We start from the raw sequence: 85,742 nt of genomic DNA, 5'->3' as shown, positions 1-85,742 counted from the left end.
CAGGGCCACCGACATCGCGGTGAGCAGGGTGATCGCGGCGAAGACGAGGGAGCTCTGCAGCTGTGGGACGGCCTGGCGCATCACGTGGCCGAGCCCGTCCGTGGAGCCGGAGTACTCGCCGAACACCGCGGCCGTCGCCGCGTAGGCCGCGGACAGCCGCAGGCCGGTGAACATCGAGGGGAGCGCCGACGGGAACTCGACCCGCAGGAAGATCGACCAGCGGTTGCCGTACAGGGTGCGCATCATCCGGGTGAGCTGCGGGTCGACCGCCGCCAGCCCGTCCAGCGTGCCGACGACGATCGGGAAGAAGCACAGCAGCGCGACCAGGATGAGCTTCGGAGTGATCGAGTAGCCGAAGATGATCGCGAGAATCGGCGCGATCACCACGACCGGGATGGTCTGCGACCCGATCAGCAGCGGGTAGATCGCGCGGCGGGCGATCGCCGAGAAGTGCAGCGCGCAGGCGATCAGCAGCCCGGCGGCCACCGCGATGGCGAAGCCGACGACGACCTCCTTGAGCGTCACCCAGGTCGCGCTGGACAGGGTGCGGTCCCAGCGGTCGATCAGGGTGGTGATCACCTCGTCCGGCGCCGGCAGGATGTACTCCTCGACACCGAAGACGGAGGTGGCCAGCTTCCACGCGCCGAGCACGGCCAGAACGATCACGCCGGCCGGACCGTACTGGCGCAGCGACTCCTTGAGGCGGGTCACGTCAGCCCTCCAGGTGGGCCAGCAGGGCGTCACGCAGCCGGACGAACTCCGGCGTCGCGAGCAGCTCACGGCGGGAACCGGCGGGTGGCAGCTCGACCGGCAGCCGCGCGGCGACCCGGCCCGGGCGGCTGGACATCACCACCACCTCGTGGCTGAGCAGCAGCGCCTCCTCCACGTCGTGGGTGACCAGGACGACGGTGCGCGGCTCGGCGTCGAGGGTGTCGCGCAGCCAGTCCTGCACCCCGGCTCGGGTGATCGAGTCCAGCGCGCCGAACGGCTCGTCGAGCAGCAGCACCTCCTTGTCCGCGACGAGGGTGCGCAGGAAGGACACCCGCTGGCGCATGCCGCCGGACAGCTCGTAGGGCCGGCGATCCTCGAAGCCGGCCAGCCCGAAGCGGGCGAACAGAGGCCGCACCCGCTCCCGTGCCTCGCGCCGGGAGACGCCCCGGTTCTCCAGGGAGACGCAGGCGTTCGCGAGCACCGTGCGCCAGGGCAGGAGCAGATCCCGCTGCGGCATCCAGGCACACCGGGCGAGCCGGGCGGCCGGCGCGGTGTCACCGAGTACCTCGACGACGCCCTCGTCCGGGTTCTCCAGCCCGCTGACCATGCTCAGGACGGTCGACTTGCCGCAGCCGCTGGGGCCCACGATGCCCAGCCGGGTGTGCCGCGGCACGGCCAGGTCAAGCCCCGCCACCGCGACGACGTCGCCGTAGCGACGGGTGACGCCGGACAGACGGATGCCGTCGCCATGGACGGCCGCAGCCGTCTCACTGGGCCCCTGGGCCATGCCGCACCTCCTCCCGTGGCGATGAGATCTGAGATCTGATCTCAAAGGAACGACCAGATAGAACCTGCTTGACCCGTTACGGGTCAAGGCGCCGAGATGTCACCGCTGTAAACGTTTTCGCTGGTCAGCAGCGTGATTGACCGCTTCCCGACCGGCTGGTTACGCTTTTCGGGATCTGATATCTCATTTTCGGGAGCCGCCCGTGAAGGCCGATCTGCTCGCATCCGTGCGCACCTTCGTCGCCACCGAGCACCAGCTCTTTGTCGGCGGCGAGCCACGCCCGGCACACGGCGGCGCCCGGTTCGACGTCCAGGACCCGGCCAGCGGTGCGGTGCTGACGACGGTCGCGCGCGCCGGCGCCGCGGACGTCGACGACGCGGTCGCCGCCGCCCGGGCCGCCCTGCCCGGCTGGCGAAGGCTGCCCGCAGGAGAGCGCGGCCGCCTGCTGTGGGAGCTCGGCAACCGCATCGAGGCACTCGCCGCGGAGTTCCTCCAGCTGGAGGCCCTCGACAACGGGAAGCCGACCGGCGAGGCCGCGGCCGTGGACGTGCCCCTGACGGCGAACGGCTTCCGCTACTTCGGCGGGCTCGCGACCAAGATCGAGGGCGTCACCATCCCGACATACGGCGGCCTGCCCGTGCACGTCAGCACCCGCCGGGAGCCCGTCGGCGTCGTCGCGGCGATCATCCCGTGGAACTTCCCCCTGCTGAACTGCGCCTACAAGCTCGCGCCCGCGCTGGCCGCCGGCAACACCGTCGTACTCAAGCCGGCCGAGCAGACCCCGCTCTCCGCGCTGCGGCTGGCCCAGCTCGCCGCCGAGGTCGGCTTTCCCCCCGGTGTCCTCAACGTGCTGACCGGCTTCGGGCCGGAGGCCGGAGCCCCGCTGGCCGCCCACCCGGACGTCGACAAGATCACCTTCACCGGGGAGAACTCGACCGGCCGCAGCATTCTGGCCGCGTCCGGCGGGACGATGAAACGGGTCTCGCTGGAGCTCGGCGGCAAGTCACCGAGTCTCGTCTTCGCCGACGCCGACCTCGACGCCGCGGTCGAGGGCACCTTCGGCGCCGTCTACTTCAACCAGGGGCAGTGCTGCGTCGCCGGCGCGCGGATCTTCGTCCAGCGCCCCGTGTACGACGCGTTCGTCGAGGCGCTCGCCGCCCGTGTCCACCAGGTCCGGCTCGGCTCCGGGCTCGACCCGGCGACGACCATGGGCCCGCTGGTCAGCGCGTCGCAGCGGGACCGCGTGCTCGGGCTGGTCCGGTCCGGCCTCGCCGCCGGGGCGAAGCCGGTCGTCGGCGGCGCCACCGACCCGGCCGAGGTCGACGGCTGCCCGGGCGGCTACTTCGTCGAACCGACCCTGTTCGTCGACGCGCCGCCGGACAGCGACATCATGCGGCGGGAGATCTTCGGGCCCGTCGGCATGGTCGCCCCCTTCGACACCGAGCAGGAGGCGGTGGCGCTCGCCAACGACACGGAGTTCGGGCTGGCCGCCGGGGTGTGGACGCGCGACGTCGGCCGCGCCCACCGGGTGAGCGACGAGATCCGGGCCGGCGTTGTCTGGGTGAACATCTACGGCTGGTTCGACGTCGCCGTGCCGTTCGGCGGGTTCCGGGCCAGCGGATACGGCAAGGAACACGGGATCGAGGCACTCGACGCCTACCTGCAGACCAAGGCCGTCTGGATGGGCCTGTCTTGACCGGCTCGCCGCGCCCGAGGGATCCGCGGGGCCAGCGGGATCTACGGGACCAGCGGGACCTGCCGGACCAGCGGGACCTGCCGCTCGCCGAGTTCCTGCGCGGGCGGGCCGGCGCGGTGTGGGCGACGCTGCTCGACCATCCGTTCCCCGCCGAGATGGCCGCCGGCACGCTCCCGCCGGCGAAGTTCCGCTTCTACATCGACCAGAACCTGCTGTATCTGCCGGAGTACGCCCGGGTGCTGGCCGCGGGTGCCGCCGTCGCCCGGGACGACGCCGAGCTGCGCCGTTTCAGCTCGGCGCTGGTGAACATCACCGACACCGAGATCCCGCAGAACGAGCGGCTGCGCGCCGCGATCGCCCGGCTGGGCGCCGGCCCGTCGGCCCACCACGACGTGCTGGCGCCGGCCGCGCAGGCGTACGTCGCGTACCTGGCGATGGTCGCGGCCCGTTTCGGGCCGGCGGAGATCTTCGCCGCGATCCTCCCCTGTGCCTGGTCCTACGGCCAGATCGGGCGCCGGCTGAGCCCGTCGTCGGTCGACCACCCGGTCTACGCCGACTGGATCCGCTTCTGGTCCACCGACGAGGCCACCGCCTACGAGGCCGAACTGCTCGCGCACGCGAACACGCTGGACGACCGGCCCGACCGGCCCGACCGTGAACGCCTGGCGACGATCTTCCTGACCGCGGCCCGCTTCGAGCGGGCCTTCTGGGACATGGCCTACCACACCGAGCACTGGGCGGACCTGCCTTGACGATCCTCAGCCCCACCCCGGCCGGCGCCCCGCCCCGGCCGGCGGCGCAGCCCCAACCGGCGGCGCCGTCCTGAGCGGCGGCCTCGCCGAGGTGGCGGATGGGCGCGACCCGGACGCGGGCCTGCTGACCACCGCGCAGCGCGAGGAGTACGACGCGGCCTGGCTGGCCGCGGCCCGGCGCAGCTGGCATCCGGTGGCCCGTGGGCAGGACGTCCCGGTGGGCCGGCCGGTCCCGGTCACCCTGCTCGGCTCGGAGCTGGTGCTGTGGCGCCGGGCGGACGGGCAGCTCGGCCTGCTGGCTGGGAGCTGCGTGCACCGCGGAACCCGGCTCGCCGACGGCACGGTCACCGCCGCCGGCGACCTGCGCTGCCCCTACCATGGCTGGGAGTTCCGGGCGGACGGCTCCTGCGCGCTGGTCCCCCAGCTCGGCTCCGACCGGGTTCCGGCCCGGATCCGCCAGCCCGCGGCCCAGGTCGACGAGCACGCCGGCCTGGTCTGGGCCTGCCTGGCCCCGCCCGGCGAGGAGGCGACCGCGCGGCCGACGCTGCCGGAGGCGGACCTCCCCGGCTTCCGCCGGCACGTCGGCGCGCCTATCCGCTGGCGGGCTCAGGCGAGCCGGCACATCGAGAACTTCTGCGACATCGCGCACTTCTCGATCCTGCACACGTCGTCGTTCGGCAACCCCGACGTGCTCGGGGTGGACCGCTACAGCGTGCGGCGCACCGAGACCGGCCAGCTGCTGCTGCGCTACGTCTACCCCGGGCGCGACTATCTGTCCGGCACCGCCGGACAGCTCGGGCCCGAGATGCTGATCACCTTGAACTACGAGGTCCAGCTGCCGTTCGCGGTCACCCTGCGGGAGATCAACGGTCCGGGCACCCTGGTGTTCACCGCGCTGTGCCCGGTCGACGCCACCAGCTGCGTCGTGTTCTGGCTGTCGGCCCGCACGGACGGCGTCGAACTGGACGGGCCGCGGGTCGAGCGGGCCGAGACCGAGATCCTGGAGGAGGACCGCCTGATCGTGGAGCGCCAGCGCCCGGCCCGGATGCCGCTGGCCCGCGGCGGTGAGGCGCACCTGCGGTTCGACCGCTTCTCCGTCGCCTACCGTGAGTCGCTCACCGCACTCGGCTATCCGGATCCGCCGCGCCCGCTGAGCGGGTTGGAGTAGGCCTGGGCGGGTCAGAGCAGGCGGGTTCCTGGGCACCGTCGCCGCGGGGGTCCGCGTCCGAACGGCCGATGCGCCTATCTCGCCAACGCGAGATCACGCCTGTCGTTCAGGATCGCGCTCTGCAGCTGACGCATGGTCTCGCTCGGCTCGAGCCCGAGCTCCTCCCGCATGAGATGGCGTGCGCGCTGGAACTCGCTCAACGCCTCGGCCCGCCGGCCCGACAGATGAAGGGCCAGCATCAGCAGTTCCCGGAACGCCTCGTGGAACGGATGCTCGTCGATCCAGTGGGTGAGATCAGACACCACCTCCCGGTGACGTCCGATCCGGAGCGAACAGCGGGCGATCGACTCCAGGCATTCCAGCCGCATTTCCTCGGCCCACCGCATGAAGGTGCTCACGATGGCGCCGTCCGGCACCCCGGCGAGCACCGGCCCACGGAAGAGCGCCGCCGCCGCGGTAAAGCTGACGAATGCTCGCTCCGGGTTCTCGGCCAGATCGGCGCGCCCACGGGCGTGTAGCCGCTGCAGATCGTAGACGTCGGTGAGCGAGTCATCCACCCGCAGGACATATCCGTGTGGGTGCGTGGCGATGACCGCGCCGCGACTTTCCGGCCCGGTGCATATCTTACGAAGCTGTGAAACGTATACATGCAGACTGGCACGGACCCGGTTGGGGCGGTCCTCCCCCCAGATCTCGCTTATGATCTCCTCGACGGAGACCGGGCGATTCGCCCTGATGAGCAGCGTGGCGAGCAGGATCTCGACTTTCGGCGCGCTGATGCTCCGAGGACATTCATTCCTGATTTGGAGAGGCCCGAGCAACTCGTATCGTGTGGCTTCCACAGTCGGTCCTCCACGGGCTGGGAGACGGACCGGTGTCCGCTTCGCCTGGCGCCCGCCATTCTCACCAGGCGGACGAGCCGGGCACATCAGCGGAAGCGCGTATCTTCTCGAACCGACGCGGTACGTACTGGCCTCGTGGCCGGCTTCCGGGCGCCTTCGGCAGCCACGATGACCTCGACCGCCACACACCGTCACGGGTCGGCGACACATATTCGACAGCCAGTGGATCACATCCTCCGATCCCACAGCACGGCACCCATATCCAACCTCGCACGGACAGCGGGAGAACGAGCCGGGACGGACCGCGACAGTTGACAGTGTCAAGAGGACGTCCGTAAAATATCGCAGTGCTTCACAGCCCGTCCCGCCGCGCCCACATTGACTTCGCCCGGGTGTCCAGCGCTTTGTGTCCGTAGGCCCGACCGGCCAGATCTCCAACATCGAGACACCGCTGCTTTCTGGTTCAGTGGGCGGCCTTCCCGGCAGCCGGGCCATATGCAGGTCCGCACTGGCATATGACCGCCGCTAAAACGTGGCCAACGCGTCACCACGCGCGGCGGCCCAACGCGTCCGGGGACAAGGGGAATGCCAGATGGAGTCGCCGCTCCACGCCATGACGCCCTGCGCACCCGCGCACACCAATCAACCCGAGTTCACGCAACCCGAGTTCAGCGTTGTACGGACGGCTGAGCTTCAGACATTGCAGACACTGGTGTGTGAGCCCGGTCGCACGGGCAGGATGATCGCGGTCGTCGGTGACCCGGGATCGGGGAAGACGCATCTGCTGGCCGCTCTGGTACGCCACCGCCGCTCCAGCGGGCTCCCCGCCACGGTCTACCGCTACTCCCCCGGCGACGAACCGGAGCCGTTCAGCCCGCTGCGGTCCGCGCTGTCTCCGGTTCCACCGCCCCGCGCACCGGATCTGCCGGCCGCGGACATCTCCCGGCCGGGGCCCCGCCCCTCCGGCCGGGGCCTGTTGGTCCTGGAGGACGCCCACCTCGCGAGCAGCGAGACGATCCGGGAGCTGACCGCGATCGCCACGGGGAGGAAGCATCCCCGGTGGGACGTGATCGTCTCGCTGCGGCCCCGCCAGACCCCGTTCGAGCTGGCGGAGGCGATTTCGCTCGGCGTCACCTTCGGCCACTCCAGCCGCATCGAGCTGGCGCCGTTGACCGACGAGCAGGTCGTCGCCCTGCTTTCGCGGCCGCTGACACAGGAGATCCGCCGCGGCGACCGCAATCCCTTCAACCTCCGCGCGCTGCTGGCGCTCAGGCAGAGCTGGCAGCACGGCCGGGACGCGGTCGTCGCGCCCTTCGACTTCGCCGCGCTGCTCGAGACCCAGGGCCTGAGCGCGTCGGAACACCGCGTGCTGCAGGCCTCCGTGGTGCTGCGGGAGCATTTCGACGTCGAGCTGCTCTCAACGGTCGCCGAGCTCGACCAGTCGCAGGTCTCCACGGCGGTACGGGCGCTGGTGCGGCGCGACCTGCTGCGACCGGACGGCGTCGGGCAGGGCTTCTCCATCCGCAACGACGTCCTCGGCACTCTCCTGCACCGGTCGATCGACCCCATCTGGGCGGCGAACGCCCACCGGCGCGCCATCAGCGGCCTCGCCGGCCGGGGTCCGACCAGCCGGGAGCTCGGATTCCACCTCGTCCACTCGCTCCTCCGCGCACGCCCCGAGGAACTCGCGCAGATCGTCGCCGCGGCCTGGGACGTCATGGAGTCCGACGTCTCGGAATCCATCTCGTGGCTCACCACCGTCACCGAACGGACCTCCCCCACCAGCGCGACAGGACGACAGGCCCGACTCGCCCTGGTCGCCGCGCTCGGAATCTCCGGGCGCATGGCTGAAAGCCGCGACCTGCTCTTCGACATCCGCCGGCATCAGGAGGATCTCCACGAGGCAGGCTGGGCCGACCAGGTTGCCTTCGTCTGCGTGGCGGAGGGCATTGCCAGCCACGATGTCCAGACTCTCGGCCTCCTCGGCGAACAGCTGGACCTGCCCGCGGCGCGTTCGTCGATCGTCTGGCCCCGGATGGTGTTCGTCCATGGCCTGCGCCTGACGATGATGGTCGGAGAATACGACCGCCGGCTCATCGACGCCGCGATCGAGGCCGCCCGGCGCAACGGTGCGGACCCGGACGTCTGCGGGCTGCTTGCCATCCGGGCGCTCGCCTCGATACGGGCGAAGGATTTCGACTCCGCTCTCATGGACGTGTCCGCCGCCGGGGAGGCTCTTTCCCGATGGTCCGAGCGGCTGGTCAGCCAACGGCTGGAGTACGTCTTCGCGGTCGGCCTCGCCAATCTCTATCTGGGCCGGTGGTCGGATGCCCGCCAGCAGCTGCAACGCGGGGTGGCAACGGCGTACCGGACACAGCGGACCTTCATCCTGCCGAGCCTGCTGGTACTGCTCAGTGAGGCCGAACGCAACCTCGGGCTGCTCCACCAGGCGCGCGAGTCGGCGCGGGCGGCGCACCACGAGGCCGGATCCAGCTCCGCGCTTCGGTGGCCCCAGGCACTGGCACTGCAGTCGCTCGGCGAGGTGTGGCTGCAGCCGCCGGGCAGCGGGCGAGCACGGGCACTGGCGACCCGGGCGCTGTCCGGGCATCCGTCGGGGCCGCAGGTGCCGGTCCGCGGTGACATCAACGGCAGCGCGTCGATGGCGGTCCTGGCCCTGGCGCTGTCGACCTGGCTCGACGGCGATCCCCAGCACTGCGTGACGTTGCTGCTCAACGAGGGCAAGGGGCCGCAGCTGACGGGACTGCCCCGGTTGCAGCGCGGGAGGGGCTGGGAGCTGCTGTGCGCGGCCGGACTCGACGCCGGGCTGCCCATCGCCGACTGGGCGGCACGCAACGAGGAGCACGCACGCTCGGTGTCGCTGCCCTGCCACCAGGCCTTCGCCCTCCTTTCTCGCGGCCATGTGCTGCGTGCGTCCGGCCGGACCGCTGACGCCGCCGAGTGCTACCTGGACGCGGCCACGCTGTTCGCCTCGGCCAGCATGGCGATCGACCAGTGCTACTCCCTCGGGCTCGCGGCCGCGGAGCTGCGTGCGCTGGGCCGCGTCACGCAGGCCGCGGACCTCACCGACCTGGCAGTGGAGATCGCCGGACGCCGCGACGCGCTCACCCTGCTGCACTGGCTGAACCGACAGGACGACCGGCCCGGCCGGACCCGGCAACCGCAACCGGCCCCCGCCGAACCCGAGATACTCGATGTGCTCACCCGCCGCGAGCGCGAGATAGCCTTCCTCATCTCGTCGGGACTGAAACGGCGGGAGATCGCCGAACAACTGACGATAAGCATCAGAACCGTCGACGTCCATCTGACCCGGATCTACCGGAAAACCGGTCTGAGTTCGATGGTGGAACTGGCTCTCGCGGTCACTCGGCCCACCGGAGCTACTCGCAATGCCATCGGAGCCGGTCAGGGGAGGATTTCGGGCTGAGGCCCACGAGGCGATCCAGAACACCGCGCAGCTGGCTTCCTGACGCCGCAGAACCACGGATTTCTCGATCAGAGCGACGCGGCTGCCTTGGCAAGCAGCTCGTAGGAGCGGATTCGGTTGTTTAGCCCGGGAATCTGCGAGAGGGCGAAGAACTCGTCTGCTCGGGATTCACGCACCAGCGCCTCGAATCTGGGGGCCACGGTGGCCAGCGAGCCCACAAGCTGTGGGTCGATCCGATCACGGCGGAAGGATTCCTCCACCTCGCCGAACCGGTACCGCCGGGCCTCCTCCTCGGTCGGCAGCAGGGTTTCGGGGTCGGTCGTGCGCATGAGGAGCTGGCCGAGGACGAACGCGTCGGCCAGAGAGTGCGCACGCTCGTCCGTGTCGGCGAGCACCACGATGGCGGCCACCGCACCGCGCGGATGCTCCAGGTGCACCGACGGCCGGAACGCCCTGCGGTAGGCATCCAACGCGACGGGCGCCAGCCCGGGCACGATCGCGTGCGCGTAGACGTACGGCAGCCCGCGGCTACCCGCGAAGGTGGCGCTGCTCGGGCTGGAGCCGACCAGCCAGAACTCGGGTGCGACCGCCGGTTCGGGAATCGCGCGGACCTGCGGAGCGCCCCTGCCGTGGAAGTATCCGACGAGCTCGTCGAGCTGGGTTGGGAACGCGCGCTGACGCGGGTCACCGAGCCGTGCGCCCGCCGCGGCCGACCCGCCCACGGCGCGGCCGACTCCGAGGTCGACCCGCCCCGGGTACAGGGACCCGAGCACGCCGAACTGTTCCGCCACGGCGAGCGGCGCGTGGTTGGGCAGCAGCACCGCACCGGAACCGACCCGGATCGTGCCGGTGGCGGCAAGGATCTGGCCGGCGAGCACGGCGGGCGCCGAGGTGGCGAGCGCGGGCGTGCTGTGATGTTCGGCGACCCAGTACCTGCGGTAGCCCAGTGCCTCGACGGCACGGGCGAGGTCCAGGGTCTCGCGCAGCGCGTCAGCGGCCGTTCCGGAACGCCACACCGGCACCGTGTCATGCACCGAGACGAAGGATGGTTCGACCATCGGATTCCTTCCTGAGCTGGACGGTCTGATGACCAGGTGGCGGTGCCGGGTGGCTGGCCGTGTCAGTCCGCGGCCGGTGCCGCGGCGCCCGCGATGGTGCGTGTCCGGGTCGTGAGCCGCCATGTGCCGTCGGCGCCGCGGTCCAGCCGGTCGTCATAGCGGCCGAATCCTGTCACCGCATAGCCCCCCGCACCGGTGACCTTGACGTTGACGACGTCGGTCAGGGCGTGCGCGCTCGTGCCGGTGACCGTGATCGCGGATTTCCCGAGCAGGTGCACAGCGCGCCAGCCGTCGTCGGGAACCTTGCTGATCTCCGCCCGGATTGCCTCCCGGCCGTACAGGGTGCCGCCTGGAGCGGCCAGGACCGTGTCGTCGGCCAGGTATGCCGCGATCCACTCCTCGTGGCGATGGCGGTCGTAGAGCTGAACGAGCCGGGCGATGAGCCGGCGGATCTGCTCGGCGTCCCGCTCGGTGTCATGTTCGGGGTCACGGCCGACCTCGACGTCACTCATGGTGGTCTCCTCCGTCTCTCCCGTCCCCTTCGGTCGCCGGCTGACCGGCCTGTGGCGCGGCCGGGGGCAGCAGCGGGATGGGAATCCGCCGCGCGAACGCCCAGCCGTCGGCACCGGCGCGGATCAGCTCGTCCTCCAGGCGGACCACCGACGTGATCACGAAGTCGCCCGCCGGCTCCAGCCGCACGGTGAAGCCGTCGGTCCAGGCGTGGGCGACGGGCCCGTCGACCTCGACGACGGGGATGCTCTGGAAGTGGACCTGCAGGCACTCGCCGCGGTGGTCGCCCTCGGCCAGGGCGACCCGCGCGAGCACGGTCTCGACGTCCTGGAGGTCACTCATTCGCGCTCCCGGCCGCAAGAAGGTCCTGCGCGTCCTGCGCACGAGCCGGCTGGCTCGCGGTGAGCGGCAGGTGGTTGACCAGGCGGGCGGTGAACCGCCATCTTCCGTCGGCTGCGCGGACGAAATCGTCCTCGTACCTGCCCGCGGCGGCGACCTCGTACCGTTGGCCGGCGATGCCGGCGGTGTCGGCGATGCCGGCGATGTCGGCGGTGTCGGCGATGTCGGCGGTGTCGGCGGTGGTCCGGGCCGACCCGGCTTCGGCCGGCTGGCTGTCCGCCAACCGCACCAGCGCGAAGTCGGTGGCCGCGTGAGCCCGCTCCCCGGCGACGTCGATCACCGGTTCGCTCAGGAAGTGCGTGGCGCGCCAGTCTCCGGACGCCGCGGCGCGGAAGTACGCCAGGACTTCGTCGCGGCCCTGGTAGGAACCGTCGCCCCCCGGCGACGGATCGTCCACCACCTGGTAGGCGAAGTCGTCGATGACGAACTGGTCGATCCACTGCTCGTGGCGCTCGCGGTCACACAGGTGCGCGCACCGCGCGATGAGTGTCCGTATATCCCCGATATCGGTCATGGGTCTCCTTGCAGATCGGGACGGGTCCTTGTCGAGGTGGCGCGGTTCACCGGCGCGGGACGGGCGGGCTTTCGAAGGCCTGGGAGATCCGGTTGAGGGCCAGTACGGTCAGCACGACTGCCAGGCCGGGCGCGGCTGTCATCCACCAGGCGGTGTCCAGGTAGCCGCGGCCGTCCGCGATGAGCGCACCCCATTCCGGGCTGGGAGGCTGGGCGCCGAAGCCGAGGAATCCCAACGCGGACACCGCCAGAATCGCCCCCCCGAACTCCAGGGCGGCCAGCGCGAACACAGCGCCTCCGGTGTGGGGCAGAACGTGCCGGCGCAGCACCGTCAGATGCCGTGCGCCCGCGGCGAGGGCGGCCTCGACATAGGCCTGCTCACGCACCCGCATCACCTCCGCGCGCACGAGCCGGGCGAAGGCGGCGATCGAGCTCGTGCCGACCGCGAAGGCCGTCTGGGCGGGGCCGAAGCCAAACGCGGTCACCAGCGTCGTCGCCAGGAGAAGTGACGGCACGGCGAGCAGCACGTCGACCGCCCGCATGATCGCCGCGTCGAGCGGCCCACCGGCGAAGCCCGCGACCAGACCGACGAGCGAGCCGCCGACCAGACCGACCAGAACAGCGATGACCGCGCAGGAGAGGGACAGTCCCGCCCCGTGCACGACCCGCGCGAAAAGATCGCGGCCGAGCTGGTCGGTCCCGAACAGGTGGGCGCTGTCGGGAGGGTGCAGCTTCGCGGCGGGCCGGACCTGCAACGGGTCCGACCCGGTGAAAGCACCGGGGGCCAGCGCAGCCGCCACGGCCACCGCGACGACGACGGCGGACGCCGCGAGCATCGGCTGACGCAGGAGGCCACCACCGATCTCCCGGCCCCGCCGGACCATGCCGGCCCGGTGCCGCTCGCCCAGCGCCTCGCCCACGGTCATCGTCCCGCTCATCCGTTCCTCGGTCCGGCCAGCGTGACCCGCGGGTCGAGGAGGTGGTGGGCCAGATCGGCCAGCAGGTTGACGGTGACGAACACGATCGCGAACAGGACGACCAGAGCCTGCACGACAGGGATGTCCTTCGAGGTCACGGCGGTCTCGACCACCCTGCCGAGGCCGGGGCGGGAGAACACCGTCTCCACCACGACCGACCCTGCGAGCAGGTTGCCGACCAGTACCCCGGCGACCGCCAGCACCGGCGGCAGCGCGTTGCGCAGAGCGTGGTGCAGGTGGATGCGCCAACGGCCGAGGCCCTTCGCCCGCGCGGTCGTCACATGGGGATCGGCCAGCACACGCGAAAGGCTCTGCGCCAGCATCCGCGAGAGGAACGCGGCCGTGGGCACAGCCAACGTGACGGTGGGCAGGACCAGGCCCCGCGGCCCGTCGTCACCGAAGGCAGGCAGCACGTGCCAGCGGAAGGACAGCACCTGCAGGAGGACCAGGCCGATCCAGAACGACGGGACGGCCACCCCGAGTGCCGGCAGGAGCAGCACCAGGCGCTGCATCCAGCGAACGCGGGTGAGGGTGGCCCAGAGCGCCAGCGCCCATCCGACGGTCACGGCGAGAACGATCGCGGCACCGGCGAGCGCGACCGTCGGCGCCACGGCGCCGGCGATGATGTCCAGGGCCGGCTGGCCCCGCTGCAGCGACCGGCCGAAGTCCAGGTGAACGGCATGCCACAGGTTCGTCAGATACTGGGCAGGAGGCGACTGGTCGACCCCGAACTCCGCTCTCAGCTCGGCTATCTGCTCCGACGTCACCGAGATGACGCCGCCGTTGCTCACCATCATCTCGACCGGATCCCCGGGGACGAGATAGAGAACGACGAAGGAGAACGTGTATGCCGCCCACACCACGAACACCGAATGCGCCAGCCGGGTGGCCAGGTAACGCCCGTTCACGCCGCCCCTGCCAAGTGCGGGTGCGGGTGCGGGTGCGGGTGCGGGTGCGACCAGCTCAGCCATTCTCGAGCCAGGTGTCGTAGAGAAACAGGTTGGCGGAGGCGGTGAAGGAGAACCCGCGGACGTTTTTCGCCAGTCCCACCACAGCCGGAATCTCGTACACCGGCACGGTGATGCCGTCGTCGACGGCGAGGTGCTGTGCTTCGCCGACCACCCGCCGGCGCTCGGCCTCGTCCACGGTCGACGCCTGCAGCGCCAGGTCGGCGTTGAGGCGGGCCGCGGGAGAACCGGGCTTCGGCGGGATGACCGGCCCAGGCAGCACGATCTTGGCCCGAAGGATGTCGGGATCGGTCCGGAAGGCCCCGGCTCCCCAGGCGTAGTCCCCGACTCCGCGTTGCATCGCCGGGAAGGCCTGCCCGGTCACGAACTGCCGCAGCTTCAGTTCGATGCCCACCTCACGGACCTGCTGCTGGATCAGCTCCAGCACCTCCTGGTCAGGACCGCCGTTGGTCGTCCAGGCGACCTCCAGGGTCAGCCGCTGGCCGTTGCGCTGCCGGATTCCGTCCGACCCAGCCCTCCAGCCCGCGACGTCGAGCAGTTTCCCGGCTCCGGCCGGATCGAACTCGAGGGAGGAGCCGAGATCGACATACCCCGGCGTCGAGGCTGCCAGGATGCTCGTCGCGACCTTGTAGTCGTCGCTGAGCACCGTGCTGACGACCTCCGCCCGGTTGACCGCCTTCACCACGGCCTGCCGGACAGCCGAGTCGTCGATTGCCGGCCGGGAGACGAACGGATTCAGGGACAGGCATGCGACCACCCCAGGGATGATCTTCGTCGCCACGGTCAGGCCAGCCTGTCGGGCCTGGACGGCAGCCTGTACCGGAAGCGCGGTCACGCCGCTGACCTGGCCAGATCTGAGCGCGCCGGAGCGCACGCCTTCGTCGGGCACGATGGAGTAGGTGATCGTCTCCAGGTAGGCGTCACCGGTGTGCCCGGCGATCGCCGGCGCCCAGCGGTACCCGTCCCGCCGATGCACCGTGACGGACTGCCGGGGCACGTAGGAGTCCAGCACGAACGGCCCTGACCCGATGATCCCGGAGACACATCGGTCCGCCAGCGGGCGGGCAAGGGTGGCCGAGGAGAGCAGCCCCAGATTCACCGTGGACGTCGCCTGCAGGAACTGCGCGTTGGGCCGGCTGAAGCGCACCCTGGCGGTGAGCGGGTCGACGACGTCCGTCCCGAGGTAGCCGGCGAGGTAGCTCCCCGCCAGCGGGGCCCGCCCGCCCGCCTTGACGACCGCGTCGAAGTTCTCGCGCACCGTGGTCGCGCTCAGCGCCGAACCATCGCTGAAGGTGACGCCCGGCCGCAGGTGGAACGTGAACGCCGAGGCGTCCGGGCTGACCTCCCACGAACTCGCGAGCCACGGCACCATCGCGTTCGTCTTCGGGTCCTGCGCGGTCAGCGAGTCGACGATCGACCGCTCGATGTTGATCGCGTCGGCGATACCCGACTGCGAAGGGTCGAGGCAGACCGGATCGACACCGAGGCCGAGGCGCAGACTCCCTCCGGAGCGCGGCTGCCCGTCTCCCCCGGCAGGCGCCCGTGCACCACTGCCACCGCACCCGCTGAGACCGAGCCCGAGCGCGGCGGCCAGCCCTACAGAAAGCACACGAACAGACCAGGAACTGCGCTTTGCCACGAAGAAATCCCCCAGATCGTTCCGCCGGATCGACGGACCATGAAAACAGGGCAGAATTCAGCCGCTCCCCAGGTCCGACCACATTTCGATCGCAACCTTCCGCACGACTTCGGGAATTCTCTCGAACCGCGCTGAAGCGCAGCTAAAAGGGCGTGGCGCCACACTCACGACGTCAGCCCGCACGGACGGGGTGGAGCTCGACGGGCCGGGCCGCGGGTGAAGCGGGCCGAGACCGAGATCCTGGCGGAGGACCGGCTGATCGTGGAGCACCAGCGCCCGGCCCGGATGCCACTGGCCCGCCCGCCGTCATCCGGATTCCGCCACGCCGACGAACAGCTGGACCGGCCCACGCGAGAAAGGAACTATCGTTCCGGCGTGGGCGTGTTCGCTGCCCACGATCTGACCTGCCCCGAAAAGGAGACCCACGTGGCCCCTGTCCCGACCGGCCGTGTCACCGGGCAGGGCGATCGTTGCCTCCTCGTCCTCACCCGCACGTTCCAGGCTCCGTTGCGGGAGCTGTGGGCCGCGGTCACCGAACCTGAGCGGCTTGCCCGCTGGATCGGCACGTTCACCGGTGATCCGGCGTCAGGCCAGGTGAGCTTCCAGATGACGGCCGAGGAGGGCGCACCGGCCACGCAGGCCGAGATCCGTGAATGCACGCCCCCACACACCCTCCGCGTGCGCATTCATGCCGGAACGGAGCAGTGGTTGCTCGACCTCGAGCTCGCCGAGGCTGACGGCGTCACCACGCTGACCTTCTCCCAGCCGGGGCTCGACCCCGCCGCCGCGGAGAACGTCGGGCCTGGCTGGGAGTACTACCTGGACAGGCTGGTGGCCGCGGAGACCGGCGGCGAACCGGCCGCCGTCGACTTCGAGCGCGACTACTACCCGGCGATGCGGGACCACTACCAGCGGCAGGCCTCAGCGCTGAGCCCTCAGGCCTGAGGCCTGCCGGAGCTGAGGCCTGCCGGAGCTGAGGCCTGCCGGAGCTGAGGCCTGCCGGAGCTGAGGCCTGCCAGAAGAACGCCGGGTCAGCCGCCGGCGGGCAGGTCCGCGCAGGAGGACTCGTCCGGCAGCAGGGGGCGGAACGTGAGCCGCCACTTCGCACCCTCGGACGTCCACGGGGTGATGGCGTCCGCCGTGCGCGCCGCCGCCAGCACCTTCGTCGCGTCGCCACCGCCGGACGTCACGCAGCTCAGGCCGAGGCCTTCACCGTACGGTTCACCGGGCAGCGGCGGGCCGGGCCAGGGACGTGCCTCCCGGCTCATCGCACCTCCGCCGCCGCACAGGTAGGGCAGGTCACCGACGGGCGCACTGCCGGCGGGCGTGCCGACGCTGGGCATGCTGCCGCCGGGCGCACCGCCGTCCGATGACGGCGCGGGGCAGTTCGCGCCCCACGGCTCGGCGAACGCGACGACTGCGGTGGGGGTGTACTCCTCCGGTTCGCCGACCGCGCCCGCGCCCAGGGTGGCGGGCAGGTCGGTGAGCTCGGTGTACAGGCGCTGGGCGGCCTTGCGCGCGGACTGCTGGGCCGCGGTCAGCCCGGTGCCGTCCGCCTCGGTCAGCGCCGACACCTCCATCGTGCGCACACCGGCCGCGGTCCGGACGGTGAACCGGGTCGACGGGGCATCGGCGATCGGCGGCTGGCCGAAGTCCGGTTCGGTGCCGACACCGGCCGCGACCGCGCGGTCGACGAGCTTCTGGACGTCCGCAACCGAGATCCGCCGCAGCTGGAGGTTCGGCAACGCCGGGCCGGGCCACACCGCGGCCACCGGGCCCTCGGCGAGCACCCGGCCGTCGTGGTAGATCGCGACCAGCGGTAGCCGGGTGGCCAGCATCTCCGGTGTCACGAAGCCGCCGATCCAGTCCACCCGCACCGCCGTGGAGTCCGCATCGAGGCCGGTAGTGGCACCGGCGCCGGGGCTGTCGCGGGCCGGGGCGTCGGCGGGACCACCGCGAGCCGGCCCGCCGGCGGAAGCTCCGGTGCAGGCCGCGCTCGCCAGTGCGGTCACCAGCGCCAGGGGTAGGACGGCCGCCCTCAGACGTCCGCCGCGGAGCATTGTCATCGCCATGGCCTTTAGACGGCGCACTCCCCGATCCGGTTCACCGCCACCGCGCGTTCGTCCGGGGGCACCTTGCTGGGCGTCGCCGACTCCCTGCCGTCATCCGTCATCGGTACCTTCCGGCCTATGATCGGTGGGGATTCTATTTGCCTGCCAGTATCTTTCGGCGCAATCCGCTCGAGACGCGGGACCTCCGCACGTGACGCCAGTGCTGACCTGATGGCCGGGCCCGGGCAGGCCACCGCGGACGAAAGGCGGGCGACACCGCATGAAGCCCCTCGGCCCCGACGACCCGCGTACCGCGGGTGCCTACCGACTCGTCGGCGTTCTCGGGGCTGGCGGGATGGGCCGGGTGTACCTGGGCCGCAGCCCGGGTGGGCGCAACGTGGCCATCAAGGTGATCCGCCCGGAGTTCGCGGACCATCCGGAGTTCCGCGCCCGGTTCCGGCGTGAGGTCGAGGCCGCCCGGCGGGTCGGCGGCCGGTGGACCGCGCAGGTGATCGACGCGGACGCGGACGCCGAGCGGCCCTACCTCGTCACGGTGTACGTCCCGGGCCCGTCGTTGCTGGACGCCGTTCACCGGCACGGCCCACTGCCCGCCCCGACCGTGACGGCTCTGGGGGTCGGCCTCGCCGAAGCGCTGATCAGCATTCACGCCGCGGGGCTGGTACACCGCGATCTCAAACCCTCGAACGTGCTGCTCACCGTCGACGGCCCGACGGTGATCGATTTCGGGATCGCCCGCGCGGTGGACTCGACAATTCTCACCCAGTCCGGCTCGATGATCGGCTCGCCGGCCTTCGTCTCCCCGGAGCAGATCACCGGCGCGGACATCGGGCCGGCCAGCGACGTGTTCGCGCTCGGCGGCGTGCTGGTCTTCGCCGCGACAGGCAGCGGGCCGTTCGCGGGCACCGGGACACCCGCCGTGCTGTACGGAATTCTCAACGGCGAGCCGCGGCTGGACGGCGTACCGGCCGAGCTCCGCGCAACTGTCGAGGCCTGCCTGCACAAGGCCCCGGCCCTGCGCCCGCGGCCCGCCGAGCTCAGGCGTGCCCTCCTGCCGGACGATCGTGCCGGTGGCGCGCTCTGGGCCCGCTGGCTACCGCCGGAGCTGGTCACCGGTCTGATCCGGCAGGCGGTCGACGTCCTCGACCTCGAAGGTTCCGGCGGCCGGCCCGAGTCCGTCCGCTCCGATGAGGCGGTGTCCCACGACGCCCCGTCGCACAGCACCGTCACCCACGCCCCGTCGCACAGCACCGCGTCGGCGGAGATCCCCGACCTGACAGCGCCGCCGGGGCAGGCCGGTCGGGACGGCCAGCGGCGCCTGCTGGCAGTCATCGCCGCCGTGGCCGCCATGTGCCTGGTGATCATCGTGACAGCCGTCGCGCTGATCGGCTCCCGCGGCTCCGGAGACGACGCGGAGATCGCCGACAAGGCCGGCACCAGGTCGCCCGCATCCCTCTCCGACAGCACAGGCCCCGGGGTCCGCAGGACGGCACCGGACGGATCGGGCCCCGCCGCGTCCCCGCCACGCCCCGGCCCGCTGCCCGCTGGCTACACCGGGACCTGGGAGGGGCGGGTCACCTCACATCTGGGCGTCACCCAACAGGTAGTGATCACCCTCCGGGCCGGCTCCGCCGGCGAGGTCGTCGGGCGTTCCGAGTTCACCCTCGACGGGCTGGGGGACCTGGTCATCTCTGGCTCGTCATCGGTGCGGTGCGTCGGTGACCTGGAACTCGTCGGTCTCTCCGACGGCGCGGCCGTCCCGGGAATCGTGCTGCGCGATGTCCCGGGCTCCGGCCCGAATCCGACCCTGTTGGGCCTGCGGATGTGCACGAGCGGCGGAACGAGCCGGCTGGCTCTGACCGGCGACGACGAGCTGACCTTCCAGTCCGACGAGGACGACGGCGGGCGCCCGGCCGGCACCCTGCGCCGCCGCGGCTGACCGACGGCGCCAGCTGCTCGGCCGGGGCTGAGGCTGGCGCGGGTAAGGCCTCGCGGGTAAGGCCTGGCCTCAGGCCTACAGGAGCTGGCCGCCGTCGACGGCATATTCGCTGCCGGTGATGAAGCTCGCGGCGGGTGAGGCGAGGAAGACGACGGCCTCGGCCACGTCCTGCGCGGTTCCGGCTGACGGACCGGCATCACCCTCATCAGTTAACAGTTTAGGCGCGCACTCCAGTGCGCTTGACCGATGTGTCGCGACACACGTACGCTTCCCCCGGACGGGTATCCACGAACAGGTGATGTGACACAGCTACTCGCGTCCCAGCCCGGACGCCCTGTGACGGTCGGGCGCCGGCGCCCGACGTACTCCCGTACGCGAGCGTGGGCGCCAGATGTAGGTCGGAGCCACACCCGCCCACAGCTGGCGGGGGATCCGGGAAATCCCTCAGAAAATGGCCGTGCCCCGGGCGGCATGCATGCAGAGGCGTGCCCGGGGCGTACGCCCACAACTCTACGCCACCCACGATGCCGACGCACCCACCTCGGGGGACTCCATGAGCGCCGAACCGCCCGACTGGATCCGTGATCTTCTGTCCCCACCGCGCCTTACGCCCTATCTGCGCGCGGTCGGTGGATCGGCCGAGGCGGGAATACGTCTCTACTGGTGGAACTCGGCCGTCTCGGCCGCCTTCTACGGACCTTTGCACTGCCTCGAGATCGGCCTGCGCAACACGCTGCACGACACGCTCCGTCGGCACTACGCCCGTCCCGACTGGTGGACCCTCACCCAGCTCAAACCGCATGGTGCCCGCAAGGTGAAGGAAGCGTACGAGAAGCTCGCCGGGTCGGACGGCCGCCAGTTCGGCCCGGACGACGTGGTCGCCACACTCACCTTCGGCTTCTGGGTCGCCCTGCTCAGCCGCGGATACGACCGGACGCTCTGGGTCCCCACCCTGCATCGTGCGTTCCCGCATTACCGGGGGTCGCGCCGCGAGCTGCACGACAGCCTCGAGGCCATGCTCCTGCTCCGCAACAGAGTGATGCACTACGAGCCGATCCACCATCGCGATCTCGCCGCTGATCGGGCGAAGATCTATCGCCTGCTGGGCTACCTGTCGCCGGAGGCAGCACGGGAGGTCGAACCTCTCGATCGCATTCCGGAGATACTGTCCCGCCGAGAGGGGATCCACAGCAACGCCTACCTGCCAAGGTTCTGAACCACGGTGGATGGAGCCTGCGGTCTCGTTCTTCCCGACCGGTCCGTCGATCACGGCACTGCCGCTGGCGAGGTGAGGAACGTATGACCGGCCCTGCCTGGGTGTCGGCCACCGAGATCGCTCGGGGCGCCGGAGTGAAACCGGCCGCGGTCAGCAACTGGCGAAGGCGACACGTGGGCTTTCCCGCTGCCGAGCAGCGGGACGGCCGCGAGGTCTTCCAGGCGGCGGAGGTTGCCTCCTGGCTTGACGGCCGTGCGGTCGCCGCCCCGGACCGCCGGGTCGATGAGGCGCCGGGCGCCACCTACGGCGACCGGTTCCGGCTGGCCGTCGAGGTCCCCGAACCAGAGCCCGGACTGCCGAAGTCCGCCGATGTCCCCACAGGTACCGGTGGCCGGCTGTGGCGGGCACTCGCCGACGCCTACCGAGGCAGGCTCTCGGTAGGCGTCGGTCAGCTGCCCCTCACGGGCCTCGCATTCACGCTGCTCCACCTCCGGTTCCAGGAGGAACAGCGATGGAAGGATCTCAGGGCTGCGACTGAGCGGGGGCTGCCGCGCGAGGTGCGAGAGCTCGTCTGGCGTGCACAGGCGGCGGGCGATGGGCCCGACCTGTCGCCTCTGTTCGAGAGCCCGTACGACGTCCACCGACTCGCACCAGCGATCGAGATCCTGGACTGCCTCGAACCGGCGTTCGGTAACAGCCGCGGCGGTATTCCGACTCAGGCCGGGCCGATCGCCGACGAACTGCTGGCGCACGCGACGACGGCTGGCGGTCGGCGGTCAGGCCTTCTCACGACCCCCCGCTCCGTCGTTCGGATGGCGGTCCGCCTCACGAACCCCGTCGGCGGCGAGCGGATCCATGACCCGTTCTGCCGCGCGGGTGAGTTCCTCACCGCTGCCGCCGACCATGTCAGATCGCGGAACCCGAACACCTCGGGTCTGATCGCCAGTGGTCATACGAGCGATTCCTCGATCGCAGGGATCGCCAGAATGAACCTGCTCCTGCATGATCTCGCCCCACAGAATCTGCGGGTCGGCCACGCAGGTTGGCCCGACCAGAAGCCGGACGAGATGTTCGACCTGGTCCTGGTCAACCCGCCGTTCAATGACTCATACTGGCAGGACACCACCTTCCTGAATTCTTTCTGGCCCTACGGCGAACCTCCGAGCCACAACGCGAACTACGCCTGGCTGCAGTTCGCGCTGACTTCCCTGGCCAAGGATGGTCGGGCCGCCGTCGTGATGCCCGTTGGGGCCGGTTCATCAGCCAACCCCCGGGAAAGTTTCATCCGGGCCGCCATGGTCAGCGCTGGTGCCGTCGATGCGGTGGTGTCACTGCCACCCCGGCTCTTCGCCCACACGTTGATTCCGGCGACACTCTGGATACTGCGCCGTCCAGACCACGACCGTGACGACGTGCTGTTCATCGACGCCCGCGGCGCCGGGACGCCGGTCGACCGGATTCGCCTCGAACTGCGTGACGAGGACATCGACCGCATCGTGGCGGCCTATCAGGATCGGTCAGTGTTGTCGTCGGGGACGGTGATCTCGCACCCGGTGGCCAGGCGGCGGATCAGCGAGGATGACTACGCGCTCAGTCCGGGCCGCTACCTGTCCTTCACCTCCCCGTCTGCCGCCGTCGCCCTTGGCGACCCCGCCCACGCTCGGGCCTCGATCGAGGATCTCCGTCACGACCTGCGCGGGCTGCGTCGGCAGGCGGCTGAGGCCCAGGAGCGGGCGGAACTCCAACTGGACTCGGTAGGCGAACTTCTGGACACGACCGCCACCAGCTGGAAACGGCTACCTCTGGGTGACGTGTGCGACGTACTCGCGGGTTTCTCCGGCGCGATCAGAACGGACCACAACGGGCCTTCCGGAACAGCGGTCGTCAAGCCCAGGAATCTCGTGGAGAACCGGATCTCGCCGGAGATGATCGACCATGTCGAGCCCGACCTGGCAGAAAAACTCACGCGGTACCGACTCAGGCCGGGTGACATCGTGTGCGTGCGAACCGGCCAGCTCGGCCGACAGGCCCTGGTGACCGAGGAGCAGCGCGGTTGGCTGATCGGCACATCCTGCCTGCGCCTGCGCCCAAACGAATCCGTGGACCCCAGCTACCTGCTCTACTATCTGGCCCTTCCCCAGACCCACGAATGGCTGCTCGCCCATTCGACCGGCTCGGCGGTCAGGCTGGTCACCGCCGCGACCATACGCCGACTTCCGCTCCTGCTTCCGGACCGTGGTCAGCAGGAGCGGATCGGCGTAACGGTGAGTGCTTTGGATGACCTTGCGGCACTCCACGACCGGATCCGCAGGGCTGGTACCGGGCTCCGCGACGCGCTTCTCCCGCTGGTTTTTCGTGATCCGGGATGAGGGGATCCGATTGCCGCGGAGCGGTCGGCACCAGACCTACATCAGCTGGCCGCCGTCGATGGCGTATTCGCTGCCGGTGATGAAGCTCGCGGCGGGTGAGGCGAGGAACGCGACGACCTCGGCCACGTCCTGCGCGGTTCCGGCGCGGCCGAGCGGCAGCTCCTTCCCCAGCCGGTCGACGGTGGACGGATCGAGCATCGGGGTCGCGATCGGGCCCGGCACCACCGCGTTCACCCGGATCCGGTCCCGGCTGAGTTCTTTGGCCGCCGACTGGGTGAACCCGCGGAGCGCGAACTTGGAGGACGAGTACGCACTGTGGTTCGCGAACCCGCGGACGGCAGCGACGGACAGGGTGTTGACGACCGCGGCGTCGTGTTCCTCGGCCGCCGCGCGCAGGGCCGGCAGCGCGGTCCGCACGCCCAGGAAGGCGCCGAGGCAGTTGATCTCCCACAGCGCGCGCATGCCGTCGCCGGTCTCCTCCGGGATCGAACCACTACGGAGCACTCCCGCGTTGTTGACGAGGACGTGCAGGGCGCCGAAACGTTCGACGGCGATCTCGACCACCCTCCCCCAGTCGTTCTCGCTGCGGACGTCCCCCTGGCAGTCCACGACCAGCGGGTCGCTGCTCTCCGGGGTGGTCAGATCCATGGCGACCACGGCGTAGTCCTGTGCGCGCAGGCGGCGGACGACCGCGGCTCCCTGCCCTCTCGCGGCACCCGTGACGATGGCGACCCGGTGTGTCATTGCGCTTCTCCTGTCAGGTGAAGAGATAGGAACCGGGCTCGACGTCGCGGGTCATCCGCCAGTAGTCGACCAGGCGCCAGGGGCTCAGGACGTGCACCCTGCCGTCGTCGCCCTTGTACCAGGAATGCCGCACCGCCGGATGCGCCCAGACCGTGCCGGCGAGTTCGGCCCGCAGCCGCCCGACATAGTCGTCGAACGCCTGGGTGGTCACCTCCATCGACCGGTACCCGCCCGTCAGTAGTGCCCGCAGGCACGATCCGATGAAGCGCAGCTGGCATTCCGAGTGGAAGATGATGCTCCCGGCGTGCGCGAGGTTCGTGCCGGGGCCGTACATCAGGAAAAGGTTCGGGAAACGCGGCACGGTGATACCCAGATGTGCCGCGGGGCCGTCCGCCCACTGTTCGCGCAGGCGCGCTCCGCCGCGACCGGTGATGTCCATCGGGGCGAGGAACTCGTTGGCTCGGAAACCCGTCGCCAGGACGATCACGTCGACCTCGAAACGCCCCCGACCGGTGACGACGGCGTCGGGCTCGATCCGGATGATCTCGTCACGGACCAGGTCGACGTTGTCCCGGCGCAGGCACCGCAGCCAGCTTCCGTCGTCCTGCAGCAGCCGCTTCCCCATCAGCGGGTAGTCGGGAATCACCTTCGCGAGCAGTTCGGGGTCGTCGCCGACCTGGCGCTCGATCCAGGACAGGAGCACCCGGCGCCGGGCCTCGTTCGCGGCGTTGACGGACTCCGGGAGCCCCGGCCAGTGCGGGTCCACCCGGACCAGGTCCAGGGCCTTGTCGCTGGCCTGGTACATGAGCATGAACCGGTACCAGGACGCGTAGCCGGGCAGATGGCGCATGGCCCATTTCGCCCCGTCGTCCACGGCCTGGCGGTATTTCCGGTTCGGTGCCATCCACTGGGCGCTGCGCTGGAACACGACCAGGCTTTCGACGTCCTGCGCGATCGCCGGGGCGACCTGGAAACCGCTCGCGCCGGCGCCGATCAGCGCGACCCGTCTTCCGGCCAGCCCGACCGAGTGATCCCAGCGAGCGGTGTGGAAGACGGGGCCCGAGAAGGTGTCCAGGCCGGGGATCTCGGGGGTCAGCGGGCGGTTGAGCTGCCCGACCGCCGAGATCACGACGTTCGCGTCGAGGCGGGTCCGCGTCCCGTCCGGGCCGCGGATGACCAGGTGCCATCGCGAGGCGACCTCGTCCCACGTCGCGGAGAGCACCTCCGTGCTCCAGCGGACGTGCGGCGCGATGTCGTGGCGGCGCATCACCTGCCGGAAATAGCCCAGCAGCTCGGGCTGCTGGGAGAAGTAGCCGCCGAAGCCGTCGCTGGGCTCGAACGAATAGCAGTAGAAATGGTTGCCGACGTCCACCCGGCAGCCCGGGTAGCTGTTCTCCAGCCAGGTTCCGCCGACGTCCGCGTTCTTCTCGATGATGGTGAACGGAATCCCGGCCTGTTTGAGGCGAACCCCGGCGAGCAGCCCGGACTGGCCGCAGCCGATCACGACGACGGAAAGGCCGTGGCGCGCCGCGGCGTCGAGGTCGCCGAGATCCAGGCGCCGGGGGTCGTCGCCCGCGATGTTCATCTCCTCCAGGAACATCTCGGCGTACTCGTCGGCGACCGGTTCGCAGACCAGCCAGGCCATGATCTCCCGCGCGAGCGGGCCGGGCGGCGGTGGCACCGGCGGGCAGCCGGCGTCCCGGTAGACCCGGATCGCGGCCAGCGCCTGCTCGCGCAGGGCGCGTGACTCGTGCTCCTCGAGCCCGCCCTGGAAGTCGTTCGGAATGAAGGTCCGCGGCCGCAGCGGCCCGCGGACGAAGGCGGGGTCCCCGGTGAGATGGGCCATCGACGCGACCAGCGTCGGCACGCTGACGCCTTCCAGGAACGCGGCGATCTGGTCATCGTCCTGGGTGATCGGAGGAAGTAAGGAGGACGAGGAGCCTTCGGTTCTCCGGGAGACGCCGGCTGGCATTCTTTTCATCCTTCCCGAGCGGGCATCCGGTCAGGTACGGGTCACTGGTGGATCGGGACGCCGCTCAGCGCCGTGACCGCGCGGGCGACCTCGGCCGGGGGCAGCGGCCGCATGATGTTGTGCTGGACGGCACCGAGCAGGTAGAGGTGCACCGCGCGGGCCCGCTCCGCCGGCTCCGGGACACCGCATCGCCCGATGGCGTCCTCGAACAGCGCGCGAATGGTCTCGAAGCAGGTCAGCACCTCGGCGTGGGCGCCCCGGGGCCAGGCGTGCGCCAGGTAGGTGGTCCACAGGACCAGGCTGTTCAGCCTCGCGGTCTCACCGAGCGCCACGCCGCCGCCTTCCGGCGCCGTCTCGCCGCCCGGCACGGCGACGCCGCCTGGCTCCGCGATGCCACCTGGCTCCGCGGTGCCGTCTCCCGGAGGGAGGAAGGTCCGGACCAGGGCGCGGAACGCCGCCGGGCCGTCGGCCGCGGCGTCCATGTGCTGGCGTACGCGGTCGGCGAGCTGCCGCAGGAAGGTCAGGACGGCCAGGTCGACAAGCTCGCCCGCGTTGTCGACGTAGTAGTGGACCGTGCTCTTCGTCAGGCCGGCCTCTTCGGCGACGGCCCGGGTCGTGCAGGCGGCGATCCCCGAGCGCGCCACCAGACGTGCCGCGGCCTGCGCGATGCGCGCACGTGCCGCCTGCTGGTTCGGCGACCAGCGTGCGGCCTGGTCTGCGGTGGCAGCCGCCGGCTCGCTGCCCGGTTCGCTGACCGCGGGGCCCGTCATGCGGCATACACTCCGATCCGGACAAGCGTCCGAGGAGTTCGGACATCCGTCCAAAGCATAGCCGTCGCGCGACAAGGAGGGCGGGCCGATGGGCAACGCCGAGGTCAGGCTGTCACTGCCACCGGGGCAGGACGCGGACGCCGCGGAGCTCGCGGCCCGCATCAGGCAGCTCGGCCAGCCGTCGATGCGCGAGCGGGGAGTCGACGGCGCGCGTGTCTACCTGGAGGAACGGTCCGCGGCCGGGTCCGCCGGGCCAGACGTCGACCACCTCCACGACATCACCGTGGACGTGCCGGGCCGGGCCGGGGTGCCGGTTCGCATCTACCGAGCGCGGCAACGGCCACAGGCAGAGGCTGACGCAGGTCTCCCGGTGGTGGTGTACTTCCACGGCGGCGGCTGGGTCATCGGCAGTGTCGCCGCCTCGGACTCCTTCTGCCGGCGGCTCGTCCACGCCGCCGACTGCGTGCTGGTGTCGGTCGACTACCCGCTGGCGCCCGAGCATCCCTACCCGCACGCCGTCGACAGCGCGGTCGCCGCCATCGCATGGTCGGCCGCCCACGCCTCGGAATGGGGAGGCGACCCGGCCCGGCTGGTGGTGCTCGGCGACTCGGCCGGCGGGAACATCGCCACCGTCGCCGTCCGCCGGCTGCTCCACCGCGGCGGGCCGCCGGTGGCCCGGCAGATCCTCGCCTACCCGGTGACCGCGGGCGAGCAGCACCGCGCCGGCGGCCACTTCGGCGACGACTGGCCCCTGACCGACGACGACCTCAACTGGTTCTTCGACCACTACGTACCGGACCCGGCGCTGCGCCAGGACCCGGATGTGGCACCGCTGCACGCCGACGTCCAGGACCTGCCGCCCACCACGCTGCTCCTCGCCGGCTGCGACCCCCTCGTCGCCGAAGGCCTCACCTACGCCGACCGGCTGTGGCAGGCCGGCGTCCGCGTCGACCTGCACCTATACGCCGGGCAGATCCACGGCTTCCTGACCCTGGACCCCGCCGCCCTGCCTCGTGCCGAGGAGGCGCTCGGTCTCGTCGCCAACGCCATCCGCAACACCTGACGGCGCCAGCCCCACGACGTACGCCTCAGACAGCGTCGCCGCGGGGACGCCGTGGGGACCGCCGGGAAACGGTCATGGGCTCTGCGCGGCCTGCCCGGGCACGAGGCTCCTGCGCAGCCCGGAGACCGCCTCGTCGCTTACCCCCACCCGCGAGGCCCACCCGTCGACGCCACCGAACCTGTCGCCGACCAGGCCGAGGAAGTGGATCATCGTCAGGTTCCGCAACATCACCGGCTTTATTCCGTCAGCGCTCTGCGCGACGTAAAGCGGATTCGCCCGCAGGCGCTCCGCGATGGTCAGCGCATGGGAGTTGCTGGCGATGTAGTCCGAAATTATGTGCTCGTCCGTGACCTCGACGAGGCCGAGCAGGAGAGCCGCGACCAGCCCGGTACGATCGCGCCCCGCAGCGCAGTGGAAGAGTACCGACTCGCCCACCGACACCGCACCCGCGATGATGGCGATGATCTCCGCGAGGGCCTCCGCGCCCTCGACCAGGTTCGCGAAGTAGCCCTCGGCGAGCGCAATGGGATCGCGGCCGTCGGGGAAGGGCTCGCGACCGATTCTCCCCTCGGGAACCACCGAGACGTGGACGCACCGCACCTCGGGCAGGAGCCGCTGGTCCTGAAGCCCGTCCCCGTCGGATTCCTCGCGCGTTCGAATGTCCACGACCGTACCGACACGCATCTCGTTGACGAGCCGGTGCCGGTCCCGCTCCGACATGCGGTCCAGGGCGCCGGACCGATACAGGACACTCGACAACGTACGCAAACCGCCCAACGTGGAGAGACCACCGAGATCCCTCGCATTGGTTATCCCGTCAAAGGGTGTCAAGTTCCCCAAACCAGACCTTTCACCGGAATTGGACCACAATTCACCATGCAGCTACACAAAGCTCGACTCGAACGTAATCCATAAGATTCTTCACGCTTTCCAGGCCCGCTTTGGAGTGTACCGCCGCCCAGGTTTTCTCCATACCGCAAGCAGGGCACGAATCAGCGGGTCACCGAGCCAGGGGAATCCGTTGCCGAGCACGGCGGCCCGGCTGGGCGAGTCCGAAGAGTGGAGGATTTTGCGTTCTGACGACCAAAATCCTCTCTTCTCGCGGATTGCCAGTGACGCTGCGCCCCTTTGCGCGCCTCCCGCAGGAGCCCTGCCTGTCGCCCCGACCCGAGTTCGGGCGGCGGCCGAACGAGCGGGTCAGACGCTCAGCCGTCGATAGCGGGCGAGGCGGCGGACGTCGTCCGCGGTGGGCCGCGCGGTGCAGGGTGCGACGGCCGCCTCCAGCCGGGCCTGGACGCCGGCCAGGTCGAGGCGCAGGCCGATCGCGACCAGTCCGTCGCCGCCGTCGGCCGCGAAGCCGGGCCTGGTCGAGCTGGAGCCGGGGCTGGTGCTGCTGGGCTCGGGGATGCCGGGCTTCGGGATGCCGGGCTTCGGGATGCCGGGCTTCGGGATGCTGGGCCGGGCGGCGATGTGGATCTGGCCGCCGACGAGGTTGACCACATGGGGGCGCAGACCGCGGCCGGTGTCCACGGTCACGGTGCCCTTGAGGCGGTAGACGCCAGGAGGGGGCCGCTCGATCAGATCGACCAGCCGGCCCGGGTCGACCGGGCCGGTGGCGAGCACGGTCACCGCGTCGGCCCGCGGGTGTGCTTCGCCGTCATGGTCGTGGGCGTGGCCCTCGCCGTCCCCGGCTTCGCCGGCCTCCCTGGCCGCGGCGGCGAGCGGGAGCTCGTCGATCGGGTCGTGCGGGTTCGCGGTGTCGAGGACCAGGGCGGGGTCAAGGCGCCCGTGCGTCGTCTCGACGACGTGGACCTGCGGGTTGGACTCGCGTACCCGGTCGGTGATCCGCCCCAGGATGTCCGCGCGGTGCTCCGGCGGGAGCCGGTCGGTCTTGTTGATCACGACGAGGGTCGCGGAGGCGAACCGGGCCGGGGGCAGGCCGGTGCCCGGGTCGACCGTGTCGAAGTAGGCGGCGGCGTCCACGACGTCGACAAGGCCGCCGGGGCGCACCCGAGGCACCCCGCTGAACCGGATGAGCCGGGCGAGCGCCGGCGGGTCGGCCACCCCGCTGGCCTCGACGATCACCGCGTCGAGGCGCAGCTTCGGCTGGCTCAGCTTCGCCAGCGCCACGTCGAGGCCGTCGGTGTCCGGCAGGCAGCACAGGCATCCACCGGCGATGGAGGCAGGCTCGTCCACCTGGCCGCTGACCAGGGCCGCGTCGACGTTGATCGCACCGAAATCGTTGACCACCACACCGAGCCGCGCCCCGGGGGCCCGCAGCAGGTGGTTCAGCACCGTCGTCTTGCCCGCGCCCAGATATCCGGTGAGCGCGATCACCGGCACCCGCACAGCCATCCCCACCCGCCTCCCCGTCTGTCGGCATCTTCCTCCTGCTCGGATTCCTCCCGCTCGGCGCCGGTATGGGAGCCCACGGCCGGACCATCCGGACCATCCGCGCCCCGCACGGGTGTGATGTCAGCGCGGTTCCAGCAGGACCAGGGGAATCACCCGTTTCGATTTGCGCTGGTATCCCTCGTAGACCCGGTTGCCCGCGACGACCCGCGGCCACAGCCGGTCGCGTTCCGCCTCCGTGGCGACCCGGGCGCGCATCGGGCGCCACGCGTCACCACGGAGGCGGACCTCGACGTCAGGCTGGGCGCGGAGATTGAGGAACCAGTCGGGATGGCGGTCGTCGCCGCCTCGGGAGGCCACCAACACGATCGCCGCGCCGTCGCGGACCGGCGAGGTGAGCATGATCGTGTGCTGGTGGCCGCTGCGGCGGCCGACCGTCGTCAGCTCCAGGACGGGCATGCCGATCGCATGCCAGCCGAGCCGGCCGCGGGTCGCCTTCAACAGCAGCCTGTGCGCGCTGTTCATGGCCTTGAAGCCACGCTCGCTCACCATGTCCCGGCCCTCGATCCGTCCTCGCCGCCCGGCCCGGCAAGCCTAAGGCCCGCTCCGCTCCGTGCCCCGTCGAGCCATCGAGCGGGTGGTCCGGTGGGCTGGTTGGCATTCGCGGCGGGTGACCCCCGATGGTCACGCACAGCCATGACTACTCTCAGAAACTAGGGGAAGACAATCCGTGCCCGTCGCGACCCTCGATGTGGCAACGACCGCGGCTAACCAGAGCCGACCATCCTCGTGCGCCGCCGATCGCGGTCGGTCGCGCCCGATGTCCACCCAATGGTCCGGTCCCGCTCGGGGCCTCAAAGGGGGGAACCCATGAGCTGGTCACGAACGTCCCAGCGCTGTGCGTCCCGCGCGTTCGTCCTGACCGCCACACTGACCGCGGCCCTGGCCACGCCGATCCTCTTCGCACCAGACGCCCACGCCCAGCCGACCAGCCCGGCCACCCAGTCGGCCGCGCCGACCTACGGGACGGGCTCACCGACCGGCGGAACCGGATCGCCGACCGGGACTGCCTCGCCCACCGGGACTGCCTCACCCACCGGGACGGGCTCGCCCTCACCCAGCGGCACGGCGAGCGCCGCACCCGGCGCGGCGGGCACGGCGGGCTCGAAGTGCCCGACGCTGCCGGAGGTCTCCGGCCCTCTGAAGACCTGGCAGTCCGTCGCCGACCTGCCCTCGGCGCGTGCCAACCTGGGGGCGACCGCCGGCTGCGACGGAAAGATCTTCGCGATCGGCGGTGAGACCACCAGCGGCGCGGCGGGCGCCGGTGGAGCGGGCGGAACCGCTTCGCCGACCGGTTCGCCGACCACAAGCCCCACCGCGACCACGTCCTCCCCCACCGGGTCGCCCCAGACCGGCGGTCCGACGACGCCGACGACCGGCCCGGCCGGTGGCGGGACGGGGCAGACGCCTGGTGTACGGCTGACGCCGGCCGCGTTCAACGGCGATATGCCGACTGACATGCCAACGGACATGCCGACCGACATGCCGACCGACATGCCCGGCTCGCCGGGCAACGACACGACGACGCCCACCACCACAACCACCACCACGTCGCCGGGCTCGACGGCGACGTCCAGCGGCTCGCCGACGTCGTCGGCCAGCGCCTCGCCGGGCGCCGGCGGCGCGGCCGTGTCACCCGGCGCGGGCACGCCGGTGGACACCGTCCAGGTGTTCGACCCGAAAAGCAGCGAGTGGTCCAACGCGGCGTCGCTGACGACCGCGCGCACCCACCCGGCCGCCGCCACCGACGCGAACGGAAACGTCTACGCGATCGGTGGGCGTACCGGTGACGACGCCACCCCGACGGACTCCGTCGAGGTCTACTCGCCGTCGAGCGGCTCATGGAGCAGCGGGCCGTCGCTGCCGAAGCCGATGGGCGACCCGAGCGCGACCCGCGGCAACGACGGGAAGATCTACGTCCTCGACTCCTCCACGCTGGCCATCTACGACCCGGGCAGCAGGAGCTGGTCCACGGCCGCGGCTCCGCCGTCGGCCACGACCTCGCCCGCGCTGGCGGCGCTGCCGGACGGCCGTATCCTCGCCGCCGGTGGGAGTGCGTCGGGCAACGGCAAGAAGGCCTCCTCCGACGCCTACGCGTACACGCCGGGCTCCGGTGGCGCGCCCGGCGGTTCCTGGGTTCAGGTAGCCGACCTGCCGACCGGTGTCTCGGACGCGGCGGCGGCGACCGGGCCGGACGGCCGGGTCTATGTGACCGGTGGCCGGGACAGCAACGGGAAGGTCGTCGGTGACACCCAGGTGTTCACCCCCGACGACGACAACTGGTCGGCCGGCCCGAGCGGGGCCCTCTCGACCCGCGCCGGCGCCGGTGCCGCGACCGGTGGTGACGGCCACGTCTACGTGACCGGCGGTACCTCCAGCTCCGGTACCGCGCTGGATTCCACGGCGTCGCTGAGCGAGTGACCCGCCCGCCGATCCTGTGAGGATCATCTGAAGTAAGATCATCTGTCGGCGCTGTTCTCCCGGGCGGTCCTCCCGGGAGAACAGCGCCGACGCGTGCGCCGGGCCCGCCACGGCGATCGGCCCGGCCCGGGCCCCCGACCGCGCCTACGCCGACGGGTGACCCCGTCGGGTACCGAGAGCCGCAAAGCGCGCCAAGCATGACATTCTGGTCGGTCATGCAGGACACCGGAACCGTTCGCGTCGACTTCGTCTACCACACCGGTGTCGGACGTCGGATCGCGGACGAGGCACTGCTCGCCGGCGGCTGGGACGAGCAGGGGCGGCCCGCCGCCGCGTGGTCGACGACGGCGATGGAGCGCTTCGTCGCCGAGGACGGCACCGCCGCCTTCCGCGCCTCGGTCACGCTGGACGCGAGTACCTCCTGGACCGTCGACTGGGGTGTGTGGCTGGTCCGTCCCGACGGCTCGCGGGTGTGGGGGATCCCCGCGGAGCTGGCGGACCCGCAGGTCACGACGCAGGTCCGCCAGCTGCGGGTCGAGCCGCAGGACGGGCCGGTGGCCCAGGCCGAGTTCCGGCTCGCGGCGCACCGGCACAACGGCGCACGACGCCTGATCCGCGACCCCGGCGCCGACGCCGGCAACGGGGCCGGGGCCGGCAACGGGGCCGGGGCCGGGGCCGGCACCACCAGCGCGAGCGCCGGCGCCGGCGCCGAGGCGGCTGAGCGGATCCGGTTCCGGGTCTGGGCGCCACACGCGCGTGGCGTCGAGGTGGCCTTCGCCGGGCCGAGCGGCTACATCGCCGACGACGGCCGAGGCGAGGACGACCAGCTCACCAGGCTGCAGATGCGCGCGGTGGCCGGCGGCTGGTGGGAGGCCGCCGCCCCCGGCTTCACCGACTGGGTCGGCCGGCGCTACGCCTACCGCATCGTGCGCGACGACGGCTCGGTGGCCTGGCGGTCCGACATGTACTCGACGCGCCAGTGCGGCGCCGGTGACGTCGACCCGTGCGGCGCCCCCTACGACGGGCCGGCCCACGAGCTGGACGGCGCCGTGAGCTGCTCGGTCATCGTCGACACCCGCGACGACGCCCGGTTCTGGGCGGACGAGTTCGACCCGGCCCGGCCCGTCCCGCGCCGCGTCGAGGACCTGGTCATCTACGAGCTGCACGTGGGCTCGCTGGGGTTCGGCCACACCGCGGCCGGCACCTTCGCCGACGCGACGGCCCTGCTGGACCACCTCGTCGACCTGGGCGTCAACGCCGTCGAGCTGATGCCCATGTTCGAGTTCAGCGGGACGAGATCCTGGGGCTACGGCAGCTCGCACCTGCTCGCCGTCAAGCAGAGCGCGGGTGGACGGGAGGGGCTGCGGGGATTCGTCCGCGCCTGTCACCGGCGCGGGCTCGCCGTCCTCATGGACGTCGTCTACAACCACTACAGCCCGAACGCCCAGCGCTGCGCCTGGCAGGTCGACAGCACGGCCGCGAGCCGGAACATCTACTACTGGTACGAGGGTGCCGAGACCGACCACCCCCACCCGGACGGCGGCTACCTCGACAACGTCTCCTCCGGCTGGGCTCCGCGCTACCACGACGAGAACGTCCGCGCGCTGTTCATCGCCAGCGCGGTGGCTTTGCTCGACGACTTCCACATCGACGGGCTGCGGGTCGATCAGACCACCTCGATCCACTCCTACAACCGCCTGCACGCGGACGGGAGCCCCGTCGGCGCGGCGAACATCGCCGGGCGCAAGTTCCTGCGCGAGCTGTGCCAGACCCTGCGCGTCGTCGACCCGCAGGTGATGCTCATCGCGGAGGACCACTCGGGCTGGGCCGAGGTGACCAGGCCCGCCGAGGAGGGCGGGCTCGGCTTCGACGCACGCTGGTACGTCGACTTCTACCACCACCTGATCGGCGACAAGGGTGAGGGACCGGAGTACGCGAAGCTGCTGCACACCGCCGGTCGCGACCAGCACGGCCCGCTGGCGATGGGCCGGTTCGGTGCCGCCCTGACGGCAGCAGCGGACCACGCCGTGGTCTACACAGAAAGCCACGACGAGGCGGGCAACGCCGAGCAGACCGCGCGCAACATCCTCGTCGCCGTCGACCACGCCCCGCTCGACGGCGAGACCGCCTGGTTCGCCCTCGCCCGGCTGCGGTGTGTCGCGGCGCTCACGCTGCTCTCCCCCGGCACACCGATGTTCCTGATGGGCGACGAGGTGGGTGCCGACCAGGCGTTTCTCCACGACTCGTTCACCGAGGCCAAGGAGGACCTCGCCGGGCTGCGCGCGAATCGCGGCGCCGGCCAGTTCGCCTGCTACCGGGCGCTCGTCGCACTGCGGCTGGGCAGCCCGACGCTGCGGTCGCGGTCCGTCGAGGTGGTTGCGGCCGACGACCCGGCCCGTCTGATCGCCTTCCGCCGCTGGGACGCGGGCGAGGAGTTCCTCGTGGTGGCGAGCCTGGCCAACGAGCCCGCGCCCGGCCGCACACTGTCGCACCCGTCGCTGGCCGGCCGGCGGTGGAAGCCGGTGCTGGACACCGACGCCGTGGCCTTCGGCGGCCGCGGCACCCGGCGGGAGCGGGCACTGTCCGCACGCGGGGAGACGCTCCGGCTCGACGTGGCGGCCGTCAGCGTCCGTGTTTACCGCAGGCGCACGTCAAGTTCACACCATGGACGTCCCTGGCGGCGGTGGGCGGGCAAGCTGGGCTGGTGACCACACCGTCGACCGAAGCCGCCAGCGTCCGAGGAGGCCCGTCCTGATCGAACGTTTCGTGCTCTGCTCGCGCGGCTGCCAGCACTGGGGTGCGCTCGGCGCCGCCGGTGTGCTGCTGCGGGCAGCCGCCGACCCGGATCCGAGGTACCTGCTCGTCCTGCGCCATCCCCGGTCGCATCAGGGCGGCACCTGGGCGCTTCCCGGCGGAGCGCTCCTGCCCGGCGAGTCCGCCCTGACCGGGGCGTTGCGGGAGGCCGAGGAGGAGCTCGGCCCGCTACCGGCGCACATCCCCCGTGCACACCCGCCCGCCCGCGAATACGTCGACGACCACGGGCAGTGGTCATACACGACGCTGGTGCTGGATGTCGGCACGATGTTCGAACCCTCCGCCGCCAACTGGGAGACCGCGGACTGGACCTGGGTCTCGGCCCGCCACGCGCTGACGATGCCACTGCTGCCCGCGCTGCGCGCGGCATGGCCGGCCCTGACCGCCGCCGTCTGACGCCGAGCCTGCGACGGCCTGACGCCGAGCCTGCGACGGCCTAGCGGCGTCGGTTCGGCGTCGGCGCGGCGTCGGCTCGGCGCCGCGTCCCCGGGCACCCGAAACACCGCGGGCCCGCACGGCGCCGGACGGGAAGGAGCCGCTCACCGGCGGTGTTGACTCACAACATGCCGTTGACTGGTGAATACGAGCCGAGCCCCGCCGAGTGGGTACGCAAGCAGGTCGAGGAGTACGAAAGCTCCGGCGGAACGCGCGGCACCGAGCTGCGCGGCGCACCGGTGATCATTCTGACGACCCTGGGCGTGAAGTCGGGCAAGATACGCAAGAGCCCACTTATGCGGGTCGAGCACGAGGGCCACTACGCGGTGGTCGCCTCCCTCGGCGGGGCGCCGAGCCACCCGGTGTGGTTCCACAACATCGTCGCCCATCCGCAGGTGGAGCTGCAGGACGGGCCGATCCGTCAGGACATGGTCGCCCGTGAGGTCACCGGGGCGGAAAAGGCGCTCTGGTGGGAACGCGCGGTCGCGGCCTGGCCGGACTACGCGGATTACCAGAAGAAGACCGAACGCGAGATTCCGGTGTTCGTCCTGGATCCCGTCCAGGGCGGATGACCGAACAGGACGGGTAGCCAAGAAAGCGACAGACAGCCGTACAGGAAACATTTCTTGCCACCCCGCTCCGTTACCGCAGAATTCCTTGGCCGAACGGCCGGCGGAGGCGATCTGGAGTAGCGTTCACGTCGCCTTGCCGAGCCATTCGGCGAAGGATTCATGAAACACGAGAGGGGATCAGCGAGAATGGACCAGCAGCAGCGTCAGCAGGTCGAGCAGCAGCTGCGTCAGAACTGGCGCCAGCTCCGGTACCGGATCCTGGACCAGTTCGGCCAGGTCAGCACCGCCGACCTTGACGCCGCCACCAGCGTCAACGACCTCGTTGCGCGGATCGCGGACAAGACCCACCACAGCGAGCGGTATGTCCAGAACCGCCTGCAGGAGCTCGCCGGTGTCGGTGCGGGCCAGAACATCTCCGGTGGTGACCGTCTCGGCGCCAACATCGGCCAGGTCGGCCAGCAGGGTCAGCCGTTCGGCGCTCAGTAGTCCGACTGCCGGCCGGCAGCCTGCACTTCGGCTGCCGGCCGGCAGTTCACTGAACCTTTTCCACCGTCGAATCGGGCTTCACGGCATCACCGGCCGCGAATCGTGAGATGGAAGGTTCACAGTTCGGCTCCAGGTCCGGCTCGCCGTCAGGCGGTCCGCCGGACTGTGAGCCTCTTCCATCGTCGGCTCGGACCCCCGGCAACCCTGGCGGTGCCCCGTGAGATGGAAGAGGCTCAGCATCGATCCGCTACTTGGCGCGCGTGTCAACGCACGGTTCACACCGCACCGCGCCAAGTAGTGCTCGAATCTCCAGAAGACCGTCGATCAGCTCGAGTGTCGCTGCGTCACGCGGGAGCCGTCGCAGCTCATCGAGCATCGCGTCGGTCTCCTCCACGGTCGGGACGCCGTCAATCGACGCCGCCAGCTCAACAATCGCGGCCATGATCCCACCATCTTCCGGATCCGTAGCGCGTACCGCGCGTCCGAATAACCCTGCTCGGCATGATGCCAGATCGGTGCTCATCGGGCATTACGCAGGTGTCAGGTCCGTTCGGCAGCCAGCGAGACGATCCCCCAATCCCGATCTCCGCGAACAGGCCACCATGCACGCGACGTCCGCGGCCAGGTCGTACGAGCGAGGAGCCAACCGCTTTCCGTGGCCTTTCTGTACCTGTCAGCCGAAGCCCACGTGCTCGTATCGGTGTAGTTACCCGCTCAGCACGTCATCAAGCTCACGCCGAGAAATGCGTCGGGCCCGGCCAAGGCCCGCGGCGAGAAAGGCGCGGCCAGGCGTCGACCGGACCGAGGTGACGAGCGCGGCCCGCGTGGGAGATCCGGCTCCCGGCCCGGTGGCCGGACCCGTCCGCCCGGCTGCGGGAGGGTCCGGGGAACATCGGTCCCGCACAGATCGTCGTTCAGACGACGAACGTCATCTACGAAGCGGGGTCCACCGATGCCGTACTTCGACCTGGGGGTCGAGACGAGGCTGTTCTTCACCGACGACCCCGCCCAGGACGCTGACGACCCGGCGGCCGAACCGCTGCTCCTGGTCCACGGCTGGTGCTGCGACTCGCACGACTGGAACGCCCAGATCCCCGACTTCCTCGGCCACCACCGGGTGATCTCCTTCGACCTGCGCGGGCACGGCCGCTCCACCGGCTCCAAGGGCCTGCGCCCGAGGGTGCTCGCCGCGGACGTCGCCGCGCTGCTGCGCCAGCTCGGCATCACCGGGAGCGCCGGCAACGCAAGAGGCGCTGGGGGCGCTGGGAGCGCTGGGAGCCGGGTGGTGGCGGTCGGGCACTCGCTGGGCGCCATGGTGGCCAGCGCCCTGGCCGTCGAGAGCCCCGAGCTCGTCCGCGGCGTGGTCGCCGTCGAGCCGGCGTACGGCCTCGCCGAGGAAGAGGTCGAGCGGACCGCGCGGACGCTGGGTGACCTGGGCGCGCCGGGCACCCAGCAACGGTTGTTGCGCTACCTGGCCGCACTCGCCGGCCCCGAGGCGCCCCGGCCGCTGACGACCTGGCACCGGCGCCGGGCGATGGGGGTGCCGCTCGACGTGGCCCAGGCGGCGCTGGCCGGGATGTGGCTGACCGAGGACCAGTTCGGCAGCCGGGAGCGCAGCACCGCCTACCTGCGCGGGCGGTCCTGCCCGGTGCTGGCGGTCTACTCCGAGCGGCAGGGCGACCGGGCGGACTGGGAGCGCGGCCTCGCGACCGGGCCCTGCGACGAGGTGCATCAGCTGCCCGGCGGCCACTGGCTCCACCAGGAGCATCCCGACCTGTTCAACTCGCTCGTCCTCGGCTGGATCGACCGGCTGCCCGCCACCGATCGCTCGTCCCGCACCCGGGCCCGGTGTTAGCTTCACTTGGCGTGGAGCCTGTGACGTCCGAAGCATCGTCGGCGGAGAGTCCCGCGTTATCGCACCAGCCGTGCGGCTACCTGGCTCGGGCCTGGTGGGGCGACGTGTTGGTGGCCGAGTCCCGGGCCGCCGTCCGGGTGCGGGAGGCAACCGAAGATCCCGTTCTCTACTTCCCTCCCGCCGACGTGCGCACCGAGGCCCTGCACAGCGAGGGCCGCACCACGGCCTGCCCGGTCAAGGGCCAGGCGCGGCTGTGGACGCTCGAAGGCAAGGTGCAGGCCGGCTCCCGGGACTGGCACGACCCCGGCGGCGTGATCTCCGTCGACGGGCGCGACGCCGCCTGGGCCTTCTCCCAGCCCGCCCCCGGGCTGGAATGGCTGACCGACCTGGTCGCGTTCGACCACGACCGGGTGCGGGTCGAGGTGGTCGACGCCGGCCCGGATTCCGACGAACGCGACACCACGATCAAGCGGTTCCCCACCTGGGGTGACGCCGCGGACCTGATCGACATCATGAACGTCCGCCCGGCCGGGGACCGCCGGTACGTCAGCACCACGCTGGCGGGCGCGCGGCGGCCGGTCGTCGAGGCCAGCCAGATGCTCGGGCAGGCGATCGTGGCGGCGGGCCGCCACGCGCCCGAGCGCAGAGTCGTCTCGGCGCACATGGTGTTCTACCGGGCGGCGGACGCCCGGGAACCGCTGGAGTTCGAGATCGACGAGCTCAGCGCCGGCCGCAGCTTCTCGACGCTGGCCGTACATGTCTCGCAGGGCGGGCGCCGCCGCGCGAGCGGCACGCTGCTGCTCGACGTCACGGCCCCGGACGTCGTCCGCCACCAGGCCGCCACCGAGCCGTGCGCGGGCCCCCACGACAGCGAGCCGTACGACATGTCCGTCACCGGGCGGGACATCCGGATGGTCGACGCGGCGTACACCGACGACCCCGACGCCCCGGTCGGCCCGCCGGTCATCGACACCTGGGTCCGGTTCCGGGACGTCCCGGCGGACCCGCCGCTGCACGCCGGGCTGCTAACCCAGTTCACCGGCCACATCTCGATCGCGGCCGCGCTGCGCCCGCACGCCGGGGTCGGGCAGAGCCAGGCCCACCGCACGCTGTCGACGGGGATCAACGCGATCGGCATCTCCTTCCACGCCGCGGTGCGCGCCGACGAGTGGATGCGCTATCACCACCTGTCCACGTTCGCCGGCGACGGGATGACCCACTCGGAATGCCGGGTGCACGACGAGGCGGGCGCGCTGGTCGCGTCGTTCACCGTGGACGCCATGCTGCGCCCCTTCGCCCAGAAGGCGCACGCGGTGGACGACCGGCTCGCGCTGTGAGCCCGCCGGCGGGGCGGGCGGTCGCGGGCTATTCGGGCGTGATGGCCGAGGGCAGGTCCTGGTAACGCGCGGCCCGCTTGTCGAACCTGGCCTGGACGGACTCCGTCACCTCGCCGGGCTGGAAGGCGCCGCCCTGCCAGGTCGCGGTGTAGGCAAGCCCGTCGGCGACGGTGTGGTCCCGTGCGTGCAGCAGCAGCTCCTTGCTGCCCCACACCGCGACCGGGCTGTTCGCGACGATCTCCGCGGCGATCTCGCCGACGCCGCGGAGCATCGCGTCCCGGTCCGGGAACACCTGGTTCACCAGACCGGCGGCGAGAGCCTGCTCGGCGGGCAGCCGGCGCCCGGTGTAGACGAGCTCCCGGGCGAGGCCGTCCGGGATGACCCGCGGCAGGCGCTGCAGCGTCCCGAGATCCGCCGGAATTCCGATCTTGGTCTCCTGGACCGTGAAGAAGGCGTCCGCGGTGGCGTACCTCATGTCGCAGGCGGTGATCAGGTCGACGCCACCGCCGATGCACCCGCCCTGTACCGCGGCCAGCACGGGGACCCGCAGCCGTTCCAGGGCCGTCAGGGCCTCCTGCATCCGCAGGATCAGCGACCGGCGGGCGAGGTTGGCCCGGGCCGGCTCACCGTCGGCGAAGAGCTCGGCGCTGCCGAAGGCGGCCAGGTCCAGACCCGCGGTGAAATGCCGGCCGGTGGACGCCACGACGAGCGCGCGGACGGCGCCGTCCGCACCGAGCCGGGCCAGCGCCTTCGGGAACTCATACCAGAACTCCGGCTGGAACGTGTTGAGCTCGTCCGGCCGGGAGAGCACCAGCCAGGCGACCTGGTCGACGATGTCGATCTCGAAGTTGCGGCTACCCACGGCTGACTCCCCACAAAGGCACGGACGGCGAACGTTTCACACTGAAGCCTCGATCCGGTCATGCTGAGCCTCTGTCCGGTCGCACCGAGCCTCTGCCCGGCTCCCGGTCACGCGGCCGCGGCCGGCCCGGGCAGGAGCGAGGCGAGAGCGGGCACGAAGACCAGCGACCGAAGCGTGTCATTGAGATGCGTGCAGGTGCTTGTACCCCGCAGCTGCGCCCGCACCACGTCGCGCACGTCGGCGGCGGCGACGCCGGCCAGGCGGGACGCGCTCGCCGCCGCGAACGGGCATTCCACCCAGGGCAGGACCCGGGGATACGCCGTGATCTCCGTGAGGACACCGCTGGCGAGATCGAGCCGGGCGGTGACCGTGTACTCGTGGATGACGGTCTCGGGCCCGCCGTCGGACTGGTAGCTGTCCCGGAAGAACAGGTCCACGTCGGCGGCGCCGGGCACGGCCGGGGAGCGCACGACGTCCAGGCGGCGGTGCCGGCGCATGCCGTGCGGCGGCAGCGGCGGCATCTCGTGCCACCCCTGCGGGTCGTCGGGGCGGATGAGCGCAGGGGTGGCCGGGCCCGTCACCATCGGCGGCATGCCCTCCCGCTCGATGTTCTCGATGATCGTCCCGCCCTGGATCCAGCCGGCGCACTGGTCGGCCTGGGCCAGCAGGAAACGCCCGCCGCGCAGGACGTGCCCCATCCGGCTCACCGCGTAGCCCGAGATGAGCCCGACCACGGACACGTCGTCCAGCATCGCCGCGAGCAGCGGAAGCCTCTGGTCGAGCTCGGGCAACAGCTCCGCGAGGCGGCGGCGGAACCCCGACGTGCCCCCGGTGGCCACCAGCTCGCGCAGCTGCGGCACGGCTGGGTCGACCTCGAGGCGGCGGATCTCACGCCCACCGGAGAAGGCGAGCTCGAGGTGGAAGCGCGCCGCGTCGGCCTGCGCGGCCGAGCCGTCGGGCGCGGTGACCAGGTCCCGGCCGCGGCCGAGGAGGTGCAGGTCCCCGTCGGCCCCGTCCGGGTGCAGCGCGTCGATCGTGATCGTGCGCCGGACCGAGCCCGGACGGCGGACCGGGCTTCCCGCCACCGGGTCGTGCAGGCCCCGGCGGGCGTGCAACGGCGGCTCGGCGGGAGGTGGGTCCACGAACTGCCAGCTCACTGCGACGACCTCCCTCCGGGCCGGCCGGGACGGGTCAGCGCGCGGCGTCCAGGACGGCGGGCCAGTGCGCCTTGTTCGAGCCGCCCGCGTCGTAGAGGGTCGTCCGGGCGTAGACGCCGCCGATCTTGGCGATGAGGCCGCGCCCGACCTCCTCCGGCGAGCCGATCACGGAGAACTCCGCCAGCATCTCGTCGGTGATCAGCTCCGCCATGTCGTCCCAGCGGCCCTGCTTGGACAGCGTCGTCAGCTCCGGCTGCACCTCACCCCAGCCGTGCAGCTCGAGGACGGAACGGTAGGCCGGGGTGGAGCCGTAGAAAGCGATCTGCTTCTTGGTCGCCGCGACGGCGCGGGCCATCTCCTCGTCCGTCCGCCCGATCGTGACGAACGCCGGCCCGCAGACCGTGAAGCCGTCCAGGTCGTCGCGGCCGGCCCGGGCGCGACCGCGCAGCAGCGCCGGAATGGTCACTTCCTCGATATAGCGCATGGTGCTGAACGGATGGACGAAGAACCCGTCGGCGACCTCGCCGGCGACCTCCGTCATGCCCGGGCCGACGCCGGCGAGAAAGACGGGGGGCGGGCCGAACGCGTGGGGTTTCGGGGTGAAGAACGGCGTCATGAGCGTGTGGGTGTAGAAGTCACCGCGGAAGTCCAGCTTGGTGCCGTTCTGCCAGCAGTCCCAGATCGCCCGGACCGCGAGGATAAGCTCGCGCATCCGCGCCGCGGGATGCGACCACGGCATGGAGAAACGCCTCTCGATGTGCGGCTTGATCTGCGAGCCGAGACCGAGGACGAAACGCCCCTCGCTGTACTGCGCCAGGTCGTAGCCCAGGTTCGCCAGCGTCATCGGGGTGCGCGCGAAGGCGATCGCGATCGACGTCCCGACGGTGATCGAGTCGGTCACGATCGATGCCTGCAGGCACTGGAGGAACGGGTCGTGGCTGGTCTCCCCCACCCAGGCCCCGGCGTAGCCGTCCTTCTCGACCTCGACCGCCGAGCCCGCGGTCACGGCGATGTCGTCCGACAGGTTGTAATCGATCTTCACCGCTGCTCCTCGCCCCGATCCACCGCCGACCACCGGTCCTCAGGTTGGCGTCCCCGCACCGATGTAGGCAACCGATCCAGGCCTCATCGACAAGGCCCATAACAGGTCGAATCGATCTCGTAACGCACGGTATGAAATCCGAAGCCTCCGGGCACGGGTGAGGGAGAACCCGCACACGACAACCACCCTGCTGGAGGGATGACTTCATGAGTGCATCAGGCGACCGCGGCCACGATCTTCGCGGCCACGGCCACGATCTTCATGGCCACGCCTTTCACGAGCATGGCCGCGGCGGTGGCCACGGCGGCGCGGCCGGTGGTGCGGGAGCGGGCCAGGACCTGGGCGCCAGGGCCATGGGAGCACTGCTCCCGCTGGGCATCGGCTGGCTGCTGTTCGCACTGGCCATCCCGATGTTCGGACTGACCACCGGCAAGTCGATCGCCGTCCTGCTCGGGATCACGCTACTGCTGGGTGCGCTCAGCGAGTTGGTCACCGGGCTGGCTTCCGGCACCTCCTGGCGGCCCACGCACGCGGCCCTGGCCGTCGCGCTGGCCGCCGGCGGCATCGTGGCGCTCGTCTGGCCCAGCCCGACACTGGCCGTGGTCGCCCGGATCGCCGCCTGGTCACTGCTGGCCCTCGGCATCCACGCCCTGGTCTCGGCGTTCTCGCAGCGGCAGGCAGCGCGCGGGGGCACCTGGTGGGCTCCGCTGACCATCGGCGCGTTCTCGGTCGCGATGGCGTTCTGGGCCGCGACACATCACCACCCCACGTACTCGCTGACCGTCCTGTGGGTCGCTCTCACCGCGCTCGTGATCGGTCTGACCAAGTTCGCCGCGACCATGCGCTCCGCGGACGGTGAGGAGCCCCGCCTGGACGCCCTCATGCACAGCGGCTTCAGCGGGCGGGCGGCCGCCGGCGCCGCCCGGACCGAACAGCAGCCGCACCTGGACCCGGCCGCACCCGGCCGCGGTGGCGGCGAACGCTGAGAGCCCGGGCAGGCAGCGGACGCCATGGCGGCCGGCGGTGCGCATGCGCAGGCACGCGCACGCCGGCCGCTCGGGTCCGCATCCCGGCCCATGCAGTTTCGCCTGGTCGCAGTACGCCCTATTCGTCCGGTGCGTCGTGGATCTGTCGTCCGTCACATCTGGCGAGCGCGGGATCCCGGTGGTCGCCTAGTCTCCTTGACGACGTACGGGTGTTGACGACGTGCGGGTGGCAGCGGATCCCACCAGACCAGGCAATCACGGAGGCGGGCGGCGTGACGACGGAAACCGACGAGCGCGAGATTCTGACCGAGATCCGCGACGGGGTCTGTGTCATCACCTTCAACCGCCCGAAGGCGCGCAACGCGATCACCGCGACGATGGGCCCCGCCTACGCGGACGCCCTGCGCGCCGCGGATGACGATCCGGCCGTCCGCGTGATCGTCGTGACCGGCGCCGGTCCCGGCTTCTGCTCCGGCGCCGACCTGGATGTGCTGCGCGGCGGACCCGAGATGATCAAGAAATTCGTCCCGGCCCGGGAGGACCTGCCGACGCTGGCCGTGCGGCTGCGCAAGCCCGTGGTCGCCGCGATCAACGGCGCCGCCGTCGGCATCGGCTTCGCCTACATGCTGGGCAGCGACATCCGGTTCGCGGCCGAGTCGGCGAAGCTCGCGACCGCGTTCTCGCGCCTGGGGCTCGCCGCCGAATACGGCGTGTCCTGGCTGCTGCCGCGGGTGATCGGTGTGCAGGCCGCGATGGAACTCCTGCTCAGCGGGCGGACCATCGACGCCCAGGAGGCGGCGGCCATCGGCCTCGTCCACCGGGTTGTCCCGGACGGCACGGTGCTCGACGCCGCCCTCGCCTACGCGGCGGACCTGGCGGCCAACTGCTCGCCGTTCTCGTTCGCGACCATCAAGAAGCAGGTCTACGCCGACCTCGACCGCTCCGCGGACGACGCCCTCACCGACACGCTCCAGCAGATGGACATCGCCTTCGACGGCCCGGGGCTCGCCGAGGCGCTCACCGCGCGGACCGAGAAGCGGTCCGCGGTCTTCGACGCGCTGCCCGCACGGGACTGATCACCGCCCCGAGCGGACCGGAACCGACCGGGACCGGGACTGGAATAGCCTGGCCGGCAGGGCTGGCGGGGAAGGGCCAGGCTGGCGGGGAAGGGCCGGGCAGCCCGGTCGGTCAAGGGGCGAGCGGCTCGGATCCGCAGGCCGCAGGCCGTCGGCGGCTGAGGGCTCCGGTCGCCCCGGAGGCCGCGGCGACGCACCTAACCTGGGCATTCGTGACCACCTTTCTCCTCAGCGTCCACGTCCTCGCCGCGATCATCGCCGTCGGCCCGGTGACGGTCGCGGCGAGCATGTTCGCCCCGGCGGTGCGGTCTGCGCTGCGTGAGCCCGACCCCCGGGCCGAGGGAATGGTCAGCACCCTGCACCGCATCTGCAACGTGTACGCGGCGATCGGCATCGTGGTGCCGATCCTCGGGCTGGCCACGGCCATGAGCATGGGCGTGGTCGGCGACCCCTGGCTGGTGGCCTCGATCGTGCTCACCGGGATCGCCGCGCTCGTCCTCGCGATGGTGGTGCTCCCCAGCCAGCAGCAGCTGATCGAGCAGGTGCGGACGTCCCCGGGGTCGGCCGTGAGCACCACCCGGGTCGCCGTGACCAGCGGCCTGTTCAGCCTGCTGTGGACGGTGGTCACCGTCCTGATGATCGCCCGACCGGGCTCGACGACAGGCGTCTAGCCCGGTGGCTCTCAGCAGGGCCGGGTCGGTGGGGGCGGGGTGTCCAGTCGGTCGAGGACCTGGCCGCAGATCGCGGTGAGCTGGATCAGCTGGTCCCGCGAGAGCGCCTCCACCACAAGGTCACGGACGGTCTCCACGTGACCGGGAGCGGTCGCGGCGAGCTTCGCGAAACCGAGGTCGGTCAGGATCGCGTTGGTGACCCGCCCGTCGGCAGCGCACGGGAAGCGCCGCACCCAGCCCTTGTCCTCCAGGCGTTTGACGGCGTGCGAGAGCCTGGACAGCGACCCGCAGGTGAACTCGGCGAGCCGGGCCATCGCCAGGGTCCGGTTCGGCGCCTCGGAGAGGCCGACGAGCACCGAGTACTCGAAGTGGCTCAGGCCCGCGTCACGGCGAAGCTGCGCGTCGAGGGCCGCGGGCAGGCGCGTCATGACGTTGATGAGCCCTCGCCAGGCGGTCCGTTCGCTGTCCCGGAGCCAACGCGGCTCGGCCGGGGTCACCCGACCGCCCGCGCCGGCCGCCGGCTCTCTGCCGCCGTCCATGCCATCCAGCCTATGATTTGCGCTGGCATTCCGACTTTTTACCCGGACCTTTCGGCTGAACCCGCCCGGCCGCGCACGATCGCAGCGTGGCGGCAGCATGATCGCAGGGCTGACGGCACCGGAGGTGGGCATCCGGGAGGTAGGAGGCTCGGCGATGGCAGAGGCCGTGCGAGATGAGGCCGTGCGAGATCTGGACCGTCCGGCGCGCTGGCAGGCGGACGCCGTGCTCACCGACGGCGCGCCCGTCCAGCTGCGGCCGGCGCTCGGCACCGACGCGACCGACCTCGCCGCGTTGTACACCGGCCTGACCGAGGCCGAGTCCGCGGGCCTGCCCGCCCCGTGGCACGACGAGCAGACGTCCGACGCCCTCGCGAAGCGACTGACCGACGACGACCACCGGGACCATCTGGTGGTCGTCGCGATCCTGCGCGGCCGGCTGGTCGGGGCGGCGGAGTACGTCCGGTCGGGCGCGCGCCCGGGCCCGGCCCGGGTCCGCCTGGTCGTGCGGACGGGGTACCGGCGCCGGGGTGTGGGGCCGCTGTTGCTGGAGCACCTGACCGCGGCCGCCGGCGATCTGGGCGTTCGGGCCCTGGTCGCCGACCTGCCCAGCAGCAACGACCACGCCCAGCGGGTCTTCCAGGCCGCCGGCTTCGTCCCCGACGACGCTCCCGACGACAGTTCCGACACCAGCAGCGGCGACACCAGCGCGAGCGGCAGCGGCAGCGGCAGCGGCAGCGGCAGCGGCAGCGGGCGGATCATCCGGATGGTGTTCTCGACCGCCCAGGCGCCGCGGGCGCGGGGCATCTCGCGGGCGTTGGAGCAGCGCGCCGAGGCACGCAGCATCGCCCGGCTGCTGAACCCCCGGGCGGTCGCGGTCATCGGCGCCGGCAGGCGACCCGGAAACGCGGGCCACGAGGTGTTTCGGCGGCTGCTGTCCAGCGACTTCCACGGCCCGGTCTACCCGGTCAACCCGGCGGCCCGGCAGATCGCCTCGGTCTACGCCTATCCCGACGTGCGCGAGATCCCGGACCCGGTCGACCTGGCGGTGATCGCGCTGCCGGCGGCCCAGGTCGCCGACGCCGTCCGCGCCTGCGCGCACAAGGACGTCCGGAACCTGATCGTCGTCTCGGCCGGCTTCGCCGAGGCCGGGGCCGACGGCCGGGCCCGCCTCGCCGAGGTGACCCGACTGGCCCGCGAGTCGGGCATGCGGCTGATCGGCCCGAACGCGATGGGTGTGATCAACACTGATCCGGCGGTCCGCCTGCACGCCACGTTCGCCGCCGGCTCTCCCCCGACCGGGCGGGTCGGTGCCTTCACCCAGTCCGGGGCGCTGGCCGGCACCTTCCTCGCCGAGACGGCGCGGCGCTCGATCGGCCTGTCGACGTTCGTCTCCACCGGTGACCGTTCGGACGTCTCGGGCAACGACCTGTTGCAGTTCTGGCAGTCGGACGAGCGCACCGAGGTCGTCATGTTGCACCTGCAGAGCTTCGGCAACCCCCGCAAGTTCGCCCGGATCGCCCGGCGGCTGGGCCGGCGCAAGCCGGTGATCGCGCTCAAGAGCGGCGGCAGCTCCACCGATCCTGCGCTGGACGCGCTGTTCACCAGTGCCGGCGTCATCCGGGTCGACACGCTGGGGCAGCTTTTCGACATGGCCGCGCTGCTGGTGTCCCAGCCGCTGCCGGTCGGGCGGCGGGTCGGCATCGTCGGGACGTCGAGCGCGCTGGCCGCACTGGCGGTGGACGCCTGCCGCACGGCCGGGCTCGACGTGGCACGGTTCGGATCGGCCACCACGGCCGCGTTGCGTGACCTGCTCGACGGCCAGGACGCGACGAACCCGGTGGACCTGGGCGCGATGGCGGCCCCGGACCGGTTCGAGGCGGCGCTGCGCACCGTCGCCGGTTCGGGTGACGTCGACGCCGTGCTGGTGCTGATCACCCCGCATCCCGCCGGCGACGAGCTGGCGCGGGCCGTGCGCGGCGTCGCCGCGGCGGGCCGCCTGCCGGTCGTCGCGTCCTTCCTCGGCCACGACGGGATCCCGGCCGCGCTGGCCGCCCGCCGGACCGACCACGGCGCGGCTTCGGGCCACACCTCGACCCCGGATTCCGCCTCGACGCCGGGCCACGTCTCGACGCCGGGCCGCGGATCGGTGCCGTCCTTCGCCTCGCCGGAGTCGGCGGCGTGGGCGATCGCCCGGGCCGCCGACCACGCGGCCTGGCGGGACCGCGACCAGGGCACCGTGCCCACCCTCGACCGGCTCGACCTGGGCCGGACGATGCGCGCGATGGACGGCGCGGCGATGGACGGCGAATGGCTGCCACCGGACCGGGTCACGGGGATCCTCGCCGGAGTCGGCCTAGCGGTCTGGCCGGCCGAACGGGTGGTCTCCGAAAGCCACGCGCTGGCCGCGGCCGAGCGGATCGGGTGGCCGGTCGCCCTCAAGATCGCGGACGAGCGCTTCCGTGGCCGGCTGGACGTCGGCGCGGTGCGCCTGGGTGTCGAGGGTCCCGGCGCGCTGGCCGAGGCGTGGCGCACTATCCGGGCCGCGGTCGGGCCGGGCGACATGCTGGTACAGCCGATGGCCCCGGCCGGTGTCTCCACCGTGGTCCGCATGACCCACGACCCGGCGATCGGGCCGCTGGTGTCGCTGCGGCTGGGCGGGGCGGTCGCGGACCTGCTCGTCGACCCGCTGGCCCGCGCCCTGCCCCTCACCGACCGGGACGCCGCGGAGCTGGTGCGCGGCATCCGGGGCGCCGTCATGCTGGTCGGCACGGGCAGCACGGGCAGCACGGGCAGCACGGGCGACGCAGGCGCCACGGGTGGGACCGCGCCAGCCGATCTCGCCGCCCTGGAGGACGTGCTGCACCGGCTCGCCCGGCTCGCCGAGCGTGCGCCCGCCGTCGCCGAGGTGCTCCTCGACCCGGTGCTCGTCGGCCGCTCGGGTGTCGTTCTGCTGCACGCCGGTGTCCGCCTGCTGCCGCCGGGGACCGACCCGGAGTCGCTGCCACGCCGGATGACCGGATCGGGCGTCGACTTCTTCCGCTAGGGCGCCGCTTTCTCCCGCCGGCGCCGTCCGCCGCGGGCTCAGGCCACCGAGTGGGTCACCGTGCAGGTGTACGTGCCGGCGACCACGCTGGACGGGACGTTCACGATGAGCGTGGGATTCCACGACACGGTGCTTTGCAGGATGTTGACCGTGACCGCGGAGAAGGCGGTGCGGGCGGTGCTCAGCGTGACCGCGTTGGCTGCCGTGGCCTGGCCCGGGGTGGTGAGCGAGAGCTGGCCCGTGGTGGCGGTGACGGGCCCGGACCAGTAGGACAGCTGGCTGTTCAGCACCGTCTGCTGGCTCCCTCCGGCACCGGTGGTGCAGTTCGTCGACGACACCGACGCCGTCCAGGTACCGATCAGGTTCGTGCTCGTGACCGTGACGGTGCCGAGCGCCGCCGTGAGCGTGCCGCTGCCGACCTGCCGGGAGCCGAGGTCCTTCGCGGTCGGCACGGTGATGTCCAACGCCGCGTTGGCAGGCGCGATCCCCGTTCCGGACGAAACCAGAGTCAGCAGAGCGAGCGTGAGCCGCCGCGAAGGGTGCATTCGACGGAACCCGGCCAAGCGGAAGCCGCGGCCCGGCAGACGGTTGCGCACCGCGCATTGGTACCGCGGGGACTGATCGCGGGCAAGGACGCCCGCCGCAACTGAAGGTCCGGTTCCGGAGCGAACCCGATCCGAACGGGACGTCGCGCACAGCCGATCGAGGCGGGGCCCGGCCCGGCTGGACCAGCCTGGCCACTGCCCTACCGCTCATCCCGGGAATGCCTTTGATCCACGCCACCCATGGTTACGAAGAGTAGCTATCGCCACGCGGCATGACTACGGTAGTGACGCTCACGATCGGTAAACATCCCTGCCCTGGCAGTCAGCCAGCGCAACGAACCACGGCGGCCTACCGCCGGGAAGGAGGTGCGGCTTGCGCAGATCGTCACTCTTGGTATCCGCCGGAGCCGTGGCGATCCTGGCCACCGGGCTGGCCCTCACCCCACCCGCGACCGCCGCCACGTCCGGCACGACCACCGTCACGTTCACCCTCACCGGCGGGACCCTCGACATCACCGTTCCTGGTCCGTCCCCGGTGAACCTCGGCTCGTTCGCAGTCACCGCTCCGACGGTTTCCGGCCCCCTGGGCAACGTGACCGTCACCGACTCGCGTGGCCTTGCGTCCGCGACCTGGATCGCGAGCGTCACGTCCTCGGCGTTCGCGGGCAGCGGCACGGCGGCGGGCGTCACGATTCCGGCGTCCGCCATCGCTTACACACCCGGAACCATCACAGCCAGTAATGTGTCAACCACGGGATCAAATGTGGCCGCGCTGTCTGGCACCGCGCAGACAGCGGTGACAGCCACAGCTGGCACCGGCCTGAACACCGCCACCTGGGACCCGACGCTAACCATCACGATTCCGTCGGCATCGAAGGTGGCAGGCACCTACACCGCGACGGTGACGCACTCGGTCGCCTAGCGGTCTGGTCGGCCGCGACCGCAGGCGACCACGCAGGCGAGGGGGTGGCAAGACGGGACAGCGATCTGGCCGGGCACTGCCCTGCCGCACTGTCACGCGGACCATCACGGTGATCGTGGCCAGTCTGCTGCTGGCCACGATCACCATCGGCGCTTCTCCCGGGGCGCGGGCGAGCGACGACGGCACCATCGGTGTACGCCTCATGGAGGTCACCGACAGCCTGCGCCTCGACCCGCGCGCCCGGCAGTACCTGATCGATCACCTGGAGCCGGGCGCCACCATCGACCGGCGCGTCGAGGTCACGAACAACGGCGACGAACCGCGCCGGATAGTCGTCTACCCGGGCGCCGCGACGGTCGGGAAGGGCCACTTCTCCTTCGGTGAAAGCCACGCCGTCAACGAGCTGACCACATGGGCCAGCGTCGACAGGAGCGTCCTCGAGGTCGCGGCGCACAGCACCGACACTGTCACGGTGCGCGTCACCGTGCCGACCGACGCCTCACCCGGTGAGCACTACGGCGTCATCTGGGCCGAGACCGCCAGCTCCGCGAACGGCGGCACCGGCGTCCAGCTGGTGAACAGGGTGGGTATCCGCGTCTATCTCGACATCGGGCCGGGCGGGCCCGCGCCCTCCGCCTTCACCATGTCGGACATCGTGGCGCGCCGGATGGATGACGGCCGGCCCGCCATGATCACCACTGTCCACAACACGGGCGGACGGGCCCTGGACATCACCGGCGAGCTGCGCCTGGCCGACGGGCCTGGCGGCCTGCAGGCCGGCCCGTTCGACGCGAGGCTCGGCACGACTGTCGCCCCGGGCGAAAGCGACCCGGTGACGGTCTTCCTGGATCCACTGGTGCCTGCCGGCCCGTGGAAGGCGACGATCACCCTGCGCAGCGGCCTGGTGGAGAACACTCTCGCCGCCCGCATCCGCTTCCCCGACCGGCCCGATACCCAGACCGGTCCGGTCCGTGAGCGCCTCCTTCCGTTCCTTCCCCTGGACGGCCCGGCCGCGATCGCCCTCGTCACGGGCACCGGAGCGCTCGTCGCGGCGCTCGCCCTGCTCGCGGGCCGTGCGGCCCACCTCCGCCACACCCGCCACGGCCGCCACGCCCGCCGGGCCGGCGACGGGCCCGCGCAGGAGTAGACAGCCGCAGTGTCCCTAGGGTCTTCAGGGATCGGACGAGCCGGTGGGGACCGGACCGCGGACGGGACGACGGAGGGCATGTATGGATCTTGAACTGGCCGGCAGGGTCATCCTGGTCACCGGTGGCTCCGAAGGTCTGGGTGCGGCGCTCGTCCGCACCCTGGCGGCGGAGGGCGCGCGGGTGGCCTTCTGCGCCCGCAGGTCCCATGCCCTCGACCGGCTCGCCGACGAGGTCACGAAGGCCGGCGCGGACCAGGCGGATGTGCTGCCGGTGGTCGCCGACGTCACCAGCGTCGCCGACCTGGAGCAGTTCACCGAGCTGGCCGTCGGCCGCTGGGGGCGGATCGACGGGCTGGTGAACAACGCCGGGCGCAGCGCCGCCGGCATGTTCACCGCGCAGACCGACGAGGTATGGGACGCCGACGTCGAGCTCAAGGTGTACAGCGCGATCCGGCTCATCCGGCTGGTGCTCCCGCAGCTGCGCGCCGCGGGTGGCGGCAGCATCGTCAACACGCTCGCCGTGGCGGCGAAGGCGCCCGGGGCGGGATCGATGCCCACATCGGTGTCCCGGGCCGCCGGCCTCGCCCTGACCAAGGCCCTGTCGAAGGAGCTGGGCCGGGACGGGATCCGGGTCAACGCGGTGCTCATCGGTCTGCTGGAGAGCCGGCAGTGGGAACGGCGGGCTACCGAGCTCGGTGTCAGCACGAGTGAGCTCTACACCGATCTCGGCCAGAACTCCGGCATCCCGCTCGGGCGGGTCGGCGCGGCCCAGGACTTCGCCGACCTCGCCGCGTTCCTGCTCTCACCGCGGGCGGCCTACCTCACCGGCGCCGGCATCAACCTGGACGGCGGGCTCTCCCCGGTGCACTGAGTGACCCGGTGAACGGAGCCACCCGGTGAGCGGATCGACCCGGTGGACCGAGTCGCCAGGTGAGCCAGGTCACCCGGTGCTCCGGGTCGGAATCTCGTAATTCGCATGCTTAACCCGTGCCTTCCCGGGAAGCAGGAACAACGAGCAACACGATCACACCACCATACGGAGGACGACCGTGAGCCTGATCAACAGCCTGCTCGAAGGACTCGACGCCAGCGACCGGGAACGAACCGTCGGCCTGATCAACCGAAGCATCGCGGCGGATCTGGCCAGCGTCGCCGACGGCGCCGGGCCCGCCCGGCAGGTCGATGTGGGCACGCGCAGCCGGGCCCGGCGCACGCGCTCGACGTCGGGATCCGGCGCACGCTCCGGGCGCTGAGCGTTCCCGCACCGGGGCGGCACCCACAGCTGCCCACGCAACAGAGAGAAACATCAGGACCACGCTGGATCGGCAACGATCCGGAAATTCGCCAATGTCACGCGCCCGCACGGCGTGGGACCGTTCGAGATGTCCCTTTGCGGTACTAGGTTCTGGGCGTTCGGCCTCGCGCGTCGCGACGAGGGCCGTCCGCGGATCGCACCACGCGAGCCGTGCCACCCGACCGCAACCGCGCATCACCCACTGCGCGGGGGCGCCCCGCCGCAAGAGGGAAGATGCGTCTCGTTCACGCAGCCGACGTCCACCTCGACAGCCCCCTGCGTGGGCTGACCCGGCTCGGCGACGGCGACCTCGCCCAGCTGCTCCGGCAGGCGACCAGGCGGGCGCTCGGCAACCTGGTCGATCTCACCATCGCCAGGCAGGCGGACGCGCTGCTGCTCGCCGGGGACATCTACGACGGAACCTGGCACGACTACGCGACCGGGCGGTTCTTCGTCGAGCAGATGGGGCGCCTGCGCGACACGGGCGTCCGGGTGTTCATGATCTCGGGAAACCACGACGCCGAGAGCGAGATCACCCGGACGCTCACCCTGCCCCCCAACGTCACCGTGTTCCCGGCCGACCAGCCGGCCACGCACACGGCGGACGACCTGGGCCTGGCGGTGCACGGGCAGAGCTACGCCACCCGCGCCGTCGGGGACAATCTCGTCCTGCGGTACCCGGACGCCATCGGCGGGCTGGTCAACGTCGGTCTCCTGCACACCGCCGCGGACGGCGCCGAGGGCCACGACAACTACGCACCATGCTCTGCGGACGACCTGACCCGCACCGGGTACGACTACTTCGCGCTCGGTCATGTCCACACCCATCGGGTGGTGGCGGCCGGCGAGCAGGTCGCGGCGTTCAGCGGGAACCTCCAGGGCCGCACCCCGCGGGAGGCCGGCCCGAAGGGCGCCCTCGTCGTCGAGATCACCGACGCCGGCCCCGCCCGCGTCGAGCACGTGCCCTGCGACGTCGCCCGCTGGGCTCTGATCACGGTCGACACCAGCGGCACCGCCAGCCTCGACGCCGTCCTCGACCGGATCGCGACGGAGCTGCGGGCCGCGCGGGAGGCCGCCGGCGACCGCCCCGTCGTCGCGCGGATCGTGCTCACCGGCACCAGTCGGGCGGCCGCCGACCTCGCCGATGCCGAGCGGCTGCGCGAGGAGCTGCGCTCCGTCGAGGACGGCCTGCGGGTCTGCCTGGAGAAGATCGTCACCCGGGTCACCGATCCGACTTCCGCCGGAGGCGTCGACCCCGAGCTGATCACGTCGATCCTGGCGGCTTTCGAGTCGCTCGGCGGGCAGCGGGACCTGCTCCGGCAGTGGGTCGGGCCGCTGGAGCGGGAGATCGGCCGGCTGCTGCGCACCGCCGACCTGCTCGACCTGGGCGACCCCGGCACACTCGGCGAGCTGGCCCACCGGGCCGGAAGTGGCCTGCTGGCCCGGCTGGCCGGCGGTGACGCCTGATGCGCATCCGGGCGTTGGGGCTTGAGCGCTACGGCGCCTTCGAAGCCCGCCGAGTCGAGTTCGGCCCCGGGCTGACCCTGGTCGTCGGCGCCAACGAGGCCGGCAAGTCCACCACGCTGGATGCGCTCTCCGACCTGCTGTGGACCTTCCGCGGCACCCGGCAGAGCTTCCATTTCGGCCTGGGCGCGCTGAGCCTGAGCGCCGACCTCGAACTGCCCGGGGGTGAGATCCCCGCGGCGCCGGACGAGATCCCCCCGACGACGCAGGTGGAGATCAGGCGTCGCAACACCGGTTTGCAGACGGCCGCGGACGGCGCCCCGTTCGCACCGCCCTGGGGTTCCGGCGGCGCCGCGGAGCGCGACCGCTGGCGCCGAGCCTTCGGGCTCTCCCACACCGAACTGCGAGAAGGCGGCGCCAACGTCTTCGCGGGCCGCGGTGACCTCGCCGAGCTCGTCTTCACCGCGCGTAGCGGCCGGGCGGTGCGCAGCCTGCTCGACGCGCTCGCGGCCGAGATGGACTCCCTCTACAAGCAGCATCGCAACAGCAAGCAGTCGAAGCTGCGCATCGCGCTGACGGACTACCAGCGCCAGGCCGAGCAGGCGGCGGCGTCCATGACCCGCGCGGCCCACGTCGAGGCGGCCCGCCACGAGCTGGCGCTACGCCGCGGCGAGGCCGCGTCGATGGCGGCGGCGGTCCGATCGGCCGCCGCGGCGGCCGATCGGATGGAGCAGCGGAGCCGGGCCGCGGCGTTCGTCCGGGATCTCGTGGTGCTCCGGGAGCGCCGGATCGCCCTGCTGGGAGCCGGCACCGTGCTCACCGCGGAGCAGGCGGCGATCTTCGACGCCAGCGTCGGGGAGACCGTGGCCGCCGAGACGGAGCTGGAGCGGCTGACCACTGAGCTGACCGAGCGCCGCGCCGCGCGGGAGACGCTGACCGTCGACGAGGCGGTGCTCGCGGACAGCGCGACCATCATCCGGCTGGACCGGGCCAGCGTCGCGCGGCTGGGCGACGGCCGCCGCGCCCGTGAGCTGGCCGCCGAGTCACGTCACCAGTCCGGCCTGGCGCGCGCGCTGCTGCTGGGCCTCGTCGGCCCGAACGACGAGCGTGACACCGCCGATCTTCTCGACCATCTGCACGTCCCCCGCGATCTCGCTGCCCAGCTGGACGCGCTGGCCGCCACGATCGCTGACCTCGGCGACGAGCTGGGCCGGGCCGAGGAGACACTGTCCGCCGCGCGCCAGCGTCACGACGCCGCCACCGAGCTCTTCCCCGGGGCCGATCCGGCGGCGATCAGCCATCTCAAGGCCGTGGTCGCCGTCGTCGGCGCCGAAGGGTCGGCGACCGCGCGGGCCCGGGACGCCGTCGACGCGGCGGCCCACGCGGTCCGCGACCGGCGGGCGGCGCTGCACCGCGCCGGTGCCCGTGATCTGGACGGCCCACCGCCCACCATGCCTGGTCGCGCCGAGGTGCGGTCGGCACGCGAGGCGCTGGACGCGGCGCAGGTCACGCTGGCCCGGCGCGAGGAGGACCTGGTCGGGGCCACCCGCGACGACGAGCTCGCCCAGGGACGGCTCGCCGAAGCGGACGAGCAGGACCTGCCGGACTCCGCGACGCTGGAACAGGCCCGCGCGACCCGCGCGCGGCTGTGGAACCTGCTGCTCGCCGCGACCGGCACCGCCACACCGGACCCCACCGCCACGCCCGGCGCACCGGACGCACCAGACGCACCAGACGCACCAGACGCACCAGACGCACCAGACGCACCAGGGCAGGGTCTGACCCGACAGCGGGCCGGTGAGCTCCTGCCGGTGCTCGCCGCCGGCATCGCCCAGGCCGACGAGATCGCCGACCAGCTCATCCGCCATGCCGACCTCGCGGCCCGGCGCGGCCAGCTCCGCCGGGAGGCCACGACCGCCCGCAAGCGCGTGACGGCCGCGCTGTCCGCCACCGCCGCGGCGGCCGACGCCGCCGATCAGGCCGCCGCCGCCTGGACTGCGCTGTGGCAGGGCGCCGGCCTCGCCGCTCCCGCCCGGGACGAGGTGGAGGACGTCCTGCAGGCCGCCGACGACGCGCACCGCGCGCATGGCGAGCTGCTCGCCGCACAGGCACGCGTCAACGGGCTGGACCCGCAGGTGCGGGCGCAGCGCAGCGCGCTGACCGAAGCGCTGACCCGGGTCGGTGTCCCGACCACGGAAGCCGACCTCGACAGCCTGCTCGGCGCCGCACGCGGCGTGCTCGACGACGACGACAGGGCCCGGGAGCAGCGCGCCACCGCGCTCCACTCCGGGCGTGTCGTCGACGAGGCGGAGCGTGACCTGGCGAAACGCCGTGAGGAGCTGCGCGGCGCCGAGGACGACTGGCAGGCCCTCGTCCGCCGGGCCGTCCTGGCCGACGTCACCGACCCCCGGGGTGGGCCGAGCGGCGGGCTGTGCTCACCGAGGCCGCCGCACTGCACGAGCTTGCGCTGCAGGCCGGGCGGGATGCCGACGCCGCCGGAGGCGTGTTCGGCGACTTCGCCGCCGAGGTGACGGGGCTGGCGGCACGGCACGGCCTGCGCCGGACCTCCGCCGAGCCGGACCCAGGCCGCCCCGGCCCGACAACAGCGACGGCGACGGCGGGGTCCGACGACCTGGACGCCGAGATCGGCGCGCTGGCCGACCTGGTCGACCAGCTCAGCGGCCTGCACCGGGCCGCCACGCAGAACCGGGCCCGCGCCGCGGAGATCGACCAGGCGATCGAGGGGCTCACCACCCGCGTCGAGGCGGCGGCCCGGCTCCGGGACAGCGCCGCGGGACGTCTCGACGAGCTCGGCGCCCAGGTCACCCTCGCACCCGGGCAGACCCTCGCGGACGCGGCGGCCCGCCAGCGGGACCTCGCCCATGTGACGGCGGAGCTGACGGCCGCCGAGGCCCTCCTGCGTGCGACCGTTCCCGGCGACGACCTCGAGGCCGTCGTGAGCGACCTGACCGGCCGGACGGACGCGGAGCTCGCGGCCGAAGTCACCCGCGCCCGGGACGAGCATGACCGGTACGCCGCCGCCCAGCGGGACGCCTGGACGGCGGTCGGCACCGGCGAACGGCGCCTGCTCGACCTGGAGAGCGGTGCGAGCGCCGGCGAGCTGCACGCGCGGGCCCAGGAGTCGCTGGCGCTGGTCGCGGAGACCGCGGAGCGCTACGTCATCGCACGCCTGCAGCACGAGACGCTGCGCAGCGAGCTGGCAGCTTACGAACGTCGCCATGCATCGCCCCTGCTCGCCGCCGCGGGGCAGCTGCTCGAACGGCTCACCGAGGGCCGGTACGTGGCGCTGCGCGCCGTCGACCGCGGCGACTCCGCCCGGACGTTGAAGGTCATCCGCTCGGACGAGCAGGAGCTCGGGCCGGACGACCTGTCGGAGGGCACCTGCGACCAGGTGTTCCTCGCCCTGCGGCTGGCGGCGATCAACCAGCTCCAGCGGGAGCGGGCCGATCGCGGCGAGCCCACGCTGCCGGTCGTGCTCGACGACGTCCTCATGACCTTCGACGACGACCGGACGAGGGCCGCCCTGCGGGTGCTGGCCGAGTTCGCGCCCAGCTGGCAGATCATCCTGCTGACCCACCACGAGCACCTCGCCGACCTGGCCCGGGACGTCGTCGGCCAGCTCCGGAGCGACCCGCCCCGGCAGAAGGAACGGGACGACCAGGGCGGACGGGGCGATGAGGACCTGATCACGATCACGTACCTGCCCGCCGCGTTCGCGATCGCCGCGGCCCGGCAGCCGGATGACGTCCGGGCCATGGCCGGGATCCCGCTCCCGGCCGGCCCGGCGGACCGGCTCCTGCCTGCCCCCACCGGGCCGCGTGGGTCGGAGGCGCTCTCCTCCGCCGGCCCGGGCGGCGCCGGGACCGGCGGCCGGGATCCCGGCCAGATCCGAGGATGGGCCAGGCAGCACGGTTTCGAGGTCGGTGACCGCGGCCGCATCCCGCGGGAGATCGTCGAGGCCTTCGATGCCGCCCACTCCGGCTGAGGCCCGCCCTCACCCGGCCAGTAGCCCACCCGCGGTGCGGTCGCGCCCGCGGTGACGTGGTGTCCCGCGGTGAGGTCCGTCCCGCGGCGTACGGGTACCGGCGCACGGACCGGTACCGTCGGGGACAGCACCGGGGCGTGCCCCCATGGATCAACCAACGAACCGAAAGCAGGAAGCCGCAAATGACCGGGCGTCAGAAGATCGCATACCAGGGCGAACCGGGAGCCAACTCCCATATCGCCTGCCGCGACGTCTACCCCGATTTCGAGGCCGTACCGTTCCAGACCTTCGAGGAATGCTTCACCGCGCTGGAGGACGGTACCGTCGGCCTGGCGATGATTCCGGTCGAGAACTCGACCGCGGGCCGGGTGGCGGACATTCACCATCTGCTCCCGAACACGTCCGTGCACATCATCGGCGAGTACTTCCTGCCCATTCGCCACCAGCTCGTCGGCCTCCCGCGCGCGACCATGGACGATCTCAAGACCGTGCACAGCCATCCGCAGGCGCTGGCCCAGTGCCGCAACGCCATCCGCGCGCTCGGGCTCACCGCCGTACCGGCCGCGGACACCGCGGGCAGCGCGCGCGAGGTCGCCGAGTGGGATGATGTGACGAAGGCTGCGGTCTCCTCCCGGCTGGCGGCCGAGGAGTACGGTCTGCGGGTGCTGCGGGCCGATCTCGAGGACGAGGAGCACAACACCACCCGGTTCCTGATCCTCTCCAACGAACGCCTGCGCGCCGCGGCCGGTGTCGGACCGATCGTCACCACCTTCGTGTTCAAGGTGCGGAACATGCCGGCGGCGCTCTACAAGGCAATGGGCGGGTTCGCCACCAACGGCATCAACATGACGAAGCTGGAGAGCTGCATGGTGAGCGGCAACTTCGTGGCGACTCAGTTCCTCGCCGACATCGAGGGCAGCCCGGAGGACCCGGCCGTCGAACGGGCCTTCTCCGAGCTCGGTTTCTTCGCCGACTACCGGATCCTCGGGGTCTACCGGGCGAGCCGGTTCCGCGAGCGGTACGGCCCGGCGACCGAGCGCGCCTGAGCAGCGCCCGCCGACCCCGCCCCGCCATGCGACGCGTGTTCCAGCAGGTCGACGTCTTCACCTCGCGGCCCTGCCTCGGGAATCCCCTCGCGGTCGTCCTCGACGCCGAAGGGTTGTCCCCCGAGGAGATGCAGCGGTTCGCGGCCTGGACGAACCTCTCCGAGACGACCTTCGTCTTTCCACCGACCACGCCGGCCGCGGACTACCGCGTCCGCATCTTCACCCCGGCAGGCGAGCTGCCGTTCGCGGGCCATCCGACGCTGGGGACCGCTCACGCCTGGCTGGGTGCGGGCGGGACGCCCCGTGACGACGACCGGGTCATCCAGGAGTGCGACGCGGGCCTGATCACCGTGCGCCGGGACGCGCTGTCGAGGGAGGCGCCAGCGGCGGACGCCCCGTCGGGGCTGGCCTTCGCGGCGCCGCCGCTGCTGCGCTACGAGCCGGCGGACGCCGAGCTGCTGGTCCATCTCGCCGAGGTTCTTCGGATCCCGGCCACGGACATCGTCGCTGCCCAGTGGGTGGACAACGGCCCGGGCTGGGTAGCGGTGATGCTGGCCTCCGCCGAGAGGGTGCTGGCAGTCGATCCTGGCACCGTTGACCTGAGCGTGGGCGTCATCGGGCCGCACCCGGCGGGCGGCCCGGCCGCCTTCGAGGTGCGCGCGTTCAGCCCGCTGATCACGACGGTCGAGGACCCCGTGACGGGCAGTCTGAACGCCTCGCTCGCCACCTGGCTGTTCGACACCGGCGTTGTGCAGGGGCCGTTCACCACCCGGCAGGGCACCAGGCTCGGCCGCGACGGGCAGGTTCGCCTCTCCCGCGGGGAGGACGGGACGGTCTGGGTCGGCGGCGACACCGTGACCTGCATCGTCGGCGAGGTCGACATCTAGCACCAAGTCGAGAAGTACTCAGGGTGAGGCCGCCAGGATGATCTGGTGACCGAGCTATGAGAGCTGGTGGACGACTTGCGGTACTGGCGTTCGGGGTCCCGGCGGCGCAGGTGGTGGTCGGGGCCGAGGCCAGAAACAGCCGCAGCCCCCGGCGACCCTCAGCACGTCGCCGGGGGGAGGTCCTTCGAATCAGGCCGATTCCCGTTCCCGGGAGGAGCGGCGTCGACGACGGCGGAGCACGAGCACCGACAGGGCTGCGAGCAGCAGTATGCCGATGACACCGGCCGTGAGATAACCGTTGTTCGAGAGGGGCAGCATCTTCCCGCTCCGGCTTTCTCCGCTGTGTTGCGGGAAAGTGATGACGGCCCGGGCGGTCCGCTCGGTCAGCCCGCTCTTCAGACGGATCAGGGCTGTCCACGGACCAGCGGGTAGTTGTTTGTCCAGGGTTACCATTACCGGTTCGGACTGACCGGGTGCGAGGGTCTTGCCCAGCCGGGCAGGGAACGGGCCGGCACTCAGACCGCCCGGACCACGGGTGAGACCGAGTTCCCCGGTCATGTCCAAAGCCCGTCCGCCGGTGTTGCGGATTTGTGCGGTGGCGACCGGCCGTCCGTCCGGCAACCTGCTCGAGGAGAGGCCGGCGATGGCGAAGTCCGCCGGCGGAGGACCCCCGGGGCCCACCGACAGGTAAGTTCGAACACCAACCCGACTGACCTCGACCACGTTTTTGTTGCGCGTTGCGTGGGTTGTACCTGTTTCCGCCCAGATCGCAGCGTAGTGTTCCCCGGGAGATGCATCGCGGGGGACCGCGATTTTTGCCGTGACGGTCGCTTCCTCGTGGGGCTGCAGGGTCAGCAACGGCCGATCGATCGTGATCCAGGTGGTGAGCTCGTTGGGAGTGCGACCGGCGGAGACATTGAAGCCGCCCCGCTCGACCGAGGCCGCGCCCGCGTAGACCGCAAGACGTCGCTCGGTGTCGCTCAGGTTGCTGACGCTGATCCGTCGCTGGATGACCGTCCCTGGATTGAGATGATCGACGATATAGATCCGCGCGCGCGGATCGTCCACCGCGTCTGCCGGAACGTCGACCAACCGTATGCCGATGCTCTCCGGTGTGGAGGTCGCCGCTGATGTCGCCGCACCCGCGGGCCCGGTAAACGTGGTCGTGGTCGGGAGGACAGTCCCGACCACGACCACGGCGAGTGCTATGAGGACACGTCGCACAGTGAAGGTCATCCAGTTAGACGACCGAATGGGTGATCGTCGACGTGTACGTTCCAGTCACGGAACCGGCAGGAATGGGGACACTGATGCTGGGGTCCCACACGGCCGTGTTGTTTCCGGAGAAGGAGGTTCCCCCATCGAGGGTGACGGTGACCTGGGGAGACGTGGAGAGCGTCACGATGTTCGTGGTGATCTGGCTGGCCGGGATTCCTGTTGTTGTGACGACCCCCGGGTCGTAAGCGGCGCTTCCGAGAGCGTGTGTTCCGCTCGTGAACGGCGTCGCGCTCACCGAGGCGTTCCATGCGGCGGGGTCGGCACTGCGCTCGTCGGTGACCTGCACGTTGCCAAGTTGTCCGTTGAGCGTGGTGTCGGCCACGGATCCACTGAGGGCGATCGCCGCCGGCACCGTGATAGAAAGAACCCCGGTTGTGCTCAGCGTGACCGTTGCGGAGGTATTTCCCGTTGTATCCGCCAGGGCCGGTGCCGCAGACACTACGGCGAAGACCGCCACCGTAGTCGCCAGAAGTGGTACAAACTTGCGCACGGTAAACCTCGCAGTAATAGCGTACGAAACGTTGACTCGCCTAATCCGTTCAATTAAACGACGCTCGAGGAAGCTACCGTGGCCGATCCGCTCGCTCCGATGATGAGCGGTCGGCGTGTCGGCTCTTTGTTCGTCTCCTAGCGCTCCGGCCGTGGTTTTGTTATCACTTGATGCGGGTGGGCTGGCGGTGGGTGGCCTGGAGTCATGGGTGCGGGTCGGTCCTGGGACGCGGGCAGCAGATCTCCGCCGGTACCGGGGCGAAGGGCCACCACCACAAAGACTGGGTACGTCGTGACCTACCGTGGAGGTATGTGTCGCAACATCACCGAGCTGCGCGGTCTCGCCCCGCCCGCGACCGACGACGAGATCGAGGCCGCGGCCCTTCAGTTCGTCCGCAAGGTCAGCGGGCTGCGCCAGCCGCCGGCCGCCGCGGCCGAGGCGTTCGAGGTGGCCGTGGCCGAGGTCGCCGCGAGCGTGCACCGGCTGCTGGGCGAGCTGCCCGCGCGGCGAACACCACCGGCGACCGTGCCGCCGCTGCGCCGGCCGGAGGTCCAGGCCCGGCTCACCGCCACCGCCGCCACCGCCACCACCGCCACCGCCACCGCCACACAAGCACAAGCAGGGCACGCACCAGCAGTACCTGGGTCATAGCTGGGCATACTGAGGTCCGTGCCTGGAGCTTTGAGAGCTGTCGTTGGATCGCCCGCGGGGCGGCCGGTGAATCTGTGGTGGAGCCGGTGATCTCCCGTGTCGTCCTCGACGGTGAGCATCACTCCGCTCCGGCGCGCTCCGGCCCGCCGAAGGACACCCCGCCCAAGCCCGCTCCCCCGCCGATGCCGGGCTGGCGCCGGTTCCTGATCCCGCTCGGGCTCGTCGTCACGGTGCTGCTGCTTTTCGGCCCGAGCCTGTTCGCCGGAGCGCCGGACAAGCTGGCCTACTCGGACTTCGCCGGCCGGGTCGACGCCGGCCAGGTCCGTTCCGTCACGATCGACGACCAGGGTGCCGTCGACGGCACGCTCACCGACGGCAAGGACTTCACCACCCGGATCCCGACCGCGCTCGACAGCACGGCGCTGACGAGCAAGCTCGCGGCCAAGAAGGTCGAGATCACCGCGACCCGGACGGGGACGTCCTTCCTGTCGGTGCTGCTGAGCTTCCTGCCGCTGCTCCTGCTGATCGGTTTCTTCGTGTGGTCCGGCCGGATGGCCCGCCGCCAGCTCGGCGGCGGCGCCGGCGGTCCGCTCGGGATGTTCAGCCGCTCCCGCGCGAAGGTCACCGACGTGGTCCGTCCGGAGACCAGGTTCACCGACGTCGCCGGCTACGAGGGCGCGAAACAGGAGATCAGCGAGGTCGTCGACTTCCTGCGCCATCCCGACCAGTACCGCGAGGCCGGCGCGCACGGTCCGCGCGGCGTGCTGATGGTCGGCCCACCCGGCACCGGCAAGACCCTGCTCGCCCGGGCCGTCGCCGGTGAGGCCGAGGTCCCGTTCCTGTCGATCGCCGGGTCCGGTTTCGTCGAGATGTTCGTCGGCGTCGGCGCGTCCCGGGTGCGGGACCTGTTCGCCGAGGCACGCCGACGCGCGCCGTCGATCATCTTCATCGACGAGATCGACGCGATCGGCGGCCGTCGTGGGGGCAGCGCCTTCGGCGGCGCCAACGACGAACGCGAGCAGACCCTCAACCAGCTGCTGGCCGAGATGGACGGCTTCGAGGCGAGCAGCGGCGTTGTGATCCTCGCCGCGACGAACCGCCCCGAGACCCTCGACCGCGCGCTGCTGCGGCCCGGGCGCTTCGACCGCCAGGTCACCGTGCCGCTGCCGAACCAGTCCGAACGCGCCGAGATCCTCGCCGTGCACGCCCGCGGCAAGCACCTGACCGCGGACGTCGACCTCGTCCGGGTGGCCCGCGCAACCCCCGGGTTCTCCGGCGCGGACCTCGCCAACCTGATCAACGAGGCGGCCATCAACGCCGTGCGGGCGGGGCGGTCCACCCTGAGCGCCGCGGATCTCGACGCCGCGCGCGACCGGATCCTGCTCGGCCGCCGCGACGCGTCCAACGCCCTGCTGCCGGACGAGAAGCGGTCGGTGGCCGTGCACGAGTCCGGCCATGCCCTGGTCGCGGCGCTCTGCGCCGACGCCGATCCGGTGGCGAAGGTGACCATCCTGCCGGCGGGCATGGCACTCGGGGTGACCCAGCAGCTCCCCGAGGCCGAGCGGCACCTCTACAGCGAGAACTACCTCACCGACAGCCTCGCCGTGCGTCTCGCGGGCCGGGCCGCCGAGCTCGTCGTGTTCGGGCACGGGTCGACCGGCGCCTCGAACGACCTGGCCGGGGCGACGGCGCTGGCGACCCGCATGGTCCGCGAGTTCGGTCTCTCCGCGGAGATCGGCCCGGTCGGGTACGCCTCGGACGGGCCCGGCTACCTAGGCACCGACGAGATCGTCGGCCGCCCGTACTCGGAGCAGACCCAGCGGCTGATCGACTCCGAGGTGGCGCGGCTGCTCCGGGAGGCGGAGGCACGTTCCGTCGACCTGCTGCGCATGCACCGGGACGCCCTGAACGAGCTGACCGCCCGCCTGCTCGAGGAGGAGACGGTCGACGGAACGGTCGTGGACGAGATCGCCGCCGCCTCGGTGGCGAAGTTCGCCCACGCCCCGGGCGGCACCGGGCCGAACGGTGAGGGGCCGCAGGGGGGAATACCGCCCCAGATCAGCCTGGAGACCTGAACCCACGTCGGTCCGGCGGCCTGACGGGGTAGGCAGCTGTCATGATGCCGGAGCTGTCATGACGCCGGAGCGGGTCAGCCACACGTTCGAGGTCTGTGTGGTCGGCGGCGGGCCGGCCGGGATCATGCTCGGTCTGCTGCTCGCCCGGCACGGCCTGCGTACCTGCGTGCTGGAGAAGCACGAGGACTTCCTGCGGGACTTCCGCGGGGACACGGTGCACCCGTCGACGCTGACGCTGCTCGACCGGATCGGTCTCGGCGGGCCCACCCGGGCGCTGCCCGGACGCCGGGTGACCAGCCTCAGTTTCACCTTCGCCGACGGAACATTCCAGGTCGCCGACTTCGCCCGGCTGCGGACGGATCACCCCTACCTGTACTTCGTCCCGCAGTGGGACCTGCTGGAGATGCTCGCCCGCACCGGCGCCGAGATTCCCACCTTCACCCTCCTGCGCCGCCGGAACGTGACCGGCCTGCTCCGGGACGGCGGCGGGCAGGTCGTCGGGGTCACCGCCGAGGGCCCCGACGGACCGGAGACGGTGCGGGCCCGGCTCACCGTGGGCGCCGACGGCCGGGGATCGGTCGTGCGAACCCAGCTCGGCCTCCCGATGCGCCGGTTCGGCGCGCCGATGGACGTGCTGTGGTTCCGGCTCCCCCGGCGCCCCGAGGACGGCGCGGGGCTGGGCGGCCTCGCCGGGTCGGGCCGCCTGCTGGTGCGGATCGATCGGGGCGAGTACTGGCAGGTCGCCTACCTGATCCGCAAGGGCGGCTATGACGCGGTCCGCGCCGAGGGGATCGACGCGCTGCGCCGCGGCGTCGCGGCGGTCGCCCCCGACTTCGCCGACCGCGTCGGCGGCATCGGGAGCTGGGACGACGTCCACCTGCTCACCGTGCGGATCGACCGGGCCCGGCGCTGGTACGCACCCGGCGCTCTCATCATCGGGGACGCGGCCCACCCGATGTCACCGATCGGCGGGGTCGGGATCAATCTCGCCGTACAGGACGCGGTCGCCGCGGCCCGCCTGCTCGCCGGGCCGCTGCTGGCCGGCCGCGAGCCGGCCCGCGCGCCGACGCCACGGCAGCTCGCCGCGGTGCAGCGCCGCCGCCTCCCCCCGACCGTGCTCACCCAGCTGCTGCAGCGGGCCGCCCAGCGCGCGTTCCTCGGCCCAACCCTGGACGGACCGGCCGGCGGGTCGCCGCCCACAGCCCCCGCACTGCTCCGGCGCATCGCCCGAACCCCGGCGGCCCAGGGCGCGTTCGCCCACATCGTCGGCATCGGCTTCCGACCCGAGCTCCCCTGACCGCGCTCTCGCACCCGGCGGTCGGTCGCCGCCGGTCTCAGGGACGCGGGGACTGTGCCGACGCGGCGGTCGCGAGCCGGGCCAGCACCGCGGCGGAGATGGCGTCCAACGCGTCGACCTGGGCCTCGGTCAGGGCGTCGAACACATGCTCCCGGACGAACGTGACATGCGCGGGCGCGGCGCGCTCGATCACGGCCCGGCCCTGCGGGGTCAGGACGACCAGCGCGCCGCGGCCGTCCTCGGCGCATTCCTCCCTGACCACCAGGCCTCGGCGCTGCATCCGCGCGACGTGGTGGGACAGCCGGCTCTGCTCCCACGACAGCGCGTGGGCGAGCCGGCTCACCCGCAGCCGCCCCTGCGGCGCCTCGGTGAGGTGCACGAGGACGTCGTAGTCGGCCAGCGAGATGCCCGCGTCCGCGGTGAGTTCGCGATTCATCCGGGCGGCGAGCTCACCGGCCATGAGCAGGTAGCGACGCCAGGCCCGCTGCTCGTGTTCGGCGAGCCAGCGCACCTCGCCCGCAGCACCCGCCGGACCCGCAGCACCCGCCGGACCCGCAGCACCCACCGGACCGGCCGCACTCGCGGCGCCGGTCGCGGGCTGGAATACCTCGTCCGCACCTCTAGTTGACACGTCATATAGCTTAATGACACGTCATGAAGATGGAAAGGGGTCACCATGGCCAGCGCGACACTGAGCCCTCAGGTCGACATCCGCCGCGCGGACGACCGCGCGAAGACGAAGATCGCCTGGCTCGACTCGAAGCACTCCTTCTCGTTCGGCCAGCACTATGACCCGGCCAACACCCACCACGGGCTGCTGCTCGTCAGCAACGACGACACCGTTCGGGCGGGGACGGGCTTCGAGACCCATCCGCACACGGACATGGAGATCGTCACCTGGGTGCTGCAGGGGTCGCTCGTCCACCAGGACTCGACGGGCAACAAGGGCGTGATCTACCCGGGTCTCGCCCAGCGGATGAGTGCCGGCCGGGGCATCCTGCACTCGGAGAAGAACGACGCCTGGCGGCTGACGAGTGACACCGAGCCCCACGACGACCCGGTCCACTTCATCCAGATGTGGGTCGTTCCGGACGAGCGTGGCATCGACCCCGGCTACGAGCAGCTGGAGATCGACAACGAGCTGCTCCGGGGCGGCCTCGTGACCGTCGCCTCCGGCATGGACCGGCACGACGGCGCATCGGCGATCCGCATAAAGAACCGGTACGCGGCGCTGCACGTCGCGCGGCTCGCGCCGGGGCAGAGCGTGGAGCTGCCCGACGCCCCCTATCTGCACCTCTTCGTTGCACGCGGCGAAGTCAACCTGGAAGGGGCCGGCCCGCTGCACGAGGGCGACGCGGTGCGGTTCACCGCCGTCGGCGGCCAACGGGTGACCGGTGTCGAGCCCGCCGAGGTCCTGGTCTGGGAGATGCACGCCGGTCTGTCCGCCTGACCCACCCGGGCGGCCCGGCGGCCCACCACCGGGCGCCGGGCCGCCCGGCTGCCCGGCGCGGCTGCTGCTGACGCCGCGGCCGGCGGCCTCCCTCCCTTCCGCCCCTGATTCGGGTGGGAGGCCGTCGGCGTGGAGCGTTGCCGTGCCGTGGCCTCGGGACGCAGACTGCCGACCCAGTCCCGAGGTTCCGCAGACGCGCGGTGCCGTCCGACCAGCCGCCCCTGACCCTCCGGTGGCCCGCCGACACCGATCGGCGAGCGCCGAAAGGACTCCATGTGCGGGCAGTGCTGACCGCGGCGACACTGACCTCGACGATCACCGCGGTCCTTGCCGCCCCGGCCGTCGCCGCGGCCGCGAGTGGCCCCCCACGACCCGCGTCGAACGGGCCCGCCGTCGTCGCGCTCGGTACCGAGGACCTGATCGGCCCGATCGAGGTCCACGTCGACCTGGGCCCGGACGCGGACCAGAACCAGCCAGACCTCTTCGGCACCACCGAACCGGACGACGACCGAGGCGCCGAACCGGGTGAACAGCCCGAACCGGCCGCCGGGCACCGCCACGCCGCGCGCCCCGGGAACACGCCCGCGGGCAAGCCCAGCCAGGCGACCGGCGTCCCCGCGGGTCGCGGCGGCGGAAACGGCCCAGCAGCCACCGGGGGTGACAGCGCTCCGACCACCGCAGCCGCAGCCGCCGCGGTCGGCGCGGTCGGCGCGGGCCCTCCGGTCGGCGCTGCCCAACCAGCTGGCGGGGCACAGCCAGCTGGCGGGGCACAGCGAGCCGGCGCAGCTCAGCCAGCCGGTGGGGCTGCACGTGGCGTGCCTGGCTCCGGCACCGCACGATCCGAGACGACGGACGTGGGCCCGCCACCGGCCTCACCACCGGTGGCGACACCGCCCGAAGCCGCGGACGACCCCGTCGGCGACCGCTCCGGGCCCTCCGGATCACGTCAGGGCAACCGCGCCCACGATCGCGGATCGCCCACGAGCGGAGGGGCGGTGAGGTCCACGGCCGAGCGGGCCCTTCTCACCGGAACGGCCACACTCGGGGTGGTGCTCGCCGCCGCCGGTCTGGCCGCCGCCCCACTCGCCCGCAGACTGAGCCGACGAACACTCCACCGACGTTCCCGGCGCGCCCCGCGCACCCCGTACGCCACCGCACGCAGGCCCGGGCATCCTCACCGGTCGCCCGCCGACGAAATCACCCCGGACCCGTTTCCCACCCTCGACGACATTCCCGCCCAGCGCTAGAGCCAGCACCCTGCCAACCCGATGAGCAAAATCCGGAGCTTCGGCTGTGCCTGCTGCCGGGCAAGAGTTGAGGATCGTGGTCGTTCTGGCGACCAAATCCTCAGATCTTGCGGACTATCAAGCGACTCTGCGCCCTTTTGTCTCACTTGATATGAATTTCTGGCGCTGCGCGACGGTGCACCCAGGTCTCAGGCGGTTCGGCTCGGTCTGGGCTGTCAGCTCTGGACGAGGTCGGCGTATTCGGGGTGGCGGTCGATGAACGCCCTGATGAACGGGCACCGCGGAACGACCGCGAGGCCCTCGGCGCGTACCGCGTCCAGCGCCGCGGCGGCGAGGGTCGACCCCACCCCGGTGCCCTTGAAGGCCGGGTCCACCACGGTGTGCACGAACGTCACCGCCGACTTCGTCCGGGTGTAGGTGGCGAAGCCGGCGACCTCACCGGTCTCGGTCCGGGCTTCGAAACGGCTGGCTGGGGCGTTGTCGACAACGGTGACGTCCATAGCGCCATCCTGGCCGGTGGCTCCGTCGGGGGCTATCGGACCCCGTTCAACCGATCTGGAGGATCTCGTCGACCCCGCGACGGGGCGTGCCGGCAAGCGGCGGCAGGGCCGGGTCGGGGCGGCCCAGGCGCAGCATCATCTGGGCGTGCCCGGTGGCTCCGATCACCGCGCCCAGCTGCGCGCGGCTGGCGGTGAGGTCGATCACCTGGCCCAGCGGTGAGGCGGCCAGCCCCCGGGCGGTCGCGGTCAGCATCACCCGCCCCGTCGCACCGCCGGCGATCAGCCAGTCGACGGGCCGGTCGCTGTCGGTGCCGACCACGAGAACAGTCGGGCGCTCCACCGGCCCCTCCCCCGGGGCCGCCGCCTCGGTGCCGCTGTCTGCTGCGCCCGTAGCGCCCGTAGCGCCCGCGGCGTCGTTCCCGCCGTCGACGCCGAAATCCCGCAGGACGAACTCCGACTGGCGCTCCCCGGCCACGTCCGGCACCGCGCTGGACGGAATCCCGTCCGCCGCCGCCGACGGCTCATGGCGCCACTGGCGCAGCTCGGCGGCGTACTCGGGGTCATGGGACTCGTGCCAGTCGGCGCGGGACAACAGCACGGAGGTCTCGATCCGCGAGTCCGTGTCGTCCACGAACCAGGCCCAGGCGGATTCGGCCTCGACGGCGTGACGCAGCGCCGACAGGTCATCCGTGGTCAGCCGCCCGCGCTCGCCTGCCAGGAACGGCCGGCGGTCCGTGTGGCGCTTCGCCATGGCCGCGACGAGGTCGGCCTCGGCCGGGCTGGCCGGCCGGCGCCCGCTCACCGTGAGGGTGGCGAGCGGCTGGTCCGCCGCGGGCACGCCCGTCTCGTCGTCGGCGAACGGGCCGAGCACCGCGTCGGCCAGCAGACCGCGTGAGCGCGCCGCGAGACGGGCGAAGGCCAACGAGGCGCCGCAGCTGATCAGGAGCTGGCGCCCCTCGGGATCGGCGACCTGCAACAGCCTGGCGGGGTCGGCGAACAGGTGCAGCCCCGCCGCGTCCAGCCGCCAGCGCCAAGGCTGGGTGTTGTGAATGGACGGCGCGAGCGCGGCCAGCTCGACGATCGCGCGGGCGTCACTCTCTGTCAGCCGCATGGCGGTGCCGACCATGGCCTCTCCCGTTCGTCGACGACCCGGCAATCCTCGTGCGCGACCGACAGCCATGCGTGCAGGACCCCGGTCACCCGCAGGAGCCCATTGTCGCCTTCTCGCCGGCTCGCCGGGCCGCGCCGCTCCAACGTCCGCCCTACCCAGCCTTCCAACGTTCGCCCTACCAGCCTTCCAGTGTTCGCCCTACCAGCCTTCCAGTGTTCGACCTACCCAGCCTTCCAGTGTTCGACCTACCCAGACTCGCGAACGTTGGACCTGCCCGGACCGACTCCGTCACCCGCTCAGGCGACGCAGCGCTCGGCGGCCTGGAACGCCTCGCCTTCGGGCACCGTCGTCTGGATCACCCTGGCCGTCGGCCACGGCTCGGCCCATGCGCTCATCGCCCTGTGCACGGTGGACATGGCACCGGCGGTGGTCGAGGGCTTGCCGGACCCCACCGTGCCGGACGCCCCAGACAGCCCGGACGCCCCAGACGGCCCGGAGGCCGGCTGGCGGGCCGCGTCACGCCGTGCCAGCCGGGCCGCCGCCACCTCGGGCGAGGTCACGCAGCGCAGCTCGATCAGCTCCGCTCCGGTCTCCCGCGCGAGCCGCGCGGCCGCGGCGCGGTGGCGCCCGTCCGACCACGAGGCGTCGATGATCACCGTCTCCCCGCCGGCCAGGAAGGCCCGGGCCCGCGACAGCAGCTCCGTGTACGTCCGCGCGGTGATCTCCGATGCCAGCGGCCACACGTAGGAGTTGTCCGTGCCCACCTCCTCGGCGGAGAACCGCGCCCGCACCTCGTCGGAGCGGATCAGCACCCGGCCGCCGTCGCCGGCGGCAAGCCGACCGGCCAGGGTCGTCTTCCCGGTGCCGGGCAGGCCCCCGACGAGCACGAGCCGCACCCGCGCGCGGCGCAGATGCCGGTAGGCGATGTCGGCGAGACGGCGAGCCTGCTCCCCCGCGGCGGCCGCGACCGCGGCCGCCTCGACCAGCGCGCGGTAGGCGATGTGCAGATGCTCCAGCGAGCGCGGGTGCGCCGTTCTGGCGAACTCCTGGTAGGCGCGCAGGAGAAGGTCGGCGTCCTCCGATGACCCGAGGCGCTCCAGCTCCACCGCGAGCAGCGCGACGTCCCCGAGGACGTCGTCGTGCCGCCCGTCGCCCTCGGCCCGGGCGAGGATGCGCGGCCCGTCGTCCAGGCAGTAGATGTCGTCGGCCCGCAGGCTTCCGTGCCCGTCGCGGACCCACCCGCCCGTGACCCGCTCGGCCAGCATCGCGCCGCGGCCGGCGAGGTACGCCCGGGCCAGCCGGCCGATCTCGTCCACCAGCTCGGCCTCGAGCACCGTCCCCCGGAACGCGGCGGCGGCGGTGATCGCCTCCTGCCACCGTGCCTCGGACCGCCCGGGATCGTCGACGCCGCTCCCGTGGGAGCTCTCGCAGCGCGCGTGGAACCCGGCGACGGCCCGCGCGACGGCGCGGACCTCCTCGTCGATGTGACCACCCCGCCGGAGCAGGGACGCGAGCTGGCGACCGGCCGGCAGCCGGCGCAGGACGACAGCGTGATCCTGGACGACGCCGCCGTCGTCGACGACGTCCGCCACGCCGAGGTAGACGTCCGGTGCCAGCGGCCGGTTCCGCGCCACCTCGGCACGGCACGCCGCGAGCCGGGTCAGCAGGCCACGGAAGGCGGGCTCGCCCGGGTCCAGCGGCCGGCGCCGTTTGAGGACACGGTCGCCGGTCAGGCAGAGCACCGCGTCGGCCGTCTCGACCACCCGGCCGCCGGCGCCCGGCCGTGACCAGAGCACGGCGGGAACGGGCCTCGCGGCCATCTGCTCGACCGGCATGGCACCTCTCTCCGCACCGTTGCGTCCGGCATCCATCGTTACGGCCACCCGGGCGGCGCAGCGCCCGCGAGCGGCCCCGGAAACCGGGCCTTTCGTACCTGAGAGAGCTGCCTTCAGTCCCCTGAAACTCCTGCGGAGGACTACCCCGCACCCGGCGCTGCCGGCCGGCCGGCCAGACCGGGCAGCCGGCCAGACCGGGCCGACCGAGCAGACCGGGCCGACCGAGCAGACCGGACAGCGCAGCGGAACCGGTCAGCGCAGCGGAACCGCCCAGCGCAGCCGGGTGCCCCCGGACGGGCCGGCGGCGATGTCGAACGTTCCGCCCAGCTCCTCCGCGCGGCTGCGGAGGTTGTCCAGGCCGCTGCGCCGGCTGGTGTCCCCCAGACCGACCCCGTCGTCGGTGACCTCGGCGCGCAGCCAGCCCTGCCCGACCGTCACCGACAGCTCAGCCCGGCTCGCGCGTGCGTGCCGGGCCACGTTGGACAGGCTCTCGCGCGCGACGGCCAGCAGGTGGTCGACGGTCTTGCCCGACAGCACGGAGTCGAGCGGTCCGTCGACCCGCAGCCGGGGGCTGAACCCGAGGGCCTCGCCGACCTCCTCCACGATCTCGACCAGCCGGGCACGCACGCCCGCCCCGCCGCTGGACCGCCTCCCCCGCAGCTCGAACACCGTCGAACGGATCTCCCGGATGGTCGCGTCGAGGTCGTCGACGTAGGTGCTGAGCCGGCCCGCCGCCGGCGCGCGGTCCTCGGCCGCGGCCATGCCCTGCAGGCCGAGCGCGACCGCGTACAGCCGCTGCATGACATGATCGTGCAGGTCGCGGGCGATGCGGTCGCGGTCCTCCAGGACGAGCAGCCGGTCCCGGTTGGCACGGGAGGTGGCCAGGCCGAGAGCCACCTGGACGTGCCCGGCGAACGTCGCCGCCATGTCGAGGTCGGTGTCGGCGAACGGCCGGCCACCGGTCTCCCGTGCCAGGACCACCGCGCCCGGCCGCGTCTGCGTGCCCACCAGCGGGATGACCATGATCGGCCCGATGCCGACCGCGCCGAGCCCGGAGCTGCCCGGCTCCAGGGTGGCGTCGTCGACGAGCACGGGCCGGCCGTCGGCGACCGACCTGCCGGCCAGCGTCACCTCCGTCGGGACGACCTGGCCGACCAGGCTGTCCGCGGCCAGGCCGTCGGCCGCCTCGATCAGCAGCTCCCCGGTGACCTCGTCCGCCAGCAGCACGCAGGCCAGATCGGCGTCGGCGACCTCCCGGGCGCGCCCGACGATCAGCGCCAGCGGCTCGGCGCCGTCCGCCAGCAGGTGGCGCATGATGTCGGCGGACGCCTGCAGCCACTGCTGGCGCCGCTGCGCCGCTCCGAACAGCCGCGCGTTCTCGATCGCGACACCGGCGCTGGCGGCCAGGGCGAGGACCAGCTCCTCGTCCTGCGCGGTGAACCGCCGCCCGCCGCGCTTCTCGGTGAGGTAGAGGTTGCCGAAGACCTCGCTGCGGACCTTGATCGGCACGCCGAGGAAGGTCCGCATCGGCGGATGCCCCGGCGGGAACCCGACCGCGTGGTCATGCGCGGCGATGTCGTCGAGGCGGACGGGCCGGGGGTCGGCGGTCAGCAGGCCGAGCACGCCCTCCCCGCGCGGCAGGTGGCCGATCCTGCGGACCAGGTCGGCGTCCATTCCGACGTGGATGAACTGCTCCATCCGCCCGTCCCGGGCGATCACGCCGAGGGCTCCGTAGCGGGCGTCGACAAGCTCGCAGGCCGCCTCGGCGATCCGGCGGAGCACGACCTCCAGGCTCAGGTCGGCGGCGACCGCGCGATGGGCCCGCAGCAGGCTGCGCAGCCGGCCCTGGGTGGTCATCACCTCGTGGGCCCGCTCGACCAGCTGGACCATCAGCTCGTCCAGCTCAAGGCGGCCAGCCTGGGTGGGCGGGGCCTCGCCGAACGAGTCCGGGACCGGGAGCGGAGCCGGGGCGTCCAGGAGCTTCTCACTGTCGATCATCTCCCCGGCCTCCCGCCCGTCCAGCAGCTCCCGGAGTCGTCGAATCCCCAGCAGCCGCGGTGTCTCCAGCGACCCGCCGTCGGTGTCGTCGCCAGGGCTGTTATCACCACAGGCGCCCTCGAGCCACGGGTCCATGGTCTACAGACGCTATCGAACATCAGGGAAGCACAGCTTCGATCATCGGCCCAGCCATCGCACTGGGTGACCATGGCGGCCCCGCCATGACCTGGCCGGACGGCGCGGACCGCCGGAGACGCTGGTCATCACCACCGGCCACAGCTACCGAGACGGGTGCCACAAGGACCCATCCGGTCGGGCCTTCCGGCACCCCCGGGCACCATCCGGGCCGCACGGCTCTTCCGGCCAATCCACGCACCGGCTCTTGCACGTGCACCTTCAAACCCGGATGATCGGTCCGGGCTGGCGCGCCCCGACAGTGTCCGACCTCCAGCGGAGCCAGCCTTCGGAGCCAGCCTTGTATCCCACGCGGTCGCTGTGCCTTCCCGTTGACCTGCGGTTGATGGTGGTCGTCGCCGGCACCGTTCTCCTGATCATGTCAGGCACCTCGGAAGGCTCACCCACGCCGGAGTGGCGGCTGCCCGCGGCCTCACTGCGGCTCGGCGAGCCGGCCCGGGAGACGGCGCTGCGGCTGGCGGCCGACGCGGCCGCACCGCTGGCCGACGGGGCGGCGCTCACACTGGCGCACACGGCGCACCACCGGATCGGAGGTGAGGAGCAGATGACCCTCTACTTCCTGCTGGAGAGCGCAGAGAAGGCGACAGCGGCGACGGCAGTGGCAGCGGCGACGACGGCGCGGGAGCCGGCAGGACGGCCGGGGCAGGCGTGCTGGCGGTCGCTCGCCGGCCTCCCCGCGGGGCTGGAGAGGTTGGACCATGCCGTCCTTGTCGCCTGGCAACATGGCGAGGCCTATTCCGAGCCGGGCTGGCACCCCGTCCGGCCGCCGTCACCCAGCAGCCTTTCACCGCTTGAGGAGCTCCGTGCCCACTGAACAGCCGGGAAGCGGATTCGCACCTCCGGCACCCCCGTATGGTGGACCGGCCCGGCAAATCGTTACGGTCGATGCCGCATCTGCGGTCCGCACCAGGGGGCGGGCGTAAAGAATCGACCTGACGGTGCCTGACCATCCAAGGCGCGGATTCGTCCGGCGAACAACGAGGGGGGCGGCTCTTGCGCGGCCGCGACATCGACTATGACCGTCCGACACTCATCGGATGCGGTCGCTGCGATGTGCGTTGGACGGCGCTGACCGCTGCGCACTGCCCAACCTGCCACGAGACCTTTGTGGGAAGCGAAGGGTTTGATGCGCACCGCGACGACGGTCACTGTGTGCCGCCCGTCGACGCTGGGCTGTGCGCGGACGGCGGCTACTGGCGCCGCGACGACGAACGGGCCCCGGGGCGGCTGCTGACCCTCCCGCGCCAGATCACCACCGACCCGGTCGTCCGTCCCGCCTGATCGCCCCCCATCCGGCGGGGCTCAGGCGTTGATCGCCGCGCTGCGCCGGGCGGAGCCCGCGAGCGCGGCCCGCAGGGATGCCGGGGCGACGACCCGAACGTGCGGGCCCAGCGCCCACAGCTGCGACTCGGCGACTTCCGGGCCCTCGAACCACACGTCCAGCTCGCGCCAGCCGTCGGCGTCGGGCACGCCGGCCGTGGCCAGGGCCCGCCGTACGACGAGCGGATCCAGCACCCCGGCGAGGATCCGCTCCCCGAGCGCGGTGAGCGCCAGGCGCGCCGGCCAGCTGTGCAGGGACCGGACGAAGTCCTCCTTCGATGCGGCCCACCAGCGGTCCAGCCGGAAGTCCGCGGGCCGGGTGAAGCTCGCCCGCGGGCCGGGCACCGGTTCCGCCGCGGCGATCCGGGCGACGCGGTAGCTGCGTATGTCACCGTCCTGGCCCGCGACCAGGTACCAGACCCCCGCCTTGAGGACCAGCCCGAGCGGCTCGACCTGGCGCCGCACCAGCCGGTCCGTCCGGTCCGCCCTGTCCGGTCGATCCGTTCTGTCCGGCACATCCGTTCTCTCCGGCCGGCCGTACCGGATGTCGAGCCGGTGCCCGGCCCAGACCGCCGCGGCGACGGCGGCGAGGCACGGCACCGGCTCCGTGTCGGTGAACCAGCCCGGCGCGTCCAGGTGGAACCGTTCGCCGACCTGCCCGGCCCGGACGCGCAGCTGCGGGGGCAGGGTCGCCAGCACCTTGCCCCGCGCGGCGGCGGCGACGGCGTCCAGCCCGAGGCCGGCGAGCGCGTCACCGCCGGCCCCCGCCAGCAGCAGCGCGGACGCCTCGTCGCCGGTCAGCCCGTCCAGCCGGGTCCGCCATCCCTCCACCAGGCGGATCCCTCCGCGCGGCCCCGGCTCGGACCACACCGGCACGCCCGCCTGGGCGAGCGCGGCGACATCACGCCGCACGGTGCGGACGGACACCTCGAACCGGGCGGCGAGATCGGCGGCGGTGGCCCCGCCGTGGGACTGGAGATGCAGCAGGAGGGCCATCAGGCGGCTGGATCGCACCCGGCGAAGGTAGCTCCGATCCCTGACAGCAGATGTCACCGTTCGGGGTGAGGCTTGGGCCATGACTGTGAGCTGGAACGAGTTCGAGACGGCGGAACCGGACTTCGGGCGGGCCGTGCGCGAGCGGTTCGCCGCCTACCGCCACCACGTGCTGGCGACCGTGCGCGCGGACGGATCACCTCGGGTGAGCGGCATCGAGACGAACTTTCTGCTGGGTGAGCTGTGGCTCGGCGGCATGCCGGGTGCGCGCAAGTCGGCGGACCTGATCCGGGAGCCCCGGTTCGCGCTGCACGCGAACCCGGGCCCTGGCGCCGACATGCAGGACGGTGATGCCCGGGTGGCCGGCCGGGCCGTGCCGGTCACCGACCCGGGCACGCTGCGGAGCTTCGTCGACGAGGTGAAGCCACCGACGCCGTTCGACCTGTTCCGGGTGGAGGTCACCGAAGTCGTCCGGATCTCGGTTGCCGGCGACGAGCTGATAGTCGAGAGCTGGCATCCCGACGGCCGTGGCCTGCGCGTTCTGCGCCGTGGTAACGACGACGCGCCGGCCCGGGAGGAATAGCCCACACCGTGCGTCCGGGCACCGCCGGTCCGCAACGGCATTTCTTGACCCTGAGAACGGCGTACTCATACGTTCGATTTGCGGGTGTGTCGCTCGCGCCGAACCACCGCGACGAGCGACCGCGACGAGCGGAAATGTTCCGTACGTTCCGTACTGGCTTCCGGCTGGCCCGTTCCGGGCTTCCGGTTGGCCCGCGCCAGCTTCTGGTTGAGGAGTGCCGTGGAAAACGCAGTGATCGTCGACATCGTGCGCACCGCTTCCGGGCGAGGCAAGCCCGGTGGAGCGCTGTCCGAGATCCACCCCGTCGAGCTCCTCGCGGCGACGTTGAAGGCGCTGGTCACCCGGAACGACATCGACCCCGCGATCGTCGACGACGTGATCGCCGGCTGTGTCAGCCAGGCCGGGGAGCAGACGGCGAACATCGCCCGCAACGCGGTGCTCTCCGCCGGCTACCCCGAGTCGGTGCCGGGGACCACCGTCGACCGGCAGTGCGGCTCGAGCCAGCAGGCCATGCACTTCGCCGCGCAGGGCGTCATCGCCGGCGCCTACGACGTCGTCGTGGCCTGCGGCGTCGAGTCGATGAGCCGGGTCCCGATGCGCTTCGCCTCGGTGGGACGGGATCCGTCCGGGCCGGGCATGCGCGCGCGCTACCCCGAGGGCCTCGCCAACCAGGGCGTGGGCGCCGAGCTGATCGCGGCGAAGTGGAAGCTGACCCGCGAGGAGCTCGACGAGTTCTCCGCCCGGTCGCACCAGCGAGCGGCGGCGACCGCCGCGGCCGGTGGCTTCGACAACGAGATCATCCCGTTCGAGGCGGTCGCCCCGGACGGCAGCACGTTCACCCACACCGTCGACCAGACCGTCCGCCCGTCGACCACGGCCGAGGGGCTCGCCGGGCTCAAGCCGTCGTTCTACACCGAGCAGTACGCCGAGCGCTTCCCGCAGATCGGCTGGCACATCACCCCGGGCAACTCCTCGCCGCTCAGCGACGGCGCGTCCGCCGCACTGATCATGAGCGAGTCGAAGGCGTCCGCGCTGGGCCTGCGGCCACGGGCCCGCTTCCACTCGTTCGCACTGGCCGGTGACGACCCGCTGTACATGCTGACCGCGCCGCTGCCGGCGACGCAGAAGATCCTCAGGCGCTCCGGTCTGAGCCTGGACGACATCGACGCCTACGAGGTCAACGAGGCGTTCGCGTCCGTCCCGCTGTTCTGGGCGAAGGAGCTCGGCGCCGACCCGGCGAAGCTCAACCCGCGCGGTGGCGCGATCGCGCTGGGCCACCCGCTCGGCGGTTCCGGGGTCAAGCTGATGGCGACGATGCTCAACTACCTGGAGGCCACCGGCGGGCGCTACGGTCTGCAGACGATGTGTGAGGGCGGCGGCATGGCCAACGCGACGATCATCGAACGCCTGTAAGTTCGTTTTCCGGGCCGCTCGGGGCCGTTCGAGACCGTTCGGGTCTGGCGTCGGGTTTGGCGTTGCTCCAGTTACTCCAGGTTGTTCGGGGAGGCAGTGTGTCCGGTCCGCTGAGCGGGCTGCGGGTCGTGGAGCTCGCGGGTATCGGCCCCGGGCCGCACGCCGCGATGATCCTCGCCGACCTCGGCGCGGACGTCGTCCGCGTGCAGCGGCCGAACCTGGGCGACGGCCCCGACGACTGGCTGCTGCGCGGCCGGCGCCTGCTGCGGGTCGACCTGCGCAGCCCCGAGGGCCTCGCGCAGACGACGGAGCTGATCGCCCGGGCCGACGTGCTGATCGAGGGCTACCGGCCCGGAGTGGCCGAACGGCTCGGTCTCGGCCCGGAGCAGTGCCTGGCGCGCAACCCCCGGCTGGTCTACGCCCGGATGACCGGCTGGGGCCAGACCGGTCCGCTCGCGCACCGCGCCGGCCACGACATCAACTACATCTCGCTGACCGGTGCTCTGCACGCCATGGGCAGCAACGCCGACGAACGCCCGGCACCGCCGCTGAACCTGGTCGGCGACTACGGCGGCGGCTCGATGTTCCTGCTGGTGGGGATCCTCTCCGCGCTGCTGGAACGCGGGCGTTCGGGCCAGGGCCAGGTCGTCGACGCGGCGATCGTGGACGGAACCAGCGTCCTGCTGCAGATGATGTGGGCCTGGCGCGCCATGGGCGACTGGCACGGCTACGGCGACTGGTCCGACGAGCGGGCGTCCAACCTGCTCGACGGCAGCCGGCCCTTCTACGACACCTACACCTGCTCCGACGGTGGCCACGTCGCCGTCGGACCGCTGGAACCGCAGTTCTACGCCGAGCTGCTCAAGGGCCTCGACCTGGACGCGGCACAGCTGCCGGACCAGAACGACCCGGCCGGGTGGCCGGTGCTGCGCGAGGCCTTCACCACCGCCTTCGCCGCCCGCACCCGCGACGAGTGGGCAGCGCGCTTCGACGGGACGGACGCCTGTGTCACGCCGGTCCTGAGCCTGGCCGAGGTGTCGGCGGATCCGCACATGTCCGCCCGCGGCGCCGTGGTGGACGTCGACGGGGTCCCCCAGGCCGCGCCCGCGCCCCGCTTCTCCCGCAGCCCCACGCCCGTACCCCCCCGCGCGGTCTACGGCGAGCCGGACGCCGTCCTGGCCGAATGGGCGAGCGCACCGCCGGCCGGGTGACCCGCATCCGACTCACCCGCACCCGGATCACCCGCACCCGGATCACTCGTTCCCGGATCACGCACATCCGACCCATCCACGTCGAGGTGAGAGCCGCCTGAACGCGGCGGACGTCGCGCTGCTCCTCGGCGCCGGGATCCTCGCGGGCATCACCAGCACCGTCGCGGGGTTGGCGTCCCTCGTCTCCTATCCGGCGTTGCTCGCCGTGGGCCTGGAGCCACGGACCGCGAACATGACGAACACCGCGGCCCTGCTGTTCGTGGCGCTCGGTGCCGCGCTCGGCTCGCGTACCGAGCTCGCCGGCCAGGGCGGGCGGGTCGCCCGCTTCGGCGCCGCCACCCTCACCGGCGGGGCCCTCGGCGCGGTGCTGCTGATGACCACCCCGGCCCGCGCCTTCGAACTGGTCGTGCCCTGGCTGATCGTCGGCGCCGCGGTGCTCCTGGTGCTCTCGCCTCGCCTTCGGCCGGCGGCCGGTGACACCGCCGCCGGCCCCCGCGGCCCCGGCCTGCTGGCCGCCGTGTTCGGCGTCTCGATCTACACCGGGTACTTCGGCGCGGGTGCCGGCGTCGCCCTGCTGGCGATCATGGCTGTGATGATCCCGGAGCCGCTGGCCCGTGTGAACGCGGTGAAGAACGTCGCGTCGGGCTTCTCCAACGCGGTCGCCGCGGTCCTGTTCGCCGTCGTGGGATCGGTTGCCTGGACGGCGGCCGCCCCGCTGGCCGCCGGGCTGCTCGCCGGCGGCGCCATCGGCCCCCGCATCGTCCGGGCGCTGCCCGCCGAGCTGCTGCGCTGGATCATCGCGGCCGCGGCGGTCGGCCTGGCCGTGTCCCTGGCTCTCGACGCCTACCGCTGAAGCCCAGCCCGGCCCGGCCCCTGTTCTCCTCGCCACCGGTCGAGGTGGGCCCGAGGAGTTGAGGATTCCGGTCGCGCCAGAGCCCGCAGCATCATCCCGAGCTTCGGGAAGCCGTTGCTGCTGAGCAAGAATCGAGGATCCCGGCCGTAAGGACGACCACAATTTCATGATCTTCCAACAGTGACCTCGGGCCGCACCCCGGACAGCCGTTGCGACCAGGCAAGAGATGAGGATCGTGGTCGTCGGGACGACGAAAAGCCCATGATCTTCGAGCGGTGGCGATCCCAGCCGCACACTCCCGACTATCGATCTTGGTCCACGTGATTTCGTGACGGGCACCACCCGGCAGCAAGCAGTCACAGCGGCCAGTCACAGCGGCAGCCCGGTCGAAGTGGCAGCTCGGGAACCGCGGCACATCCGGAAGGTTATCCCGTATACATCCGGGTATTTGGCGGCTCAGCGGATATTCCCCCTTTACGGAAGGAGCGCCCGATGGCAACCCGGGTGCGCACTCGGACCTACGGCAGCGTCAGCCTCGGATTTCTTCTTTACCTGGCCATCGGACTCATCGTCACCATCAGCCAGGACTACTGGAACGTCACCGACTGGGACGGTGCCACCCTGCGCCACTTCTTCACCGCGGTGGTCGCGACACTGGCCTGGCCGCTGGCCATCTTCTACTCCATCGGCCTGACCCCGCGATAGACGTCCACTGCCACGCGACCCACGCCGCTGGCCGGCACGCCGCCGGCCGTGCGGTCGTGCGGCCCTGTGTGGCCGGCCGACTGGCAGGTGCTCGCCGAGCGGGACCCGGCGGCGCGGCCGTGGCGGCCCGTGCGCGGTGCCGTCTCCCACCTCCGCGCACGGCGGGAGACGGCACCGGCCAGCGCCGCTGGCGGATCTCAGCCGCCCGATGCCGAGAAGAACGTCGTCACCCGCAGCTCGGTCAACACCGTGGCCGCACAGCCCACGCCGGCGGCCACCGAGCCAGGCCCGGCAGCCACGGGACCAGCCGCAGGCCCAGGCGCTGACCCACGCCCGGCAACACCGTCCGACGGAAGCCCACCGTCCGCGGCGAGCCCACCGCCCGACGGGAGCAGCCCCGCAAAGCCGTCCACCGGCAGCGGACCTGTTGCACCGGGAGGGACGACGCGCAGCCCAGCCGGCCTGGCCGGTGCATCCGGGCAGCTCGGGAACAACCCGGCGGCGGTCATGGCGAGACCGGCCTGCGCCCGTCCGCCGACCGCCAGCGGCACCGGCGGCCCGACCGGACCCTGGGCAACGGCTGCCGGGCCGAGCCCGTCGCCGGCCTCGTCGACCTGGAAAACCAGCGGGTAGCCACGCAGCTCACAGGACCGCCGCCCGACGTTGACCACGCTCAGCTCGGCGTACGTCTGACCCGCGCCGTGTTGGACGTCCGTCACTTCGGCGCGAAGCTCACCCGAGTCGCAGGAAATGCCGCCGCCCGGCACGTCACCGGCCGCGGCCATTCCGGCGAAACCGGCCACCGCGAAAACTGCCACCGCGAGCGTGGCGGCCATCCCGGTCGAGGCCAGGACGTGGAAACCCGCCCCGCACCTTTCCGACGGCATTTCCGGCCGGCGCGAGGCGGACGATTCGAGGATGCGCGGAGAAAGCGGAGAAAGACGCATGACGCCCTCCCGGATCCCCCGATCTGGGCCCGTTCCGAACTCCCGGGAAACGATGTTCCCGGGCACCGATCACCTTCCCCTTTCCCAGGGCCGCCACACCTGCGGTCTCGTCGCCGACCGTGACAGTGACGAAGCGCACCATTGCGTGGCCGAGCCCATCCGAGGCCGAGCGCCCATCGAGCGGGTCCCGCGGCGCGAGCCGGTCCGCGGGTGAGCCGGTCCGTGCGAGCCGCAGGCGGCGGTCGCGCTTCGGGCTGGTGCTCGGTGCGGATGGTGAGCAATCATGCGCCCGGGGCCCCGCCAGTACCCGCCGTACCACACGGTGGCCCCCTGGACCGACACACATCCCACAGGCCATCGTGAAACGGTCCGCACCCGGCAGGCGTTGAACCGGCTTGACGGGGGTAGGCAAACAGCTGGGCGACTGTCGGGCCCGACAGCGTCCCACCCGACGGAAGGGATCATGAACAGTACCGACGATGCCGGATGTAGTTCCGGCCGACCCACGCGTAGGGAAGCGCCCGCGGGGGTCGATCGGTGACAGAGGCGCTCCTTCTGCTCCTGAGTATTGTGCTGGTGGTGACCTGCGGCGTCTTCGTAGCCGCGGAGTTCGCGTTCGTCACCGTTGACCGACCTTCCGTCGAGCGTGCCGCCGACGCGGGCGACCGGTCCGCGGCCGGGGTGCTGACCGGGCTGCGGCAGCTGTCCACCCAGCTCTCCGGGGCACAGCTCGGTATCACCATCACGAACCTGGCCATAGGTTTCCTCGCCGAGCCGGCCATCGCAGATCTACTTGAAGGCCCGCTCACGAGCCTCGGGGCTTCCCACGGCGTCGCACGTGGCGTCTCCGTGGCTCTCGCCCTGGTCCTCGCGACCGCGTTCACCATGCTCTACGGGGAGCTCGTGCCCAAGAACCTGGCGATCGCCAGGCCGCTGGGCACGGCGCGGGCCGTGCAGCGCCCGCAGCGGGTCTTCACCCGGGCTGTCCGTCCCCTGATCCATTCGCTGAACAGCACCGCGAACGCGCTGCTGCGGCGGGTCAACATCGAGCCCCAGGAGGAGCTCGCCTCGGCGCGATCGCCGCAGGAGCTGTTCTCCCTGCTCGGGCGCTCGGCCGAGCACGGCACCCTGCCCCGGGAGACCGCGACGCTCATGCAGCGCTCGCTGACCTTCGGTGACCGCGTGGCCGAGGACGTCATGACACCCCGCATGCGCATGCAGTCGATCGACGCGGACGCACCGGTCAGCGAGGTGATCAACGCCGTCCGGCGGACCGGCCACGCCCGGTTCCCGGTCATCGGGGACGGCAGTGACGACGTCGTCGGGCTGATCCACGTCAAGCACGCGGTGAGCGTGCCCGAGGAGCTGCGCGACACGACGACGGTGCGGGAGGCGATGGTCCCCGCCGTGACCGTGCTGTCCTCGATGCCGCTCGACCCGCTGCTGGAGACGCTGCGGTCGGGCGGTCTTCAGATGGCCATCGTCGTGGACGAGTTCGGCGGGACGGATGGTCTGGTCACCGCGGAGGACCTCATCGAGGAGATCGTCGGCGACGTCATCGACGAGCATGACCGCGTCAGCCCCCGGGCCTTGCGCCGCCGGGACGGCACCTGGCTGCTCTCCGGCCTGCTGCGGCCCGAGGAGGCCAGCGAGGTCACCCGCCTGCGGATCCCGGCCGACGAGTCGTACCAGACACTGGGTGGCCTGATGTCGCGCACGCTGGGGCGGATCCCCCGCGCCGGCGACACGATCACGCTCGAGGGCATCCGCTACGAGGTGGAACGGATGGACGGTCGGCGGGTCGACCGGATCAGGCTCGGGGCCGGCCGATGAACGACGTCATCGCGCTGGCGGTGACGGTCGTGCTTCTGGCCGGCAACGCCTTCTTCGTCGGCGCCGAGTTCGCGCTCATCTCCGCGCGGCGGGACACCATCGAGCCGCGGGCCGCGGCCGGCTCGCGCGCCGCCAAGGTGACGCTCCACGCCATGGAGCACGTGTCGCTGATGCTCGCGGGCGCCCAGCTCGGTATCACGGTGTGCACGCTCGGCCTCGGCGCGCTGAGCGAGCCCGCCATCGCGCACCTGCTGGAGGCGCCGTTCGAGGCGGTCGGGCTGCCGACCTCGATGCGGCATCCGGTGGCGTTCGCGATCGCGCTCACCCTGGTGACCTACCTGCATGTGGTCATCGGTGAGATGGTTCCCAAGAACCTCGCGCTGGCCCTGCCGGACCGGGCGGTCCTGCTGCTCACCCCGCCCCTGGTCGCCGTGGTGCGGGCGGTGAAGCCGGTGATCTCGGCTCTCAACCTGGTCGCGAACCTCACCCTGCGGGCACTGCGGGTGGAGCCGAAGGACGAGGTCACCAACGTCTACACCCGCGACGAGGTGGCCGGGCTCATCGAGGAGTCGCACCGCGAGGGCCTGCTGGCCGAGGACGAGCACGACCTGCTCACCGGCGCGCTGTCCTTCGACGAGCGCACCGCCCGCAGTGTGCTGCTCCGGCCGGAGGCACTGGTCACCGTCGCACCCACGGTCACGCCGCGGGAGGTCGAGCAGCTCGCCGCCGACACGGGCTTCACCCGTTTCCCGGTCCGTGGCGAGGACGACGACCTCGTCGGCTACCTGCACCTCAAGGACGTCCTGGAGAACCGTGAGGACCGCAGGTCCGCGCCGGTCGCGCCGAAGTGGATCCGGCCGCTGGTGCGGGTCGGCGCGGACGAGAGCCTGCGCACGGTCCTGGCGACAATGCAGCGCTCCGGGTCGCATCTGGCCCGGCTCTCCGACGAGACCGGCCGCATCCTCGGGCTGGTGGCGTTGGAGGACATCCTGGAGGAGCTCGTCGGCGAGATCCGCGACGAGGCGGCCCACCAGCCCGCCTGAGGCCGGCCGCGGGCGGCGTGCGGGTCGCCCGCGTGCGGGTCCGCCCGCGTGCGGCTGCGGTGTGTCCCTGAGCCGGAAGCTCAGGGAC

74 protein-coding genes and 3 pseudogenes are annotated in these 85,742 nt (G+C 71.9%); 43 read left to right on the top strand and 34 right to left on the bottom strand.

Annotated elements, in window-relative coordinates; all coding sequences use genetic code 11:
- Together FREUN1FDRAFT_RS08255 and FREUN1FDRAFT_RS08250 are read right to left on the bottom strand one after the other, a co-directional pair.
- The coding region (locus FREUN1FDRAFT_RS08255; RefSeq protein ID WP_006539541.1) for an ABC transporter permease at positions 1-711 on the bottom strand (711 nt) is incomplete at its 3' end.
- 1 nt (position 712) lies between these two features.
- The gene (locus FREUN1FDRAFT_RS08250; protein WP_006539540.1) at positions 713-1,498 is read right to left on the bottom strand and encodes an ABC transporter ATP-binding protein; all 786 of its coding nucleotides are present in this window, start codon (positions 1,496-1,498) and stop codon (positions 713-715) included.
- A 202-nt stretch (positions 1,499-1,700) separates the two neighbouring features.
- Between FREUN1FDRAFT_RS08250 and FREUN1FDRAFT_RS08245 the strand changes: the two genes are divergently transcribed.
- The 3 genes from FREUN1FDRAFT_RS08245 (at position 1,701) to FREUN1FDRAFT_RS45005 (ending at position 5,114) form a co-directional block, all read left to right on the top strand.
- A complete protein-coding gene (locus tag FREUN1FDRAFT_RS08245) occupies positions 1,701-3,194 on the top strand; it encodes an aldehyde dehydrogenase (protein WP_006539539.1) in 1,494 nt (497 codons plus the stop codon).
- Positions 3,191-3,946, top strand: a complete 756-nt coding sequence (gene tenA / locus FREUN1FDRAFT_RS08240; protein ID WP_006539538.1) for a thiaminase II — start codon at positions 3,191-3,193, stop codon at positions 3,944-3,946. The genes FREUN1FDRAFT_RS08245 and tenA overlap by 4 nt, the downstream gene beginning before the upstream one ends.
- 91 nt (positions 3,947-4,037) lie before the next feature.
- Positions 4,038-5,114, top strand: coding sequence for an aromatic ring-hydroxylating dioxygenase subunit alpha (locus FREUN1FDRAFT_RS45005; RefSeq protein WP_006539537.1), 1,077 nt, complete (start codon positions 4,038-4,040; stop codon positions 5,112-5,114).
- 74 nt (positions 5,115-5,188) lie between these two features.
- Here FREUN1FDRAFT_RS45005 and FREUN1FDRAFT_RS46000 read toward each other — a convergent pair whose 3' ends face one another.
- A complete protein-coding gene (locus FREUN1FDRAFT_RS46000) occupies positions 5,189-5,671 on the bottom strand; it encodes an AfsR/SARP family transcriptional regulator (RefSeq protein ID WP_232295095.1) in 483 nt (160 codons plus the stop codon).
- A gap of 15 nt (positions 5,672-5,686) precedes the next feature.
- Positions 5,687-6,043 (bottom strand): annotated as a pseudogene (locus FREUN1FDRAFT_RS45995) (winged helix-turn-helix domain-containing protein); the annotation flags it as partial.
- Positions 6,044-6,668: 625 nt separating this feature from the next.
- On the opposite strand from FREUN1FDRAFT_RS45995, the gene FREUN1FDRAFT_RS08225 reads away from it, so the two are divergent.
- A complete protein-coding gene (locus FREUN1FDRAFT_RS08225; protein ID WP_232295094.1) occupies positions 6,669-9,401 on the top strand; it encodes a LuxR family transcriptional regulator in 2,733 nt (910 codons plus the stop codon).
- 68 nt (positions 9,402-9,469) lie between these two features.
- On the opposite strand, the gene FREUN1FDRAFT_RS08220 is transcribed toward FREUN1FDRAFT_RS08225, so the two are convergent.
- From FREUN1FDRAFT_RS08220 to FREUN1FDRAFT_RS08190, 7 genes are all read right to left on the bottom strand, one after another.
- Entirely contained in the window at positions 9,470-10,459 is a 990-nt protein-coding gene (locus FREUN1FDRAFT_RS08220) for an LLM class flavin-dependent oxidoreductase (protein ID WP_006539534.1), read from the bottom strand.
- 62 nt (positions 10,460-10,521) lie between these two features.
- Positions 10,522-10,971: a nuclear transport factor 2 family protein gene (locus tag FREUN1FDRAFT_RS08215; protein WP_006539533.1), complete on the bottom strand. Its 450-nt coding sequence runs from the start codon at positions 10,969-10,971 to the stop codon at positions 10,522-10,524.
- Positions 10,964-11,311: a nuclear transport factor 2 family protein gene (locus FREUN1FDRAFT_RS08210; protein ID WP_006539532.1), complete on the bottom strand. Its 348-nt coding sequence runs from the start codon at positions 11,309-11,311 to the stop codon at positions 10,964-10,966. The genes FREUN1FDRAFT_RS08215 and FREUN1FDRAFT_RS08210 overlap by 8 nt, the downstream gene beginning before the upstream one ends.
- Positions 11,304-11,882, bottom strand: a complete 579-nt coding sequence (locus tag FREUN1FDRAFT_RS08205; RefSeq protein WP_006539531.1) for a nuclear transport factor 2 family protein — start codon at positions 11,880-11,882, stop codon at positions 11,304-11,306. The genes FREUN1FDRAFT_RS08210 and FREUN1FDRAFT_RS08205 overlap by 8 nt, the downstream gene beginning before the upstream one ends.
- A gap of 46 nt (positions 11,883-11,928) precedes the next feature.
- On the bottom strand, positions 11,929-12,819 hold the full coding sequence (locus FREUN1FDRAFT_RS08200) for an ABC transporter permease (protein WP_006539530.1): 891 nt from the start codon (positions 12,817-12,819) through the stop codon (positions 11,929-11,931).
- On the bottom strand, positions 12,816-13,829 hold the full coding sequence (locus FREUN1FDRAFT_RS08195) for an ABC transporter permease (protein ID WP_083828607.1): 1,014 nt from the start codon (positions 13,827-13,829) through the stop codon (positions 12,816-12,818). Before FREUN1FDRAFT_RS08195 ends, FREUN1FDRAFT_RS08200 begins: the two co-directional genes overlap by 4 nt.
- Positions 13,822-15,465, bottom strand: coding sequence for an ABC transporter substrate-binding protein (locus FREUN1FDRAFT_RS08190; RefSeq protein WP_006539528.1), 1,644 nt, complete (start codon positions 15,463-15,465; stop codon positions 13,822-13,824). Before FREUN1FDRAFT_RS08190 ends, FREUN1FDRAFT_RS08195 begins: the two co-directional genes overlap by 8 nt.
- 216 nt (positions 15,466-15,681) lie before the next feature.
- Between FREUN1FDRAFT_RS08190 and FREUN1FDRAFT_RS08185 the strand changes: the two genes are divergently transcribed.
- The gene (locus tag FREUN1FDRAFT_RS08185) at positions 15,682-16,410 is read left to right on the top strand and encodes an SRPBCC family protein (protein ID WP_006539527.1); all 729 of its coding nucleotides are present in this window, start codon (positions 15,682-15,684) and stop codon (positions 16,408-16,410) included.
- 86 nt (positions 16,411-16,496) lie between these two features.
- Here FREUN1FDRAFT_RS08185 and FREUN1FDRAFT_RS08180 read toward each other — a convergent pair whose 3' ends face one another.
- A complete protein-coding gene (locus FREUN1FDRAFT_RS08180) occupies positions 16,497-17,531 on the bottom strand; it encodes a hypothetical protein (protein ID WP_006539526.1) in 1,035 nt (344 codons plus the stop codon).
- Positions 17,532-17,796: 265 nt separating this feature from the next.
- Here FREUN1FDRAFT_RS08180 and FREUN1FDRAFT_RS08175 point away from each other — a divergent pair, with 265 nt between their 5' ends.
- A complete protein-coding gene (locus FREUN1FDRAFT_RS08175) occupies positions 17,797-19,473 on the top strand; it encodes a serine/threonine-protein kinase (RefSeq protein ID WP_006539524.1) in 1,677 nt (558 codons plus the stop codon).
- Between the two features lie 75 nt (positions 19,474-19,548).
- Here FREUN1FDRAFT_RS08175 and FREUN1FDRAFT_RS43555 read toward each other — a convergent pair.
- Positions 19,549-19,656: pseudogene (locus FREUN1FDRAFT_RS43555) on the bottom strand (SDR family oxidoreductase); the annotation flags it as partial.
- 370 nt (positions 19,657-20,026) lie between these two features.
- Between FREUN1FDRAFT_RS43555 and FREUN1FDRAFT_RS08170 the strand changes: the two are divergent.
- On the top strand, positions 20,027-20,689 hold the full coding sequence (locus tag FREUN1FDRAFT_RS08170) for a hypothetical protein (RefSeq protein WP_035950746.1): 663 nt from the start codon (positions 20,027-20,029) through the stop codon (positions 20,687-20,689).
- A gap of 83 nt (positions 20,690-20,772) precedes the next feature.
- Positions 20,773-23,058, top strand: coding sequence for a type I restriction-modification system subunit M/S (locus FREUN1FDRAFT_RS08165; protein WP_006539522.1), 2,286 nt, complete (start codon positions 20,773-20,775; stop codon positions 23,056-23,058).
- A gap of 36 nt (positions 23,059-23,094) precedes the next feature.
- Here the strand turns inward: FREUN1FDRAFT_RS08165 and FREUN1FDRAFT_RS08160 are convergent, their stop codons facing one another.
- Genes FREUN1FDRAFT_RS08160 through FREUN1FDRAFT_RS08150 form a run of 3 tightly spaced genes read right to left on the bottom strand, consistent with a single transcriptional unit; the run spans position 23,095 to position 26,544 of the window.
- Positions 23,095-23,802 (bottom strand): SDR family NAD(P)-dependent oxidoreductase, encoded by a 708-nt coding sequence (locus FREUN1FDRAFT_RS08160; RefSeq protein WP_006539521.1) that lies wholly within the window; start codon positions 23,800-23,802, stop codon positions 23,095-23,097.
- A 13-nt stretch (positions 23,803-23,815) separates the two neighbouring features.
- A complete protein-coding gene (locus FREUN1FDRAFT_RS08155; RefSeq protein ID WP_006539520.1) occupies positions 23,816-25,774 on the bottom strand; it encodes an NAD(P)/FAD-dependent oxidoreductase in 1,959 nt (652 codons plus the stop codon).
- Between the two features lie 41 nt (positions 25,775-25,815).
- Positions 25,816-26,544 (bottom strand): TetR/AcrR family transcriptional regulator, encoded by a 729-nt coding sequence (locus FREUN1FDRAFT_RS08150; RefSeq protein ID WP_006539519.1) that lies wholly within the window; start codon positions 26,542-26,544, stop codon positions 25,816-25,818.
- Between the two features lie 88 nt (positions 26,545-26,632).
- Between FREUN1FDRAFT_RS08150 and FREUN1FDRAFT_RS08145 the strand changes: the two genes are divergently transcribed.
- Positions 26,633-27,607, top strand: a complete 975-nt coding sequence (locus tag FREUN1FDRAFT_RS08145; RefSeq protein ID WP_006539518.1) for an alpha/beta hydrolase — start codon at positions 26,633-26,635, stop codon at positions 27,605-27,607.
- Positions 27,608-27,679: 72 nt separating this feature from the next.
- Here the strand turns inward: FREUN1FDRAFT_RS08145 and FREUN1FDRAFT_RS08140 are convergent, their stop codons facing one another.
- From FREUN1FDRAFT_RS08140 to FREUN1FDRAFT_RS08130, 3 genes are all read right to left on the bottom strand, one after another.
- Positions 27,680-28,438 (bottom strand): tyrosine-protein phosphatase, encoded by a 759-nt coding sequence (locus tag FREUN1FDRAFT_RS08140; RefSeq protein WP_157474453.1) that lies wholly within the window; start codon positions 28,436-28,438, stop codon positions 27,680-27,682.
- A 366-nt stretch (positions 28,439-28,804) separates the two neighbouring features.
- Entirely contained in the window at positions 28,805-29,962 is a 1,158-nt protein-coding gene (locus FREUN1FDRAFT_RS08135; RefSeq protein WP_006539516.1) for a GTP-binding protein, read from the bottom strand.
- 120 nt (positions 29,963-30,082) lie between these two features.
- Positions 30,083-30,511 (bottom strand): nitroreductase/quinone reductase family protein, encoded by a 429-nt coding sequence (locus FREUN1FDRAFT_RS08130; RefSeq protein ID WP_006539515.1) that lies wholly within the window; start codon positions 30,509-30,511, stop codon positions 30,083-30,085.
- A gap of 318 nt (positions 30,512-30,829) precedes the next feature.
- Here FREUN1FDRAFT_RS08130 and FREUN1FDRAFT_RS08125 point away from each other — a divergent pair, with 318 nt between their 5' ends.
- The 5 genes from FREUN1FDRAFT_RS08125 (at position 30,830) to FREUN1FDRAFT_RS08105 (ending at position 36,747) form a co-directional block, all read left to right on the top strand.
- Positions 30,830-32,440 carry a kelch repeat-containing protein gene (locus tag FREUN1FDRAFT_RS08125; RefSeq protein WP_006539514.1) on the top strand — a complete coding sequence of 537 codons (1,611 nt, stop codon included), beginning with the start codon at positions 30,830-30,832 and terminating at the stop codon, positions 32,438-32,440.
- Positions 32,441-32,637: 197 nt separating this feature from the next.
- The gene (locus tag FREUN1FDRAFT_RS08120) at positions 32,638-35,148 is read left to right on the top strand and encodes an alpha-amylase family glycosyl hydrolase (RefSeq protein ID WP_006539513.1); all 2,511 of its coding nucleotides are present in this window, start codon (positions 32,638-32,640) and stop codon (positions 35,146-35,148) included.
- Complete coding sequence (locus FREUN1FDRAFT_RS08115) at positions 35,105-35,650, top strand: NUDIX domain-containing protein (RefSeq protein WP_006539512.1); 546 nt, start codon at positions 35,105-35,107, stop codon at positions 35,648-35,650. Before FREUN1FDRAFT_RS08120 ends, FREUN1FDRAFT_RS08115 begins: the two co-directional genes overlap by 44 nt.
- A gap of 167 nt (positions 35,651-35,817) precedes the next feature.
- A complete protein-coding gene (locus FREUN1FDRAFT_RS08110; RefSeq protein ID WP_006539511.1) occupies positions 35,818-36,261 on the top strand; it encodes a nitroreductase family deazaflavin-dependent oxidoreductase in 444 nt (147 codons plus the stop codon).
- Between the two features lie 186 nt (positions 36,262-36,447).
- The gene (locus tag FREUN1FDRAFT_RS08105) at positions 36,448-36,747 is read left to right on the top strand and encodes a hypothetical protein (RefSeq protein WP_006539510.1); all 300 of its coding nucleotides are present in this window, start codon (positions 36,448-36,450) and stop codon (positions 36,745-36,747) included.
- A gap of 247 nt (positions 36,748-36,994) precedes the next feature.
- On the opposite strand, the gene FREUN1FDRAFT_RS08100 is transcribed toward FREUN1FDRAFT_RS08105, so the two are convergent.
- The gene (locus FREUN1FDRAFT_RS08100) at positions 36,995-37,189 is read right to left on the bottom strand and encodes a hypothetical protein (RefSeq protein WP_006539509.1); all 195 of its coding nucleotides are present in this window, start codon (positions 37,187-37,189) and stop codon (positions 36,995-36,997) included.
- A gap of 510 nt (positions 37,190-37,699) precedes the next feature.
- On the opposite strand from FREUN1FDRAFT_RS08100, the gene FREUN1FDRAFT_RS08095 reads away from it, so the two are divergent.
- Both FREUN1FDRAFT_RS08095 and FREUN1FDRAFT_RS08090 read left to right on the top strand, forming a co-directional pair.
- Positions 37,700-38,602 carry an alpha/beta fold hydrolase gene (locus FREUN1FDRAFT_RS08095; protein WP_006539508.1) on the top strand — a complete coding sequence of 301 codons (903 nt, stop codon included), beginning with the start codon at positions 37,700-37,702 and terminating at the stop codon, positions 38,600-38,602.
- Positions 38,596-39,939, top strand: coding sequence for a DUF427 domain-containing protein (locus tag FREUN1FDRAFT_RS08090; protein WP_255348196.1), 1,344 nt, complete (start codon positions 38,596-38,598; stop codon positions 39,937-39,939). The genes FREUN1FDRAFT_RS08095 and FREUN1FDRAFT_RS08090 overlap by 7 nt, the downstream gene beginning before the upstream one ends.
- Positions 39,940-39,967: 28 nt before the next feature.
- Here FREUN1FDRAFT_RS08090 and FREUN1FDRAFT_RS08085 read toward each other — a convergent pair whose 3' ends face one another.
- From FREUN1FDRAFT_RS08085 to FREUN1FDRAFT_RS08075, 3 genes are all read right to left on the bottom strand, one after another.
- Positions 39,968-40,801 carry an enoyl-CoA hydratase-related protein gene (locus tag FREUN1FDRAFT_RS08085; RefSeq protein ID WP_006539506.1) on the bottom strand — a complete coding sequence of 278 codons (834 nt, stop codon included), beginning with the start codon at positions 40,799-40,801 and terminating at the stop codon, positions 39,968-39,970.
- 107 nt (positions 40,802-40,908) lie between these two features.
- On the bottom strand, positions 40,909-41,958 hold the full coding sequence (locus FREUN1FDRAFT_RS08080) for a DUF2889 domain-containing protein (RefSeq protein WP_006539505.1): 1,050 nt from the start codon (positions 41,956-41,958) through the stop codon (positions 40,909-40,911).
- A 34-nt stretch (positions 41,959-41,992) separates the two neighbouring features.
- Entirely contained in the window at positions 41,993-43,000 is a 1,008-nt protein-coding gene (locus tag FREUN1FDRAFT_RS08075; RefSeq protein ID WP_006539504.1) for an LLM class F420-dependent oxidoreductase, read from the bottom strand.
- A 206-nt stretch (positions 43,001-43,206) separates the two neighbouring features.
- On the opposite strand from FREUN1FDRAFT_RS08075, the gene FREUN1FDRAFT_RS39575 reads away from it, so the two are divergent.
- The 3 genes from FREUN1FDRAFT_RS39575 to FREUN1FDRAFT_RS08060 all read left to right on the top strand — a co-directional run bounded on the left by FREUN1FDRAFT_RS39575 (position 43,207) and on the right by FREUN1FDRAFT_RS08060 (position 45,733).
- Positions 43,207-43,986 carry an HdeD family acid-resistance protein gene (locus FREUN1FDRAFT_RS39575; RefSeq protein WP_006539503.1) on the top strand — a complete coding sequence of 260 codons (780 nt, stop codon included), beginning with the start codon at positions 43,207-43,209 and terminating at the stop codon, positions 43,984-43,986.
- 272 nt (positions 43,987-44,258) lie between these two features.
- Complete coding sequence (locus FREUN1FDRAFT_RS08065) at positions 44,259-45,062, top strand: enoyl-CoA hydratase-related protein (protein WP_006539502.1); 804 nt, start codon at positions 44,259-44,261, stop codon at positions 45,060-45,062.
- 212 nt (positions 45,063-45,274) lie between these two features.
- The gene (locus FREUN1FDRAFT_RS08060; protein ID WP_006539501.1) at positions 45,275-45,733 is read left to right on the top strand and encodes a DUF2269 family protein; all 459 of its coding nucleotides are present in this window, start codon (positions 45,275-45,277) and stop codon (positions 45,731-45,733) included.
- Positions 45,734-45,744: 11 nt separating this feature from the next.
- On the opposite strand, the gene FREUN1FDRAFT_RS08055 is transcribed toward FREUN1FDRAFT_RS08060, so the two are convergent.
- Entirely contained in the window at positions 45,745-46,272 is a 528-nt protein-coding gene (locus FREUN1FDRAFT_RS08055) for a MarR family winged helix-turn-helix transcriptional regulator (RefSeq protein WP_006539500.1), read from the bottom strand.
- A 154-nt stretch (positions 46,273-46,426) separates the two neighbouring features.
- Between FREUN1FDRAFT_RS08055 and FREUN1FDRAFT_RS08050 the strand changes: the two genes are divergently transcribed.
- On the top strand, positions 46,427-49,315 hold the full coding sequence (locus FREUN1FDRAFT_RS08050; RefSeq protein WP_006539499.1) for a bifunctional GNAT family N-acetyltransferase/acetate--CoA ligase family protein: 2,889 nt from the start codon (positions 46,427-46,429) through the stop codon (positions 49,313-49,315).
- A gap of 38 nt (positions 49,316-49,353) precedes the next feature.
- Here the strand turns inward: FREUN1FDRAFT_RS08050 and FREUN1FDRAFT_RS08045 are convergent, their stop codons facing one another.
- Entirely contained in the window at positions 49,354-49,860 is a 507-nt protein-coding gene (locus tag FREUN1FDRAFT_RS08045; RefSeq protein WP_006539498.1) for a hypothetical protein, read from the bottom strand.
- Positions 49,861-50,233: 373 nt separating this feature from the next.
- Here FREUN1FDRAFT_RS08045 and FREUN1FDRAFT_RS08040 point away from each other — a divergent pair, with 373 nt between their 5' ends.
- From FREUN1FDRAFT_RS08040 to FREUN1FDRAFT_RS08005, 9 genes are all read left to right on the top strand, one after another.
- Positions 50,234-50,782: a hypothetical protein gene (locus FREUN1FDRAFT_RS08040; RefSeq protein WP_006539497.1), complete on the top strand. Its 549-nt coding sequence runs from the start codon at positions 50,234-50,236 to the stop codon at positions 50,780-50,782.
- Between the two features lie 109 nt (positions 50,783-50,891).
- Entirely contained in the window at positions 50,892-51,929 is a 1,038-nt protein-coding gene (locus tag FREUN1FDRAFT_RS08035; protein ID WP_006539496.1) for a hypothetical protein, read from the top strand.
- Positions 51,930-52,011: 82 nt separating this feature from the next.
- The gene (locus tag FREUN1FDRAFT_RS08030) at positions 52,012-52,800 is read left to right on the top strand and encodes an SDR family oxidoreductase (RefSeq protein WP_006539495.1); all 789 of its coding nucleotides are present in this window, start codon (positions 52,012-52,014) and stop codon (positions 52,798-52,800) included.
- Between the two features lie 178 nt (positions 52,801-52,978).
- Positions 52,979-53,182 (top strand): hypothetical protein, encoded by a 204-nt coding sequence (locus tag FREUN1FDRAFT_RS08025; RefSeq protein ID WP_006539494.1) that lies wholly within the window; start codon positions 52,979-52,981, stop codon positions 53,180-53,182.
- Positions 53,183-53,457: 275 nt separating this feature from the next.
- Positions 53,458-54,690 carry a DNA repair exonuclease gene (locus tag FREUN1FDRAFT_RS08020; protein WP_006539493.1) on the top strand — a complete coding sequence of 411 codons (1,233 nt, stop codon included), beginning with the start codon at positions 53,458-53,460 and terminating at the stop codon, positions 54,688-54,690.
- The gene (locus FREUN1FDRAFT_RS45000) at positions 54,690-57,218 is read left to right on the top strand and encodes an AAA family ATPase (RefSeq protein WP_006539492.1); all 2,529 of its coding nucleotides are present in this window, start codon (positions 54,690-54,692) and stop codon (positions 57,216-57,218) included. The genes FREUN1FDRAFT_RS08020 and FREUN1FDRAFT_RS45000 overlap by 1 nt, the downstream gene beginning before the upstream one ends.
- Positions 57,119-58,693 carry a histone-like nucleoid-structuring protein Lsr2 gene (locus FREUN1FDRAFT_RS45990; RefSeq protein WP_232295093.1) on the top strand — a complete coding sequence of 525 codons (1,575 nt, stop codon included), beginning with the start codon at positions 57,119-57,121 and terminating at the stop codon, positions 58,691-58,693. The genes FREUN1FDRAFT_RS45000 and FREUN1FDRAFT_RS45990 overlap by 100 nt, the downstream gene beginning before the upstream one ends.
- Positions 58,694-58,875: 182 nt before the next feature.
- Positions 58,876-59,739 (top strand): prephenate dehydratase, encoded by an 864-nt coding sequence (locus tag FREUN1FDRAFT_RS08010; RefSeq protein ID WP_006539490.1) that lies wholly within the window; start codon positions 58,876-58,878, stop codon positions 59,737-59,739.
- A 26-nt stretch (positions 59,740-59,765) separates the two neighbouring features.
- A complete protein-coding gene (locus FREUN1FDRAFT_RS08005) occupies positions 59,766-60,626 on the top strand; it encodes a PhzF family phenazine biosynthesis protein (protein WP_006539489.1) in 861 nt (286 codons plus the stop codon).
- Between the two features lie 189 nt (positions 60,627-60,815).
- On the opposite strand, the gene FREUN1FDRAFT_RS08000 is transcribed toward FREUN1FDRAFT_RS08005, so the two are convergent.
- The gene (locus tag FREUN1FDRAFT_RS08000; RefSeq protein ID WP_232295092.1) at positions 60,816-61,718 is read right to left on the bottom strand and encodes a DUF916 domain-containing protein; all 903 of its coding nucleotides are present in this window, start codon (positions 61,716-61,718) and stop codon (positions 60,816-60,818) included.
- A gap of 148 nt (positions 61,719-61,866) precedes the next feature.
- Positions 61,867-62,394, bottom strand: a complete 528-nt coding sequence (locus tag FREUN1FDRAFT_RS07995; protein WP_006539487.1) for a hypothetical protein — start codon at positions 62,392-62,394, stop codon at positions 61,867-61,869.
- Between the two features lie 309 nt (positions 62,395-62,703).
- Here FREUN1FDRAFT_RS07995 and FREUN1FDRAFT_RS07990 point away from each other — a divergent pair.
- From FREUN1FDRAFT_RS07990 to FREUN1FDRAFT_RS07980, 3 genes and pseudogenes are all read left to right on the top strand, one after another.
- Positions 62,704-62,958 (top strand): annotated as a pseudogene (locus FREUN1FDRAFT_RS07990) (DUF2277 domain-containing protein); the annotation flags it as partial.
- A gap of 173 nt (positions 62,959-63,131) precedes the next feature.
- The gene (ftsH, locus tag FREUN1FDRAFT_RS07985; RefSeq protein WP_006539485.1) at positions 63,132-65,120 is read left to right on the top strand and encodes an ATP-dependent zinc metalloprotease FtsH; all 1,989 of its coding nucleotides are present in this window, start codon (positions 63,132-63,134) and stop codon (positions 65,118-65,120) included.
- 58 nt (positions 65,121-65,178) lie between these two features.
- Positions 65,179-66,417 (top strand): FAD-dependent oxidoreductase, encoded by a 1,239-nt coding sequence (locus tag FREUN1FDRAFT_RS07980; RefSeq protein WP_006539484.1) that lies wholly within the window; start codon positions 65,179-65,181, stop codon positions 66,415-66,417.
- Between the two features lie 37 nt (positions 66,418-66,454).
- Here the strand turns inward: FREUN1FDRAFT_RS07980 and FREUN1FDRAFT_RS07975 are convergent, their stop codons facing one another.
- On the bottom strand, positions 66,455-67,048 hold the full coding sequence (locus tag FREUN1FDRAFT_RS07975; RefSeq protein WP_232295091.1) for a MarR family winged helix-turn-helix transcriptional regulator: 594 nt from the start codon (positions 67,046-67,048) through the stop codon (positions 66,455-66,457).
- 45 nt (positions 67,049-67,093) lie between these two features.
- Between FREUN1FDRAFT_RS07975 and FREUN1FDRAFT_RS07970 the strand changes: the two genes are divergently transcribed.
- Positions 67,094-67,867, top strand: a complete 774-nt coding sequence (locus FREUN1FDRAFT_RS07970) for a pirin-like bicupin family protein (RefSeq protein WP_006539482.1) — start codon at positions 67,094-67,096, stop codon at positions 67,865-67,867.
- 275 nt (positions 67,868-68,142) lie between these two features.
- Positions 68,143-69,114 carry a hypothetical protein gene (locus FREUN1FDRAFT_RS07965; RefSeq protein WP_006539481.1) on the top strand — a complete coding sequence of 324 codons (972 nt, stop codon included), beginning with the start codon at positions 68,143-68,145 and terminating at the stop codon, positions 69,112-69,114.
- 215 nt (positions 69,115-69,329) lie between these two features.
- On the opposite strand, the gene FREUN1FDRAFT_RS07960 is transcribed toward FREUN1FDRAFT_RS07965, so the two are convergent.
- The 4 genes from FREUN1FDRAFT_RS07960 to FREUN1FDRAFT_RS07945 form a co-directional block, all read right to left on the bottom strand.
- A complete protein-coding gene (locus FREUN1FDRAFT_RS07960; protein WP_006539480.1) occupies positions 69,330-69,614 on the bottom strand; it encodes a GNAT family N-acetyltransferase in 285 nt (94 codons plus the stop codon).
- 46 nt (positions 69,615-69,660) lie between these two features.
- On the bottom strand, positions 69,661-70,740 hold the full coding sequence (locus FREUN1FDRAFT_RS07955) for a hypothetical protein (RefSeq protein ID WP_006539479.1): 1,080 nt from the start codon (positions 70,738-70,740) through the stop codon (positions 69,661-69,663).
- A 281-nt stretch (positions 70,741-71,021) separates the two neighbouring features.
- Positions 71,022-72,560, bottom strand: coding sequence for an AAA family ATPase (locus FREUN1FDRAFT_RS07950; protein ID WP_006539478.1), 1,539 nt, complete (start codon positions 72,558-72,560; stop codon positions 71,022-71,024).
- A gap of 252 nt (positions 72,561-72,812) precedes the next feature.
- Positions 72,813-74,693 carry a GAF domain-containing protein gene (locus FREUN1FDRAFT_RS07945; RefSeq protein ID WP_006539477.1) on the bottom strand — a complete coding sequence of 627 codons (1,881 nt, stop codon included), beginning with the start codon at positions 74,691-74,693 and terminating at the stop codon, positions 72,813-72,815.
- Between the two features lie 340 nt (positions 74,694-75,033).
- Here FREUN1FDRAFT_RS07945 and FREUN1FDRAFT_RS07940 point away from each other — a divergent pair, with 340 nt between their 5' ends.
- Positions 75,034-75,567 (top strand): hypothetical protein, encoded by a 534-nt coding sequence (locus FREUN1FDRAFT_RS07940; RefSeq protein ID WP_006539476.1) that lies wholly within the window; start codon positions 75,034-75,036, stop codon positions 75,565-75,567.
- Positions 75,568-75,905: 338 nt separating this feature from the next.
- Positions 75,906-76,034 carry a hypothetical protein gene (locus FREUN1FDRAFT_RS47360; RefSeq protein WP_255348195.1) on the top strand — a complete coding sequence of 43 codons (129 nt, stop codon included), beginning with the start codon at positions 75,906-75,908 and terminating at the stop codon, positions 76,032-76,034.
- Positions 76,035-76,055: 21 nt separating this feature from the next.
- Here the strand turns inward: FREUN1FDRAFT_RS47360 and FREUN1FDRAFT_RS07930 are convergent, their stop codons facing one another.
- Positions 76,056-77,069 (bottom strand): YafY family protein, encoded by a 1,014-nt coding sequence (locus FREUN1FDRAFT_RS07930; RefSeq protein ID WP_006539474.1) that lies wholly within the window; start codon positions 77,067-77,069, stop codon positions 76,056-76,058.
- 79 nt (positions 77,070-77,148) lie between these two features.
- Between FREUN1FDRAFT_RS07930 and FREUN1FDRAFT_RS07925 the strand changes: the two genes are divergently transcribed.
- The 5 genes from FREUN1FDRAFT_RS07925 (at position 77,149) to FREUN1FDRAFT_RS07905 (ending at position 81,831) form a co-directional block, all read left to right on the top strand.
- The gene (locus tag FREUN1FDRAFT_RS07925) at positions 77,149-77,649 is read left to right on the top strand and encodes a pyridoxamine 5'-phosphate oxidase family protein (protein WP_006539473.1); all 501 of its coding nucleotides are present in this window, start codon (positions 77,149-77,151) and stop codon (positions 77,647-77,649) included.
- 219 nt (positions 77,650-77,868) lie between these two features.
- On the top strand, positions 77,869-79,062 hold the full coding sequence (locus FREUN1FDRAFT_RS07920; RefSeq protein WP_006539472.1) for an acetyl-CoA C-acyltransferase: 1,194 nt from the start codon (positions 77,869-77,871) through the stop codon (positions 79,060-79,062).
- 98 nt (positions 79,063-79,160) lie between these two features.
- The gene (locus tag FREUN1FDRAFT_RS07915; RefSeq protein ID WP_006539471.1) at positions 79,161-80,273 is read left to right on the top strand and encodes a CaiB/BaiF CoA-transferase family protein; all 1,113 of its coding nucleotides are present in this window, start codon (positions 79,161-79,163) and stop codon (positions 80,271-80,273) included.
- A 97-nt stretch (positions 80,274-80,370) separates the two neighbouring features.
- Positions 80,371-81,126 (top strand): sulfite exporter TauE/SafE family protein, encoded by a 756-nt coding sequence (locus FREUN1FDRAFT_RS07910; protein WP_255348197.1) that lies wholly within the window; start codon positions 80,371-80,373, stop codon positions 81,124-81,126.
- Between the two features lie 492 nt (positions 81,127-81,618).
- Positions 81,619-81,831, top strand: a complete 213-nt coding sequence (locus FREUN1FDRAFT_RS07905) for a hypothetical protein (protein ID WP_006539468.1) — start codon at positions 81,619-81,621, stop codon at positions 81,829-81,831.
- A gap of 197 nt (positions 81,832-82,028) precedes the next feature.
- Here FREUN1FDRAFT_RS07905 and FREUN1FDRAFT_RS39570 read toward each other — a convergent pair whose 3' ends face one another.
- Positions 82,029-82,778: a DUF4232 domain-containing protein gene (locus FREUN1FDRAFT_RS39570; protein WP_006539467.1), complete on the bottom strand. Its 750-nt coding sequence runs from the start codon at positions 82,776-82,778 to the stop codon at positions 82,029-82,031.
- A 537-nt stretch (positions 82,779-83,315) separates the two neighbouring features.
- On the opposite strand from FREUN1FDRAFT_RS39570, the gene FREUN1FDRAFT_RS07895 reads away from it, so the two are divergent.
- Together FREUN1FDRAFT_RS07895 and FREUN1FDRAFT_RS07890 are read left to right on the top strand one after the other, a co-directional pair.
- A complete protein-coding gene (locus FREUN1FDRAFT_RS07895) occupies positions 83,316-84,611 on the top strand; it encodes a hemolysin family protein (protein ID WP_006539466.1) in 1,296 nt (431 codons plus the stop codon).
- A complete protein-coding gene (locus FREUN1FDRAFT_RS07890) occupies positions 84,608-85,654 on the top strand; it encodes a hemolysin family protein (protein ID WP_006539465.1) in 1,047 nt (348 codons plus the stop codon). Before FREUN1FDRAFT_RS07895 ends, FREUN1FDRAFT_RS07890 begins: the two co-directional genes overlap by 4 nt.
- Positions 85,655-85,742 lie beyond the last annotated feature (88 nt).

It is taken from the genome of Parafrankia sp. EUN1f, from assembly GCF_000177675.1.
GTDB lineage: Bacteria > Actinomycetota > Actinomycetes > Frankiales > Frankiaceae > Parafrankia.
This window is presented reverse-complemented; position numbering and strand designations above follow the sequence as displayed.

Excerpts from the sequence above, each read along its gene's own strand:
- FREUN1FDRAFT_RS08055 (WP_006539500.1), bottom strand. The coding sequence starts at position 46,272 with ATGGACGGCGGCAGAGAGCCGGCGGCCGGCGCGGGCGGTCGGGTGACC.
- FREUN1FDRAFT_RS08130 (WP_006539515.1), bottom strand. The coding sequence starts at position 30,511 with ATGGTGAGCGAGCGTGGCTTCAAGGCCATGAACAGCGCGCACAGGCTG.
- FREUN1FDRAFT_RS07950 (WP_006539478.1), bottom strand. The coding sequence starts at position 72,560 with ATGCCGGTCGAGCAGATGGCCGCGAGGCCCGTTCCCGCCGTGCTCTGG.
- FREUN1FDRAFT_RS08195 (WP_083828607.1), bottom strand. The coding sequence starts at position 13,829 with ATGGCTGAGCTGGTCGCACCCGCACCCGCACCCGCACCCGCACCCGCA.
- FREUN1FDRAFT_RS07960 (WP_006539480.1), bottom strand. The coding sequence starts at position 69,614 with ATGGACGTCACCGTTGTCGACAACGCCCCAGCCAGCCGTTTCGAAGCC.
- FREUN1FDRAFT_RS08220 (WP_006539534.1), bottom strand. The coding sequence starts at position 10,459 with ATGGTCGAACCATCCTTCGTCTCGGTGCATGACACGGTGCCGGTGTGG.
- FREUN1FDRAFT_RS08045 (WP_006539498.1), bottom strand. The coding sequence starts at position 49,860 with ATGCACCCTTCGCGGCGGCTCACGCTCGCTCTGCTGACTCTGGTTTCG.
- FREUN1FDRAFT_RS08105 (WP_006539510.1), top strand. The coding sequence starts at position 36,448 with ATGGACCAGCAGCAGCGTCAGCAGGTCGAGCAGCAGCTGCGTCAGAAC.
- FREUN1FDRAFT_RS07905 (WP_006539468.1), top strand. The coding sequence starts at position 81,619 with ATGGCAACCCGGGTGCGCACTCGGACCTACGGCAGCGTCAGCCTCGGA.
- FREUN1FDRAFT_RS07980 (WP_006539484.1), top strand. The coding sequence starts at position 65,179 with ATGACGCCGGAGCGGGTCAGCCACACGTTCGAGGTCTGTGTGGTCGGC.
- FREUN1FDRAFT_RS08150 (WP_006539519.1), bottom strand. The coding sequence starts at position 26,544 with ATGACGGGCCCCGCGGTCAGCGAACCGGGCAGCGAGCCGGCGGCTGCC.
- FREUN1FDRAFT_RS08115 (WP_006539512.1), top strand. The coding sequence starts at position 35,105 with ATGGACGTCCCTGGCGGCGGTGGGCGGGCAAGCTGGGCTGGTGACCAC.
- FREUN1FDRAFT_RS08110 (WP_006539511.1), top strand. The coding sequence starts at position 35,818 with ATGCCGTTGACTGGTGAATACGAGCCGAGCCCCGCCGAGTGGGTACGC.
- FREUN1FDRAFT_RS08210 (WP_006539532.1), bottom strand. The coding sequence starts at position 11,311 with ATGAGTGACCTCCAGGACGTCGAGACCGTGCTCGCGCGGGTCGCCCTG.
- FREUN1FDRAFT_RS08120 (WP_006539513.1), top strand. The coding sequence starts at position 32,638 with ATGACATTCTGGTCGGTCATGCAGGACACCGGAACCGTTCGCGTCGAC.
- FREUN1FDRAFT_RS07945 (WP_006539477.1), bottom strand. The coding sequence starts at position 74,693 with ATGGACCCGTGGCTCGAGGGCGCCTGTGGTGATAACAGCCCTGGCGAC.
- FREUN1FDRAFT_RS07955 (WP_006539479.1), bottom strand. The coding sequence starts at position 70,740 with ATGGTCGGCACCGCCATGCGGCTGACAGAGAGTGACGCCCGCGCGATC.
- FREUN1FDRAFT_RS08160 (WP_006539521.1), bottom strand. The coding sequence starts at position 23,802 with ATGACACACCGGGTCGCCATCGTCACGGGTGCCGCGAGAGGGCAGGGA.
- FREUN1FDRAFT_RS08010 (WP_006539490.1), top strand. The coding sequence starts at position 58,876 with ATGACCGGGCGTCAGAAGATCGCATACCAGGGCGAACCGGGAGCCAAC.
- FREUN1FDRAFT_RS08030 (WP_006539495.1), top strand. The coding sequence starts at position 52,012 with ATGGATCTTGAACTGGCCGGCAGGGTCATCCTGGTCACCGGTGGCTCC.
- FREUN1FDRAFT_RS08175 (WP_006539524.1), top strand. The coding sequence starts at position 17,797 with ATGAAGCCCCTCGGCCCCGACGACCCGCGTACCGCGGGTGCCTACCGA.
- FREUN1FDRAFT_RS08100 (WP_006539509.1), bottom strand. The coding sequence starts at position 37,189 with ATGGCCGCGATTGTTGAGCTGGCGGCGTCGATTGACGGCGTCCCGACC.
- FREUN1FDRAFT_RS08050 (WP_006539499.1), top strand. The coding sequence starts at position 46,427 with ATGGCAGAGGCCGTGCGAGATGAGGCCGTGCGAGATCTGGACCGTCCG.
- FREUN1FDRAFT_RS08005 (WP_006539489.1), top strand. The coding sequence starts at position 59,766 with ATGCGACGCGTGTTCCAGCAGGTCGACGTCTTCACCTCGCGGCCCTGC.
- FREUN1FDRAFT_RS08135 (WP_006539516.1), bottom strand. The coding sequence starts at position 29,962 with ATGGCTGTGCGGGTGCCGGTGATCGCGCTCACCGGATATCTGGGCGCG.
- FREUN1FDRAFT_RS45000 (WP_006539492.1), top strand. The coding sequence starts at position 54,690 with ATGCGCATCCGGGCGTTGGGGCTTGAGCGCTACGGCGCCTTCGAAGCC.
- FREUN1FDRAFT_RS08215 (WP_006539533.1), bottom strand. The coding sequence starts at position 10,971 with ATGAGTGACGTCGAGGTCGGCCGTGACCCCGAACATGACACCGAGCGG.
- FREUN1FDRAFT_RS39570 (WP_006539467.1), bottom strand. The coding sequence starts at position 82,778 with ATGCGTCTTTCTCCGCTTTCTCCGCGCATCCTCGAATCGTCCGCCTCG.
- FREUN1FDRAFT_RS07890 (WP_006539465.1), top strand. The coding sequence starts at position 84,608 with ATGAACGACGTCATCGCGCTGGCGGTGACGGTCGTGCTTCTGGCCGGC.
- FREUN1FDRAFT_RS08095 (WP_006539508.1), top strand. The coding sequence starts at position 37,700 with ATGCCGTACTTCGACCTGGGGGTCGAGACGAGGCTGTTCTTCACCGAC.
- FREUN1FDRAFT_RS08180 (WP_006539526.1), bottom strand. The coding sequence starts at position 17,531 with ATGACAATGCTCCGCGGCGGACGTCTGAGGGCGGCCGTCCTACCCCTG.
- FREUN1FDRAFT_RS08250 (WP_006539540.1), bottom strand. The coding sequence starts at position 1,498 with ATGGCCCAGGGGCCCAGTGAGACGGCTGCGGCCGTCCATGGCGACGGC.
- FREUN1FDRAFT_RS07930 (WP_006539474.1), bottom strand. The coding sequence starts at position 77,069 with ATGGCCCTCCTGCTGCATCTCCAGTCCCACGGCGGGGCCACCGCCGCC.
- FREUN1FDRAFT_RS08170 (WP_035950746.1), top strand. The coding sequence starts at position 20,027 with ATGAGCGCCGAACCGCCCGACTGGATCCGTGATCTTCTGTCCCCACCG.
- FREUN1FDRAFT_RS08165 (WP_006539522.1), top strand. The coding sequence starts at position 20,773 with ATGACCGGCCCTGCCTGGGTGTCGGCCACCGAGATCGCTCGGGGCGCC.
- FREUN1FDRAFT_RS08155 (WP_006539520.1), bottom strand. The coding sequence starts at position 25,774 with ATGCCAGCCGGCGTCTCCCGGAGAACCGAAGGCTCCTCGTCCTCCTTA.
- FREUN1FDRAFT_RS08020 (WP_006539493.1), top strand. The coding sequence starts at position 53,458 with ATGCGTCTCGTTCACGCAGCCGACGTCCACCTCGACAGCCCCCTGCGT.
- FREUN1FDRAFT_RS07970 (WP_006539482.1), top strand. The coding sequence starts at position 67,094 with ATGGCCAGCGCGACACTGAGCCCTCAGGTCGACATCCGCCGCGCGGAC.
- FREUN1FDRAFT_RS08145 (WP_006539518.1), top strand. The coding sequence starts at position 26,633 with ATGGGCAACGCCGAGGTCAGGCTGTCACTGCCACCGGGGCAGGACGCG.
- FREUN1FDRAFT_RS08200 (WP_006539530.1), bottom strand. The coding sequence starts at position 12,819 with ATGAGCGGGACGATGACCGTGGGCGAGGCGCTGGGCGAGCGGCACCGG.
- FREUN1FDRAFT_RS39575 (WP_006539503.1), top strand. The coding sequence starts at position 43,207 with ATGAGTGCATCAGGCGACCGCGGCCACGATCTTCGCGGCCACGGCCAC.
- FREUN1FDRAFT_RS08125 (WP_006539514.1), top strand. The coding sequence starts at position 30,830 with ATGAGCTGGTCACGAACGTCCCAGCGCTGTGCGTCCCGCGCGTTCGTC.
- FREUN1FDRAFT_RS08205 (WP_006539531.1), bottom strand. The coding sequence starts at position 11,882 with ATGACCGATATCGGGGATATACGGACACTCATCGCGCGGTGCGCGCAC.
- FREUN1FDRAFT_RS07925 (WP_006539473.1), top strand. The coding sequence starts at position 77,149 with ATGACTGTGAGCTGGAACGAGTTCGAGACGGCGGAACCGGACTTCGGG.